Below are 112,614 nucleotides of genomic sequence, written 5' to 3'. Positions count from 1 at the left end.
GTGCCTGCCTCGCCCGGATCGCCGCGATGAGCGACGGCTGGGGTTGCTGCGCCACCGACACCGGAAGCAAGGTCATCTGGTTCTCGCAGCGGGCTCGCAGCGGCGAACGCGTCCCGCGTGTCCCGAGGACGCCCGCGCCGCGCCTGCGGGAGATGCTCCAACTCCCGCGCGAGGTACCGGCCGCCCCGCCGGCCCGTCCGGCGCACGGCGTCCTGGAGGACGCCCGGTGACCGCGAGCCCGCGCAGGAAAGGGGTGTCCGTGTGGAGCGGGCACCCCTATCCGTTGGGTGCCTCCTTCGACGGGAACGGCACCAACTTCGCCCTGTTCAGCGAGGTCGCCGAACGCGTCGACCTCGTCCTCGTCGGCGACGACGGCAGCCACCGGGACGTGCGGCTGACCGAGGCCGACGGCTTCGTGTGGCACTGCTATCTGCCGGGCATCGGACCGGGGCAGCGCTACGGCTATCGAGTGCGCGGTCCGTGGGCTCCGGCCGCCGGACACCGCTGCAACCCGGCGAAACTGCTCCTCGATCCGTACGCCCGGGCGGTGGACGGCCAGATCGACAACGACCCCTCGCTGTACGAGCGTTCGGCCGGGCCGGCGCCTGGCGACAGCGCCGGGCACGGCATGCTCGGCGTGGTCACCGACCCGGCCTTCGACTGGGGCGACGACCGACCGCCCCGGCGCTCGTACGCCGACACCGTGATCTACGAGGCCCATGTGAAGGGGCTGACCCGCACCCACCCGGAGGTCCCCGAGGAACTCCGGGGCACCTATGCGGGACTCGCGCACCCGGCCGTCGTCGAGCATCTCGCCCAACTCGGGGTGACCGCCGTCGAGTTGATGCCGGTGCACCAGTTCGTGCAGGACGGCGTGCTCCAGGACCGCGGCCTGTCCAATTACTGGGGCTACAACACCATCGGCTTCTTCGCGCCCCACAACGCCTACGCCGCGCACCGCGAACGCGGCGGCCAGGTCACCGAGTTCAAGTCCATGGTGAAGGCGCTGCACGCGGCCGGGCTCGAAGTCATCCTCGACGTCGTCTACAACCACACCGCCGAGGGCAACGAACAGGGCCCCACCCTGTCCTTCCGCGGCATCGACAACGCCTCCTACTACCGTCTGGTGGACGGCGATTGGGGCCACTACTACGACACGACGGGCACCGGCAACAGCCTGCTGATGCGGCACCCGTACGTCCTCCAGCTGATCATGGACTCGCTGCGCTACTGGGTCACCGAGATGCACGTCGACGGCTTCCGCTTCGACCTAGCGGCCACGCTGGCCCGGCAGTTCCACGAGGTGGACCGGCTGTCGGCGTTCTTCGACCTGATCCAGCAGGACCCGGTGATCAGCCGCGTCAAGCTCATCGCCGAGCCGTGGGACGTGGGCGAGGGCGGCTACCAGGTGGGCAACTTCCCGCCGCTGTGGTCGGAGTGGAACGGCAAGTACCGGGACGCCGTACGGGACTTCTGGCGCGGCGGCGAGCACACGCTCGGCGAGTTCGCGTCCCGGCTCACCGGCTCCTCCGACCTGTACCAGCACAGCCGTCGGCGTCCGCGCGCCAGCGTCAACTTCGTCACCGCGCACGACGGGTTCACGCTGCGCGACCTGGTCTCGTACAACGACAAGCGCAACGAGGCCAACGGGGAAGGGAATCGGGACGGCGAGAGCAGCAACCGGTCCTGGAACTGCGGGGTCGAGGGGGAGACGGATGACCCCGCTGTGCTGGAACTGCGCGCCCGTCAGCAGCGCAACTTCCTTGCCACGCTGATTCTTTCGCAGGGCATCCCGATGCTGAGCCACGGCGACGAGCTGGGCCGCAGTCAGCGCGGCAACAACAACGCCTACTGCCAGGACAACGAAGTCTCCTGGATCGACTGGGAGTTGAGCGACGAACAGCGCGAACTCGCCGCCTTCACGCGGTATGTCGTCGGGCTGCGCGCCGCGCATCCCGTGTTGCGTCGGCGCCGGTTCTTCCGCGGCGAGACCGCCGTGCACGCCGGACAGCCGCTGCCCGACCTGGTGTGGCTGCTGCCCGACGCCCGCGAGATGGCCGACCTGGACTGGCAGCGCTCCGACGCGCACTGCGTGGGCGTGTTCCTCAACGGCGACGCCATCGCCGAACGCGATTCGCACGGCGGGCCCGTCGTCGACGACTCGTTCCTGCTCCTGCTGAACAGCTACTGGGAGCCCGTCGATTTCCGACTGCCCGACGTCACCTACGGCGAGCGCTGGACGACCCTGATCGACACCGCCGAGCCGCAGGGCACCCCGGACGAGACGGAACACAAGGCCGCCACGGAGCTGGCCGTGGAGGCGCGCAGTCTCGTGCTGCTGTCGCGCCCGGCCCGGCGGTGAAGGTCAGGGGGCGTTGCGGGAAGTGACCGTGAAACGGGCGCCGTCCGGGTCGCGGAGCACGGCCTCGTGCAGGTTCTCCCGCAGGACGCTCCCGCCGTGCGCCTCCGTGACCCGGGCGCACGACCTGATGTCCGAGACCGAGAAGTGGACCTGCCAGTGCGGGCGGACCGTCGGGTCGGGGGCCGCCTCCAGCGCGCCCGACTCGATACGGGCCACGACGTTCCCGCCGCTGCGCAGCACGACCTCGCCGCCCTCGTACTGGACGTCGCAGCTCGCCGGGTCCGCCGAGGCCCAGTCGAGGACCTCGCCGTAGAAGATCGCCGCGTCGAAGGCGTCGCGGGTGCGCAGCCGGACGAAGGCGGGGGCCGAGCGGCGCCAGGTCTCCCAGCCGCGGATCAGGTCGCCCTCCCAGATGCCGAAGGTCGCGCCGTCCCGGTCGCCGAGCAGGGCCGCGCGGCCGGGCGGGAAGGAGAGCGGTCCCACGGCGACCGTGCCGCCGCGCTCCCGGACCCGGGCCGCGGCCACATCCGCGTCGGGCACGGCGAAGTACGGCGTCCACGCCACCGCGACCTGCCACATGGAGGCGACCGCGGCCAGACCGGCCACCGGCATGTCGTTCGCCGTGGCGATCCGGAAGCGGTCGCCGAGGCTGGCCGAGCGCCACTTCCAGCCGAACACGGCCTCGTAGAAGGCCTCCGTGGTCTCCACATCGCGGCTCGTGAGACTCACCCAGCAGGGGGCGCCGAACACCGAACGGGTCGAGACGGAGTCCGGTTCTCCGGGGGACGGTTTCCTGTCGTGGTTCATGGCAGTCGCGTTCCGATCTCGTGGACCGGCGGCCACCGGTCTCCACCAGTGTCCAACCGGAAACGGTCCCGCTGCCTCCCGAGCAGGTGTCTTGACCATCCTTTTGGGTTAGTTACCTCTGCTAAAGAGGTAATCTCCGAGTGTGGAGACGGAGAACTTCCCGGAAGAGCTGGCCGACGCGCTCGTCGGTGTCCAGCGGCTGATCCGCAGGCGACTGCGCAGCGAGATGACCATGCCGCGACTGCGCGGCGCCGAGGTGGAGCTGCTGCGCCTGGTCGAGGTCCGGCCGGGAATCGGCATCTCGGACGCGGCCAAGGAGCTGTTCCTCGCGAGCAACTCGGTGTCGACGCTCGTCAACCAGCTGGTCCGGGACGGCTTCATGATCCGCGAGACGGACCCCGCCGACCGGCGAGCCGCCCGCCTCCAGCTCACCGAGACGGCGAAGACCCGCCTCAGTGACTGGCACGCGCGGCGCGCGGAGCTCGTCCGCGGCCAGGTCGACCGTCTCGACCAGGCGGACCGGGACGCGCTGCGCGCGGCGCTCCCGGCCCTGCGCCAACTGGCCGTCAACCTGCACGAGGAGGCCGAGGAGTCATGACGCCGTCCATCGACGCTGCCACCGACAGCGATACCGGCACTGCCACCGCCACCGGGCGGGCCGCGGCCGTCAGCTGTACCCGGCTCGCCTATTCCTTCGGCGAGACCACCGCGGTCGACGGGCTCGACCTGTCCGTGGGGGAGGGCGAGGTCTTCGGACTGCTCGGCCCCAACGGCGCCGGGAAGACCACGGCCATCCGCTGTATCACCACCCTCCTGCCGGTCCCGGCGGGCATGGTCCACGTCTTCGGCCACGACACGGCCAAGGAACAGATGTCCGTGCGCCGCATGCTCGGCTACGTCCCGCAGCAGCTGTCCGCCGACAGCGGGCTCACCGGACGCGAGAACGTCGCTCTCTTCGCCCGCGTCTTCGACGTCCCGCGCAAGGAACGCGCCGCCCGCGTCGCCCAGGCGCTGCGGGCCGTCGACCTCACCGACGCCGCCGACCGGCTCGCCAACACCTACTCCGGCGGCATGGTCCGCCGCCTCGAACTCGCGCAGGCCCTGGTCAGCGCGCCCCGCCTGCTCATCCTCGACGAGCCCACGATCGGCCTCGACCCGATCGCCCGCACCAGCGTGTGGGAGCACATCAACGCCGTACGCGAGGCGACCGGCATGACCGTCCTGGTCACCACCCACTACATGGACGAGGCCGACCAGTACTGCGACCGCGTCGGCCTGATGCACCGCGGCCGCATCCGCGCCCTCGGCACCCCGGAGCAACTCCGCGAGGGCCTCGGCGAACGCCGCCGCACCGAGGGCGCCCCCGCCACCGATCCGCTGCCCACCCTCGAGGACGTCTTCCGGGACATAGCCGGCAGCGGTCTCGAAGACCAGTCAGGAGGTTTCCGCGATGTCCGAAGCACCCGCCGCACCGCGAACCGCGTCGGCTGACCCAGCTCCCGAGTACGACCTGAACCTTCTCCTGACCCCGCCCCAACCCCGGGCCGGATGGCGGCTGTTGCCCGCCCGCGTCATCGCGATGTGCGCGGTCGAACTCCAGAAACTCCGCCACGACCGCACCGAGTTGTACACCCGCGCCGTTCAACCCGCCCTGTGGCTGCTGATCTTCGGCCAGACCTTCACCCGCATCAAGGCGATCCCCACCGGCGGCATCCCCTACATCGACTACCTCGCCCCGGGCATCATCGCCCAGTCCGCGATGTTCATCGCCATCTTCTACGGCATCCAGATCATCTGGGAGCGGGACGCCGGCATCCTCAACAAGCTCCTCGTCACCCCCACCCCGCGCTCGGCACTGATCACCGGCAAGGCCTTCGCGGCCGGGGTGAAGTCGCTGATCCAGGCCGTCGTCGTGATCGTCATCGCCGCGATCCTCGGAGTCGCGCTGACCTGGAACCCGCTGAAGCTGATCGGCGTCGGGGCGATCGTGATCCTCGGCTCGGCCTTCTTCTCCTGTCTGTCGATGACCATCGCCGGCATCGTGCTCAGCAGGGACCGGCTGATGGGTTTCGGCCAGGCGATCACCATGCCGCTGTTCTTCGGCTCCAACGCCCTCTACCCGGTGGCGATCATGCCCGGCTGGCTGCAGGCGGTGAGCAAGGTGAACCCGCTGAGCTACGAAGTGGACGCGCTGCGCGGGCTGCTGCTCGGCACCCCGTCCCATCTGGGCACCGACTTCGCCGTGTTGCTGGTGGCCGCCGCACTGGGCATCGCGGCCGCCTCCTCCCTACTCGGCCGGCTCGCCCGCTGATCTTGGCGGGAACGTGATGTGCGGCACGCTCCTGACCAGGATTCGACGGCCGGAAAGCGGATTCTTCCTGCGCACGGCTTGATCAGTGATCAAGCGGGCGAAAACGCTGGCCACAGCGCATTCCGCTCATTTGACAGTGCGCTGAGCACACAGATAGGAAGCAGCTCTCTGAGGCCGAGAGGGTGCACCGTGTACGAGCCGAACGTGGTCGGGGACTGGCAGGAGTACGACGAACATGCCGGTCTGCGTGTCCGCGTCCACAGCCTGGCGGCTGCCGAGCCGCCGCGTGGACGCGACGACGCGGCCGAAGGGCTGACCTACTTCACGCTCCGTGTCACCGTCGAGAACCGCGGCGCGCGGCACTACGGCATCCATCTGGAGGACGGCCAGATCGACGTCAGGGTCGGCCCGGACGGCGAGAGCGCCTTCATCGACTGGCGCAGCTCGCAGTTCATCGAGGGCTTCGACGTCCATCCGCTGCGCCGCGCCACCGCCGTCGTCTACGCGGCCGGTGCGGAAGCCTCCCTGAAGCAGGTGGACGTACAGGTCCAGCTGCGGGTGGAGGAGGAGTGGACGGAGCGGCGCCTGTGGGCGGGCGGTATCGGTCTGTGCGAGGCCGCCGTCGCCGCCGGTGCGGGGCGGGACGGCCTGGCCCACCAGGTGAGCAAGTTCCTCCGGGACCAGGCGGAACCCGGTACGCCCTGAGCCTCCGGGAGACCAAGCGGAACCCGGAACCCCCTGAGCCTCTGGGACCAGGCGTGACCTGCCCCCCCGAGACTCCCTGCTCAGTGCGGGATGCCGTCGATGATCTCCCGGGCACCCTGCCGCAGCAGCGCCACCGCCACCGACGTGCCCAGCGTCGCCGGGTCCAGTCGCCCCGCCCACTCGTGGGCGTTGAGCCGGGTCTTGCCGTCCGGGGTGAACACACAGGCGCGCAGCGACAGTTCACCGCTCCGGTCCACCTGCGCGTACCCGGAGATCGGGCTGTTGCAGTGCCCCTGGAGGACGTGCAGGAACATGCGCTCCGCGGTCGCCTCCCGATGCGTCTCCGGGTGACCGAGCCCGCTGACCGTGTCGATGACCTCGGTGTCGCCCTCGCGGCACTGCAGCGCGAGGATGCCCGCGCCGATCGGCGGCATCATCACCTCGGGGGACAGCACCTCGCTGACCACGTCGAGCCGGTCGATGCGCTCCAGGCCGGACATCGCGACCAGCAGCGCGTCGGCCTCGCCAGCCGCGAGCTTCTCCAGTCGCCGGTTGACGTTGCCGCGGAACGGAACGCACTGCAACTCCGGGTGCGTGGCGGAGAGTTGAGCGACCCGCCGGACCGACGAGGTGCCGATCCGGGTGCCCGGCGGCAGTTCGTCGAGGGTGAGTCCGCCCGGGTGGACCAGGGTGTCACGGATGTCGTCCCGCTTCAGGAACGCGGCGAACGTCGTACCGGCGGGCAGCGGACGGTCGGCGGGCACGTCCTTGACGCAGTGAACCGCGAGATCCGCCGCACCGGCGAGCAGCGCGGCGTCCACCTCCTTGGTGAACGCCCCCTTGCCCTCGACCAGGGCCAGATCGCCCATCCACTTGTCGCCGGTCGTCTTGACCGGCACCACCTCGGTGCGCACCTGCGGATGAAGGACGGCCAACTCGGCGCGCACACGCTCCACTTGGGCCAGCGCCATGGGCGAGTCGCGGGAGACGATACGGATCAGTTCGGGCACGGACATGCGGACACGATAGACCTTCCGGACGCCCCCCGACGCAACTCCCCACAACTCCGACCCGCCGCACCACGCCCATCGGACGAGGGGCTCGCCGCTCGTGGAGCGGGCGCGGTGACCCGCTCCACGAGCGCGCGAGGACGTTCACGGTTCCGGTGTCCCGGACCCTCGGGCGAGGTGTCTACCGGCTCAGCGCGAGGTCAGACCGGAGATCCGCCACACCCCGTCGCCGGCGCCACCGGCCATGTACGCGTCCCCGGACGCCGCCAGCGAGAAGCTGAAACCGTTGATCCCGCGGAAGTTGGTGACATGGGACTGCACCCCGGTGGCGGGGTTCACCCGCTTCACCTCGTCGCCGACCATGAAGTAGACCAGGCCGTCGCCGCCGACCGAGATCGACGTGGGTTCGTAGCTCTCACTGGCCAGCACTCGCGTCGCACCCGTGGCCACGTTCGTCTGCAGAATGCGGCCCTGGCCCATGTCGGCGGTGTAGGCGAGGCCCGCCTTGTCGAACGCGAGGCCGTAGGAGAAGCCGAGCCCCGTGGCCACGACGCGCGCAGTCCCGCCGTCCGGGACGGCGACGATCTCGCCGTTGCCGTCGGTGACATAGGTCGTGGTGCCGAAGCGGGCCACGCCGAACAGCGAGGGCAGACCGGCGGCCAGGGTACGGCGGGCGCCCGTGGCGAGGCTGACCTGCTGAAGCGTGCCGTCGAAGGCGGTGATGTACGCGTTGCCGTCGGCGACGGCGACTCCGCGGAGGTTGCCCAGACCGGTGGTGATCCCGGTGAGCGTGCCGGTGGCCAGGTCGAGCTTGAGCAGATCGCCGCCCGAGTACGCCAGATACGCCGTGCCGGCGTCCACGGGGGCGATGGCGACCGGGGCACCGGCCGCCGGGGCGATCCGCACACAGTCCGTGGACGGGCAGGTGACGTCACCCGTCGCGGCGACCGCCGGAGCGGCGACGGCCATGGTCGCGCCCGACACCAGCAACGCGCCGAGGGCCAGCGCCACACCCAGCGCCCGCCCGCGTCCGGTGAGCGAGCGGGCGGGACGGTCGAGCGGGAATCGTGTCGCGGTTCCAGATCTCATCATCGAGTCCATCCGTTCCTGTTCCGTCGACGATCGGTGGGCCCACGGGATCACCGCGAGCACTGCACCGGACACGTAGCGGGGGTACGGATGGGTTCACCAAGTGAGGCCTGGGGACCGGACTTTCAGGCCAGCACGATGTCGATGGCGCGATGTCCCCGCCCGTCCGCCGCCACGACGGGTTCCCCCGACACCCCGTCGACCGTGCACGACCCCACCCGGCTCCCGCCGCCGCTCAGCGTCACGTCGAGCGTCATGCCCCGGTACGGCAGCCCGCGCAGCCGTACCGCACCCCACTGCGACGGCAGGCACGGCCTCAGCCGTAGGGCGTCGGCCGTGAACGTCAGGCCGAACAGGCCGTCGTGGATCAGGCGCAGATACGCCGTCGCGGACCAGGTCTGGTCGGGCTGGGACACGAAGTGGTCGGCGTGCCCGCTCGCGCCGCCCTGCCAGCCGCCGTCGACCGCGCCGGTCACGGAGTCGTACAGCTCGTAGAAGCCGCCGCTCGCGGTGACCAGACCGGCGAGGGTGTCGGTGGCGAGGGCGAACGGCTCGGTGCGGCCCGCGTCGGCGGCGGCCTGGCCGTACAGCCCGTGGACCATCGGCCAGACCATCACGTTGTGCCGTCCCGGACGCCGGTCGTCGAAGCGCGGGAAGTGCGGCCAGACGTTGACGATGCCGTACGGCTGCCAGTGCGTGGAGTCGAGGATGCGGCCGGCGCGTTGGGGGTCCGCGACGCCGAGGAGGATCGCGAGGGCCAGGCCCGCGCCCTCCTGGGAGGTGTCCAGGCGTCCGGCGAGAGGGCCCTCGTCGTGGACGAGGTAGCCGTAGGTCCCGGCGTCCGTCCGCCACAGGTGCTTGTCGATCGCCGTGCGCAGGTGCTCCGCGTCGGAGCGGTACGACGCGGCCTGTACGGGGTGGCCGAGGGCCTCGGACATGGCGGCGAGGGCCTGATGGGCGCCGTAGTAGAGGGAGTTGGTGGACAGGCACATCAGTGTGGCGGCGTGCGGGTGGTCGAGGACGAAGGAGGAGTGGACGGACGTCGAGGCGGGCGGGCTGGGGTAGCCGGAGATGCCGTCGTTCATGAAGCCGGGGCCCTCGTAGAGGCCGAACGACGAGTTGAAGTGCTGGGCGCGGCGGGCCGCGAGGGTGTGCGCGGACGTGTCGTGGGCCCGGGTGAGGAAGTCGCGGTCGCCGGTGACCAGGTAGTGGTGGTGCGCGGCCAGGACCCACACGATCTGGTCCCACCACTGGTTGTCCTGCTGGACCACGAGGCCGTCCCGCGCGCGGTCGACCACGGACCACAGGGTGTTGCGGCCGACGTCCGGCGCCAGCAGGCTGACCCCGCTCCACGCGTTGACGGCCGCGTCCCGGGTCCAGCGCTGCGGCGCGGGATAGCCGCCGCCCGCCCGGACGACGGTGCCGGGCGGATAGCTGAGCAGGCCCGCCTTGTCGTATACCGAACGGTCGGCGCCGATGGTGTTGGCGCCGGAGACGGATCCGAGCGCGGACGCGTAGACGGTGCCGAGGCGGCGTTGGACGGCCTGGTCGTCGAAGGAGAGGGTGGGCATGGTGTACCCGTTCCCGGGAGCCGGGCCCTGCGCACCCGCCGGGACGGCCGTCGCCCCGGCGATGCCCAGCGCGATCAGGAGAGCCCGCCGCGAGATCCCGCGTTCAGCTGCCACGTTCCGTCCTCTCGGGTTCCCGGGGTCGAGATGACTCCGGGAGCCCTGAGAACGATGGTGCCCCCTGGACGGTTCGGTCAGGCGGCCGGGTCGAACGTGATTCCGGAGGGCTTCGCCGACGTGAGGTGGGCCGCGAAGTTCGCGTCCTTGAGACCGAAGTTGGCGCTGCCGAAGTCGTAGGCGCTCAACTTGTCGCGCAGGCCCGCCGGGTAGCCGTTCCAGCCGACGAGCGGCGGGTACTGCCAGGTGTGCTTGTCGTTCTCCGGCGGCTCGTCGTTCGCGTTCGCGAGGCGGAAGTCGTGCGTGCCGATGCCGTCCTTGTGGTAGACGATCTTGGCGTGGGTGCCGTCGAAGCGGACGTCGGACGCCGCGTGCACGGTGAACGAACCGTGGTTGGACGTCGACACGTACTGGATCGTGCCGTTCTGCACCCACACCACGACGTGTTCCCAGTCGTTGCGGTGCCCGCCGATGCTGGAGTTGGCCAGGGCCTGGTCCTTCTCGAAGTACAGGCCGTACATGTAGGCGCACCAGCCGTTGTTGCACTTGTAGCGCGAGTAGCTGTTGGTGTTGTCGAGGTCCGAGGCGTCGTGGCACTCGCCGCTGAGCGAACCGGTCGGGTTCAGGCCGCCGTTGACCGTCCCGTCGGGGCCGATCGCGGGCGTCGGGTAGCAGCCGTCCGTGTCGTAGTCGAAGGCGGGCAGATACGTCTGCTCGGCGGCTTCGGCGTTCGCGGACAGTGCGGTGGGCGGGGCGGCGAAGGCTGCGGAGGGGAAGGCGATGACGAGCACGGCGGCACCGCCGAGGCCGGCGAGCCACCTTCCGCGGCGGGTGCGGGACTTCTGGGACGACACTGCGTCCTCCTTTTGGATGCAGCCCAACGGCTGTGGGGGGAAAGGGCTTTCATCGTGCCGACTTTCCATGTACGCGCCAAGAGGGAGGGGTGTCACTCCGGTAACGACCGGCCCAATACTTGATCTACGCAACTTCCTCAACGGTCCGGTGACTCCTGTGGTGTGTCCTCCGGCAGATCCGCCGCCGACTCCTCCGGCGCGAGGTCCGGGCGCAGCCGCAGCCAGGACGGCTGGCGCAGCATCCCGGCCCGGGTTCGGCTGCTGTAGCGGACCTCGCCGACCAGCCGGGGCACCACCCAGCGCGCCCCGGCAACCGACGGGACGGGGTCGAAGGGGCACGTGTCGGTCCCGGCGGCCCGCAGCAGTACGGCGAGTTCGGCACGCTCGGCCTCGCTCCAGCCGGTGCCCACATTGCCGACGTACGCCAGTCGGTCGCCCGCGCGCTGCCCCACGAGCACCGCGCCCGGCAGGCCCGTCAGGCGCCCCTTGCCGGGCACCCAGCCGCCGACCAGCACGTCCTCGCTCCGCAGGTTGCGGATCTTGATCCAGGCGCGGGAACGCACCCCGGGTTCGTACCCCGAGTCCAGCCGCTTGCAGACCAGGCCCTCCAGCCCGTGCTCACGGGTGGCCCGGAGAGCCTGGGCCCCATGTCCGGTGAGGGCGGCGGGAGTTGACCAGTACGGGCCGTCCAGGCCGAGCCGCTCCAGTGCGGCGCGTCGGCGGACGTAAGGGAGTGTGAGGAGCGGCTGTCCGAGGTGGGGGAGGTCGAACAGCACGAGGTGGACGGGTGCTTCGGCGGCCCGGCGCACCGCCAGCGCGGGTGACTGGGCCAGGCCCATCCGCCCTTGCAGCAACTGGAAGTCGGCGCGCCCCTGTTCGTCCAGGGCCAGCACCTCGCCGTCCAGGATCGCCGGGGTGGTCCCCAACTCGGCGCCCAGGGGCAGCAGTTCGGGGTAGGCGCCGGTGATGTCCTCCCCGGAGCGGGCGCGCAGGAGGACGCTGCCGTCGCCGGGGAGGTACACCAGCACGCGCTGGCCGTCCTGTTTGGTCTCGTAGGCCCACTGGGCGTCCTGCGCGGCGGGCGGGAGGAGGCCGGGGGTGGCGAGCATGGGTGGGATGTGGGGGAGGGGTGGTGGCAGGGTCACGGCAGAGGTGTCGACGGAGTGGGGCGGTGGCACGCGTGTTTCGGTGGGGGTTCGCCTGAACGGGGGTGGCCGTCAGACGTTCCGCAGATACGCCAGCACCGCCAGCACCCGGCGGTGCCCGCTGTCGCTCGGCGGCAGGCCCAGCTTCAGGAACACATTGCCGATGTGCTTGCTGACCGCGCGTTCCGTGACGACCAGGGTCTTGGCGATCATCGTGTTGTCATGGCCCTCCGCCATCAGCTTCAGCACCTCGCGCTCGCGCGGGGTCAGCGAGTCCAGCGGTGAATCGCGGCGCCGGGTCAGCAACTCGGTCACCACCTCGGGGTCGAGCGCCGTACCGCCGGCCGCCACCCGGTCCAGCGCGTCCAGGAACTCGTCCACGCGGCCGATCCGGTCCTTGAGCAGATAGCCGACCCCGCTCGCCCCGACGCCCAACAGCTCGGCGGCGTACGACTCCTCGACGTACTGCGACAGCACCAGTACCGGCAGCCCGGGGATCCGCTCCCGCGCCTCCAACGCGGCGCGCAGGCCCTCGTCCCGGAAGCCCGGCGGCATCCGAACGTCCAGCACGGCCACGTCCGGCCGGTGTTCGAGCAGCGCGGGCAGCACCTCGGGCCCGCTGCCCACGACGGCCACCACCTCGTGTCCGGCCGATGTCAGCAGCAGGACCAGGCCCTCCCTGAGCAGGGCGTTGTCCTCGGCGAGCAGCACTCTCACGACAGTTCCGCCTCAACCACACTCACCAGACGCACGGCAGCTCCACTTCGATCACGGTAGGTCCCCCCACGGGGCTGGTCACAGTCACACCGCCGTCGAGCGCGGCGACCCGGCGTCGCATGCCCAGCAACCCCGATCCGCCCGCCTCTCCCCCAGAGCCAATAGCCTGGGAGGGGCCCCCAGCCCCACCCCGGCCCTCGTCGCGCACCCGGACGCGCAGTCCGGTGCGGGCGCGGGCGAGATGGACGTCGGCGCGGTCGGTGCCGCTGTACTTGGCCGCGTTGGTCAGCGACTCGGCGATCACGAAGTACGCCGCCGCCTCCACCGCCGCCGGGGCGCGCGGCCCGTCGTGTCCGTCGGTCAGTCCGTCCACGGTCACGGTGACGGAGAGCGCGCTGCTGGCGGCGAGCGCGCGGACCGCGCCGACCAGGCCGCGGTCGGTGAGGATCGGCGGATGGATCGCGCGCACCACGTGGCGCAGATCCGTCAGGGCCTCCTCGGCCAGCGTCTGCGCGTCGTCGAGCATCCGGCGCGCCGCCGCCGGGTCCTGGTCGTAGGCCCGCTTGGCGAGCCCGATGCGCATCGACAGCGAGACCAGCCGGGCCTGGGTGCCGTCGTGCAGGTCGCGTTCGATGCGGCGCAGTTCGGCGCCGTGCGCGGCGATCGCGCCCGCCCGGGTCTGCGTCAACTCCTCGACCCGTACGGCCAGTCGGGCCTTCGGTGAGGGCTTCAGCAGGACGGTGGACCAGTGGGCGTCCAGGTCCGCGAGCCTGCTGATCAGCGGCAGGACGACGGCCCGGCGGCGCAGCAGCCCGCACCACACTCCGTCGACGACCAGCCCCAGCGGCCACAACGGCAGCATCAGCACGGGCAGCGTGCCGTAGGCGTAGTAGGCGACCATCCAGCGGAAGTCGGTCAGCGTGCCCGGGTCGCGCACCGCCGTGCGCACCCGCTCACGCACGGTGCCGGTGAGCGGCTGGTACGCCTCGGGGATCTTCCGGCCCGTCCACGCGCCCGCCTGCTGCCGCTTGGCCCCGGCGATCCGCCGTATCAGCAGCACCGTCTCGGGCAGCATGAACGCGCCGACCACCGTGGCCGTGGCGATCGCGGTGATCAGGAGCACGGTGATGAAGATGTACGACCCGAAGGTCATCGCGGCGGACACGACCAGCTGGACTGTCGCCCGGGCCGCCTGTCGCACGGTTGCGCGCATGAAGATCAGGTTAGGCGCATCGGCCCGGGCGCGGGCTTGCGGACGACGGAATCGTTGAGGCACCACGTCAGCCAGGATCCAAGTCTGCTCGATCGGGAGGGCCCGAGCCGCGGAAGGCGGCGAGGACGGCGGAGGACCTGTGTGCCGGGCACGGGGAACGGGGTTTGTCCGCGGACCCGGCGCCGATCCGGGGGAGTGGCCGGCGGCCGGGGTCCGGGACGGCGCCGACCCCCGTCCCCACGGGTTCGGCGCGGGGGCCGCCTTCCGCTCAAGGCGGCCCCGGTTCTGGTGAGCGAGAGCTCGGCTGTGCTCCTGGTTCTCCGTCGGCCCGGCCTCGCGGCGGGCTTCCTTGAGTCAGGCAAGCGTATCCGACTTACTTGAGTCAAGCAATCGAATGTATATTGCTTGAGTCAGGCAAGCAGGACGCTAGGATGACGCCCATGTCCACGTACGACAGCTTCAGTGAGACACGATCACTCGCCCGCGGTGGCGGGCAGCATCTGCTCGTCGCCGTGGACGAACCGGACAACGCCGAACTCCTCTCCACGACACTGGAGTTGGCGGGGTACCGCATCGGGACGGCCGGGAACGGCACCGAGGTGGTGTCACGGCTCGCGGAGCAGCAGTTCGAACTGGTCGTCATCGACGCGGAGTTGCCCGAGATGGACGCCCTCGCGCAGGGCCGCCGACTCGTCACGCACCGCCCGCCCGTCCTCCTGCTCACCGGCTGGGACGCCCTCGACAAGCTGCTGCCCGAACTGGGCGCGGGGGAGCGGGACTACGTCACCAAGCCCTTCCGTATCGCCGAAGTGCTCGCCCGCATCCAGGTGTTACTGCGCGGCCGGGGCGCGCTGCACTACGCCGACCTGGTCCTCGACGACACCACCTGCCAGGCGCGGCGCGGCCGGTGCATCCTCGACCTCACGCCCGCGGAGTACCGGCTGCTGCGCCACCTCCTCGTCAACGCGCACAAGGTGCTGTCCAAGGAGCAGATCAGCCGATACGTCTGGGGCGACTTCCGCGGCGACAACGCGATGGAGCAGCTCGTCTCCCGCCTCCGGCGCAAGGTGGACCAGGAAGGCGCGCCGCTCATCCACACGCGCCGGGGCTTCGGATACTGGCTCGGGCGGGCGGCCGGCGAGGGGTGAGCGCTCCGTCGGGGGGAATTGCACGGGATGCGCGGAGCAAAGATGGGCACCCTGTGAAGCGGGGGTGTCGGGCGGTGTCACGGTGACGTGGTGCCGCCCTTTTCTCGTTGCGTTCGCGAGTCGGTGGCGTCATGTCCTGCCCCGTCAACTCGCTTGTAATTCACCTGAGTTGACCCTCCCTGACATCTCTGTCCGGTTCACGGCAACAGCGTCGGCGTGTGATCTGGGCCACGTCAGGTTGTTGTCAGGAAACTGACCGGAAGGAGTCAGCCCGCTCTGTTTGCATGTGCTCATCGAGGCCTCGATCCCAGTACCCCGGCGCTCCGCCCCCACGCGGAGCCCCCCACCACCGAGGAGAGACATGGCCGACATTCTGACCGACACCGCGCCCGACACGGCAGCGGCGATCCCCGAATACCCGATGCAGCGGGACGCGCGCTGCCCCCTCGCCCCGCCGCCCGCCGTGCACGGACTGCGCGACGGGAAACCGATCTCCAGGGTCCGCATCTGGAACGGCAGCACGCCCTGGCTGATCACCCGCCACGCCGACCAGCGCGCCCTGCTCACCGACCCCCGCGTCAGCGACGACGACCTGGAAACCGGCTTCCCCTACGTCAACGCGCACCGTGCCGAGATCGCCCCGCACACCCCGCGGATGATCACCAACACCGACGCCCCCGAGCACACCCGGCTGCGCCGGACGGTCAACGCGCCGTTCGTCGTCAAGCGGATAGAGGCCATGCGGGCCCCCGTCCAGAAGATCGTCGACGAACTGATCGACGACATGCTGGCCGGCCCCAACCCGGCCGACCTGCTCACCGCACTCGCCCTGCCGGTCCCCTCGCTGGTCATCGCCGACCTGCTCGGCGTGCCGTACGAGGACCACGACTTCTTCCAGCGCAACAGCGGCATCGCGCTCGACAGCGCCGCGTCGCCCGAGGAGGCGCGGGCGGCGAGCGGCGCGCTGGCCGCCTATCTGGACAAGCTCATCGGGCTCAGGCTGGAGAGCCCGGCCGAGGGCGTCCTGTCCGAGATGGCCGGGCGCGTCAACAACGGCGAGATGACCCGCACCGAGGCCGTCCACATGGGCGTCGCCATGCTCATCGCCGGGCACGAGACCACCGCCACGATGATCAGCCTCGGCACGCTCGCCCTGCTCCAGAACCCCGACCAACTCGCCCTGGTGCGCGACACGGACGACCCCAAGGTCATCGCGGGCGCGGTCGATGAACTGCTCCGCTACCTCACCATCGTGCAGACCGGCGTCCGCCGCGTCGCCAAGGAGGACATCGAGATCGGCGGCGTCATCATCCGCGCCGGCGAGGGCATGATCTTCGACCTGCACGCCGCGAACTGGGACCCCGAGGCCTTCCCCGAGGCCGACCGCCTCGACATCACCCGCTCCGCCCGCCAGCACCAGGGCTTCGGCTACGGCCCCCACCAGTGCCTCGGCCAGAACCTCGCCCGCCTCGAACTCCAGGTCGTCTACGGCACCCTCTACCGCCGCGTCCCGACCCTCCGACTGGCCGCCCCCATCGAGCAGTTGGCCTTCGACCGCACCGGCACGACCTACGGCGTGGCCTGCCTGCCCGTCGCCTGGTGACCACCCCCTCATCAACGAACAGAGAACAAAGGACACAGCCATGAAGGTCGAACTCGACGAACCGAAATGCGTCGCCTCCGGTCAGTGCGTGGTCGCCGCCCCCGACGTTTTCGACCAGCGTGACGACGACGGCGTGGCGATCCTCCTGGAGGAGCAGCCCGGCGCCGAACTCCTCGACGACGTACGGGAAGCCGTGGCGGTCTGCCCGGCCGCGGCCATCCGACTGGTGGAGCGGTGACCCGGATCGTCGTCGTCGGAGCCTCGGCCGCCGGACTCGCGGCGGCCGAGACCCTCCGCCGCGAGGGCTACACCGGCACGCTCACCCTCGTAGGGGAAGAACCCCGTCCGCCCTACGACCGGCCGCCGCTGTCCAAGCAGGTCCTCGCCGCCGAGTGGGAGCCCGACCGGGTCGCCCTGCGCACCCCGGCCGACCTGAGCGGGCTCGACCTCGACCTCCGTCTCGGTGTCGCCGCGACCGCGCTCGACCTCGCCACGCAGGAGGTGTGGCTGTCGGACGGCGCGCAGGTGTCGTACGACCGGCTCGTCATCGCCACCGGGGTGCGCCCGCGCAGGCTGCCGGGGGAGGGTGCGCATGTGCTGCGCACGCTCGACGACGCGCTCACGCTGCGCGAACGGCTCGGTCCCGGGCGGAAGTTGGTGGTGGTCGGCGCCGGTTTCCTCGGCGCCGAGGCCGCCGCCGTGGCCTGGCGCCTGGGCGCCGAAGTGACCCTGCTGGAGCCGGCCCCGGTGCCCTTGGCGCACGCCGTCGGTGAGCAGGTCGGGCAGGTGCTGGCGCAGGCGCATGTGGACCACGGCGTGAAGCTGCGCACCGGTGTCTCTGTCACCGAGGTGACCGACGAGGGCGTACGGCTCGGGACCGGTGAGGAGATCGAGGCGGACGAGGTGCTCGTCGCGATCGGCTCGCTGCCGAACACCGAGTGGCTCGCCGACAGCGGACTCTCCGTCGGTGACGGCGTTGTGTGCGACGAGTACTGCGAGGCCGCCAAGAACGTGTACGCGGCCGGTGACGTCGCCCGCTGGTACAACCCGCTCTTCGAGACATCGATGCGGATCGAGCACCGCACCAACGCCGCCGAACAGGGCATGGCCGCCGCGCGCAACCTCCTCAACTCGGAGGCACGCAAGGCGTTTTCGCCCGTGCCGTACTTCTGGTCCGACCAGTACGACATGAAGATCCAGGCCTACGGCTATCTGCGCGGCCACGACGAAGTCGCCGTGGTGGACGGGGACTTGGGCGAGCGGCGGTTCGTGGCCGCCTACCGCACCGGCGACCGGCTCACCGGCGCCCTCGCGGTCGGCATGCCGCCCAAGGCGATCCGCGTATGGCGACAGGCCATCGTGGCAGGAGCGAGTTGGCAGGAGGCCGTCCATGGCGCTACGACCGTCTGAGGAACCCCGCGACGTCGTCGTGGTCACCGGTGCCGGGGGCATGGGAACGGCGATCGCGCGCCGTATCGGCAGCGGCCGGACCCTGTTCCTCGCCGACGGCTCACGCGGCCAACTCGACCGCACCGTGGCCGCGTTGACCGCCGAGGGCTACGCGGCGCACGGTGTCCTCACAGATATCTCCGACCGCGCGGCCGTCGACAAGCTTGCCCAGACGGCGGCCGGTGAGGGCCGGGTCGTCGCCGTGGCGCACACGGCCGGGGTCTCCGCCTCGATCGCGTCGGCGCGGACCGTCCTGGAGGTCGACCTGCTCGGCACGGTCCATGTGATCGACGCCTTCGAGGCGGTGGCAGGGCGTGGCACCGCGCTGGTCGCCGTCTCCAGCATGGCCGGGCACTACGCCTCACTCAGCCCCGAGGACGAAGCCGCCCTCGCGACCGCCCCGGCGGAGGAACTGCTCTCCCTGCCTGTCGTCACCGCCGTGGGCGACGACTCGCTGCGCGCCTACATGGTCGCCAAGCGCGCGAACCACGTGCGCGTGGAGGCCGCCGCGCTCGCCTGGAACCTGCGCGGCGCCCGTATCAACTCCGCGAGCCCCGGCGTCATTTCGACCGCGATGTCGAAGGCCGAGGCCGAGTCGCCGCACGGCGGGCACATGCTCAAGATGATCGACGACTGCGGAGCGCGCCGCACCGGCACACCCGGCGAGATCGCCGAGGCGGTGGCCTTCCTCACCGGCCCGCAGGCCGAGTTCATCACCGGCACCGATCTGCTCGTCGACGGCGGGCAGGCCGCCTGGGTCCGCCGGCACATGCGGCGCTGACGGCCCCGCCCCGGACGCCGGTCACCCCACGGACACCGGCGTCCGGCTCCGTCGTGCCGCATCGCATCCCTCGACGACTGAGAGGACCAGCATGTCCGTCACCCCCCACACCGACCTCGGCTTCGACCCGGAGGCGCTGCGCGCCAAGTACCGGGCCGAACGGGACCGGCGCATCCGCCCGGACGGCAGCGCCCAATACCGGGGCGCCACCGGCGAGTTCGGCTACTACGACGAAGACCCCTACGCCGACACCGAACTCACCCGTGAACCGCTCGACGACCGGGTCGAGGTCGCGATCGTCGGCGGCGGCTTCGGCGGACTGCTCGCCGCCGCACGGCTGCGCCAGGCCGGTGTCCAGGACATCCGGGTGATCGAGAAGGGCGGGGATTTCGGGGGCACTTGGTACTGGAACCGGTACCCCGGCATCCACTGCGACATCGAGTCGTATGTCTACATGCCGTTAACCGATCGGGTCAGGAGTGTCGGTGGTGGGTGTTAACGTCCGGATCATGCAGCTTCGGTATGCCTTCCGTCTCGACCCGGGTCCTGGTCAGCGCGCTGCGCTGGCGCGGGCGTTCGGGTGTGCGCGGGTGGTGTACAACGATGCGGTCGCGGCCCGGGAGCGGGCCCGGCGGGAGGTTGCCCCGTATCCGGGCGCGGCCGTGCTGTCGAAGGCGCTGATCACTGAGGCGAAGTCCACGCCAGGGCGGGCTTGGCTGTCGGAGGTGTCGGCGGTGGTATTGCAGCAGGCGCTGCGGGATGCCGAGCGCGCCTACACCAACTTCTTTGCCTCCCTCAAGGGTGCCCGGCCAGGGGCCCGGGTGGGGCGCCGCGTTTCAAGTCGAAGCGGGACGCCCGGCAGGCGATCCGGTTCACCGCCAATGCCCGCTGGAAGATCACCGAGGCGGGGCGACTGCTCCTGCCGAAAGTCGGCGAGGTGAGGGTGCGCTGGTCGCGCACCCTGCCATCGTTCCCCTCCAGTGCGACCGTCGTCCGGGACGCGGCGGGCCGGTACTTCGTTTCCTTCGTGATCGAAACCGACCCGGACACCGATGTGGCGCGGATGCCCGACCCGGAGGACCTGCCCGGTGCCGGCATCGATCTGGGGCTGACCCATTTCGCGGTCCTGTCCGACGGGACGAAGATCGACAGCCCGCGGTTTCTGCGCCGGGCCGAGAAGAAGCTGAAGAAGGCCCAGAAAGAACTGTCCCGCAAGCAGAAGGGCAGTAGGAATCGGGAGAAGGCCCGCCTCAAAGTTGCTCGCGCTCACGCGCAGGTGGCCGATGCCCGCCGCGAGTTCCACCACCAGCTCTCCACGAAGCTGATCCGCGAGAACCAAGGGATCGGCGTGGAGGACCTGGCGGTCAAGGGGCTCGCGCGCACCCGGCTCGGCAAGGCGGTCCACGACGCCGGATGGGCTTCATTCCTGGCGATGCTGGAGTACAAGGCGCAAACGGCCGCCGGACTGGCGGTGACAGCCTGTCGGGCGCAGGTAAGACCGGAACCTTTGGTTCCGGCACAGCGGGAAGAAGCAGGAAGCCACGGAATCCGGTCCGGAGCCTGTGCCGCGTAGCGGCAGAGCACCAGACGGGAAGGCCAGAATCTCCGTGCTTCAGCATGGAGAGCAAGTCAATACAACAACGAGGGCAAGCCCGCCGAGCGCAGCGAGTCCTACGGTGGCGGACCCATCGAGTTCCACGCGCTGCTCAAGGACTGGCGGGAGAACAGCGACATGGGCGACGTCCTCGCCGAGTGACACGAGTGGGCGGGCTTGAGCCGTTCAGTTCCTGGACGTGAGAATGCTCAGCGCGTTCGCCGTGACGACGGCACCGATGCCCGCCCACTCCGCCCAGCCCAGTCGCTGCCCCAGGCCGATCCACCCGACCACGGCGGCGAGCACGGGGTTGACGCTCATGAACAGCCCGAAGGCCGGAGCCGACACCCGGCGCAGCGTGAACAGATCGGTCAGATATGGCACCGCCGACGACAGCACCCCGGCCGCCACCGCGCACCCGGCCGCCGTGAGGGTCGGCGGCTGCCGGACCGCGACGGCGATCCCGACCGGCAGGAACATCAGCGCGGACACCCCGGCCGCCGCAGCCGATCCCTGCGCTCCGGGTATGCGCCTGCCGACGGTCCGGTTGAGCAGGATGTACGACGCCCAGCACGCGGCGGCCAGCAGCCCGAGGCCCATGCCCAGGTAGTCGGCCGAGGGGTGCGGCCGCATCAGCGTCACCACGCCCGCCACCGCGATCAGCGCACAACAGGCGTCCACCCGGCGCCGGGTCGCGGCCAGCGCGATGGACAGCGGACCCAGGAACTCCAGCGTCACCGCCAGACCGAGGCCGACGCGGTCGATCGCGGTGTACAGGGACAGGTTCATCGTCCCGAACACCACGGCCAGCAGGAGCACCGGCCACCACTGCCGCCAGGCGAACTCCCGCAGCCGGGGCCTGCCCACGGCGAACAGGACGACCGCGGCGACGTACTGGCGCACCGCGACGACCCCCACGGGCCCGATGACGGGGAAGGCGAGGGAGCCGATCGCCGCGCCGAGCTGGTTGGACAGCCCGCTGCCGGCCATGGTGGCGACCCCGGCGAGGCCCACGCGGGACGGCTGCGGGGTGCCATGTTGCGTGGTGGGCAAGGGAGTTGTCGTTGCTGAAGCTCCAGGCATGGTCCGATCGTGCTCCCGGCCCACACTTGCGCAAAATGCAACAGCCGGCCGATCTATACGCTGGAGTCATGGACCCGGAGCTGAGGCAGTTGCGCTGCCTCGTCGCGATCGTCGACGAGGGCACCTTCACCGACGCCGCCGTCGCGCTCGGCGTCTCCCAGGCGGCCGTCTCCCGCACCCTCGCCTCGCTCGAACAGGCCCTGGGCGTACGGCTGTTGAGGCGCACCTCCCGATCGGTGACCCCGACGGGCACCGGGCTGCGGGTGGTCGCGCACGCCCGGCGGGTGCTCGCCGAGGTCGACGACCTGGTCCGGGACGCCACCTCGGGCCACGCGCATCTGCGCATCGGCTACGCCTGGTCGGCGCTCGGCCGGCACACGCTCCCCTTCCAGCGCCGCTGGAGCCGGACCCACCCGGAGACCGACCTGCACCTGGTCCGCGTCAACTCGGCCACCGCGGGACTCGGGGAAGGCGCCTGTGAACTCGCCGTGGTCCGGAGGCCGTTGGACGACCGGCGGTTCGAGTCGGCCATCGTCGGGCTGGAGCGGCGGCTGTGCGCCATGGCCTCCGACGATCCCCTCGCCCGGCGCCGCTCGGTCCGGCTGGCCGACCTCGCGGGGCGCACCCTCCTCGTCGACCGCCGTACCGGCACCACGACCGCCGACCTGTGGCCGCCCGACTCCCGCCCGGCCACCGAGGACACCCACGACGTGGACGACTGGCTCACCGTGATCGCCACCGGCCGCAGCGTCGGCATGACCGCGGAGTCGACCGCCAACCAGTACCCACGCCCCGGAGTCGTCTACCGCCCGGTGCGCGACGGCGAGCCGATCGCCGTGCGGCTCGCCTGGTGGAAGGACGACCCGCACCCCGCCACCCAGCCCGTGCTGGAACTGCTCAGCACGCTCTACCGCGAGGCCTGAGCGGGTCACCCAGGTGGCCCACGGCGCTGGCCTCCGCCAGGGGCCCACTCGACGCTGAAACCATGAGTCCTGGTCCTGCACACGAGTCGAAGCGGACGAGGATCGTCCTCCTGGTGGCCGTCGTCGTCGCGGCCTTCGTCACCGGCCTCGCGCTGCTGCCCGACACGTTCTCGGCGGACGCCGACGCGGGCGCGAGCGTCACAAGGGTGACCGCCGGTGGTGACGTCGGGAAGGACCTGCCGGTCACCGAACCGAAGATCTCCTGCGCCGACCTGCTCCAGAAGGACTTCGGCGCCCTCGACGACGCGGCGACGTCCATCGCCTCGGCGAGCGTGGTGGCCAAGAGCGGCGCGAACGCGTACGAGTACTGCGACGTCAAGGGCACGGTCGCCCCACAGATCCAGTACGAACTGCGGCTGCCGACACAGACGTACCGGCAGCGCTACCTCCAGGAGGGCTGCGGCGGCTACTGCGGCATGGTCGGCGTCAGCGCCCAGCCCGCCGCCTCCACCGGCTGCGTCCCCGTCACCGACGGCTCCTTCGCCCTCGGCCAGGACAACCAGGGCCACGTCTCCACCTCCGGCATGGGCGGCGGCGCCGCCGAGGTCTGGGCGACGAACCCACAGCTGAAGGTGGACTTCGGTTACCGCTCCGAGCACGCCTTCGCCACCGCCGCCAAAGCGGTCACCAAGGCGTTCTACGGCGCCGAGCCGACGTACTCCTACTACGACGGCTGCTCGGACGGCGGGCGCGAGACGCTGATGGAGGTGCAGCGCTACCCCGGAGACTTCAGTGCCGCCCTGGTCGGCGCCCCGGCCTTCAACCAGACCGCGCTCAACGCGATGCAGGAGGCGTACCTCTCCACGATCGACTTCCGCGCGGACGGCTCGACGATCCTGCCCGCCTCGAAGCTCGGCATGCTGCACAAGGCCGTCATGGCGAAGTGCGCCGACCCCAAGCTGAACAACGACCTCATCCAGGACCCGGCGACCTGCACCTTCGACCCGGCGAGCCTCAAGTGCGCCGAGGACAAGGACAGTTCGAGCTGTCTGCCCGCCGAACAGGTCGACGTCGTGCGGAAGGCGTACGCGGGAGTGACCGCTCCCGACGGCACTCATCTCTACACGGGTGGCCAGCCCTACGGCTCCGAGGCCGCCTGGGAGGGGCTGTTCATCCCGAAGGCAGGGCAAGGGCAGAGTTCGGTGCAGTTGTACGGGATCGGGCTCGGGTTCCTGCGCTGGGTCGGCAAGTGGGAGGCGGAACCCGCGCTGAAGCTCGACGCGTCCCTGTTCACCGTGGACACCTTCAAGGCCTACCAGCGCGAGGTCTCCGGGATCTACGACGCCACCGACCCCGACCTCACCAAGTTCCACGAGGCAGGCGGCAAGCTGATCCAGTGGCACGGGCTGACCGACCCGAACATCCCGCCCACCGGTACTCGCGTCTACCGCCAGGCCATGATCGACACCATGGGGCAGGACGAGGTCGACGACTTCTACCGCCTGTACCTGTTCCCCGGCGTGAACCACTGCGGCGGCGGTGACGGGCCCGACAGCTTCGACCTGCTGAGCAAGCTGATCGACTGGCGGGAGACCGGCAAGACCCCCGGCGCCGTCATCGCCTCCAAGACCAGCGGCGGCAGCGAGCCCGGGGGACCGGCGGGCGGCCAGCTCGGCGGCGGCGACACCAAGAGCACCAAGGACACGAAGGACACCAAGGCGTCCGCGAGCGCGAGCAGTAGTGCCCCGACCGTCGAGTACACGCGGCCCGTCCACCCGTACCCGCAACTCGTCGCCTACGACGGCTCGGGCGACAAGAAGGACGCGGCCAACTACCGTGCCTACACGCCCGACAAGCTGCCCGACGACCACTACAAGTGGGCCGGCTCCTTCACCTCCGGCTACCAGAAGTGGTGCGAGACGAAGGACGGCAAGTCGATGAGCTGCAGTCGGAACAAGCCGTAGAAAGTCCGAGAAAGCCGTATAAATCTGCTGTCTACTGCCCGTCCATGGCCGGTCCATGGGCGGGCAGTGGCGTGTCTGCGGTAAGTATGGGCGGAAGCATGCGTGCAATACGGCGGACGAAATTGTTGACAATCTTGTTTGGCTAGATTTAGGTTCGACAGGCACTCACTCAGGGAGGGCAACGATGCCGAAAGAAGCCCGTCCGAGCACCGGGGAGCAGGCCAAGCAGCATGCGCTCACGCAGCTGCGGCAGGCGATCCTGCAGGGCGACATGGCACCGGCGCAGCGGTTGGTGGAGAACGAGCTCGCCGAGCAGTTCGATGTGACGCGGGCCAGCATCCGGGCGGCGCTGATCGATCTGGCGGCCGAAGGGCTGGTCGAGCGGATCCGCAACCGGGGTTCCCGGGTGCGGGTGGTGACCGTGGAGGAAGCGGTCGCCATCACGGAGTGCCGCATGGTCCTGGAGGGACTGTGCGCGGCCAAGGCGGCCGTCGCGGCCAGCGACGAGCAGCTGACCGAACTGACGGACCTCGGCCGGGCCATGACCAAGGCCGTGGCCGACGGTGAGCCGGTCACCTACTCCGAGCTCAACAGCGAACTCCACCACAAGGTACGGGAGTTCTCCGGCCAGCAGACGGCTGTGGCCCTGCTGGAGCGGCTCAACGCCCAACTGGTGCGTCACCGATTCCAGTTGGCGCTGCGGCCGGGCCGTCCGCAGCAGTCCCTGAGTCAGCATCTGGCGATGATCGAGACGATCACGGCCAGGGACCCCCAGGCGGCCGAGGCGGCCGTCCGCGCCCATCTCACCAGTGTGATCGCGGCGTTGCGCGACTGACGCGCGGCGGATCGGCACACGTGGGGCGGGCGCACACCTGTCCATCAAGGAGATTCGAGTCATGACGCACGGCAACGCGCCCGCCACCCCACGATCGACACTCGTCGTCACGGCGCACGCCGGGGACTTCGTCTGGCGGGCCGGCGGAGCCATAGCCCTGGCCGCCGCCCGTGGCGAGAAGGTCACCATCGCCTGTCTGACCTTCGGCGAGCGCGGCGAGTCCGCCAAGGCCTGGCGCGAGGGCAAGAAGCTGGACGAGATCAAGGCGATACGCCGGGACGAGGCCGAGCGTGCCGCGGCCACCCTCGGCGCCGAGGTCCGCTTCTTCGACGCCGGTGACTATCCCCTGGTCGCCACCGCCGAGTTGACCGACAAACTCGTCGAGGTCTACCGCGCCACGCAGCCCGACGTCGTGCTCACCCACCCCACCGAGGACCCGTACAACGGCGACCATCCGGCCGCCAACCGGATGGCGCTGGAGGCCCGCGTCCTCGCCCAGGCCATCGGCTATCCCGGCGAGGGCGAGATCATCGGCGCCCCGCCGGTCTTCTACTTCGAGCCGCACCAGCCCGAGATGAGCGGCTTCAAGCCCGAGGTCCTCCTCGACATCACCGAGGTCTGGGACACCAAGCGCAAGGCGATGGAGTGCCTAGGCGCCCAGCAGCACCTGTGGGACTACTACACCGACCTGGCGGTACGCCGAGGCGTCCAGCTCAAGCGCAACGCCGGCCCGAACCTGGGCCTGGCCCACAAGACCATGGCCGAGGCGTACATGCGCCCGTACCCGCAGATCGCGAAGGAGCTGGCATAACCATGGGCGGCGTGATCGTCACCAACCCCCCGAAGGCGGACGCGAAGGACGTCGAGGCGCTGGCCGCCTTCGGTGTGGCCACCGTCAGCGAGGCCATGGGGCGCACGGGCCTGCTCGGGCCGTCGATTCGCCCTGTCCAGCAGGGAGTTCGGGTCGCGGGCACCGCCGTGACCGTGCTCAGCTGGCCCGGCGACAACCTCATGATCCACGCGGCCGTGGAGCAGTGCGGCGAGGGCGACATCCTGGTCGTCACCACCACCTCCCCGTGCACGGACGGCCTGTTCGGCGAGCTCTTCGCCACCGCGCTGTACAAGCGCGGGGTGCGCGGAGTCGTCCTCAACACGGGCATCCGCGACACCCAGGAACTGCGCGACATGGGCTTCGCCGCCTGGTCCCGCACCGTCTCCTCGCAGGGCACCGTCAAGGCCACCGGCGGCTCGGTCAACGTGCCGATCGCCATCGACGGCCAGGTCGTCCGCCCCGGTGACGTGATCGTCGCCGACGACGACGGCGTGGTCGTCGTCCCACGCGAGAAGGCCCGCGAGACCGCCGAGAAGTCCGAGGCCCGTGAGGCCAAGGAAGCGGCCACCCGCGCCGCCTTCCTGGAGGGCCAACTCGGCCTGGACCGCTACGGGCTGCGCGACACCCTCAAGCAACTCGGCGTCGAGTACCGGTCGTACGAGGAGTACACCGGAGCCGGGTCGTGACCGGGCCCGCGGAGGTGCGCTGCATGCTGATGCGCGGCGGTACCTCCAAGGGCGCCTACTTCCTGGCCCAGGACCTCCCCGCCGACCCCGCCGAACGCGACGACCTGCTGCTGCGCGTCATGGGCAGCCCCGACCCGCGCCAGATCGACGGCCTGGGCGGCGCCCACCCGCTCACCAGCAAGGTCGGCGTGGTCTCCGCCTCGACCGACCCCGACGCCGACGTCGACTACCTGTTCCTGCAAGTCGCGGTCGACCGCCCCGAGGTGACTGATCGTCAGAACTGCGGGAACATCCTCGCCGGCATCGGCCCGTTCGCCGTGGAGCGGGGGCTCGTGGCCCCCGGTGACGGCGAGACCTCCGTCCGCATCCGGATGCTCAACACCGGGGAACTGGCGATCGCGAGCTTCCCCACGCCGGGCGGACGGGTCGACTACTCCGGTACGGCCTCCGGTGCAGCTTCTGGCACGGCGGAGATCTCCGGCGTCCCCGGCGCCGCGGCACCGGTGGTGATCGAATTCCCGCAGGGCGGCAACCCGCTCCTCCCGACCGGCCGCGTCCGTGACGTGATCGCCGGCACCGAGGTGACGTGCGTCGACAACGGCATGCCGGTCGTCCTGATCCCGGCCGCCGCACTGGACGTCACGGGGTACGAGACGCCCACTGAGCTAGAGGAGAACGTCACTCTCGCCGCCCGCCTACGGGAGATCCGCCTGGCGGCCGGAAAGGTGATGGGCCTCGGTGACGTCGAGCACACCACGATCCCCAAGCTCAGCCTGCTGGCACCGCCCACGGACGGCGGCGCGGTCATGACCCGCACCTTCATCCCGATGCGCTGCCACACCTCCATCGGTGTCCTGGGCGCCGCGAGTGTGGCGGCGGGGCTCCTCGTCCCCGGCGGGGTGGGGGAGGGCATCGCGGAGGCACCCGCACAAAGTGACCGAATTCGCATCGAGCATCCCAGCGGATTCCTAGACATCGAAACCAGCGTCGACGCCGGATCCGCAGGCTCCGCCCCGGTGGTCCGCAGAACCGCGGTCGTCCGCACCGCACGCAAGATCTTCGACGGCACGGTCTTCCCCCGGCCCGCCGCCTCAACTCCCGCACCCGCACGCCCCCTTGGAGGCAACGATGGCTCCGCCGCTCGGTGACATCGCCCACATCGGCCACGCCCAGCTCTTCACCCCGGACCTGGACGCCAGTGTCGGCTTCTTCACCGACTACCTGGGGCTCACCGTCAACGGGCAGGACGGCGACACCGTCTACCTCCGGACCTACGACGACTACGAGCACCACAGCCTGGTCCTCACCGCCCGCGACAAGCCCGGCCTCGGCAGGCTCGCCCTGCGCACCTCCAGCGAGGAGGCGCTCCAGCGCCGTATCAAGGCGATCGAGGAGGCGGGCGGCACCGGCAGGTGGGTCGAGGACGAACCCGGCCTCGGCAAGCTCTACGTCACCACCGACCCGGACGGCCACGAGCACGCCCTGTACTGGGAGAGCGAGTACTACCAGGCCCCCGACGAGCTGAAGCCGGCCCTGAAGAACCAGCCGCAGGCCAAGCCCAACAAGGGTGTCGGCGTACGGCGGCTGGACCACATCAACTTCCTTGCCGCGGACGTGCTGTTGAGCGCCGAGTTCCAGCAACAGGTGCTGGGCGCAAGGCCGACGGAGCAGATCCGGCTCAACAGCGGGCGGATCGCGGCGCGTTGGCTGACGTACACGAACAAGTCGTACGACGTCGTCTACACCGAGGACTGGACCGGTTCGACCGGGCGGCTGCACCACATCGCCTTCGCGACCGACACCCGCGAGGACATTCTGCGCGCGGCCGACCTCGCCATCGACACCGGCGTGTTCATCGAGACGGGCCCGCACAAGCACGCCATCCAGCAGACGTTCTTCCTCTACGTCTACGAGCCGGGCGGCAACCGCATCGAGCTGTGCAACCCGCTCACCCGACTCGTCCTGGCGCCCGACTGGCCGCTGATCACCTGGACCGAGGAGGAGCGGAAGAAGGGGCAGGCCTGGGGCCTGAAGACCATCGAGTCCTTCCACACGCACGGGACTCCGCCGGTCGGCTGAGCGGTGCGCGGAAGCCACCCCCGACGTGATTGTCGATGAGATTGTTGACAAAAACGTTGACTATCCAGGGGGTGGCTCCTTAGCGTCTAGCGCACCAAGTACGAGAGGTAACCAACGATGTCTTCCTCCCCCGCCTCATCCCCGTCGCCCGCGGTGTCCCCGCGCGTCGGCAGACTGGCCCTCCTGGTCATCGGTCTGTGCTGGCTGGCCGTCCTCTTCGACGGCCTCGACATGTTCATCTACGGCTCGGTGCTGCCGCACCTGCTGGAGACGAAGACCTTCGGTCTCACCGCGGACCAGGCCGGCGACCTCGGCAGTTACGCCACCTTCGGCATGCTGGTGGGCGCCCTCACCGCGGGTACGGTCGCGGACCGGATCGGCCGCAAGCAGCTGATGATCGGCTGCGTGACGCTCTTCTCGCTCGCGTCCGGCATCTGCGCGGTCTCGGGCAGCGTCGAGGTCTTCGGCCTCGGCCGCACCCTCGCCGGCGTCGGCCTCGGCGGTCTGCTGCCCACCGCGATCAGCATGGTCTCCGACTACGCCCCGCGCGGCCGGACCGCCCTCACCATCGGCATGCTGATGACCGCCCACCACGCCGGCGGCATCCTCTCCGCCTACGTGGCCAAGTGGCTGGTGGAGCCGGTCGGTTGGCGCGCCGCATTCTGGGTCTGCGTCCTCCCGCTGCTCTTCGTCCCGGTGCTGCTGAAGCTCCTCCCCGAGTCGCTGAGCTTCCTCGTCACCAAGGGCCGCACCGACGAGGCCCACGCCCTCGCCGAGCGCTTCGAGGTCCAACTGCCCGCCGCGGCGGGCAAGAAGACGGCGGCCGACCGCTGGGACGCCCTGCTCGCCCTCTTCCGCGGCGGCGAATGGCTCCAGACCCTGCTGTACTGGCTGGCCTCCTTCGGCGGCCTCCTCCTCGTCTACGGCGTCGCCACCTGGCTGCCCACCCTGATGCGCGCCGAGGGCTACGAGCTGGCGAACGCCCTCACGTTCGTGGTCGTGTTCAACCTCGGCGGCATCGTGGGCATGCTCGTCGCCGGCCGCGCCGCCGACCGCTTCGGCGCCCCGCGCATCTCGGCGATCTGGTTCGCGCTCACCGCCATCGGCGTCTTCCTGCTCGGTGTCCACATGAACCAGGCCGTGACGATGCTGGTCGTGTTCCTCACCGGCGTCTTCCTCAACAGCGCCCAGACGATGATCTACGCGACCGTCTCCATCCGCTCCACCCCGGACAACCGTGCCACCGCGGTCGGTTGGACCTCCGGCATGGGCCGCTTCGGCGCCGTCTTCGGCCCGTGGCTCGGCGGCCAGCTGCTGGCCTCGGGCAACGGCGACTGGGGCTTCACGTCCTTCGCCATCGCGGGTCTGTCCTCCATGGTCTTCATCGGCATCGCGGCACTGCGCAGCTCGAAGCAGGGCGAACGGGTCGGCGTGGAACAGGAGTTGGTCGGCACCCACTAGCACGCACGGGGTGTGCAGAGGCAGGACCGGACGCCGGCCACCGCAGGGGATGCGGGGGCCGGCGCCGGAAATCTCCTTGACCTGAAGCGCGATTGAGCTTCTAGCGTGTCGTCGAGTTGATCACCCGACGACAGGGAACACGTTCATGATCCTCGTGACCGGAGCCACCGGAAACATAGGCAGCGCGCTGGTGAGGGAGCTGCACGCATGCGGTGCGGGGCCGTTGAGAGGGCTCACCCGTGACGCCGCGCGGGCCACGTTCCCCGACGGGGTCGAGGCTGTCGAGGGCGACTTCGGCGTGCCGGAGTCATGGGAACGCGCTCTGGACGGGGTCCGCTCGCTGTTCCTCGTGTCGCGCCTGGGCCCGGATGCCCAGCTCATCGAGGCGGCCCGGCTCGCGGGTGTGGAGCACATGGTGCTGGTGTCGTCCATCACCGTCCAGACCCATCCGCACCTGGGCCCCGCCGCCGAGAACCTGGCGGTCGAGCGGCTGCTCAAGGACAGCGGCATGGCCTGGACGATCCTGCGGCCGACGCAGTTCGCCTCGAACGCGCTGATGTGGTCGGCGTCGATCCGCGCCGGTGAGACGGTCCGTGCGCCCTATGCGGAGACCGGCCTGCCCACGATCCACCCCGCGGACATCGCGTCGGTGGCACGGGTGGCGTTGACCGAGCCCGGCCACCAGGGGCGGACGTACGCCCTGACCGGTCCTGCGCCGGTGACGGCCCGGCAGCAGGCCGAGGCCATCGCGGCCGTACTCGGGCGGGACGTGCCCTTCGTCGAGATCGGCCGGCAGGAGGCGCACGCCCGGATGGCCGCGGTCTTCGGGGACGAGGGCGCGGACGCGGTGCTCGATGTCACCGGCGGGGACGTCAATGACGAGCTGCTGAGAGTGCGCGACGCGGTGTCACGGGTCACCGGCTCCCCGGCCAGGCCGTTCCGGCAGTGGGCCGCGGAGAACGCCGATCTCTTCGGCTGAGACCCCCGGTCCGTCGGAGCGGATCGTCGGGTGGTGCTGGTGAGGTGACCCTCGCTTGTGCCCGGTGTCTACCGACGGCTCTAGTCGTCGGAGCCCATCTGGTCCTCCGCCGACAGGTGTTCCACCGTCCGGCCCGTCTCCGTGAACGTCCGGGTCACATAGCCCGACGAGTACACCCAGAGGATGCGCAGCGGGGTGTCGCCGATGTTCCGGAACAGGTGGGGGATCGGCGAGGGGACGTATGTGGTGTCGTACTGCTCCAGCTTCGTCACCTCGCCGTCGACCACCACCTCCGCCCGGCCCTCCAGGATCGTCACGTGCTCGTCGCAGTTGTGCGAGTGCAACGGCGCCCCGGAGCCCACCGGATACACGCTCATCCCACTGGTGATCAGGTTCTCCCCACCCGCCGACGGCGTCGTGACGAGGGGGGTCGTGACGACGGCACCGCCCCGGTCGAGCACGGGCACGGACGCGACCTTGACGATCGTGGTCATCCGGAGTTCCTTTCCGCTCACACGTTTCTGCGTCGCATGACGTTAGGCCTCGCGCGAGCGAATGGGTGCCCTCTGGCGTGCAGGAGATCAGCGGCATCGGCGTCCTGTCCAACCCCGTACACAGCGAAGGGAATCCGTCATGAGCAGCGCACCCCGCTACATCCACCACGTCAACTTCCCCACCACCGACCCCGACCGCACCGCCGAGTGGTACACGAAGGTCTTCGGGATGAAGCGCATCATGCCCAAGTCCAACACCCGTGTGGTGCTGATGACCCGGGGCAACTTCGACCTCCACTTCACCCCGGTCGAGGAGATGGAGCGCATGGCGCCCTATCACTTCGCCGTCGAGGTCGACGACTGGGACGACTTCCTCGCCCACCTCAAGGAGCTGGGCATCCGGCACACCCGGCCGATCGAACGCCCCGAGAACCAGTCGAAGTTCTGCTACATCCACGACCCCGACCACACCATGATCGAGCTCGTCTTCCACGGCCGCCGCCCCAACTGACCCCGCACGTACAGGAGGTCACCCCCATGCCCATCGCCGACTCCGACGGCACCTCCATCTACTACGAGCGCCACGGCAGCGGTCCGGCGATCCTGTTCGTGCACGGCAGCGGCGGTCACCACGCCGCCTGGTGGCAGCAAGTGGCCGCGCTGCGCGAGGAGTTCACGGTCGTCACCGTGGACCTGCGCGGCTTCGGCAAGTCCGACGCACCCACCCCTCCGAACTCGTCCAGGCCCGAGTTCAACGGCCAGGACTTCCCCGGTGACGTGGTCGCGGTACTGGACCAAGAGGACCTGACCGACGCCATGTTGGTCGGTCAGTCCATCGGCTCCGTCGCCGCGCTCCGTGCGGGACTGATCCGACCCGAGCGCGTGGGCTCCGTCGTGCTCGGTCACTCGCTGGGCGGCATCAGCCACCCCGAGCTGAAGGAACTCGCCGCCGCCGACCGCGCCGAGGCCGTCAAACTGCCGGTCATCGACCGCCTGTTGACGAAGGGGTTCCAGCAGGAGCGGGCCGATCTCACCTTCCTCTTCCAGCAGATGGGCACGTTCAACGTCGCCAAGATGCAGGACCTGCGCAACCTCGACACCGACGGCCCGACCCTGGACGAGATCCAGAGTTCCGGCGTGAAGGTCGCCTTCCTGGCCGGCGAGAAGGACGCGGTGCTCAGCGTGAAGACCGTGACCCGCGCCCACGAACTGCTGCCCGGCTCGCACCTGGAGATCGTCCCGGACGCCCCGCACTCCATGTACTGGGAGACGCCCGCGAAGTACAACGCCGCCGTCGCCCACCTGCGCCGCACCCTCACCGCACCGAAGGAAGCAGCATGAGCAGCCTCACCCTGGACGCCGCCGAGGAGATCATCGACGCCGCCCACAAGCGCGCCCAGTCGATCGGGAAGGCGGTCAGCGTCGCCGTCGTGGACGCGGGCGGTTTCCCCATCGCCATCCGCCGCCCGGACGGCGCCCGCCCGCTCACCCCGGACATCGCGCGGGCCAAGGCGTACACGGCGGCCATCATGCAGCGCCCCGGCAAGATGCTGAAGAAGTGGCAGGAGAGCCAGCCGGTCTTCTTCGCCCAGCTCTCCCAACTCCCCGGCGCGGCCATGCCGATCATGGCCACCGAAGGCAGCCTCACCATCAAGAAGGACGGCGAGATCATCGGCGGCCTCGGCATCGCCGGCGGCACCGCCGACGAGGATCAGCAGATCGCCGAGGAGGTCCTCGCTTCCCTCGGCTACGAACTGGAGTTCGCCGCTTGGGGAGTCGCGGGCAAGCAGGCCTCGACCTCGGCGCCGGACTCGTCGTCCTCGTCCCCGTCCTCGTCCGGAAAGGACGCCTGACTCATGGCGGACACGTTCAACTACCGCATCGACCACCACGGCAGCCTGGTCCGCCCCGCCGAACTCACCGCCGCACGCGCGTCGGGCGACGCCGAGGCCCTGAAGGAGGCGGAGCTCCAGGCGGTCAAGGACGCGGTCGCCTTCCAGCGCAAGCTCCGCTCCACCGTCGTCACCGACGGCGACTTCCCTCGGGAAGACTTCCGCAGCACGGTCCTTGACGGAGTGTCAGGCTTCCGCCGTACGGACGAGACGGACGCCGACGGCCTCACCCGCTGGGTCGCGGAGTCCCTCCCGAAGGCCAACGGCCCACTGCTCGCGGACTGGGTGGCACGCCTCACCGAGCCGACGGTGATCGCCCCGAAGGCCTCGCTGCCCTCACCCGCGTATCTCGCCGCGACCACCTTCCAGCCCGGCCACGGCCCCTCCTCCGCAAGGGAGTTGGGGGAGGCCCTCGCGGAGATCGTCCTCGCCGAGATCGAGCTGCTGGTCTCCAAGGGCGTCCGCCTGATCCAGCTCAACAACCCGCTTCTGCTGGGCCAGTTGGGGACCGAGCCGACCGACCCCGGCGCGCTCTCCTTCGCGGACGCGCTCGCCGTCGACGCCTTGGCGGTACGCCTGGACGAGCGCCCCGAAGGTGTACGGATCGGTCTCGCCCCCGGCCCGGTCGCCCCCGCCGCGATCGACTGGGCCCGCGCCGAGCAGCTCTACGGCGCGATCGCCGCCGACCGCTGGATCCTGCCGTTCGACCAGGGCACCCCGGCCGAACTCGCCCTGGTCAAGGCCTTGCCCGAGGACCGTGACTTCTGCCTGGGCGTCGTCGACGCGACCGTCCCCGCACTGGAGGACATCGACACGGTGATGGCCGGGCTCGACGCCGTGGGGGAGTTCAAGGACCTGGAGGACGGGGCCGTAGCGCCGTCCCGGGGCTTCGCCGACGTGGCGAGCCGGCCGCTGCTGACCACCGAACAACAGCGCCGCAAGATCGAGTTGGTCGAGACGGTCGCACGGTACGTCTGGGGCAACGAGTTCTGACGCACGAACCGGGAAGCGCGGCAGACGCGCTTCCCGGCCAGGTCTCGGCAGACCTCAGAGAACCTCGACCTCAGAGAACCTCGGCGAACGTCACCCTGCGATCGGTCAGCAGCGGCCAAATGGTCTGCACGATCAGCTCGTCGAAGTGCTCGGCCGCCTTGTGCGCGTCGAAACCGGCCCGGTCGGCGTACTGCTCGTACAGCACGAAACTCCCCGGTACGTCCGCCTCGGCGTGCACCTCGTACGCCAGGTTCGCCGGCTCGGCGCGGGTGTGTTCGCGCACCTTCAGCAGCGCGGCGCGCACCGTGGCCTCGTCGGCGGGCTCGCAGAAGTAGTGGGCGATGACTGCGTAGGCCATGTCTGGTTCTCCTCAGCGGAAACTCGGCTCCCGGCGGCCGGAAACGTGCCGTCCGGTCCGTCGATTCCAGCACGGATCAACCCTCCGCCGACCTGCGCCCCGCGCAAGCAATGCCTGCCGCCGCGGGGCTGGTGGCACCGCCCCCACATGGTGTGTTGTCGCATCCGGCCCACTGCGGCCGCTGACTGTGCAGACCGCGGACCCGCACCGCGGCGGACGAAGGAAGTGATCTTCATGCGAAGCCTGGAAACCCTCTCCGGTGGAGAGTGGGTGGCGACCGGCGAGTGGATCGAGGTACAGAACCCCGCCGACGTCCGCACCCCCCTCGCGCGCATCCCCGCCCTCGCCGCCAAGGACGTCACCCGCGCCTACGACCACGCCGAGCGCGGCTTCGCCGTATGGAAGCGCACCAGCCCCTTCGAACGGGCCCGCGTCTTCACCGAGGCGGCCAGGCTGATCCGCGACCGGGTCGAGGAGATCGCCGCCGATGTCACCGCCGAGAACGGCAAGACCGGCGCCGAGGCCCGCGGCGAGACCCTCAAGGCCGCCGACTTCCTCGACTACTACGCGGGCCTGGCCCGCCAGGGCTACGGCACCCTCCTGCACGACGCCCGCCCGAACACCCGGGTGCACACCCAGCGCGAGCCGATCGGCGTGATCCTCGTGATCAGCCCGTGGAACGACCCGCTGATCACCCCGGCCCGCAAGCTCGCCCCGCTGCTCGCCACCGGCAACGCGGCCGTGTTCAAGCCGGCCACCGAGACACCGTTGTCGGGCCTGCACTTCGCCCGCGCCCTGCACGACGCGGGCCTCCCGGCCGGTGTCCTGAACGTCGTCACCGGCCGCACCGCCGAGATCGAGGAGGCGCTCCTCGACGACCCGCGCATCGCCGCCATCACCTTCACCGGCTCCAACGAGGTGGGCAACCGCATCCGGCGCCGCCTCGCCGACCGCAACGTCCGCTTCCAGGGCGAACTCGGCGGCAAGAACGCCTCGGTGGTCCTCAAGGACGCCGACCTGCCGTTCGCCGCGAAGACGGTCGTAGCGGCGTCGTTCGGTCAGGCCGGCCAGCGCTGCACCGCCACCAGCCGGGTCGTCGTGGAACGGCCGGTGTACGACGAGTTCACGCGGCTCCTGGTCGCAGAGGTCGAGGCCCTCAAGGTCGGCCCGGGCAGCGACCCGGCGACCACCCTGTGCCCGCTGTCCAGCCCCAAGCAGCGCGACAGCGTCCTCGCCCACCTCGCGGGGGGCCGTGGAACGGGGCGCCACCGTCCTCACCGGCGGCAGCGCGGACACCGACGGCGACCACGCGCACGGCTGCTTCGTCCGGCCGACCGTGCTCGCCGACGTCACCGCGGAGACGGCGATCTGGCGCGAGGAGGTCTTCGGACCGGTCCTCGCCGTCCGTGCCGTGGACGATTTCACGCAGGCCGTCGACACGGTCAACGACTCCGAATTCGGCCTCGCCGCCGCCGTGTTCACCCGCGACCTCGCCTCCGCGTACCGCTTCGCCGACGAGGCCGAGTGCGGGCAGATCGCGGTCAACGCCACCACCCCCGGCTGGGACGTCCACCTGCCCTTCTGCGGCTTCCACGACTCCGGCACCGGCTACAAGGAGCAGGGCGACGAGGTCCTGCGCTTCTCGACCCGGGTCAAAACCGTTGCCATCCACTTCGGGGTCTGAGCAAGTCGGTACGACAGAGATTCGGTACGACAGAGAGGAGGATGCCGATGGCTGACGAGACGATCGGTATCGTCGGCGCCGGCATCGTGGGCCTGGCCACCGCCCGCGAGATCGCCCTGCGCCGCCCCGGCACCCGGGTCGTGGTCCTGGAGAAGGAACACGAGGTCGCCGTCCACCAGACCGGCCACAACTCCGGTGTCGTACACGCCGGCATCTACTACGCGCCCGGCAGCCTCAAGGCCGACCTGTGCGTACGCGGCGTAGGGATCCTGCGCGAGTACTGCCAGGACCGCGGGCTGCCGTACGACGAGATCGGCAAGCTCGTAGTGGCCGTACGCCAGGACGAGTTGGGCCGGATGGACAGCCTCTACGAGCGGGCCAGGAACAACCACGTGCCCGAACTCCGCAGGATCTCCCAGGCGGAGATCAAGGAGCTGGAGCCGCATGCGGGCGGCATCGCGGCCCTGCACTCCCCGCGCACCGCGATCACCGACTACCCGGCGATCGCCCGGGAGTTCGCCAAGGACATCGAGGCCTCCGAGGGCGAGGTGCGGCTCGGTTTCCCGGTCACGTCGATCACCGATGTGCCCGGCGGTATCGAGGTCGCCTCGGGTCAAGTACGCGTCCGTGTGGACCGGTTGATCCTCTGCGCGGGCCTCCACTCGGACGCCGTGGCGAAGTTGGCGCAGGACAAGAGGGAACCGAAGATCATCCCGTTCCGGGGCGAGTACATGCTCCTCAAGCCGGACCGCGCGAACCTCGTGCGCGGGCTCATCTACCCGGTGCCGGACCCCCGTTACCCCTTCCTCGGCGTGCACTTCACCCCGCGTGTCGACGGCACCGTCGAGGTCGGCCCGAACGCCGTCCTGGCCCTGGCCAGGGAGGGCTACAAACTCAGCCGCTTCTCGCTGAAGGATCTCGCCGGACTCGCCGCGTACCCGGGCTCCTGGAAGATGGCCGCCCAGCACTGGCGGACCGGCATCAAGGAGTACCGCGGCTCCCTGTCCGCGACGGCCTTCATGAAGGACGCCAAGCTGTACGTCCCTGGTGTCGGCGTCTCCGACGTCGTACGCGGCGGAGCGGGCGTCCGCGCCCAGGCACTGGACCCCGACGGCACCCTCGTGGACGACTTCCGCATCCATCAGATGGGCCGGATCACCGCCGTCCGCAACGCGCCCTCGCCGGCCGCCACGGCGTCCATGGCGATCGCCGAGCACATCGTCGGCGCCGTGTTCGACACACCGTCCGCACACTGAGAATGCCCTGCGTACAGCGGTGTTTCGCGCAACTACTGCTTGCACTCCCAGGACTCGGCAAGGCCCATTCGCCCGCCTAGCGTTCCTTCCGTAAAGACCTTCGAGAGAAAGAGCTCACGACATGTTCGTTGTCGACACGCAGATCCACATCTGGAAGGAAGAGACCCCGGACCGCCCCTGGGTCCCGGGCGCGCGGGCGCGCATCCGCCTCAACGGACACCGCGAGGACCCCTTCTCGTACGAAGAGGCCCTGGAGCTGATGGACGAGGCCGGCGTCAACCGGGCCCTGATCCTGCCGCCGTCCTGGGAGGGCGACCGGATCGACTACGCCCTGGAGGCCTGCGAGGCGTACCCGGACCGCTTCGGCATCATGGCGCGCATCCCGCAGAACAAGCCCGAAGAGGGCAAGGCGATGCTGGCGGACTTCGCGCAGAACCCGCATGTGAAGGGCACGCGCCTGACCTTCCACCGGCCGCAGGACCGCAACTGGATGATCGACGGCACCAACGACTGGTACTGGCCGATCGCCGAGGAACTCCGCGTCCCGACGATGGTCCACGCGCCCATCTGGAAGCGGGAGTTGGGCGAGATCGCCGCCAGGCACCCCGAGCTGAAGATCATCATCGACCACATGGGCGCGCCGTGCGGCCCAGGAGCAGCGGCACGCCGACGAACAGGCCGCGATCGCCGCCGCCGAGACAAAGGCGGCGCAGGCGGAGGGCATCGACCCGGTCCTCGTCGCCGCGACGCTGCGCAAACTGCTGGAGGGGCAGGGCGGGATCGTCGTCGACGAGACCATCACCCACAGCCGCGTCGTCAAGCGCCATGTCCAAACGGCCGACCCCGACTCGTACTTCTACGTCCAGGGCGGCCTCGGCCAGGGCATCGCGGTCGCGCTCGGCGTCAAACTCGCCGCGCGGGAGCGCCCGGTGGTGCTCACCATCGGCGACGGCGCGTTCACGTACAACCCGGTGATCCCGTCGTACGACGCGTCCAACGCCTACGAACTCCCGTTGCTGATCGTGGTGTTCAACAACCGCGTCTACAAGTCGATGAACATGAACCACCGCAGGTTCTACCCCGAGGGCGCCGCCGCCGACACCGGTGAGTGGCTCGGCACCGATCTGCACCGGCTGCCCCGACTCGCCGCGTTCGCCGAGCCGTTCGGGATGCACACCGAGACCGTCGACGCGCCCGAGGCCCTCGCCCCCGCGCTGGAGCGTGCGCTCAAGGCCGTGGCGGAGGGCACCACCGCCGTCGTCGACGTCCTCGTCACCCGCTGAACCAGGAAGGGACCCGCCACCATGTCCGACACCGCAACGCCCAAGCCGGGCAAGGTACTTGTCGCCGCCGACGATCTGCGCACCTTCTCCGCCGCACTCCTGGAGAAGGGCGGCCTGAACGCCGAGCAGGCACGCACCACCGCCGACGTGTTCGTGTGGGCCGCGCTGCGCGGCGTCGACTCGCACGGCATCGCCCGCGTCCCCGCCTACCTGGAGCTGCTGGCCAAGGGTGTGGCCAACGCCGACGCCGATATCCGGATCGAGTCAACTGCCCCGGCAGCGGCCGTTCTTGATGCCGACCGCGCCCCCGGCCCGGTGGCCCTCAGCGCCGCCGCCGACGAGGCGGTCACCCGGGCCAGGGTCAGCGGAGTCGCCGCCGTCGGGGTCCGCCGCACCGTGCACACCGGTGCCATCGGCTACTACGTGTCGAAGATCGCCGAGCAGGGACTCGTCGGCATCGGCTATGTCGCCGGGATGCCCAACATGGGCTACACCGGCGTCAAGGGCGCCGCCGTGGCGACCAGCCCGCTCGCCATCGCCGTACCGGCCAAGGCCCACGTGCCGCTGCTCCTCGACATGGCCACCGCGACCATCGCCCTGGGCAAGATCCGCCAGGCGAAGGCGAGCGGCACCCCGCTGCCCGAGGGCGCGGTGGCCACCGCGGACGGCACCCCGACCACCGACCCCGAACTGGCCGTCATGCCCCTGCCGGTGGGCGGCGCCAAGGGGTCCGGGATGTCCCTGGCCTTCGAGCTGCTCACCAGCGTGCTGGTCGGTGCGCCGATCTTCGCCGCGTTCCACTCGGACGACCCCCAGGGTCGCAAGCACCGCCAGAACGCGCTGCTCATCGCCCTCGACCCGGCGGCCTTCGGCGACCCGGCCGCCTTCACCGCGGCGGTGGACGAAACGCTGGCCACCCTCAAGCAACTGCCGCCCGCGGACGGCGCGGAGGGCGTCTTCTACCCCGGCGAGCGCAGCGCGGCGGTCGCCGAGGGGCGGGGTACGAAGGGCATCCCCGTCGCGCCCAAGGTCTGGCGTGAGCTGACCGAGGCGGCGGGGAAGTTCGGCCTCACGCTGCCGGAGCCGGTGCCGTCGGCGTGACCCAGCGGCACTTCGCCGACTGTCCGAGGGGACGGCCGGCGAAGTGCTTTGTCAGGGAGGGGAGTTCAGGCAGTGCCCACGGCTTCCCGCACCTGACGGGCGATCAGGGCGTAGGAGTGCAGGGCCCGTTCGTCGTCCTGGCCGTCGTAGCCGTGGTCGGCGCCGGTGACGTCGACGTGCTCGACCAGAGCGCCCGCCGTCCGCAACCGGTCGGCGTAGGCGACGCCCTCCGCCTTGAGGAGGTCGTACTCGGCCGTGATGACCAGGGCCGGGGCGATGCCCTTCAGGTCCGCGGTGTCCGACGGATGGGCGGGCGACACCAGCCGGTCGGCACGCACCTTCGGATCGGGGACGTACGACGTGTCGAAGATCTCGGCCATCCAGGGCTTCAACACCGGCTTGGCGATGGCGGACCGCTTGTCCTTCGCGCTGGTCACCAGGTCCAGCGGCGGATAGTGCAGCACCTGGAGCGCGATCGAGGGCCCGCCCTCCTCCAGCGCCTGCCGGGCCACCGCCGCCGCGAGTCCGCCCCCGGCGCTCTGCCCGCCCACGGTGAGCCGGTCGCCGTCCCAGCCCTGCGCACCGCCGTGCTCCGCGACCCACCGGACCACCTCGAAAGCCTGCCGGGTCGGCGCGGGGAACGGACGCTGCGGCGCGACGACGTAGTCGACGTTCACCACGACGACACCGGCCTCCGCCGCGAGGAAACGGCACAGCGGGTCGTCGAGTTCCGTCAGCGGTACGACATAGCCGCCGCCGTGGAAGTTCACGTGCACCGGCGGAGGCGGCCCCTCACCGGTCGGCAGATACACCGTGGCCCGCGCCGGGGCGATGCTGGTCGGGATCGTCAACTCCCGTGTCCGGCGCGGGAATTCAGGCAGCCGCTGATGAGAGGAGGCGGCGGAACCACGCCCGCTCGGGCGCCGGTCGGCCAGCACGGCGAGACGCTGGAAGGACTTGGCGGCGAGGGCGGCCACCGCGGGCCGGGCCAGAACAGACATGCCGTTCCATTCGTGGGGTGCGCGCGAAGGAGGTTGGGACTTCCGTCCGATCGCCGGGATCGATCAACAGGATTCCTGGCGATGGGTGGGGTGACGATAACACGGGTGTATTTCGGGTGGATGTTGCGATCGGCGCTGTTCAGGGGCGGCGGGGGAGCGGCGAGAGGGGCGGGTGGCGCAGCGGCGGCCGACCGGCGCCGACGACGCTGTGACGGTGCCGCCCAGTGGTCAGCGGTGTTGGGCGGGCCCGTCCAGTTGTCCGTGTTCACAGCACACCTCGTGCTGCGGGCCCGACGGCGCCGAAACGGCCCGTGCCTCCGTCGTCACGCACGCCGCCCGCTGCGCCGTCTCGATCATCTCCTCGCTGTCGGTCGCGGCATCGGCCAGGCTCACACAGCACACGACGAGCAGTGCGGCGCCCGCGATGAACGGCAGGGCCCGGCGCGGGGGAGGCGGCGCGAGCAGCGCCCGTACCCGCTGCGGCACCGCTCCACCGGTCGCGGCCAGTGCCGGGCGGGAACGGTTCGCCGAGCCGGCCAGCGCGGCCCGGCCCACCGCATGGGCGACGACCGTACGATCGCCGACGCGCACCGCGGCCTCCTCGTCGGCCCAGCGCTCCAGGACGAAGCCGCCCGCGGTGGACAGCGGTCGTAGCAAGGGAATCACGGCGGCGGAGAGGCGCCAGAGGGTCTGGAAGAGATGGTGCCGGCCGCGCAGATGTGCCCGCTCGTGGGCGAGAAGCGCCTCGCGTTCGCGGTCGCCGAGGCAGCGCAGCATTCCACTCGACACCACGATCCGCCCTGGTGCCCCCGGCAGCGCGAACGCCTCCGGTGACTCCATGTCCAGGACGGCCAACTCCGTGTCTCCGGGCAGCAGTCGGCACTCGCGGCGGGCCCAGCGCAGATGCCGTAGCTGACGTGCGGCGGCGACGGTGAGGCCCGTGACGGACGCGAGGAGGGTGAGCGCGGCGGCCCCGGCGACGGTGAGGTGGACCGGGTCGGAGGCGCGCACGGCCGCGACCGACCACTGTCCCTCCTCGGCGACCTCGGGGATCTGCACCAGCCCGGCGAACGCGAGCAGCGCCAGTGAGCCGAGCCAGCCCAGCGACGCCACCAGGGCGGCGGAGGCCAGCGACCAGGCGGCCGGGCGCGGGGCCAACCGACGGGCGGCGCGGGGCGCGAACACCGCGAGGACCATGGTGATCAGGAGGGGGACGTACACGCTGATCAGCACCGGCTCACGGTCCTTCGTCGGTGCGGTCGGTGCGGTCGGTGCGGTCGGTGCGGTCGGTGCGGTCGGCGTGGTGCGGTCCGTCGTGTCCGGCGAGCAGTCGCTGCAGCAACTGCTCGTCCTGTTCGGAGAGTTCGGAGACGAAGCGGGTGAGCACCGCCTCGCGGTCGGTGCCGTGCTCCAGCAGTGAGCGCATCCGCTCCGCGGTGTGGGTCGCCTCGTCCCGGGCCGGCGCGAACGCGTACCCGCGACCCGCGCGGTGCCGGACGAGCATCCCCTTGTCGTGCAGGCGCGACAGGATCGTCAGCACGGTGGTGTACGCGAGGTCTCCCGGCAGCCGCTCCCTGACCTGGCGCGCGGTCTGCGGTTCGTCGGCCCCGTAGAGCGCGGCGAGAACCCCGCTCTCCAGCTCACCGCGCGCCCGCCTGCCGGACGTCGCGCCGGGTTCGTCGCTCTTCCGGTCGTGCACTGTTCACCCCACCGCCTTTCACCGCTCGGCGTCACAGCCTACCCGTCGGCCTACTACATGTTGTACGAGTACACCTACTACATGTTGTAGAGTTTCGCCGCTCCACTCCACCTGCGGAGGAAAGAAGCCCATGCCCCACCTCGGGAATACGGTGCGCCGTCCGGCGTCGGCCGAGCGTGTCGTGATCGTCTCGGCGAGCGTCGGAGCCGGTCACGACGGCGCCGCGGCCGAGTTGGAACGGCGGCTGGTGGCGGCCGGCCTCACGGTCGACCGGCTCGATCTGCTGGACGTGCTGCCCGCCCGGCTCGGCCGGCTCGTGCGGGACGGCTACCACCGGATGCTCGTCCGCGCGCCGTGGGCCTACCAGCGGATCTACAGCAGCACCGAGCGCGCCGGAGGCGGCGGCCGCGTCGCGCAGGCGCTGCTGCGCTCCGCCGAGGAACGGCTGCTGCGCGCCCTGCCCGCCGACACCGGCGCCGTCGTGTCGACCTACCCGGGTGCGAGCCGGGTCCTGGGCAACCTCCGGCTCGACGGGCGGCTGGCCGTGCCCGTCCTCACCTACCTCACCGACTTCTCGGTGCATCCGCTGTGGGTGGCCGACGGCGTCGACGTCCACCTCGCGCTGCACGCCGTGCCCGCCGCGCAGGCCCGGGCCGCCGGTGCGCGCGACGTCCGCGTGTGCGGCCCGGTCGCCGACCCGCGCTTCCACCCCGTGGACGCGTCGGAACGCGCCGCGGCCCGCGCCCGCTTCGGCCTGCCTCCAACTGCCCCACTGGCCTTGCTGGTTGCCGGTTCCTGGGGCGTGGGCCCGGTCCGGGAGGTCGCCCGGGACCTGCGCGACTGCGGTGCGGCCGTACCGCTCGTGGTCTGCGGCCGCAACGAGACACTGGCCGACCAGCTCCGCGCGGACGGCATCGAACACGTCCACGGCTGGGTCGACGACATGCCCGGCCTGATGCACGCGGCCGACGTCCTCATCCAGAACGCCGGCGGCCTGACCTCCCTGGAGGCATTCGCCACCGGCCTGCCCGTCGCCAGCTACGGCTGCATACCCGGTCACGGACTGACCAACGCGGCGGCCCTGGACGAGGCGGGCGTCGCCGCGTGGATCCGGGACCCGGCCCAACTCAAGCACGTACTGGGCGAGTTGATCGACGGCCCACGCGGGTTGTTGCAACGGGAGGCGGGCCTCGCCCTGTTCGCGGACGAGCAGCTCGGCCCGGACCGGGGCCCGGCCGCCGAGACGGCCATGATCTGCCGGGCGGGCGTCGGTCCCGCCGCGCCACTCACTGCGGGGTCCGCGCCCAGGCCCACCGTTCGCCGGACCACCCGTCCGACCGCCCGGCGGCTCGCGACCACCACCGCCCTGGCCTGCGCGGTCTGGGCGGGCGCGGTCGGCACGGCGGTCGCCACGACCGAGGCCGGCCCGGGCCTGATGCACGCGATAGGCCAGGACCTCGACCTCGACGACATGGGCCACGCCCACCACGCGGGCCACGTGCCCCACGGGGGTTACACGAAGGGGCGCCACGCATGAGCGACGTGGACCTTCTTCTTACGGCCGCGTGTGCCGCATCGCGCAACTCCGTTGTCGGGCGCACCCCGTCCGCCGCGGGTTCCGCGAGGACGGTGGCACGCATGACGACCGTAGGCCTTCTGCTTGCGACCGTCTGCGCCGCGCCGCGCGTCCACACCGCGTCCGCCGCGAGCTCCACGAAGGGGCGTCCCCAATGACCGCCACCCGCCTCCTCCGTACGACCGCCCGCGCAGCCCTCCCCGCACTCCCGGTCCTCGCCGCTGCGTATGCCGCCCCCGTCCTCTCCACCTACGGCCCGCTGCGCAACCGCGTCATGCCCCGCCTCTCCGGTCGCGGTCGGCCGGACCACGTGGCGCTCACCTTCGACGACGGGCCGGACCGGCTGTCAACTCCGTTGTTCCTACGGCTGCTTGACGAGCGCCGGGTGCATGCCACGTTCTTCCTCCTCGGTAACCAAGCCGTACGCGCCCCCGGTCTGGTCCGCGAGATCGCCGCTGCCGGACATGAGATCGCCGTTCACGGCTGGCTGCACCGCCCGCTGCTGCTGCGCGGCCCCCGCGCCACCTACGACGACCTGGCCCGCGCCCGGGACACGGTCGGCGACCTCACCGGGTGTGCGCCACGGCTCTTCCGGCCGCCCTACGGCGTGATGTCGACCGCCGTCCATCTCGCGGCCCGCCGCCTGGACCTCACGCCGGTGCTGTGGACGGCCTGGGGCGAGGACTGGCGGGCGCGTGCCACACCCGAGTCGGTGCACCGGACGGTCACCGGAGACCTGCGCGGTGGCGGCACCGTCCTGCTGCACGACTCCGACTGCACCTCGGCACCCGGCAGTTGGCGCGCCACGCTCGGCGCCGTGCCCCGCATCCTCGACACCTGCGCGCGGCGCGGCCTGTCCGTGGGGCCGCTGCGGGAGCATGCTGTGGATCCGCTCTGAAGTTGACAATATTGTTGGCGTTCCCGGTCGGCGGAATTTACGTTCGCAAGTACCTAGACCAGGGAGCCCCCCATGCTTTCGAACGCCATGAACCGTCGGACCTTCCTCAACGGGTCGCTGACCGTCGCCGCGACGGCCGCACTCGTCGGTACGGGAGCGAGTGCCGGCGCGGCGGACCGCACGACCTCCGGAACCCCGCTCACCGGCCCGCTCCGGATCGACACCGGCCGCGTGTCCGGCGTGGCCTCGCTCGTCTCCGGAGTCACCGTGTTCAAGGGCCTGCCGTACGCGGCGACCACGGCGGGCGACAACCGCTGGCGTCCGCCGCAGCGGGCCAACTCCTGGACGGGCGTGCGTGCCGCGGACACCTTCGGGGACATCTGCCCCCAACAGATGATGGGTTCGGCCTCGGTCACCATGAGCGAGGACTGCCTCAACCTCAACGTCTGGACCGGCGCGGCGAGTTCACGCGAGAAGCGCCCGGTCCTGGTCTGGATCTACGGCGGCCGGTTCACCGGCGGCTACGCCTCCGACCCGGGCTTCGACGGCGCGGGTCTCGCCGCCAAGGGCCTGGTCGTGGTGACCCTCAACTACCGCACCGGCGCGTTCGGTTTCCTCTCCACCCCCGAACTCAGCGTCGAGTCCGGCCACGGGGCGTCGGGCAACTACGGTCTCCTGGACCAGATTTCGGCCCTGCGCTGGGTACGGCGCAACATCTCCGCGTTCGGCGGCGACCCGAACCGCGTGACGATCGCCGGCCAGTCGGCGGGCGGTGCCTCGGTGATGCACCTCATCTACTCCCCGCTCGCCAAGGGCCTGTTCCAGGGCGCGATCTCCGAGAGCGGTGGCGCCTGCGCCACCGGCGACCCCGAGATCGCGGCGCTGGCGGCGTCGTACCGCACGCTGGAAACGGCGGAGAGTCAGGGCACCGCGTACGTCACCGCACTCGGCGCCACCTCGCCGACCGCTCTCCGGGCCCTGGACAGCGCCAAGTTGATGGCGGGTCAGAACGCGAGCGACACCTCGGTCAGCGGACCGGTGAACGGCAACCCGCCGGAGTTCCGCCCGGTCCTCGACGGCTGGGTCAAGCCGTGGACGTACGAACAGGCCCTGGCGGGTGGCCACTTGAACGACGTGCCCGTGCTGGCCGGCGGCAACAAGGACGAGAACGGCGCCTCCCCGAGCCCGACCGTGAAGCTCACGGACTACGAGAGCACTGCGGAGAAGGAGTACGGCACTCTCGCCGACGAGTTCCTGAAGCTCTACCCCGCCACCACCGACACGGAGGCGGGCCAGGCCCGCAACGCCTCCGCCCGCGAGGGCTCGCGCGTCTCCGCCAACCTGTGGGCGGCCGAGTGGGCGAAGACGGCGAAGAGCCCGGTCTTCACGTACTACTGGGAGCATGTCCCGCCGACCGCGACCGGCGCCAACTCCCGTGGCGCGTACCACGGTTCGGAGATCAACTACATCTTCGACAACCTCTACGCCACGAACCTGCCCTGGACCGACGCGGACCGCGAGGTCGCCGACACCCTGTCCGACTACGTGGTGAACTTCGCGACCCACGGTGACCCCAACGGCCACGGTCTCACCCGCTGGCCCGCGGCGAACCACCGCTTCGCGACCGCGATGGAACTCGGCGACCGGTTCGGCCCGCTCGCCCTCGCGGACGCGGCCAAGGTGGACTTCTTCGAGCGGTTCTTCGCGAGCCAGAAGCCCTGGTGACGCTTCGGTGAGGTGAGGTGAGGTGAGGTGAGGTGGGCGCGGGGACGGGAACGGGGCGGGGAGCGGGTGCGGAGAAGCCGCTGAATACCAGGGAAGTAGTCTCTCCGCAGTAGGCGCGCCAAACGAATGCAGTAACTTACTTTAGTTACGCAACGATATGGTAAAGTGGGTCCCATGTCCACACCACCGATCCCCGAAGCCCCCGCCTCCCCGGAGGTGACCGAGATCGAGCGAGCCCTCACTCGGATCACCTACCTGAGCACGCGCGCGCGCCAGCACGACCGGCTCATGGCCCTCGCCGGTGTGCCGCTGGACCGTGCGGCGGTGGCGTTGCTGCGGCAGGTCGCCGACTCCGACCCGCTGCGCCCGGGGGAACTGGCGCATCGCCTCGGGGTCGAGGCCTCGCATGTCACGCGGACGGTGCAGCAGCTGCAGAAGTCCGGATACGTCACCCGCGTGCCCGACCCCGACGACCGCCGAGCCCAGCGGATCGAACTGACCGAGGCCGGCCGGAAGGCCGTCAGCAGTGTCCGGGACGCCGGTGCGCGCGGAATGCAAATGGCCCTTTCGGAGTGGTCGACGGACGAACTGCAGCAACTGGCAACGCTGTTCCACCGCATGGTCGACGACTTCCTGAAGTACTCGATCGAGGACGACGGCGAGCCGGAGGTCGCGGCGTCGGCCGTCACGGCCTGAGCTCCGGGTGCGGGTCGCGCCGACTTCACCCGGGGTCGGCGACGATCTGCGGGAGGTCGGCCGTGTACCGGATTCCGGGGGCTGCCGCGCAGACGAACGGCACGGCGTTCTCCGCACGGTTCGCGGTGTGGAGCGGGGACATCGCGGCCATCCGGTCGAGGGGCACGCGGAACCTCAGGTCGACGTCGAGCGGTGCGTCCCCCCTCGACCGAAACATGCCGGCCGGTCGCGCGGAGATCCCAGGCGGGGTCGAGGGCGGTGGTGCAGTGCCAGTTGGCGCGGAACCGCAGCAAGGGTTGGCCTCTGCGCAGTACGGACACGGTGATCCGCTGCGCGGCTACGGTGCCCACGGGCAGCGTGCCCGGGATAATTCAGGTGGGGTGGCGGGCAGTTGCGACCTCGCCGACCGCCTCCACCGAGTCGAGCGGTACCGAGAGCGCCTCGGTGAGCAGCCGCAACGACGGGCCGAAGTTGTCGCGCAGTCCGCCGGGCGTTGCTCGCGCGTGATGGAACTCGCCGCGTGTAGACACGACGTTCACCCCTGGCGAGAGCAGCGTGCACACCTCGCCGAAATCGCAGTCGCGCGGGGTGTGGAGGGCGCAGTCGGCGCCGAGCGCCAGGATTTCGTCGATGTCGTGCGTCGCGAGCACACCGGTCGCGTCGAACCCGACCCCGCTCAACTCACCAGTATCCAGGCCCGCTTTGGCCGGCGTATGGACGTACCCCCCCGGCCAAGGTCAGGTTCGGATGCTCCAGTACGGCACGCATCGTGCGGGCCCCGATGTTCCCGGTGACCCACTGCGCGACCCGGTAGCGCTGCACTCCATGCCGTAGCGGCTCGGTCATCGCCCACCCCTCGTTCCGATGGGAGAGAGCCGCACTCTCTGCTGTGGAGAGCGTCAATTGAGCCGTCAGATGGCCGACCGCCGTCCGTCAGTTGCGCACGGAGACGCCCGAGAGGCCACCGAGACAGAACTGCCAGAACTCCTCGGCGGTGACCGGGGCCGCGTGGCTGCCGGCCGGAACTCCGTTGCCCTGTGCGACGAACATGACCGTCTGCACCAGGATCGAGGCCTGCCGCCGGGGCTTCCCGGCGGGGATGACGCCGGCGTCCTCGGCCTGCTGGAGCAACTCCGTGAACACCTGATGCAGGGGGAGTTGAGCGGTCGCCACCTGGGCGGGATCCTTCACGAGGAGTTGGAGCGCGAAGTCGCTGAACAGGGGGCGCTCCACACCGGGGTTGGACAACGACTGCTCGAACAGCATCGTCACGCCGAGCCGCAGCGCCTGGAGTGGATCCGACTGGGCGCCGGCCGTTTCGCGGATCTCCGCCGCCGACTTGGACAGCGCGTCCTCGAACAGGGCGAGCAGCAGCTCGTGTTTGCCGTCGAAGTGCTGGTAGAAGCTGCGCAGTGACTGTTTGGAGCGGTCCACGACCTCCTGGACGGTGAATTCTGTCGTCCGCTTCTCCATGATGAGTTCCTGCGCCGCGTCCAGGAAGCGCTGCACACGTTGTTCGGCGCGGAGCTTGGCGGCACGGGTGGAACGCTCAACGGCGCGCTGGCGCCAGGCTGGTTGTTCTTCGGGGGCATCTGTCACATGAAGAACGATAGTCCACTTCAGCGGTAACGCCTTGGCGTTCTTGGGAGAAGAAGAAGGCGCAAGTGCGAGATCCGGGCGTGCGTGTTATGAGAATGATATTCTCATCGCTGTCCGTCCGGATGGCAGGAGGTTCTCCTCGGGGGGCAGGATGCCTCGGCCCAACCCGCCGTGGCTGCTCTGGTGGAGCAGACGCCGCTCGGGCGGACGGGCCGGGCCGAGGACGTTGCGGCTGTGGTTGCGCTTCTGTTGTCGGACGAGGCCGCTTTCGTTTCCGGAGTCGACGTTCTCGTCGGTGGTGGGGTCTCGGCGGTGCGGGAGCGCGCCGCTTCCTCAGCGTCGGCGTCCGGTGCTGCGCCGGGCGGACCAGCCCGACCCTACACCGGCCGAATGCGCGGCCAGGAAGGCGAGCCCGAGAAGCATGAGGCTCGTCGAGCTGAAGACGATCTGGGTCGATGTCTCGGTGATACGGATGATGAAGGCGATGAAGAAAAGTGCGGCCGCTACGAATGCGAGCATCTGTTAACCCCTCCGGATAGACGGCGAGCCACCGGTGATCCCGGTGGCTGCGCCGTTGTCTCCCGAGTGCCCCGGATGATGCCGGACAGTCATGCGCATCCCGCGCCGTGTGCAGGCCAACTGCCTTTTGGGCAAGGGATTCCGAGTGTCGAACGGTACCTGTGAGGCCGACGGCGTCCTGGCCCGCGAGGAGGACGGCGGCCCTCGCCATCCACTCCGGAGGCTCCACCGTCTCCGGCGGGATCTCCCGGCCCCCTCCGCCACCCGCACACCGGCCCCTGCCACCCGCCTGCCGGCCTTCCGTGAGGACCACCCGGGGTGGCTCTGCGGCTGTTCACCGGAGAGCCCCAACGCGCGGGCCGGACATGCTGGTTGACGGATAGGCCGGCCGCCGACCTGTGCCGGCTGCGCGTACCGCTGCGCGAGGCCCTCCGCGCGCTGTCCGGGGAGCTGGTCCGTGCCGCATACATGGCAGGTCGGCGCATCGCCCCTGTGTGACCTACACGCTGTACCCTCCGTCAACTCCCAATGCCTGCCCGGTGATGAACCCGGCCCGGTCCGAGGCGAGGAACGCGACCGCCTCCGCGATGTCGGTCGCATCGCCGAAGCGGCGCAGCGGGATGTTGCGCCGGGTGACGGCGAGCGCGGCCTCGTCCAGTTCGCCGGAGCTGATCAGACGGCCGGCGATACCGTCGTTGAGCATGCCGGGCGCCACACAGTTCACGCGGACGCCGTACCGACCCTCCTCGGCGGCCAGCGCCCGGGCCACCGCCTCGACCGCGCCCTTCGCGCCCGACGACAGTCCGTCCCGAACCGGGAAGCGGCGGGTGGCGACCGTCGTCACGGCGACGATGTTGCCCCGGCTCTCGCGCAGCAACGGCAGTGCGGGATGCACCAGGTTGAAGAACGCCACGGCGTCACCTTCGAGTTGCGCGCGGTACTCGCTCGGCGACACCTTGCTCAGGTGCCGCATCGGTACGTGTGGGCCCGCCGCGTACACGAGGGTGTGGATGCCACGGGCCGGCTCGGACACGGCCTCCGCTGTGGCGGACTCGTCGGTCAGGTCCAGTCGAATCGAGCGGACTTGACGGCCCAGTTTCGTGACCTCGGCCGCGACTGCGTCCGCCGCATCCCGGTTGGTCCGGTAGGTGAGGACGATGTCGCTGCCGCGCTCGGCGAGGAGTCGGACGACCGCAGCCCCGACACCGCCCGAGCCGCCCGCCACGAACGCGACACCTGGTCTGCTCGAGAAGTCCGGCACCGTAACCGCCTCACAATCCGGGGGACTTGGCGATGATGACCTTCATGACCTCGCTGGTCCCGGCGTAGATGCGGGTGATGCATGAGTCCGCGTAGGGCCGGACAACGGGGTATTTCAGTATGTAGCCGTAGCCGTACCCGCCGAACAACGTATAGACCTCTCCCGCAGATCCGGGTCGGTGTGGTGCCGCAACAGGTGGTCGAAGTCGCCGCCCGCGCTGAACACGAGTCCCGCGCCCGTGAGGACGACAGCCCGGGCCTTGGTGTCGTCCGCGAGTTCGCGCCACACCTCCGGCAGTCGTCGGCGCAGTTCCTCGGACACGCCGTTCGGTCGGTCGGGGCGGTTCAGGGTGACGATGCGGACGTCTCCGCCGGCTGCCACGCTCCGCACGGCACTCACCTTGCTCATGCTGTGGGCGGTGAGCTTGCGGATGTCCGCGTCCCTGAACTGCTCGATGTTCGTGGCCGCGTGGATCGACTGCGAGAGCGCACTCATGAAACCGATGAGAGGCTCGTTCTCGCCGGCCCTCGCCACGGCGTTGTGCCAGCGGATGTCGGCCCGCAGGGAGCGCTGGTTGTCCTCGCCCGCCGCCACAGGTCCGTGTGGGCGTCGTCCAGCTTCGCGAGGTCGACGTTCGTCCGGTGACTGGCCGCCAGCGCCGCGCACGCAGGCTCGATTTCCTCTCGTTCGTCTCCGCACGACTGTCGGGTCTGACGTTTGGGCAAGGTCGACCATCACCTCTCGCCTACCGTGGAGTAACATCGCGCGGCAGGCCACCAGAGGAGGAACCGTGTCACGGTCCGAACGCTCGTCGTTGCTGCTCGCCGGTCTGTTGGCGACCGCGGGAGTCGCCCACCTCGCCTCGCCGAAACAGTTCGACGCGACGATCCCGAGCGTCCTGCCCGGGTCGCCCCGGACCTGGACGTACGCGAGCGGTGTCGTCGAGCTGGCGCTGGCCGCGGGCATCGCGGCGCCGCGCACCCGGCGTACGGCCGCGCTGGCCGCGGCGGGCTTCTTCGTGGGCGTGTTCCCCGCCAACGTGAAGATGGCGCTGGACTGGCGGAACCGGCCGACCCCGCAGAAGGCGGCGGCCTACGGGCGGCTGCCCCTGCAGGTGCCTCTCGTACTGTGGGCACGCAGTGTCGCGAAGAATGGGGAGGGACAGTCATGACAGGACGCCTGAACGGCGGCGACAAGATCGAGGACTTCACGCTGCCGGACGAGACCGGCGCCGAACGCAGCCTCACGGAACTGCTCACCGAGGGGCCGGTGGTGCTGTTCTTCTACCCGGCCGCCCTGTCCGCCGGCTGCACCGCCGAGGCCTGCCACTTCCGTGATCTGGCCGCCGAGTTCGCGGCGGTCGGCGCGCGGCCCGTCGGCATCAGCGGTGACTCCGTCGACAAACAGCAGGAGTTCGCCGGGAAGCACACCCTCGGCATGCCGCTCCTCTCGGACGCCGACGGGACGATCCGGGAACGGTTCGGAGTGAAACGCGGGTTCTCGCTGGCGCCCACCAAACGGGCCACCTTCGTCATCGGCGAGGACCGCACGATCCTGGAGGTCGTCTCCAGCGAGCTGCGGATGAACACCCACGCCGACCGCGCCCTCGCCGCACTCCGTACCCACCGGAAGTGACACGGGGGGACTCACCGGAAGTGACACAGGGGCCACAAATGCCGTAGCGCGGTTGTTGCGGCGCGGTAATAGGACCATCCTGGACGATATGGAGCAGGCCTCCGCCGCGGCGGTCATCAATGCCCGAGGCATCGTGACGGGGTGGAGCGAGGGTGCCCGGACACTGACGGGATACCCGGCCGAGGAGGCCGTGGGACGGTCGGTGGGGGCACTGCTCGCCGAACCTCCCGCCACCACGGCCCTGGCCGCGCTGGCGGGCCCCTTGGTCCTACGACACCGGGACGGAACCCCGCTCTCCCTCACCGCGCGGGCGTGCCCGGTGCTCGGCGCGGACGGCGCACCGGACGGATACGTCATCACCGCCGAGCACCTCGCCGAACCGGCACCCGCACCCACCTTGGCGGAGCAGGCTTTCCAGCAGGCGTCGATGTCGCTTTCCGTCTTCGACACCGAGCAGTGCTACCTCCGCCTCAACGACGTCGCCTGCCGGGTGATGGGAGTTCCCGAGGACGTCCTGATCGGCCGGTTCTTCCCGGAGAGCGTGGAGGACGCCGAGCACAGCCACAGCTTCCTGAGCAACCTGCGCATGGTCGCCGAGACGGGTAGACCGGTCCGCTACAACAGCTGGGCCGGTGCTCCCGCCCTGAACCGGGAGCACGCCTGGAGCATCGAGATGTGGCCCCTCAAGGACGACTCCGGCGAGGTGACCGGGGTCGCCCTCGCGGCGTTCGACAGCACCGAGCAGTACCTCGCCCAGCAGCGGCTGGCCCTGCTGAACGAGGCGGCGGCCGGCATCGGCACCACCCTCGACGTGATCCGCACCGCCGAGGAACTGGTGGAGATCCTCGTGCCCCGCTACGCCGACTTCGCCAGCGTGGACCTGCTCCCGTGGGTACTGGGAGCGGACGAACCACCGCCGACCCCGGACGGCGAGATCGTGCTGCGGCGCGTCGCCCACGGTTCCGTCGACGAGGGCACGCCGGGCGCTGCCGTACGCCTGGGACAGACGGACGTCTACGAGCCGTCCTCGCCACCTGTGCGTGCCCTGCGCGAGGGAAGGGCGGTGCGCAGTCAGGCGGGCGAACCCGAATTCGTGCGGTGGGTCGCGGACCGCAACGCGCGCTCCCCCGAGAGCAGTTCCTACCGCAAGGGTGTCCACTCGATGATCGCGGTGCCGTTGCGGGCCCGGGGCACCACGCTCGGTGTCGCGGTGGGCGTCCGCATGGCCCACCCGGACGACTACGCCGCCGACGACGCCGTACTCGCCGAGGAGTTGGCCAGCCGGGCCGCCGTCTGCATCGACAACGCGCGCCGCTTCGCCCGTGAGCGCTCCACCGCGCTCGCCCTCCAACACAGCCTGCTCCCCAGGGACTTGCCCGGGCAGGCGGCGGTCGAGGTGGCCCACCGTTATCTGCCCTCCGGGTCGCTCGCGGGTATCGGCGGCGACTGGTTCGACGTCATCCCGCTGTCCGGCGGCCGCGTGGCCCTCGTCGTCGGCGACGTCGTCGGCCACGGCATCCCGTCCTCGGCGACCATGGGCCGCCTCTGCACGGCCGTCCGCACCCTCGCCGACGTGGACCTCCCGCCGGACGAACTCCTCACCCACCTCGACGACTTGGTCACCCACCTCGCGACGGACGACACCGGCGACGAGGTCGCGGAGTTCGGCGCCACCTGTCTCTACGCCGTCTACGACCCGGTCTCGCGCCGCCTCACCATGGCCGCCGCCGGACATCCACCGCCGGCCGTCGTCCTGCCCGACGGGACCGCGAGCCTCGTCCCCATGACCGCGGGACCACCGCTCGGCGTCGGCGGACTCCCTTTCGAGTCAGTGGAGTTGGAGCTGCCCGAGGGGGCCGTCGTCGCCCTGTACACGGACGGTCTGATCGAGGACCGGGACCGCGACGTCGACCACGCCACCGCCGAACTGTGCCGCGCGCTGACCACGTCCGCCGAGTCGCTGGACGCGCTGTGCGACGTGGTGCTGAAGGCCGTGATGCCGGAGGAACCCAGCGACGACGTGGCCCTGTTGCTGGTGCGCACCCGGGCGTTGGGCGCCGACCGGGTCGCCACCTGGGACATCGAACCCGACCCCGCGCACGTGGCCGGGGCCCGGCAGGCCGCCACCGAGCAACTCACCGCCTGGGGACTGGACGAGGAGGCCTTCGTCACCGAACTCGTCGTCAGCGAACTCGTCACCAACGCCATCCGGTACGGCGAACCGCCCATCCAGCTCCGGCTGATCCGTGACTCCGCCCTCATCTGCGAGGTCTCCGACGGCAGTTCGACCTCACCGCATCTGCGCCGCGCCCACGCCTACGACGAGGGCGGGCGCGGACTTCTCCTCGTCGCGCAGCTCACCCAGCGCTGGGGCAGCCGGCAGACCGGCAGCGGCAAGACGATCTGGGCGGAACAGCCGCTGCCGACCGACTGACAACTCGGCTCACTCGAAGGGGCAGCCCGGGTTCGGCGCGTCCTCCGAGAACGGTGATCCGTGCGGCAGGACGTACAGCACGTCGAGGACGAGAGGGACGTTCCCCAGATTGCGGCCGATGTGCACATTGCCCGAACCGGCCGGTTCCTGGATGGGGTTGCCCGCCCTGTACACGCCGTCGGAGGCGCAGCTGGAGTCGAAGTGGCTGAGCGTGCCCTGCTTGACGATGCCGTAGAGGGGCCCGTCGTGGTAGTGCCAGCCGGTGGCCTGGCCGGGCGGAATGGTGATCTCGCGCAGGGTGTAGTCGGTGTCGCCGATCGTGGTCTGGCTGATCAGCCGGGCGGTGACTCCGGGCCCCGCCGGGGTCGCCTGGGCGGCGGTGCCGACCAGCAGAGCGGCGGCGGCCACCGACCCGGTCACGGCGGTACGGAACGCGGTGCGCATACGAGAACCTTCCGATGAGATCCTGAGCATCCGCCGTGAACATAGAGGCAGGGAAGGCGAGTTGGGGGCAGAAACGCCGACTCCCACCCCCGGAACTCCCAGAGTTTCCCTGAGCCCCGGTGACTTCCCGGAAACTCTCAGAACTCCTCGTGCGTCTCCGGGTCCCCGCCCAGCCGCTGCGGCGTGTGGTCGGCGATGGCGGCCAGCTGGGCCGGGCCGAGTTCGAAGCCGAAGATGTCGAGGTTCGCGCGCTGCCGGTCGGGGTCCGCCGACTTGGGGATCGGGATGGCCCCGAGCTGGGTGTGCCAGCGCAGCACCACCTGGGCCGGTGTCACACCGAAGGCCTCGGCGACCGTCACGACAGCGGGGTCGTTCAGCAGCTCGGAACCGCGCCCGAGCGGACTCCAGCTCTCGGTGAGAACGCCCTTCTCGGCATCGAAGGCGCGCAGTTCGTCCTGCGGGAAGAGCGGGTGCAGCTCGATCTGGTTGACGGAGGGCAGGACGCCGGTCTCCTTCTCCAACTGCTCGATGTGCCCGGGGGTGAAGTTCGAGACGCCGATCGACCGGACGAGACCGTCCTCGCGGAGCTTGATCATCGCCTTCCAGGAATCGACGAACTTGCCGACGCGGGGCAGCGGCCAGTGGATCAGATACAGGTCCACGTACTCCACGCCGAGCCGCGCCCGGGACTCCTCGAAGGACGCGAGGGTCTCCTCGTAGCCGTGGTGGCGACCCGGCAGCTTCGTCGTCACGAGGATCTCCTCGCGCGGCACGTCACTGCGGGCGATGCCACGGCCGACGCCGGTCTCGTTGCGGTAGTTCGTCGCCGTGTCCACCAGGCGGTAGCCCAGGCGCAACGCACCGTCGACGGCCTCCTCGGCCGTGGCGTCGTCCATCGGCCAGGTACCCAGGCCGATGGCGGGGATCTTCGTTCCGTCGTTGAGCGTGTGCGTGGGGATGCTGATCACGGTCGGACCTTCCCTTGACTGTGCGGCACACCCAGTATGGGCGGGCAGTCCCACGCCCGCCGGACCAGGGCCGTCCCGCCAGGTGGAAAAGACCAGTGAGCCCCCGTCCCGGAGCCTTCCGTGAGCTGCTCCGGCGTGGAGCAGCCGCCGTGCCCGCCATCCGCGAGGGGCTCGACCACACCCACCCGCTGGTGCGCGAACAGTGCTGCAAGCTGCTGGACGAGTTGCTGGTCCCGGACGCCGTGGACGACCTGACCGCGCGGCCCGACGACCCCGACGCGCGGGTGCGGATCGCGGCCGTGCACGCGTTGTCCTGCGACCGGTGCAAGCCGGACGCGGCGGCCTGCTTCGCGGACCGTCTCACGCTGCTGCCCCGGGGCATCCGGCTCCTGGAGCGGGACCTGGACCCGCAGGTGCGGGCCAGGGCCGTCGAACTCGTCGGACTGTGGGTGCACAGTCGGCCTGACGCCGTCGCGGCACTGATCCGCGCCCACGCCGACGATCCGTCCCCGCTCGTCCGCAAGAAGGCCGGGTGGTACACGCCCGGCGGTCCCGTCCATCGCCGGACCGCTCCCCGGCCCGCGCGTGCCGCGCGGCGCGGAGCCGAGGCGGACCGGGGCCCTGTCGCCCCGCCCGGGGATCGCTGACACGATCTTCCTTGGAACTCGTACGACCTGGGTACGACCCGGTAGGGGGACCTGGTGCGGACGACCGGCCGGGCACGTACGACGACGGAGCGGGCATGACGACGGACAGCAGCGGTACGACGACGGACGGGACGGTGCGGGTGGACGGCATGGAGGTGCGGCCCGCCTCCGGGCATATCGGGGCCGAGATCACCGGTGTCGATCTGGCCGGTGAACTCGACGATGCCGTGGTCGCCGCGATCCGCGCGGCGGTGCTGCGCTGGAAGGTCGTGTTCTTCCGCGGGCAACGGCTCGACCACACCGGGCATGTGGCGTTCGCGCGCCGGTTCGGGGAACCCGTCGTGCTCGGGCGGCGCGGCGGCGCGTCACCGGCCGGCTTCCCCGAGGTCGAAACGACCGCCGACCGGCTGGAGTTGGGTGGCCGGTTCGGCATGGAGCACGAGGAGTGGCTGGAACGACGGAGGCACACCCTCCTGCGCGGGTGGCACTGCGACCACGGCGCCCGCGTCGACCCGCCCGCCGCGACGATCCTGCGCGCGGAGACCGTCCCGCCGTACGGCGGCGACACCACCTGGTCGAATCTGGCCGCCGCGTACGCCGGACTGTCGCAGCCGGTACGGGAGTTCGTGGACGGGCTGCGGGCCGAGCACCGGCTCGGCGTCGGCTATCAGCCGCGGCCCGGCGACGACGCGTACGTCCGCCACCTCCTGGACCACCAGGTCGCCTCGGTGCACCCGTTGGTGCGGGTGCACCCCGAGACGGGGGAGCGGGTGCTGTTCGTCAACGGCTACTACCTGGAGCAGATCACCGACGTCTCCCGTGCGGAGAGCGCCGCGATCCTGGAGATGCTGCTCGCGCAGGCGACCCGGCCCGAGTACACCGTCCGGTTCCGCTGGGAGCCGGGCAGCGTGGCCTTCTGGGACAACCGGGCCACCATCCACCTCGCCCCCAGCGACAATGCCCACCTCGGCTTCTCCCGGACCATGCATCGGGTGATGCTCACCGGCGACATACCGGTCGGCGTGGACGGCAAGCCGTCGGACCCGATCGTCGGCACCGAGCCCGGCCGCTGGTGACACCGAGGTCAGACGGCGGGCTTCCACCCGAGCGCCGGCCCCAGCTTCGTCGCCATGTCCGTGAGGATCTGCACATAGTCCTCGTGCTCGAAGGTGAAAGGCAGCGCGAACGCCACCTCGTCGATCTCCCTGAACGCGGCGTGCGCGTGCAGGAGTTCGGCGATTTCCTCCGAGGTGCCGACGATGTCCGGCGCGAACATCAGCCGGGCCGGACCCTGCGGTGATGTCGTACGAGGAGTGCGCTTGCGGGCGAACTCCTCGTACTTCGCGCGCTGTTCGGGCGAGGCGGAGTCGGTCGGGATGACCACCAGGCCCTGGGAGACGCGAGCGGCCTCGCCGTCGGGGTGGTGGGCGCGGAACGTGCGGATGTGGGAGAGCTGGATCTCGGCGAAGTCCCTTGACTCGTCCGGCCCTTCGGCCTTCACGACACTGCTCGTCAGGAGGTTCATCCCGTGCTCGCCGGCCCACTTCGCCGAGCCCGCACTGCCGCCGCCGTACCAGAGGCGCTGTCCCAGACCGGGGGAGTGCGGCTGGACCCGGTCGGAGAACACCTCGAAACCCTCGACCCCGCTGAAGTCGGTGGCCGGCTCGCCGCGCACGAAGTCCAGCAGTCGGCGCACCCGCTCGTAGCCGAAGTCCTCGACGTCGGCCGTGTCGGGGTACAGCGCTTCCTTGAGCTGGTCGAAGTGCATCGGCGGGCCGACGCTGACGCCCGGGTTGATGCGGCCCCCGGACAGGATGTCGACGGTCGCCAGGTCCTCCGCCAGCCGCAGCGGGTTCTCCCAGCCGAGCGGGATCACCGCCGTGCCGAGTTCGATACGGCTGGTGCGCTGCGAGGCGGCAGCCATCACCGCGACGGGGGAGGAGATGCCGTACTGGAGATGGCGGTGGCGCAGCCAGGCGCTGTCGAAGCCGAGGCGCTCGCCCAGTTCGATGATCTCCAGCGTCGACTCGTGGCCCCGGCGCGGATCGGCCTCGTCGAAGAGGCCGATGGTGAGGAAGCCCAGCTTCCGCAACGGGCGTGGGGTGGGCGGCACGGGCTCCTCCGGCGGTCGTACGTCAGTTCTGTTCTGTCCCGATTGTGACAGGCGAACGTTGCGGGCGTGTGATCAGTGCAGCGGGATGGTGATCTCGTCCTCGACGGGTGGGTCGATCTCCTGGGCGTGGTTGCCGGTGGCCGCGAAACAGCGCAGCCGGATCGCCTCGGGGGTGACGTCCAGCCGCAGGAAGCACTTGAAGAACGGCGGGCTGTACGTCACCGAGCTGGGCGAGAAGAGCTGGGTGTAGATCTTGCGCACCGGGAGGCGGAAGCGCGAGCGGCGGTCGGGGCGGCTCCCGGCGCCCAGCAGGCTCGCGACCAGGCGGATGCGGCGGGTGATCCGGACGGGCGGGCCCGGGGTGCGGGTCGGCGGGATGCCGAGGCGCTCGCAGATCACGGCCGACGCCTCGGCCTCGGTGAGGGTGAAGAAGCGGCGCAGGTGCAGTCGGCGCCCGTACAGCCGGCTGTAGAAGGCGAGGGAGTCGCCGCGCAGCGGATAGCAGCGGAAGTCCTGCTCGGTCACGGCCGCGATGTCGACGCGCGGCACGGTGTGCGTCGCGTGCATGAACGCGCCGCCGCCGCCCGAGACCACGTACTGGAGCGTGCGGCCGTCCGCCAACCGCACTGGATAACGTTGGTAGTTGTGGATGTCGCCGCCTATCGCGGCCACGAAGTGGTGGGCCGGATCGCTGACGATGTCGTCGACCGTGCCACCGCCCTCGATCGCGCACGGGTGGTGCTCGCCGTCCACGTACAGGGGTGAACCGGTGATCAGGATCTTCGGCGTGGTTCCCTTCGCCACCTCGCGCAGCCAGGCGCCCTGTTCGGCGTCGATCGTGCCCAACAGGCCCGTGTCGATACCGATGATGCGCACCGGTCCCGCGTCGATCGCCCAGTACGGGCCCGGCTGCACGGCCTGGTGGACCGGCGAGGAGCGCAACTCCCTTGCCTTGTGCAGGTGTTCACCGTCGGACGGGCGGGGGCGGTGCCACAGCAGCGAGCGCAACCAGGCGCGCGTCAGCGGGCGCGGTGCCTTCGGTGCGGGCAGCGCGGGCGCGTCGTCGCAGAAGACGCGCATGAAGCCGCCGAGGTCCTCGTACCAGTCGTGGTTGCCGGGTATCGCGTAGATGGGCGCCGGATAGGCCTGGTACGGGCGGAAGAACTTCGTCTCGTAGTCGTCCGCGGTGCCGACGGGATAGATGACGTCGCTGGCGACGACCGCGAAGGCCGTTTCCTGACTGGCTTTCAGAAAGCCCGGCACGACGGCGTATTGGGGATCGTCGCCCTCGCCGGTGTCACCGATGACCATGAAGGAGAAGGTGTCCCGGTCGTCGCGCCGGATCACCTTGTCGGCGGGTGCGCCGGCCTCCGCGCGCTGCGCCACCCAACGGCTGCGGGTATCACCGGTCGGGTCCCCGAACCAGGACGCCAACACACCGTTGCGCGCGGCCCACAGAGTCTTCGGGCTGAGCCACGAGACCTTCTCGACATGGGACGGCATGAGCTGCTGATACGCGCCGCGCTCCGCCGCGCCCCAACCGGCGCCTTCGGGAGTATCGCGTGAAGATTCAGACACCGGTGCACCGTAACAACGAGCCAACGCGGGGTGAGAGGCAGGGGCCTGACAACATCAACTCGACGTTGCTCAACCGAAAGGCCCCCGCATGCCCGGCGAAGCCGACTTCATCGATCTGATCCCCGACCCCGAACTCCGGTCGGACCGGCTGCTGTTGGGCATCCGTCACTTCGACGAACCCTTCCTCCTCTCCGTCTCCCTCTCCCAGGGCCTGGGCTCCAGCGAGCTCTGGCTGGACCGGGGGAAGGCGGGCCGGACCTGGCTCGCGGAGTTCCGCCGGGTCGGCGACCGGGTCCTGTTCGTCGTCCGCAACAAGCACTTCCTGACCTCCGGCGACGCGGCCGCCGTACGGGCCGGAAACGAGTCGTTCGCGCTGTCCGTGCTGTGGAGCGGGCCCGTGCTGCGCGAGGAGAACGGCGCCGCGGTCGTGGACGCCACCGGGCTCGTCCTCGCAGACCACGACGGGATCGCCGAGCACCTGTACGCGCGCGAGCAGGGCGACTACACGGTCGACGCGTCCACCAGCGTCCCGCTCGTCGCCGACAGCCGCTCCGGGCCCACCGCCGTCCGGCTGCCCGCGCTGCTCACCTTCCGTGGCCCCGGCCGCGGTTCGGCGGTCCGGGCCGTCGCCGCCGACCCGCGCGCCCTCACCGTCGTCCAGCAGCTGAACCTGCTGCGCCTGCCCGCCTCCCCGCTGCCCGTCCGGCGCTACCACCCCGCCTCGGGCGGCTACGCCATCGGATACGCCGACCACGGCCTCGTCGGCCGGGCGAGCACCCAGGTCAAACTCCAGCCCCGGTTCCGCGCGGAACCCGGCGGCGCCCCGATCGTCTTCCGGATCGACCCGGCCGTCCCCGAACCCTTCCGCTCGGCGATCGTCGAGGGCGGCAACTGGTGGCGGCAGGCCTTCGCCGGGATCGGACTCCCCGACGCCTACCGGGTCGAACCCGGCGACGACGGCTTCGACCCGTACGACCCCGACGTCAACGGCGTGGTCTGGGTGCACCGGGCGGGCCGCGGCTGGTCCCTCGGCCAGGGCCTGACCGACCCGCGCACCGGCGAGATCCTGCACGCCCGGGTACGCCTCGGCTCGCAGCGCGTCGAGCAGGTCCGCGCGCTCGGCGAGGCCCTGCTCGCACCGTACGGCCGCCCGGACGAGGCCGAACGGCTCGCCGCCGTCGAGGAGTTGGTGCTCGCCCGGCTGCGCCAGCTCGCCGCCCACGAGATCGGCCACGCGCTCGGCTTCATGCACAACTTCGCCAGTACGGGACACCCCGAGCCGTCCGTCATGGACTACCCGCACGCGCGCATCCAGGTCACGGAGGAGGACAGCCTCGACCTGTCCGCCGCGTACGGCACGGGACTCGGGCCGTGGGACCACTTCCTGGTCGCGCACGCCTACGGACGGTTCGATGCCTCCGACGAGGAGAGCGCACTCGCCCAACTCCGCCGCCAGGCCGCCGAGTCGGGCCTGACCTACCTCTCCGACGAGGACGCCCAGGGCCCGAACGCCGCCCACGCCGACGCCGTGACCTGGGTCAGCGGGCCGGACGCCCTCCAGGCGCTGGAGACGATGCTGCGGGTCCGCCGAATCGCGCTGGACGGATTCTCCCGAGCGGTGCTGCCGCCCGACCGGCAGACCGGCGAACTGGAGGAACGCGCCGTCCTGCTGCACCTCCTGCACCGGCACGAGGTGACGGCCGTGGCCCGGCTGGTCGGCGGGGTGCGCTACGCCTACGGCCTCGCGGGCGAGGACGGCCGAGGCGCGCAGGCCGTCGACCCGGCCACCCAGCACACGGCGCTGACCCGACTCGCCGAACTCCTCCGGGCCGAGCAACTCGCCCTGCCCGGAGCGGTGTTGGACACCCTGACCCCGCCCGCGATCCGCTACGACCGGACGGAGCAGTACCTCGACACGGCTGCCGGGCGGATCTTCGACCCCTTCGAGGCCGTACGGGTCGCGACCGCGCTCGTCACGGAGCACCTGTTGGACCCGGCCCGGCTCAACCGCGTGGCCTGGCAGCATGCCGCCGACTCCGCGGCGCCCGGTGTCACCGACCTCGTCGACGCACTCCTCGCCACCACCTGGCGCCGTACCGACCCGGTACCCGCCGAACTCCCCGGCGGGGCCGCCGTGCAGCACGCGGCGGACTGGACCCTCCTGAACCAGCTGCTGACCCTGCTCGACGAGACGGCACTCCACTTACCGGTACGCATGTCACTGCGCGGTGCGGTGCGGCGGCTCGGGACGGAGCTGCGGTGCCAGGGCGACGAACAGGCGCGTGAGGCCGGGGAGTTGATCCGGGCGTTCCTTGCCGACGCCGGGTCGGTGCGGGTCGACCCACTGCCGAGGGTGCCGCCGGGCGCGCCCAACTGAGCGCGCCGTAAAGCGACTTGGTGACAGAAGATGGGTGACCCGGTGCGTGGTGTGTGCTGTCGGTCACCACTCCCCGGGGCGCTGCGGTGCCCCGTACGGGTCCGGGCGGCCGCGTGCGGGGTTGGCCGGCGTGTTGTGGGCGCTGCGGGCAGTCGCCGGAGGTGGCACCACGGGGCTGCCGTACGGGGCCTGTCGAGTGGGATTCCTGTGGGTGTTCCGGCTCCGGCGGCTGCCCGGTGGGGCGGCCGGGCTCTCGTAACGGTCCGGTCGGCCGGCCGCCGGGCGGTCTGCTGTGTCGAAGAGCGAGTCGGGGCGTGGGGCGGGCTGTCTGGCGCTCGCGTCCGGGCCGACCCGGTGGCGGACGAAGGAGCGGTCCCATTCGCCCTCGCCCATCACCAGCAGCGGGTCGAACATCACGACGACCCCGGCCAGCAGCAGGAAGATGGCCGGCCCCAACAGCATGGGAAGCAGAATGGAGTTGGCCGAGTCGCCCGTCCACTCTCCGCCGGTGCCGTGCAGATGGACACTCACGGCCGCCATGCCCGTGTAGTGCATCCCGGACACGGCCACGCCCATCACCAGGCTGGCACCCAGGCTCGCCAGGAAGCCCCGGATGGAGACGGCCGCCCACAGGGCCGCCGTGGCGGCGACGATCGCGATCACCACGGAGAGCGCGACCGTGCTGGTCCGGTACTCGATGTCGCCGTTCAACTTCAGGGCCGCCATGCCCAGATAGTGCATGGCGGCGACTCCTAATCCGGTGATGACGCCGGCCGCGGAGAGCGTGCCGGCGGTGGCGCCCCGGTAGCCCACGGCGAAGACGCCGATGCCGACCACGACGATCGCCACGGCCAGACTCAGCACCGTCAGGCCGACGTCGTAGCCGATCCGGGTCTCCTCGACCTGGAAGCCGATCATCGCGATGAAGTGCATCGTCCAGATGCCGCTGCCGATCGACGTCGCGCCGAGCGCGAGCCAACCCGCCTTCCACGACTGTCTGTTGTGCAGGGACCGCACCACGCAGCGCAGTCCCAGAGCCCCTCCCAGGCAGGCCATCAGATAGGCCGCCACCGGGGTCACCGCGCCATAGCGGAACCCGTCGATCGTGCCTTGCATGAGCCAACTCCCCCCAGAGTTGTGGCTTCTTGTGGGGGGAGTATGTACGGATCGGGACCCGGGCGCGCAAGCCTTTCACATAACTCTGGGCTTTCCGGGGTGTGCTTCGGTCGCATCGCGGTCGATACGGGGACAGAAGCGGTCAGGGCTGTTGGGGCTTCTCGCGGTCGATGAAGTCATTGGCCTTGTCCTGGGCCATGTCGACCTGCTTGGCGTGCTTGCCGCCCGTGCGCTTGTCGACCATGTCTCCCGCCCGTTCCACGCCTTGCTTGGCCTGGTCGGGGTGCTGGCCCAGCATTCCCTTGACCTTGTCCATGAACGACATGGCTGTCCTCCTTCGGACGTGCGTTGGCCCTCTCAGCATCCCCCTGCTTCCCCTGTGCCGCATTTCGGTGGAACGGGCCGCGGGCTCAGGTACGTACGAGAGGCTCGACCTCGTCGGTGTCGCGGGCCTCCCGGGTGCGGGACACGGCGAGCAGGAGTGCCTGGAGGACCGCTCCGGACAGGCCCACCCACAGGGCGAACCGGTAGCCGACGTGGTCGGCGAGGAGTCCGCCCAGCGGGGCACCGATCGCGACCATTCCCCAGTTGAACGAGCGGATCGTGGCGTTCATCCGGCCCCGCAGCCGCTCGGGCGTGACCGCCTGGCGGTAGCTCATCTCGACCGGGCTTTCGAGCGAGATGGCGCCGGAGACCACGAAGAAGGCCAGCGACACCGAGACCAGGGCCCACGGTCCGCGCTGGGCGAGGACCAGCGGCAGCCAGCCGACGGCGGCGACGAGACGGCCCGCGATCAGGACGGCGGCGACGTCGAACCTCCGCGCCGCGCGTGCCGAGAACGCACCGCCGAGCACTCCACCGAGGCCCGCGCAGGCGTACGTCACACCCAGGCCGAAGTCCCCGATCCTCAGCTCACGCAGGGCGAAGACCACGAAGACCGTGCTGACGACGGTGTTGAACAGGAGCATCAGGTGCGAGGTCAGCGCGATGGACGCCAAGGTCCGATGGCGGTAGACCCAGGCCACGCCCTCGCGCAGTTCGGTCACGAGACTGCGCCGCGCGCCTCGGTCGGGAACGGGGTCGTGGGCCCGCACCGAGGCGAGCAGCAGGCCGGACGCCAGATAGCTCACGGCGTCCACGAGTACGGCCAGCGGCGCGCCTACCAGCTTGATCAGCACTCCGGCGATCAGTGGCCCGGTCGACCCCGCCGCCGCGTCGGCCTGTCCCAGCCGGGCATAGCCCGCGTTGAGGAGTTCCTTGGGGACCAGCTGCGGGACGTAGGAGTGGTTGGCGGCCTCGAAGAACAGACAGAGCAGCCCGAAGGCGAAGACACACACGCACAGTGCGGCGATGCCGAGCCGGTCCAGCGCGTACAGCAGTGGGATCGCGCCGAGGAGAACGGCCCGGCCGAGATCCATGGCGACCATGACCGGCTTGCGCCGGGAACGGTCCACCAGCACCCCGGCCACGAGCCCGAAGAGCAGATACGGCGCCCAGCGGGCCGCGCTGACCAGACCCACCTCCGTGGCGGACGCGCTCAGCGTGACGGCGGTGAGGATCTGCAGCGCCAGTCCGGTGATCTGTGAGCCGAACGACGAGATCGCGGAGGCGGTCCAGAAGCGTACGTACCCAGGAACATCCACCAGGCGCAGCATGATCGGATCGTATCAAGTGACCGTTCCGCCACGGCAGTTGTGCCACCGGTCACGGCAGCACCGACGACGCCACCGCCCTCCCCGCCAGCAACGCGGCGACCGGATCGGCGGCCTCGTCCAGCTCGATGAGCACCGTGTCGGCGCCGGGTGTACGGGACATGGCGTCGGCCCAGCCCTTCCAGTCGACGATGCCCGAGCCCAACTCGGCCATATAGGGCTGCTGTTGGGCGAAGACCGTCTCGTCGATGGTGAGTTCCACGTCGATCGGCCTGACGGCGTCCTTCCAGTGCGCCAGCGCGACGCGCCGCGCGTGACGGCGTGCCACGGCCACCGGGTCGCCGCCGCCGAGCGCGATGTGGCAGGAGTCGGGGCACAGCCAGACGTAGCGCGGATCGGTGAAGGACATGAACAGGTCGATGTCGCGCTCGTACCAGAGCGTGCTGTTGGACTCCGTATGGAAGGCGAGCCGCACGCCCTGCCGCGAGACGGCCTCGCCCACCGCGTGGGCGATGTCGGCCATGCGGGTCATGTACGGGGCGTCGACGAAGAGGGGCGGCCGGGCCCCGAACGTCGTGCGCATCGGGAGGCCCGCGACGAGGAGTTCGGCCCCCACGTCTACGAGGAAGGCCGCGCGCCGCTCGGCGTCGGCGACGATCGCGGACAGGTTGCCGGCGTCCCGCCAGTCGGGGCTGTCCTCCCCGGCGACGAACGCGCTCACGACGGCCAGCCCACGGGACACCAGCTCGCGGCGGAAGCCCTGCGCGCTGCCGAACGCCCGCAGCGCCGACTCGATGTCCCCGGGCGCGAAGGTGAGTTCGATGCCCGTGACGCCGGCCTCGTCCAGTGCGTCCATCACCCGCGCCCAGAACAGCTCGGGGTGCGCCAGCGCCCACGCGCGTACGGCGTCCGCGGAGGGGAGATCCCAGAAGTCCGGGTGGTAGAAGGTGACGACGTCGGTCGCGAAGCGCGGGGTCATGCCGTACCTCCGCGCGCGTTGTAGACGACGATGCCGTCCGCCTCGTCCACGGCCTTGCGGTAGTCGCGGAACACGGCCAGCGCCTCGTCGCGGAGCACGTCTCCTACGACCTCGATGCCACGTGCCTCGAACTGCTCGGCCCAGTCCGCGCCGAGCGGGCCCTCGTCGAACGTGGTGATCTCCTCCAGCTCCGGGCCCTCGCCCGCGACCACCAGAGTGCGCACTCCGGACCACAGGGTGGCGCCGTAACACTGCACGCAGGGGCGCCAGTTGACGACCAGCTCGTGGGACGGGAGGCCGGTGGCGCCCAAGTCCCAGCCGCCGGTGGCCATTTGGGCCAGGCCGAGTGCCACGACCTCCGCGTGTGCGCTGGAGACTCCGGAGGCGAGAACGACGTTCACGCCCACCGAGACGATCCGGCCGGTGTCGCGCTCGGCGACGAGGGCCGCGAACGGACCGCCGTTGCCCTCCCGCCAGTTGCGGTCCGCGAGCCGGTGCACGAGGCGCATCCGGTCCTCGCGGCCGGGGACGACGGCGGGCACGTCGGCCAGCTCGTCGTCGATCCACGCCGGCAGCGCCACGCGGTATTCCTTCACGATGTTGATCACGTCCGGGCTTCCTTCACGGTTGGGCTTCCTTTCAGTGCGCGGCGAGCGGCGCGGTGCGGGTGGTGACGGCCCGGGCGGCCCGTACGGCCGTCACCGCGCCGGTCAGTGTCACGTTGGCGGCCATCGGGGTGGGGATCACGCCGGTGCCGGCGACGTACAGGTTGTCGAAGCCCCACACCCGGCCGTCCGGGTCGCACACGCTGGTTCCGTCGTCGGCGGTGCCCGAGCGGACGGTGCCGGTCAGGTGCAGGGACGAGCCGGGCGGGAGCAGGGCGAGTTCGCTGGCGGGGTCGAAGGGGCCGAACTCCTCGGCCAGCGCACGGACTTCGGCGAGTCCCCGGTCGATCAGCGCGCGGTCGGTGTCGGAGTAGGCGAACTCGACGCCGATGCGCGGCAGTCCGGCGAGGTCGGTCTCCGACTCCGAGAAGACGAGCCGGTGTTCGGGGCGTGACTCGACGGGGACGAGCAGCGCCAGTCCCACGGCGTGGGCGAGGGGACGCCCGTCCTCGTCGACGTACGTCCGGTTCATGATCTGGCCGTGGAACGGCTGGTCCGGCCCGTTCTGCGGCAGCCACAGCGAGTCCGTGCTGAACTCGCCGGTGCGGGGGAGGGGCAGGTCGTCCAGGGCGATGCCGAACCGGTCGAGATCCAGCAGGACTTGGGCGGTGATGAACGCGTGCTCGTTGAGATACCGGCCCAGCGCCTCGGGCCGGATGCCCGAGGCGAAGAGCAGTTGCGGGGTGCGCAGCGCGTCGGCGCACACGATCACGGTGTCCGCGTGGAGTGCGGACTCCTTGCCGTCGGAGACTCGGCGCAGCCGGGCGCCGGTGGCCCGGCCGTCCGAGACGAGCAACCGGGTCGCAAGGGTCCCCGTCAGCAGCGTGAACGTCGGGTCGCCGCCCGCCGCGATCGCCGGGAAGATCGTCCCCGGTGCCGTGCGGGGCATGGGGCCCGAACCCGTCGGTGTGACGGCCATGGGCATCGGCTGCGGGCGCCGGTCGGCGGGCGCGGTACCGTCGTAGCGGCGGCGCAGGACGTCGAGGACGGTCCGGCCGACCTCGGTCGGGCCGATGGGGGAGGGGGAGACGGCGAGCAGGCGGCGCGCGGTGTCCAGGTCGGCCGCCCAGCGGGCCGGGTCGCCGAAGTCGAAGACCTCGGGACCGGCCGGCCACGGTGTCGCGGCGGTCCAGTGGACGCCCATGCCGCCCGCGTTCCACGCGAACGCGGTCGAGGGCATCGCCTCGGCGTCCTCGCCGAAGGCCAGCGCGTGGAACATGCCGGGCGCCAGACCGGCGAGGCTGTCCGCGACCTCGCGCACCACCTCGGCGCCGGTGTACATGCCCTGGATGCCGGATTCGACCCGCTCGTTGTACCGCGACCAGAGGGCCGGGTCGGTGACGTCGTGCAGATGCAGCCCAGGCGCCTCGCCGATCGCGCTGCCGCCGTCGACCATCGTGATGCCCAGCCCCGGATCGCTCTCCCGCAGCAGCCGGGCCACCACGGAACCCATGATGCCGCTGCCCACGATGAGGACGTCGGTGTGCGGGGTGTCGGTCACAGGGAAACTCCAAAGACGGTTGCTGTGGGGGGAGTCAGGAGCTGGGGGCCAGCGGGCCGAACAGCTCCGTGTCCATACGGTCGAGCGCCAGCTTCACGGCGCCGATCAGCGCGGCGTCACGGCCCAGGCCGGTGGCGCGCAGCTCGATCGCGGGGGTACGGGCGACGCGCATCGCCTCGCGCACCCGGGGGAGCAGCACATCGGCCGCGTCCTCCAGACCGCCGCCGAGCACGATGAGCGAGGGCGCGACCGTCCACGACAGGGTGGTGAGGATGGAGGTGATGTTCTCCACGAACTCGTCGACCTCGGCGAGCGCTTCGGCGTCCCCCGCCCGGGCCTGGTCGAAGCGTTCCCGAGCCACCTTCCGTTGGGCCGCCTCCGGTGAACTCAGCAAGGCCACCGGGCGGTCGGCGATCGCGTCGGTCGGGATCGAGTGGGCCTCGACGATCTCGCCCGCGGCGCCGTCCAGACCCCGGTGCACGGCGCCTCGGATCAGGATGCCGAGGCCGGTCCGGTTGCCCAGGTGCGCCCATACGACGTTGTCGTGGTCGGCGGCCACACCGCGCCAACTCTCCGCCAGCGCACCGAGGTTGGAGTCGTTGTCCGCGAACCAGGGCATGTGGATGCGCTGTTCGAGCTCCTTGGGCAGATGCACACCCTCCCAGCGCGTGGTGTGCACCAGGCGTTGTACGACACCCTCGTCGTCGATGGCGCCACCGGCCGCCACCGCGCCCGCACGCAGCCGGTCCGGCGAACCGCCCGCGTCGTCGAGCGCCTCGCGGACCAGGTCCGCCGCGTCGTCGAGGGTGACCTGCGGGTCCTGGTAGGCGCGCAGCGGGCGGTGCGCCCGGCCGACGATACGGCCGCGTACGTCGGCGATCACGGCGGAGGCGTCAGCGGTGTTGATGTACACGGCCGCCAACAGGGCGTGTTCCGCGCGCAGTTCGTACCGGCGGGCCGGTCGCCCGGCACTGCCGCTGATCGGTATCCGCTCCAACTCGGCGACCCAGCCCGCCTCGACGAGCGAGTCCAGGATCAGCTCGATGGTGCGGCGGGACAGGCCGGCCCCCTCGGCGAGCGCGGTCAGCGTCGTGGGCCCCGCGGACACCGCGAGCGCGCGCAGGACGACCGAGGTGTTGACGCGCCGCACGGCGCTCTGGTTCATCCCCGACATCAACACCCCTCCGCCTCCTCGGACTTGCCCCGTACGACGGGATCGAACACCCCGGTGGCGGGAGCGTGGACGGTTACCGTCATGGGCGTCACCGCATCCCCGATCCGGCGATGCCCTGCACGAAGTACCGCTGCAGGAACAGGAAAAGCACCAGGACCGGCAGCATCACGACGAGCGCGCCGGCGAGGACCAGGCCGTAGTCGGTGACGTGCTGGGCGGCCTGGCTGGTGGCGGCGAGGCCGACCGGGAGGGTGTAACTCGACGTGCTCTGGGCGACGATGAGCGGCCAGATGAAGTTGTTCCACGAGTTGAGGAACGACATGATCGTGATCGTCGCGACCGCCGGACCGGCCAGCGGCAGGAAGATCCGGAAGAAGATCCGGAACTCGCCCGCGCCGTCGATGCGCGCCGCCTCCAGCAACTCGTCGGGGACCGACTGCGCGTACTGCCGCATGATGAAGACCGAGAGCGGGAGTGCCACGCCGGGCAGCGCGATCCCGGTGAGGGTGTCGGCGAGGCCCATGTCGACGGTGATGACGAACTGCGTGACGAACACCGTCGTGAACGGCACCATCATCGCCGCCATCACCGCGCCGAACGCGAGCCGCCTGCCCGCGAACTCCAGCTTGGCGAGGGCGTACCCGGCCGCCGAGGCCGCCACGATGTTGCCGATCACCACCATGAGGGCGACCAGGACGCTGTTGGTGAGAAAGCGCCCGAAGCCCTCGGTCCGGAACAGCCGCACGAAGTTGTCGAGCGTGACGTGCTGCGGTACCCACGCCCCCGGGTCGGCGCGGATCTCGTCGAGTCCGCGCAGCGAGCCGCTGACCACCCAGTAGAAGGGCAGCAGCGTGAGCAGCGCGCACAGCGCCAACGCGCCGTACAGCAGGGGGCGCCCAACTGACCGGTGGCGTACGGCGATCCGGTCCTCGGCGGCGGCGGCGGCGGCGGTGGTGGTGGCGGCGGTCAGGTCGGCGTCGGTGTCGGCGTCGTTCAACGACGCGGCTACGGCGGTCATGTGCGGGGCCTCAGCAGTCGGAACTGGACGACACTCACCAGCAGCACGAGCAGCAGCATCACGAAGGACGCGGCCGAGGACATGCCCAGTTGGCCGGACCCGAACTGGTGGTAGGTGTACAGCGATACGGACTCGGTCGACCCCAACGGGCCGCCGTCGGTGAGGAGATAGGGCTCGTCGAAGACCTGGAGGTAGAACACGGTCAGCAGCACCGACACCATGAGGGTGGTGGGTAGGAGGAGCGGCAGGGTGATGTGTCTCAACTGCCGCCATCTGCCAGCCCCGTCGAGCGCTGCGGCCTCGTACACGTCCTCCGGCACAGCCTGGAGCCCGGCCAGGAACAGGACCATCGCGGTGCCGAAGTTGCGCCAGACGCCGAGCAGGATCACCACCGGCATCGCGAGGTGCGGATCGTCCAGCCAGTTCGGCCCGGCGAGACCGACGTAGCCCAGCGCCTTGTTGACGGTGCCGCCCGCGGTGAAGGCGTACTGCCAGATCAGGGCGACCGCGACGACGTTCGTGACCACCGGCGCGAAGAAGACCGTACGGAACACCCCGCGCATCCGCCGGATCCCGGAGTTCAGCGCCAAGGCCAGCGCGAAGCCGATCGCCATGGTCAGCGGGACACCGACGGCCACGAAGACGGCAGTGTTGAGGATGTCCCGCAGGAAGGTCGGATCCTGGAACAGACGCAGGTAGTTGTCCAGGCCGGTGAAGTCGACCGCGAGGGGATGGCGCAGGTCCGAGCCGCGCAGATCGGTCAGGCTGAAGCCGAGCGCGGCCACCGTGGGGATCGCGGTGTAGAGCAGGAACACGACGGCGAACGGCGCGAGGAACAGCCAAGCCACCGCCGTACGACGGGAGTTGCGTGCCCGGCGCCGCGTTCCCGGGACGAGCGTGCTGGTCATCGGCGGCTCACTCCGCGCCCGTGCCGAGGGTCTTGGCGTACGCCTGGATGCTCGCGGCGGCCTGCTCGGCGGTCTGGGTGCCCTTGGCCACGGTCTCGACCTCCTTGCCCAGCCGGGTGGCGACCTGCTGCCAACTGCCCACTTGGGGAAAGGCCTTGGTGTTCTTCAGCTGGGTGAGGAAGGCGTCGAGGAGCGGCTGCTTCTTGACCGCCGGCGCGTCCCAGGCCGAGATCACCGCGGGCAGCGAGCCGTACGCCGAGTACTGCGCGACCTGTGTGCTCGGCTTCGAGACGTACCGGACGAACTTCCACGACGCGTCCGTGTTCCCGCTGTCCGCCAGGACGCCCCAAGTCCCCCCGGCGGAGAAGGAGATGCTGCCCGAGGCGCCGGCCGGCAGCGGAGCCGTGGCGACATGGGCCGCCGTCCAGCCGGTCTTCTTCGCGGCGGTGTCGAGCTGCCCGAGCACCCATGGGCCGGTGATCATCGTGGCGGTCTTGCCGGACACGAAGTACGGCTGCGCGTCGAGGAAGGTGGGCGTCGCGGTGTCGGCCGAACCCGAGGTGAAGAACGACGCGTTGTACTTGAGCGCGTCGACCATCGCCGGTGTGTCGAGGGTCCAACTGCCGCTGGACGAGAGGAGGTTGCCGCCCGCCTGCCAGGCGTACATCGCGACGTCCTGGCCGTTGAAGATGTCCCAGCCGTTGTCCGCCCCGAGCCCGTGCACGGCACCGGCGCCCTTCAACGCCTTGAGGAACGGCACCATTTCGGCCCACGTGGTCGGTGCCTCGACGCCCGCCTTCTTGGCGAGGTCGGCGCGGTAGACGAGGGCGTACGTGTACGCGTACCAGGGCACGGTGTAGGCCACGTCCTTGACCAGACCGGCGTCCCACAGGCTCTTGAAGAAGGCGCCGGAGTCGACGAGTCCGTCCGGTACCGGCCGGAGGATCGACGGGTCGAGGAACTGGGCCTGCGACTCGGGGAAGAACTGGGCCACGTCCGGGCCCTTGCCCGCCGCTATCGCCGCCTGGAGTTTCGTGTAGTACTCGGAGTTCGGTATCAGCGTGAACTTCACGGTGACGTCCGGGTTCGCGGCTTTGAACGGCTTGATCACCTTGCCGAGCACATCGGCGTCGCCCTGGGCGGCCCAGACGTTCACGGTGCCGGTGGCCGGCTTGTCGTCGATCGACTTGGCGGTGGCCTTCGCGGTGGCGGTCGCGGTGTCGCCGCGCCCACAGCCCGCGAGGGCGAGGGTGCCGAGCAGGGCGGTGCCGGCGGACAGTCTGAGGACGCCGCGGCGGGAGGGATCGGACACTCGGGGGCTCCTGTCTCATGGGGCGCTGAGGACAGTGAAGGGAATTCCGGAGCCTCGCCTGTATTCGGGTTCCGGGATTTTCGGGGAAAGCAGCGTTATCGGTCCGGCGGCCGTCATGCGGCTGATGGGACCTCTGTGGCTGACTGCGACGTTAGGAAGGGTCTGTTTCGCCGGCGTGGCTCAGCCGTCACGAATAATTTCGGAACTTGTAGCGAAATCCCCGACAGAGGGAAAACCCTTGAGTGGCCCTGACCTGGGTGACATGGACGGGGCAACGCTGTCATCCTCCACGCAGCCACCCCCACGAATCCTCCACGGATTGGTCAAAGTTCGTCCGGTCCCGCACAGCTCGGCTCTTCCCGGACAGCAGACCCGGCTGTCCGGTCTGTCACCGGCCGCGTTCGCGGTCGTCGCAGTAGGAGTAAGAGTGAGACGCATCCCCCGCAAGCGGATGGCGATAGGAGCCCTGGTCTCCACCGCCGCCTTCCTGGCTGTCGGCATCCAGTCGGTGCCCGCGACCGCGAAGCCCGCCTCCCCCCACCCGAGTCCGCTGCTCACCGGCAGCCTGGAGGCGAAGCTCACCCCGGCCCAGCGCACCGCTCTGGTGAAGAGCGCCACCGCGAACAGCACGACGACCGCCCGCACCCTCGGCCTCGGCGCCAAGGAGAAGCTGGTCGTCAAGGACGTCGTCAAGGACAACGACGGCACCGTCCACACCCGCTACGAGCGCACCTACGCCGGTCTCCCCGTCCTCGGCGGCGACCTCGTGGTGCACACACCGCCCGCCGCCGAGGCGACCGGCACGGTGAGCGCCACCTTCAACAACAAGCACACCCTCACGGTCCCCTCGACCACCGCGTCCGTGGCCAAGTCGGCCGCCGAGACCAAGGCCCTGACGACCGCGAAGGCCCTCGACGCCAAGGCGCCGAGCACCGACAGCGCCCGCAAGGTCATCTGGGCCGGCACCGGCACCCCGAAGCTCGCCTGGGAGACGGTCGTCGGCGGGTTCCAGGACGACGGCACCCCGAGCCAGCTGCACGTCATCACCGACGCCACCACCGGCAAGGAACTCTCCCGCTTCGAGGGCATCCAGACCGGCACCGGCAACACCCAGTACAGCGGCACGGTGTCACTGAGCACCACGCTGTCGGGTTCGACGTACCAGCTGTACGACACCACGCGCGGCGGCCACAAGACGTACAGCCTCAACAACGCCACGTCCGGCACCGGCACTCTGATGACGGACGCGGACGACGTATGGGGCACCGGCGCGGGCTCCAACACACAGACCGCCGGCGCGGACGCGGCCTACGGCGCCCAGGAGACCTGGGACTTCTACAAGAACACCTTCGGCCGCAGCGGCATCAAGAACGACGGCGTCGCCGCCTACTCGCGCGTCCACTACAGCACGGCGTACGTCAACGCCTTCTGGGACGACGACTGCTTCTGCATGACGTACGGCGACGGCACCAGCAGCACCCACGCGCTGACCTCGCTGGACGTGGCGGGGCACGAGATGAGCCACGGCGTCACCTCCAACACCGCCGGGCTCGACTACACCGGTGAATCAGGCGGGTTGAACGAGGCGACCTCCGACATCTTCGGCACGGGCGTCGAGTTCTACGCGGCGAACTCCACCGACGTCGGTGACTACCTCATCGGCGAGAAGATCGACATCAACGGCGACGGTACGCCGCTGCGTTACATGGACGAGCCCGACAAGGACGGCGGCTCCGCCGACAGTTGGTACTCCGGCGTCGGCAACCTGGACGTCCACTACTCCTCGGGCCCGGCGAACCACATGTTCTACCTGCTCTCCGAGGGCAGCGGCACCAAGACCATCAACGGCGTCACCTACAACAGCCCGACCTCCGACGGCGTCGCCGTCGCCGGCATCGGCCGGGCCGCCGCCCTGCAGATCTGGTACAAGGCGCTGACGACGTACATGACGTCCAGCACCAATTACGCCGGAGCCCGCACCGCCGCGCTCAGCGCCGCCGGCGCGCTGTACGGCACAACGTCCGCCCAGTACGCGGGAGTCGGCAACGCCTTCGCCGGCATCAACGTCGGCAGCCACATCACCGTGCCGACCACGGGCGTCACGGTCACCAACCCGGGCAGCCAGTCCTCCACCGTCGGCACCGCGGTGAGCCTGGCGATCACGGCCAGCAGCACCAACAGCGGCACACTGACGTACGCCGCGACCGGACTGCCGACCGGCCTGTCGATCAGCAGCTCCACCGGCGCCATCACCGGCACCCCGACGACCGCGGGCACCTACAGCTCCACCGTCACGGTGACCGACTCCACCGGCGCGACCGGCACGGCGTCCTTCACCTGGACGGTGAGCGCCACCGGCGGCGGCAGTTGCACCTCGACCCAGCTCCTTGGCAACGCGGGCTTCGAGTCGGGCGCCACCACCTGGACCGCGACCAGCGGGGTCATCACCAGCTCCACCAGCCAGGCGGCGCGCACCGGCTCGTACAAGGCCTGGCTCGACGGTTACGGCTCGACCCACACCGACACGCTGTCCCAGTCGGTGACGATCCCGAGCGGCTGCACGGGGACGACGTTCACCTTCTACATCCACATCGACACGGCTGAGACCACCACCAGCACCGCGTACGACAAGCTGACGGTCACCGCCGGATCCACCACCCTGGCCACCTACTCCAACCTCAACGCGGCCAGCGGGTACGTCGCGAAGTCCTTCAGCCTGTCGGCCTTCGCGGGGACCACGGTCGCCCTGAAGTTCAGCGGCGTCGAGGACTCCTCGCTCCAGACCAGCTTCGTCATCGACGACACCGCCGTCACGACCAGCTGATCCGCTTCCCCCGTTCGATCCGGCACCCCGCACGCGCCCCCAGGCGTGCGGGGTGTCCGGTTTCCTCAGCTCAGCGGGTCCAGCGTCAGATAGGCCTGCTGCGGGTTCCCGTCGTTCACCAGGGACTCCTGGGCGCCGACGTCGTCGAACGCGAACGCGTACGCCTTGCCGTCGGCCATCTGCGCGTGGATCTTGCGCGCGTAGTGGTTGGTCACCGTGTCCACGTAGAAGTTCGCCGTGGTGGTGTCCGGCTGGTTGGGGTTGACCAGGAGCGTGGAGCGGTTGAAGCCCGCGCACAGCGTGCGTGAAATCGGGCCGCGCACCAGGTCGTTGGGGGCGTCGAGGTACTTGTAGCAGCCGAAGATGCTGGCCGCGTCCGGCTTCTGGAAGGTTGTCACGACCGCACCGGAGCTGTTGGTGAAGTTCATGACGTTGCCCGACACCCGGCCGTAGTACTTCGTGTTCGGCTGGTTCGAGAACGGTGTCACGGTCAGCGTCGACGACGAGTACTTCGACCAGACACGGTTGATGTAGTCGTCCATCACGGTGCTCGGCAGGGCGCCCGTCTCGATCCCGTACGTCGGTGAGAGCGCTCGCAGAACCGTGCCGTCGGACCGGGTCTGGATCAGGTTGGCCCAGCCGCCCGGCTGACCACGCAGGGCGTTGAAGAACCCGGTGTAGCCGCCCGACTTGAGGTGCCCGGTGCTGGCCGTGCTCCCGTCGGCACGCTGCACCCCGACCGCATACGGCACGGAGAACATGTCCACCTGGGTGCTGTTGATCCACAGTCCGGAGTCGTTGAGCGTGTACTCGGACCAGTTGAAGAGGATGTTGCGGTTCGGGTCCGTCGGGTTCTGCACGGCCGGCTGCACCAGACCGCCGGTGGTCAGCTTGAACACCAGCTTCTGGCCGTAGGAGAAGTAGATGCGGCCCGAGAACTTGGGGATCCGGATGGTGCTGGACTGTCCGGCCGCCGGGCCCGCGATCGAAGCGTCCGGCGCCGGAGTGGGCGGGTTGCCCCCGGCCGGCCAGGCGTGGAACGTGCCGTTGGCGTCGGCCCAACCCTGTTGGCCCGTGGCCAGGTTGGTGCCCAGGTTGTAGATGTAGACCGCGTCGCCGCGGCCCGAGCTGTTGGTGATCTTCAGCGGGATCGTGGCGGGCACCGCGGCATCAGCCGTCAGCGGTGTGGCCAGCGCGAGCATCGTGGCCACCGCGGTCGCGGCGCCCAGTCGACGCAGGAGTCTGACGAGCACTACTCACCTCCGTGTGGGGGGTGTACGAAAAATTGGTCCGTACCTATGTGAGAGCGCTCTCAGCGTCGCGCCGAGGCGCGGGCATGTCAATGAGTTGAACGAAAGGTGCCAACGGCAACTCGCGCCGCGGGCACCCGCCTTGAATCAGTGAAAGCGGTCCGTCGATCAGAACGTACGGTCCAGCAGGTCGAGCAGCGCGACCCAGTGACGCTCGTCGGCCTTCGCGTCGTACGCCGAGGTGTCGGCCTGCGTGTAGCCGTGCTGCGCCCCCGGGTAGACCTCGCAGCGGTGCCGGACGCCGGCCGCGGTGAGCGCGTCCTCGAACCGCTTGATCTGGTCCTCGGGCAGCGAGGGGTCCTGGTCGGCGTGGCCGAAGTACAGCTCGGCGGTGATGTGTTCGGCGGCCAGGTGCGGGCTGTCGGGGTCGTCGGTGGCCAGCCGTCCACCGTGGAAACCGGCCGCGGCCGCTACCCGGTCCGGGTAGGCGCCGGCGGTGTAGAGCGCGAGGCGGGCGCCCATGCAGTACCCGGTGATCGCGATCGGCCCGTCCACGACCGACGGCGACTCGGCCAGCCAGCGCAGATAGGCCCCGGCGTCCCGCTCGATCAGTTCCGGATGCCGGGCCAGCCCCATGATCAGTGGGCCGACCTTCTCGAAGATCTCCGGACGCCCGTCGTGGTCGATGAACTCGGGCAGCTCGACCACCGGCGCGCGCCCCTGCCGGTAGAACACGTTCGGCACGAGCACCGCATAACCGGCCTCGGCCAGCCGATCGGCCATCGACTTCAGGTGGGGGCGGAGCCCGAAGGCGTCCTGGTAGAGCAGCACGGCCGGACGGGGAAGCTCATCGCCGGGATGCACCCAATAGGCGTCGGCGATGCCATCCTCGGTCGGGATGTCCACGGCTGTGCCCTGTACGGCGGTCATGGCGGGGGTGCCTCCCAGCGGATCGGCGCCGGGCCACCTGCCGGCCCGGCGCGGCGTGTTCCGATCATCGTGGCACGCCCGCCCACGGCCCCTCCGCAGGGGTCACTCGAAGCCGAACCGGGGTCACTCGAAGCGGGAGACGTCCCCCGCGCCCTTGCGGACGATCTCGGCCTCGCCGTTCGAGAAGTCGATGACGGTCGTCGGTTCCGTGCCGCAGTCCCCGGAGTCGACCACCGCGTCCAGCACGTGGTCGAGCAGGTCCTTGATCTCCCAGCCCTGGGTCATCGGCTCCTCCTCGTCGGGCAGGAGCAGGGTGCTGGACAGCAGCGGCTCGCCCAGCTCGGCCAGCAGGGCCTGGGTGACGACGTGGTCGGGGATGCGCACGCCCACGGTCTTCTTCTTCGCGTGCAGCAACTGGCGCGGCACCTCCTTCGTCGCCGGCAGGATGAACGTGTAACTGCCGGGCGTGGAGGCCTTGATGGCGCGGAACACGTCGTTGTCGATGTGCACGAACTGGCCCAGCTGGGCGAAGTTCTGGCACACCAGCGTGAAGTGGTGCCGGTCGTTCAGCTGCCGGATCGTCTTGATCCGCTCCAGGCCGTCACGGTTGCCCAGCTGGCAGCCCAGCGCGTAGCAGGAGTCGGTCGGATACGCGATCAGCGCACCCGAGCGCACACTGTCCGCGACCTGGGAGATGGTGCGGGGCTGCGGGTTGTCCGGATGCACATCGAAGTACTTGGCCACCCGCCGAGCTTATGCCGTGCCCGCGCGGGTCGCCGCACGGGCCCGTTGCCACCCGTCGGTCCGGCGGGTGTGTACCCCGGCGAATCAGGGGAAGCCGACGAGAGCGCTCGGGTCTCTCCCCCGAACCCGGGCAGGACCGGCTCCGCCCGCGGCTCACCTCCGGGGCCGCGGCGGGGCGGTTCTTCGCTCTTGGAATGCGGTTCTCAGCTCTTAGATCGCTGACCCGCGCAGCCGTACCGGCACTTCCTGCCAGCCGAAGGCGATGAACGACGGCACCTGGCGCAGCTCGTCCGCGTCGACGGCGAGCCGGGCGTCCGGGAAGCGGTCGAAGAACGCGGGCAGCGCGGTCAGGGCCTCCACGCGGGCGAGGGGTGCCCCGATGCAGCGGTGCACGCCGATACCGAACGACAGGTGGTCGTCGGCTCCGCGGGCCGCGTCGAAGACGTCAGCGTCCGGGCCGTAGTGCGCGGGATCGAGCCCGGCCGCGGCGTACGTGGTGATGATGGCGTCCCCGGCCGGGACGGTGACGTCCCCGACGGTGAGGTCGGTGACCGCGAACCGCAGCGGCAGCGAGGCGATCGACGGGTGGACGCGCAGGGTCTCGTCGACGACCGCGTCCCAGCCGATCTTCCCGGCGCGCACGTCCGCCAGCTGCTCGGGCCGCTTGAGCAGGGCGACGATCGCGTTGCCGATGAGGTTGACCGTCGTCTCGAACCCGGCGCCGATCACCAGCAGTAGCGTGTACAGCAGTTCCTCGTCGCTGAGCCGGTCGCCGTCCTCGTCGCGCACCCGGATCAGCTCGGTGGTGAGGTCGTCGCCGGGGTGCTCGCTGCGGTGGGCGATCAGCGCGGGCAGCACCGTGCCGATCTGCCGCTGTACGGACGCCGCGTGCTCCGGGGACGGGTCCGAGGTGTCCATGATGGCCGCGATCAGCCGCCCGGTGTCGTCCACCAACTCGTCGGGCACACCGAACAGTTCGCAGATGATCCGCATCGGCAGGGGATGGGCGAGCGCCGCCCTGATGTCGACCACCTCGGCGTCGTCGGCCGCCACCGCGTCGAGCAACTCGGCCGTGATCGTCTCGACCCGGGTGCGCATCGCCTCGGTGCGGCGGTGCGTGAAGCCCGGCGCCACGAGTTTGCGCAGGCGGGCGTGGTCCGTGCCGTAGGTGGAGAGCATGTTGATGACGCCGATCCACCCCAACACCCAGCCCCAGGACGGGTGTTCGCCCATCTCGGACCACAGGTTCCAGTGCAGCCGGGGGTCCCTGCTGACCTGCGGGTCGAGGATCAGTTCCTTCAGCGTGTCGTAGCCGGTGGGGGCCCAGGCGGGGATGCCGCCGGGCAGTTCGACGGGCACGATCGGGCCGAGGGCACGCAGCTTGGCGCTCTCGGCGGCCATGTCGGCGCCGAACGGGTCGAGGGCGATGCGGTCGGACACGGTCACGACGGGTCTCCTGGCTGGTCGGGGGAGCGGGGGCTGAACCGGACGGGCAGCGAGGTGAGCGAACGGTGGAAGGGGCCGGGCCGCCAGGTCAACTCCGCGCGCGGTACGACGGGTTCGAGGTCCGGCAGCCACAGGGTGAGCCGCTCGATCGCCTCCGTCGCGATGAGCAGCGTGTGCTGTTTGACCGGGCAGGCGTGCGGACCCGCCGACCACGACAGGTGCGAGGCGTCCTTCGGGTGCCGGCCGCTGACGACCTCCTGCTCGGCGAAGTGCGCGAGCGCGCCGTACGAGACGACGACCGGGATCGCGGGCCTGATCCACGCGCCGTGGAAGGTCACCGGTGAACGGGCGTAGTGGATGCCGTAGTTGGCGAGCGGCGTCTCGTGGTGCAGCACCTCCACCACGGCGTCCATGACCGGGCGGGCGCCACTGGTCAAAGTGGAGTAGTAGACCGAGGTGCCGAGGATGCGGGACAGGGCGTTGGACACCAGGTTCGCGGTCGGCTCGTGGCCCGCGCCCAGGGTGAGGAACACCTGCCAGGTGACCTCCTCCGGGGAGAGCCCGGCAGGATGGTCGAGCAGCCAGCTCGGCAGGTCGTCGCCGCGTGACTCGGCCTTGGCGGCGATGAGTTCGAGGACGTAACCGCCGAACTCCGCCTCGCCCTCGGTTGCTTGGGAGCCGCCCTCCATCATCTTGCCCAGCGCCCGGTCCAGCCGCTCGCTCTGGCTGTCGGGCAGCCCGAACAGGCTGTTGAACACCAGTGCCATCAACGGCCGCGCGAACTCGCCCACCAGATCGGCCTGTCCGCGCGGCCCGATCCGGCTCACCAGCACATGCACCGCCCGGTGCACCCGGGCGCGCAGGTCGTGCGGCTCGATCCGCTCGAAGGCGTCGATCAGCGAGGCACGGTAGCGGACGTGCGCCGCGCCGTCCGAGAACAGGGAGTTGGGCCGCCAGCGCATCATCCCGAGGACCGGCGAGTCCCCGGCGACCGTCGACTCCCACGGCCGGGGATCGTGCGAGAAGGTGCCGGTGTCGCGCAGCAGCTCCAGTGCCGCCCGCCGCTCGGTGACGACGTACGCCGGTACGCCCGGGGCGAGTTCGGCCCAGCCGACCGGACCCTGGGCGCGCAGGGCGGCGTAGTAGCCGTAGGGATCCAGCGCGAAGCCGTCCTCCCACAGGCGGACGGGTCGGGTGGGGCCGACGGGGGAAGTGGTGGTCACCGGTGCTCCGGAGGGTCGCGGTCGATCAGATGCTGGACCAGGGCGAGCAGCGCGTCGAGGGACGAGTCCGCGTCCCGGGCGTCACAGGTCACCAGCGGTGTGCCGGGCGCCAAGTCCAGTGCGGTGCGCAGCTGTTGCTCGGTGTGGTGGCGGGGCGCGTCCGGGAAGGTGTTGAAGGCGACGGCGTACGGCAGGCCGCTCTCCTCCACCAGCGCGAGCACGTCGAACGAGGCGTCGATGCGACGGCTGTCGACCAGGACGAGCGCCCCGAGCGCGCCGTACGCGATGTCCTCCCACAGGGCCCGGAACCGCTCCTGCCCGGGCGTGCCGAACAGATACAGCACGATTCCGCCGGGCAGGCTGATGCGCCCGAAGTCGATGGCGACGGTCGTTGTCGACTTCTCCCGCACCCCGTCGAGATCGTCCACCGCGACGGACGCCTCGCTGAGCCGCTCCTCGGTGTGCAGCGGCCGGATCTCCGACACGGAGTCGATGAGCGTCGTCTTGCCCACCCCGAAGGGACCCGCGATCAGGATCTTGACCAACTCGCGGGCGGTGTCCGGCAGATGGATGTCGCCAGTGGTGCTGCCGCTAGTGGTGCTTGAGGGCGCGTAGGCCATCTGCGACTCTCTTCAGCAGGTCGGGATCGAAGTGTTCGGCGGGTGGGATCGGGGCTCGGGCGAGCGCCAGGCTCCGGTCGAGCAGACCGGCGGCCAGGACGCGCACCGCGGACACGGGCAGCTCCAGCAGGGCCGCCGCCTCCAGCACCGTCAGCGAACCGCCGTACAGGGCGTCCAGCAGGGCGAGTTGGGCCGCGGGCAGGTCGGCCGGGGCGGACTCGCCGCTGCCGCTGAGCACCGTCAGCCGTTCCAGATGCGGGCGGCTGGGCCGGGCCACACCGCCGGTCGACAGATACGCGGGAACGAGAGGACGGCCGCCGCGGCGGCCCGTCATGCCGACGCGCCGCCGTCAACTCCCCGCGGAGCGGCGGCCATCGCCTTCTCACCCAGCCGCGCCACCTGCGAGTGCACCCGGTGCGCCAGCAGATCCAGCCGCACCTCGGTGTCGCCGTAGGCCGCCACACAAGTCCCGTGATCCGTAGGGACGATGAGGACATAGCCGTGGTCCGACTCGATGACCACCTGCCGAATCTCGGCCCCTTCCCGGTCGGCGAACGCCGCCGCGGCCGTACGGCACGCCCCCTGCACCGTGCTGGTGATCGCGGCCACCCGCTCGCCCGAGGCCTGGGACAGCGCGTCGGTGTACCCGCGCACCAGCCCGTCCCGGGTCAACAGCACCGCCGCGACCACATGCGGCACCTCCAATATGGGATCGAGCACCCACGCCGTGTCGCCCCCATCGCGGCTGGTCATCTAGCCGCTCCCCCTTCGTAGTCGGACTGCTGTGTCTGGTGCGCTGTCGCTGTTTCGGGTGCCGTAGCCCGCTCTGCCACGGCGGCCCCGGCGTCGTCGTTCGAGGCGCGCGCGGCGGCGGTGCCGGACTGGAGGGCGCCGAGTGCGGCGGCGGCCTGCTCCGGGCTGCGGTGCGGCTGGTGTCTCTCCGGGGCGGCCTGCGTGGCCGGTGCGACCGGTGCGGTGGCCGGGGTGCGGCGACGACGTCGTGGCAGGCCGCCGGCGTCGGGTACGGAGTGATGCCCGGCCGCGTCGACTCCGGCTTGTTCGGCGTGTTCGGCACCGTAGGAGTGGGCCGGTGCGGGCGTGGGTGCCGGCGTGCGGGTGGGTGCGGGGGCCCGGCGGGTCGAGCGCGGGGCGCCGGCCGCGGGCGGTTGCAGCTCTGGGTCGATCCGGCTGAGGAGATGGCTGTCGATGCGCAGGACCGCGCGGACGCCGCCGTACGGGGAGGGCGAGGAGACATCGACGCTCAGGTCGAATTGCCGGGTCAGGCGCCCGATCGCGGCGAACCCCATGCGCGGCGGGTCGCCCAGGTCGGTGAGCAGGATCGGGTCGGAACCGGCCACCATCCGCCGGGCGCGGTCGCGTTCGTCCTGGGTCATGCCGAGCCCCGCGTCGTCGACGGTGACGCAGGCGCCGTGGTGCACGTGCTCCAGGTTGACCACGACCTCGGTGTCCGGCGCGGAGTGCCGCAGCGCGTTGTCGAGGAGTTCGGCGACGATGATCGCGACCGGTTCGACGGCGTGCGAGACGAGCGCGGTGCCGGTTTCGAGGTGGTTGTGCACCCGCACCCGGTGGTACCCGGCGAGCCGGGCCTGGCCGCCGGTCACCGCCTCGACGAGGTGCGACTCCTCCCGGGCGAGCCCGACCCAGGCCCCGCACACGACGGCCGCGACCTGCGCACGGCGCAACGACTGCTCGTTCTCGTGGTCCAGCGCGAACAGCGTCTGCGTCAACTCGGGGTCGTCGTACCGCTGTTGGAGCGAGCGCAGAGCGTCCTGCAACCGATACAGCGCGGCCTGGATCTCCCGGGCGGCCCCGCGCATCCCGGCCTGCGCGGCCGCGTCGATCCGGGTGCGCTGCGCGGTGAGTTCCGAACGCACCGAGTTCAGCACGCTCTCCAGGCCGATCCCGAGGGGTGAGCCGATGAACTGCGGCTGCGCGGGCCCCGGGACGGTGACCCGTGGATGCGTGAGGTGCCGGGCGGCGGCCGGGATCCGCTGCCCCGCCAGATGCTCGATCTCGGCCGCCAACGCCGTCTGAACACTGTCCAGTCGGGACCGCAGCGCGGCCAACTCCTCGCGCTGAAGAGCGCGTTGGCGCCGCGACCGCCACAGCCCGGCTCCGAGAGCCAGCGCGGACAGCGTGCCGGCGGCGAGCGCGCCGGCCGCCAGGTCCGGTAATTCGGTCATCGAATCGAGTCCAAGAGAAGTCGGGCAGGGCCGAGTCGGGGCCCTTGAGGCTGAGTTCGGGTCCCTCGGGCGGGGCGCCCGGAGCACAGTACACACCGTCATCGACCGCTCTCGCACGGTGTAACAGGACTTCCCTTCGAAACTGACAGGCCTCTGTTCACTTCTGCGCCAAGTGTCTGAAATGGCGTGTGGGGAAAGAGAGTTGAGCCGCTAGGGTCGGTGCATCGTGCACGAAGGGGGAGCGGTGTGACGGGCGTCGCGCGGTGGCTGGACGGCATCGAGGAACAGGCCGCCGGTCTCCTTCCGCCGGAGATCCACGCCTACTTCCGCAGAGGCGCGGGGCAAGGGCTCAGCGTCGCCGAGGCCGCCCCGTCCTGGGACGGATTCCGGCTGCGCCCGCACATCCTGCGGGACGTGTCCCGGTGCGACACCTCAACGACCGTACTGGGCACGGCAGTCGACACCCCGGTCCTCATCGCCCCGAGCACTTTGCAGCGCCGCGCCCATCCCGACGGCGAGGCGGCCACCGCACTCGGTGCGGCCGGTGCGGGCTCATTGCTCGCGGTGACCTCGAACACCGCGGTCCCGTTCTCGGCCCTGGAGCCCTCGGGCGCGCCGTGGTGGGTGCAGGTGTACGTGGCCCGCGACCGGTCCCTGACCGAGGAGACGCTCCGGCGAGCCGTGGCGGCCGGCGCCCGGGCGGTCGTCCTGACCGCCGACACCCCCGTCATCGGCTCCCACGGCCGACCCGGCGCGCATGTCGCCGACTTCGTGGGCCCGGAGGACCTGTACGGCAACGTCACCGGCATCCCCGACCGGGAAGCCGCCGAACACGCGCCGGACCTCACCCCGGACGTCATCACCTGGCTGCGCGACCTGACCGGGCTCCCGGTCGTCGTCAAGGGCGTCCTGCGCGGCGACGACGCCCGCGCCTTCGTGGACGCGGGCGCCGCCGGGCTGATCGTCTCCAACCACGGCGGCCGCCAGCTCGACGGGCTGATCCCGACGGCCTGGGCGCTGCCGGAAGTCGTCGACGCCGTCGCCGGGACGGGCGCGGAGGTGTACGTGGACGGCGGACTGCGCCGGGGCACTCACGTCTTCGCCGCGCTCGCCCTCGGGGCCCGCGCGGTGTTCGTCGGCCGCTCTGCCCTGTGGGCCCTGTCCCTGGCCGGTGCGGAGGGTGTGACCCGTCTGATCGGGGACCTGACGGCGGAACTGGTCGAGACGATGCGGCTGACGGGGGTGGCGGAACTCCTGGCGATCGGGCGGGACTTGCTGCATTTGCCGGTGGACGTGAGCCGTTCGGTCGGGGCACCGCACGGCCGTTGACCTTCCCGGGGTGCCGTCGCCGATGCCACCGGTGAGCCCCGGGGGCCGCCTCGGCGGCCCGGTGAGATTCACGGCCCGGTGAGGATCATCATGGCCTGGCGGGACTCGCGGCCGGGTAGGAGGTGAGCGTGAATCGATCGTCGCGGCAATCGATTCCGCAGCCATACCTTGCTTGTTCGCCCCTTTCGGTCATATGGTCCGGACATTCCGTCGCCGACGCCACCGAGGTACCCCATGGACCGCACCCGCCTGCAGGACCTCCTCGCCCGCGAGAGCGTCGACGCCGAGCGGCTCAACCCGCGCTCGAAGGCCGCCTACGCGCGCGCCGAGCATCTCTTCGGGCGAGTGCCGATGACCTGGATGAACAAGACCGCCGGAGCCTTCCCCCGCTACCTCGACACCGCCCGGGGCGCCCGCGTCACCGACATCGACGGCCACGAGTACATCGACTTCAGCCTCGGCGACACCGGCGCGATGGCCGGGCACTCGCCCGCCGTCGTCGCGGAGGCGGTGCAACGGCGGTTCGCAGAACAGGGTGGCGCTACGGCCATGCTGCCCACGGAGGACGCCGAGTGGGTCGGCGCCGAGCTCACCCGCCGCTTCGGACTCGCCCGCTGGAGCTTCGCGCTGACAGCGACCGACGCCAACCGCTGGGCGATCCGGCTCGCCCGTGCCGTCACCGACCGCCCCAAGATCCTGGTGAACAGCTACAGCTACCACGGCAGCGTCGACGAGTCGCTCATCGTCGTCGGACCGGACGGCCACGGCACCGCCCGCCCCGGCAACGTCGGCGCCCCCTGTGACGTCACGCTCACCAGCCGCGTCGCCGAGTTCAACGATCTCGCCCAGCTGGAACGGGAGTTGGCGCACGGAGACGTCGCCGCCGTCCTCATGGAACCCGCGCTCACCAACATCGGCATCGTGCTGCCCGAGCCCGGCTATCTGGCCGCCGTACGCGAACTGACCAGGAAATACGGCACGTTGCTCATCAACGACGAGACGCACACGTTCTCCGCGGGACCGGGTGGCTGCACCGCCGCCTGGGATCTCGAACCCGACCTGCTCACCATCGGCAAGGCGATCGGCGGCGGCATCCCGGCCGGTGCCTACGGTCTCTCCGCCGAACTCGCCGACCGGTTGCTCGGCCGCGCCGACCTCGACCTGGTCGACATGGGCGGCGTCGGCGGCACCCTCGCGGGCAACGCTTTGTCCGTCGCCGCGATGCGCGCCACGCTCGAACACGTCCTGACCGACGAGGCGTTCGCCCACATGGCGAAGGTCTCCGAACGCTTCGCGGCCGGCGTGCAGCAGGGCATCGACGCCCATGCGCTGCCCTGGACGGTGAGCCGTCTCGGCGCCCGCAGTGAATACCGCTTCGCTTCCCCGGCCCCGCGCACCGGCACCGAGTCCGAAGCGGCCGGTGACCCGGAGTTGGAAGACTTCCTCCACCTCTACCTCGCCAACCGGGGCATCCTGCTCACCCCGTTCCACAGCATGGCGCTGATGTGCCCCGACACGACGGAGCAGGACGTGGACACCCACACCCGGGTCTTCGCCGACGCGCTCGCCGAACTGGCCCACTGACACAGGGAGTTGGAGACAAGCACGTGGACGACATCGACCGGGCCATCCTGCGCGAGCTGCAGACCGACGGACGTATCGCGTACGCCGATCTCGGACCGAAGGTCGGACTGTCCGCCTCGGCCGCCCGGCAGCGGCTCCAACGCCTGTTGGACTCCAAGGCGGTTCAGGTCGTCGGGGTGACGGACCCGATGGCCATGGGTGGGCAGGCCATGGCGATGCTCGGCATCGAGGTGGACGGCGACCCGCGTGCCGTAGCCGACCAACTCGCCCTGCGCGACGAGGTGGTGTACTCCGTGCTCACCTCCGGCGGCTTCGACCTGTTCGCCGAGGTGGTCACCCCGGGGCCACGGGATCTGCTCGACTTCGTCAACGACGTCGTGCGGCCGATCGAAGGAGTGCGGAGCGTCCGGTCGTTCCCGTACTTCGGCATCCACACGCACCGGTTCCTCTGGGACGTGGGCTGACCCACGCGAAAGAAACCAAAGAAACCAAAGAAACCAAAGGGGCCAAAGGGGCCAAAGGAGTCCGAGATGCCGGAGTGATCCCGTAGGCGTCTAATGGGGATGTCGGAAATGTCACCCGGCGGAAAAGGCCGAGGCCATGGCGCCCACGGAATCCAACGCAGGGGACGGCCGGACGGCTGCCAAGGGGGTGCTGCGGCGGCTGGGGGAGTGGTGTGCCCGGCACTTCGTGATCGTCATCGTCGCCTGGCTCGTCGCGCTGGCCGCGCTCCAGGTCCTCAACAGGTCCTTCGGGGGCGACTATTCGGACGACTTCTCGCTGTCCGGGGTCCAGTCCCAGCACGGTTTGCAGGTCCTCAAGGAGCACGACCCGGCGGCCGGCGGCTACAGCAGCCAGATCGTCCTGCACGACAAGGACAAGCAGCTCACCTCCCTGAACTCGCAGATGTCCGAGACCGTCGGCGACCTGCAGAAACTCCCGCACGTCCTGTCGGTGCAGAACCCGCTGCCACAGCCCGGAACGCAGCCACCGACGTCCACCGGCCCGAACGTCGGCCCCCTCTCCTCCGACGCGAAGACCGCGTACATCACCATCCGCTTCGACGTTCAGCCGTCCACCCTCGGCGACGGCTACCTCCACGGCGTCGACACCTCCGTGAAGTCGCTGCGCGCGGCCGGCGCCCAGGTCGAGTACGGCGGACCGCTCGGCGAACTGGCCCGGCCCGCCGCCGACGACCGGATCAGCGAACTCATCGGGTTCGCCGTGGCGATCGTCGTCCTGCTGATCGGCTTCGGGAGCGTGGTCGCCGCCGCGATGCCTCTGGTGACCGCGCTGATCAGCGTGATCGGCGGACTCGCGTGCCTCGGACTGCTGGCGGCGGCGTTCACCTTCGCGACGGTGTCACCGACCCTCGCGACGATGATCGGTATCGGGGTCGGCATCGACTACGCCCTGTTCCTCATCACCCGGCACCGGCAGAACCTCATGAACGGCTCCGATCCGGTGAGCGCCGCCGGACAGGCCACGGCGACCAGTGGCCGTGCGGTACTCGTCTCGGGCTGCACGGTGATCATCGCGCTGGCCGGACTGTTCGTGTCCGGTGTGCCCTTCATCGGCAAACTCGGGCTCGCGGCCGCCGTGACGGTCGTGTCGGCGGTCATCGGCGCGCTCACCCTCGTACCCGCCCTGCTCGGGCTCCTCGGCAAGCGGATCGACCGCTACCGGGTGCGCCGCCCGGTCGCCGAGACCGACGCCGCGCCGGGCACCGAGCCCACGGGCACCTGGCACCGGTACGCGCAGCGCGTGGAGCACCGGCCGTGGACGTTCCTCGCGGCCGGCGTCGCGGCCGTGGTCGTCCTCGCCATCCCGGTGTTCTCGCTCCAACTCGGCCACATCGGCGACGGCGCCGACCCCACCTCGTTCACGGACCGCCGCGCCTTCGACCTGATGACCGACGCCTTCGGCCCCGGCTCCAACGGCCCGCTCACCATCGTCATCGACCAGACAGGCGTCCCGACCTCCCAGCGCTCGACCCTCTCCAGCCAGGCCCAGAAGACCCTCGACGGGGTGCAGGGTGCCGCCAAGGTAACCCCGCTGACGACCACCAAGGACGGTGACGTCCTCGTCGGCACCGTCTACTCCAAGCAGTCCCCGCAGAGCGCCGACACCACCGACCTCACCAACCGGCTCGTCCACAACACCCTCCCGGACGCGGTCTCCGGCACCTCCGCCAAGGGCTACGTCACCGGCACCACCGCAGCCCAGGTCGACTTCCGCGACATCGTGTCGAACCGGCTGCCCCTGATCATCGGCGTGGTGGTCGCGCTGGCCTTCCTGATCATCCTCGCCGTCTTCCGCGGCCTCCTCGTCGCTCTCAAGGCCGCCGTCCTCAACGTGCTCTCCATCGCCGCCTCCTACGGCGTCGTCGTCGCCGTCTTCCAGTGGGGCTGGGGCGGCCCCGCGCTGGGCGTCTCCGGCAAGGTCCCCATCGAGAGCTACGTCCCGATGATGATGTTCGCGATCATTTTCGGCCTGAGCATGGACTACGAGATCTTCCTGCTCTCCCGCGTCCACGAGGCCTGGCTGCGCACCGGCGACGCCGAGGCGTCGGTCGCCCACGCCCTGGAGATCACCGCGCGCGTCATCACCTGCGCCGCGCTGATCATGGTCAGCGTCTTCGCGGCCTTCGTCGTCAGCGACAACATCGTGGTCAAGATGCTCGGCCTCGGCCTGGCCGTCAGCGTGCTGATCGACGCCACGGTCGTACGGCTGCTGATGGTGCCCGCGGTCATGACCCTGCTGGGTCGGCACGCGTGGTGGACACCCCGATTCCTGGACCGGATCCTGCCGCACATCGACGCCGAGGGCGATCACGAACAGCAGGCGTGAGCCTCAACTCCCGTACGGCGTCTCAACTGTTGAACGGGCGTGCCCCGGTCGTCAGCACGAGCATCGTCACATCGTCCCGGATCTCCGGTGAGTGGCGCAGCAGGTCGGCCCACACCAGCTCCGTCATCAAGGGCGGTTCGTGGTCGGCGAGTTGGGTCAGTCGCTCGACGAGGGGATAGAAGGAACCGCCCGTGTTCCTCGCCTCCCACACCCCGTCGGAGGCGAGGAACAGCCGGTCCCCGGGCCGCAGTCGGACGTTCACCCCGCTCAGTGGACCGGCGTCGGACAGCCCGAGACCGAGCGGCGTCCACGCCTCGACGTCGATCTCCGTGACCCGTCCCGCGCGCAGCAGCACCGGCGACGGATGTCCGCAGGCCACGATCCGCACCGCACCCGCGTCCGCCGTGAACTCCAGCAGCAGTGCCGTGGCGAACAGCTCCGCGTGCGCCGACCGCGCCGAGTCCACCACCAGCCGCCGGTCCAGCCGCGCCGCGACCGCCTCCAGGTCCGGCAGGTCGAGCACCGCCTCCCGGAACGCCCCCAGCAGCGACGCCACCGTCGCGACGGCCGACAGCCCGTGCCCCTGCACATCACCCATGACCGCCCGCACGCCGTACGGCCCGTCCCGCACGTCGAAGAAGTCCCCGCCGACCAGCGTCCCGCGCTGCGCCGCCCGGTACAGCCCCACGCACCCCACCGGCCCCACCCGCTCCGGCAACGGCGGCACGACGGCCCGCTGCGCGGCCTCGGCGACCGTGCGCTCCAGGTCCAGCTGGGCATCACGGCGACTGCGGACGAAGGACACGAACACGCTCAGCACCGCGACGAACAGGATCGTCAGCAGATCGGTCTGGCCGGGATCGTTGAGATGGAACGCCGGCACGGTCAGCAGGGCGACCGTGGCCGCGCCGAGCAGCGCGGTCGCGAGCGGCCCGTACGACAGCCCGGCCAGCGGTGGAATGGCGCCCAGCAGAAAGCCGATGTCGAGCGAGTGCGGGCTGACCAGCGTCGCCACGCCCACACCCACCACCAGTACCCACGGCAGCAACCGCACCCACCCCGGCGCAGGCGCGCCCCGAAGCCACCCCCGCCGGGCCGGCTCCCGGACCCGGCGGAACGACGGCACGCGCACCTTTCCCACCCCACCACGCTCCTACGGAGGGACCGGCCCCGCACGCCGAGCACCTAGAACGGCGTGAGCGTCAGCCGTATCCCCGTGGGCGCCGTGTCCTGGACGTACGACGCGAAGTCCGCCACGTCGTCGAAGGCGAAGCCGTACGCCTTGCCGTCGGCGGTGGCCGCGTGGACCGCCTTCGCGTAGTGGTTCGTGAGGTCGGTGGCGTAGAAGCCCGACGCGTCGGTGGTCGGCTGGGCGGGGTTCGACAGGAGCGTCGAGCGGTTGAAACCGGCGCCGAGGACGGCCGCGACCGGGCCCGTGGTGCCGTCGTTCGGGGCGGCCAGGTTGCCGTCGCAGAACAGCACGTCCCGCGTCGACGGCTTCGCGAACGAGACCGAGGCCGGGCCGGTGAAGGCGAACTGGCCGGCGCGCACCCGCCCGGTGAAGGCACCCGCGTTGGTGGTGACGGTGAGGTCCTTGCCGGTGTAGGTGCTCCACACCTCGTCGATGTACGGCGCGAAGTAGTCCGCGGCGAACAGACCCGCGTCCAGCCCGTGCCCGGGCGCGATCACCCGCGTGTCGCTCACGATCAGCGGGGCGAACGCCTCGACCTTCCGTATCGCGTCGAAGACCGACGATCGTCCGCCGTCGCGCAGGGTGCCCGTCGTCTGGTCCTGCGCGCCGGTCAGCCGGATGCTCAGCGGCACGCTGAACATGTCGACCATCGTCGTGTTGCAGAACATCCCGGACGCGTTGTGGGTGAACTCGGCGCAGTCGTGCAGGACTTCGTAGTTGGGGTCGGAGGTCACCCAGCCGGCCGGGTACTGCAGGGCCGGGTTGCCGTTGCCGTCCGCCACGGCCTTGAACTTGAGCTTCGCGCCGAGCGACACATAGATGCGGCCCGACAGGTACGGGAGCGAAATCGTCGTCTCCGCACCGGAGTTGAGGCTGATCGCGTAGTCGGTGAAACCGTCGGCGCCGTTGTCCGAGAGCGCGATCGGCGCGATCGTCCCGTCGGGAGTGACCCGCACCTGCTTGCCGTCCACGTTTCCGACGATGTAGACGTGCACGTTCGCGTTGTCGAACGAACCGCTGTTGTTGACCAGCGTCAACGGAAGCGCACCGGCCTCAAGTGCGCTGGTCTCCATGGACTTTGTGTCCGCGAGGGCGTGCGGTGCGAGTGCCGCGAGGGCGGGAGCGGCCACCGCCGCGCCACCGAGGGCGAAGAGCAGCTTGCGCCGGCCGAGCGTGCGCTGATGGCGGGCAGTCGGGGGAGTCATGTGGGGGGACCTCCGGACGAGTCGGGCTGTTCGAAGCGAACGGTGCCGACACATTGAGAGCGCTCTCACAGCGTGTGTCGGCACCGCCGCCGGGGCCCGATGTTACGCAGGACCGCGGGCTGGGCCAACGGTTCTGCACGAAGCTGTCACCGCGCTGACCTGCGCAGACGTGGTGAGATGGGTGACTTAACCCGCACTTAAGGATCACTTAAGCGCCCGACGAAGCGTTCACCTGTGCTTCATCACCCGTATCCGGGCTCCTCTTCCCTCCCATCGCCCGACCTCCTAGCCTCACGACACCCCCTGTCTTTTTCCGTCTCCCTGTCCCTTCCTCGTCCCTTCCTCGAAAGGCGACCTGACGCATGCGTCACCAACTCCTCGGCACAGCAAGACGGTTCGGTGTCAGAGTCGCGGCCGTGGCGGTCACCTCCGCGCTCGCCGCGTCCGCCCCGCTCCCCGCCGTCGCGGCGGCCGTACCGTCCGTCCGGCCGTCCTCGCTCGTCGACCCGCTGATCGGCTCCAGCAACGGCGGCAACACCTACCCCGGCGCCACCCTCCCGTACGGCATGATCGCCTGGTCCCCGACCAGCACCACCGGCGACCAGACCAGCACGGGCGCCGCCAACGGGTACGAGTACGGCGCCACCCGCATCCGCGGTCTGAGCCTCACCCACGTCAACGGCGCGGGCTGCAACCCCGGCGCGGCGGGCGACGTACCGATCATGCCGTTCGTCGGCGACGTCACCTCGTCGCCCTCGGCCGACACCAAGGACGCCGTCTACGCGTCGAACTTCTCGCACGCCGACGAGAAGGCCACCCCCGGCCGCTACACCCTCGGCCTCGCCTCCGGCGCCACCGCCGACCTGGCCGTCAGCAAGCGCGCCGGAGTCGCCGACTTCACCTTCCCCGCCGACCGCCCGGCGAGCCTGCTCTTCCGCGTCTCCAACTCCCTCAACGGCAGCCAGGACGCACACGTCGACATCGACACCGCCCACCAGAAGGTGACCGGCTGGGTGTATACGGGCGCCTTCTGCGGGCGCCGCGCCAACGGCGGCGTCAACAACCGCAAGAGCTACTACAAGCTCTACTTCAGCGCCTCCTTCGACCGCGCCTTCTCCTCCGTCGGTACCTGGCACGACAGCACGGTGTCACCCGGCTCGACGACCGCCTCCGGAGGCGAGGGATACGCCACCGGCGCCGACCGCGCGGGACGCGGTTCCGGTGGCTGGGTCGGCTTCGACACCGCCTCTGACAACGATGTCCACATGCGGATCGGCATCTCCTACGTCAGCCTCGGGGGAGCCGAGTCCAACCTGCGCCAGGAGATCGCCCCGCACGCGCGCGTGGCCGACGTGGCGAAGGCCGGTGCCCGCGCCTGGGACCGCGAACTGAGCACCGTACGCGTCGACGGCGGCACCCCCGCACGCCGCCAGACCTTCTACACGGCGCTGTACCACGCCCTCATGCAGCCCAACCTGATCAGCGACGAGGACGGCCGCTACTGGGGCATGGACCAGGCCGTCCACCGACTCGCGCGCGGGCAGCGGGCGCAGTACAGCAACTTCTCCGGCTGGGACCAGTACCGCGCCCAGATACAGCTCCTCGCCCTCCTCAAGCCCACCGTCGCGGGCGACTTCGCCCAGTCGCTCTACAACTTCGCGAAGCAGAACGGCGGAGTCTGGGACCGCTGGGTGCACATCAGCGGGGCCACCCACGTCATGACGGGCGACCCGTCCGCCGCGACCCTGGCCACCTTCTACGCCATGGGCGTGCGTAACTTCGACTACGAGGGCGCCTTCGACTCCCTCGTCCACCAGGCCACCGTCCCCAACCCGGACGAGTTGTCGGACGCCGGCTGCCCCGGCCAGTGCGTGGGCCAACGACCCAACCTCGCCCAGTACTTGACCTCCCACTACGCCGCCCAGGACGCGTGCCACTGCTGGGGCGGCGCCGCCGAGACCCTGGAGGACGCCGTCGCCGACTCCGCCCTCGGCCAGTGGGCGAAACTGCTCGGCCGCGACGCCGAGGCGAAGACCTTCACCGCACGCGGCGCCTACTGGAGCAACGTCTTCAACCCCGCCACCGGCTTCATCCAGGCCCGCAAGCTCGACGGCTCCTGGGTGACCCCGTTCAACCCGGCGAGCGACCTCGGCTTCGCACAGGGCTCGGCAGCCGCCTACGTCTGGATGGTCCCGCAGGACGTCCAGGGGCTGGCCGAGGCGATGGGCGGACGCGAGACGGCCGCCACCCGGCTCGACGGCTTCTTCCACACCGCCGACGGCGCATGGTCGGTCCGGGGCGGCGACGCGCTGCGCTACGACCCGACCAACGAGCCCGACATCCACGCCCCCTGGCTCTACGACTCCCTCGGCCAGCCCTGGAAGACCCAGGCGACCGTCCGCCAGATCCTCGACACCGCCTACGGCACCGGCCCCAAGGGCCTGCCCGGAAACGACGACCTCGGCACCATGTCCGCCTGGTACGTCCTCTCCGCCCTCGGCATCTATCCGCGCACCCCGGGCAGCGCGGACCTGCTGCTCGGCGCCCCGCTCTTCCCGAAGGCGGTCGTGGACCGGCCGGGCCGACCGGACCTCGTCATCACCGCCCCCGACGCTGACGACACCCACCAGTACGTCGACGCCGTACGGCTCGACGGCCGTGACCTCACGCGCGCGTGGACCGGCGCGGGCCTGACGCTCAAGGGCGGCAGGCTGGACTTCCGGCTCGCCACCGAACCGAACACGAGCTGGGGGACCGACCCGGGACAACTGCCGAAGTGATGCGCATCGGGTGATGTACATCGGGTGATGCGCACCGGTCCGGCGGAGTGGCGCTCCGCCGGACCGGTCCGAAAATACGTTGGACGGGCGGGAGATCAACCTCCTAGTGTGTGCGTGCACGCCCTGAGACCAGCGGAAGGAGGCGAGTGCCATGAGGTTCACAACACCCCAGCGCTCCCTCCCCGTTGACCCGGCGTGACACGACGGACCTGACCGGGAGCGCTCCACGCAGTACCCCTCCCGGAGGAAAACCCATGACCGATCTGGTCATCCGCGCGCTCGACGAGAGCGACGCCCATCTTTTCGACACCCTTCCCGACTCCCTCGGCGCCCGAGCCGCGCACCGTCTGACGACCTGGCGGCCCGACTGGCAGCGGGTGGCACTGCGCGACGGCACGGTCGTCGCACGCGGCGCCTGGTGGGGCGGCCCGAACGACACCGAACCCCTCACCATCGACTGCTTCGACGTGATCGAGGGCGAGGCGGAGGCGGGGGCCGAACTCCTGCGCACCGCACCCTGGCGCGTCGGCGCGGAACTGAACCTCCCCGCCGGCTGGCGCGACAACCCCGAGCTCCGCGCCGCCGCCGAGACACGCTTCACCGCGCTGCGCGCGGCCGGATACGACCTCCTGGTCGAGCGTTTCATCTACCGGTGGACCCCGGAGTGCGGCCTGCCCGAACGCCCCGGACGACTCGTCTTCGCCCCCGAACCGGACGACGCCGTCTTCTTCGACGCCATCCGCCGTATCCACTCCGTCACCCTCGACGCCCACGCCCAACTGGCCATCCGGCAAGGGGGAGTTGAGAAGGCCGCACAGGAGGAGATCGACTTCTTCCGCTGGTGCCCGTCCCCGCGCGAGTGGTGGCAGGTCGCCCGCACCCCCGAGGGAGACCTCGTGGGCATCCACATCCCGGCCCACAATCCGTCGGGCCCCTGCATCGGCTTCATCGGAGTCGTACCGGAACAGCGCGGCCACGGCTATGCCCGCGACCTGCTGGCCGAGTGCACCCACTACCTCGTCGAGCGCGGCGCCGAGTTCATCGCCGCTGCCACGGACCAGGGCAACTTTCCGATGGCCGCGCACTTCGCCAAGGTCGGCTATCCGGTCATCCGGGAGCGGGCCAACTTCCATGTCGTCGAGTAGGCGCGCCGGAACGTAGGCGGACAGGACAGTCGCCCCGGCCCGCTCGCGATGCGGTCCGGGGCGACTGTCAGTGCCGGGTGCCATGCTGGCGGCAGGTCGATCTACGGCGGGATGGAGGCGGGCATGGGATTCGTCGGCGAGGTCTGGCAGGTGCGCAGGGGCGAGGAGCCGGTCGGGGAGATCCTGATCGACGACGCCGACTTCCCCTGGCTTTCGGGCAAGTTCACCGCCGGTCCGGCGTTCGGTGACGTGGAGGAGCTCTTCGCGCGCGAACTGGCTCTGACGAAGACGGACGACGACGGGCACTGGGCACGGTGGGAGGAGGCCTACGACGAGATCAGCCGGCAGGTGACGCTGACCTCGCCGGACGGGCCCGTCCCCGAGTTCCTGCTGCACATCGAGGGGGAGCGGGCCTGGTTCCGGTGGAGCGACGAGCCGTTCGGCGAGGACGACGAGCCCGGCGGCGAGTGATCAGGTGAGCGATCCGGCGACTGAGCCGGCTCCTGATCAGACAGTCTCGCTGTCCACCATCGCTTCGGCCTTGGCCAGGATCTCGGTGACCCGTTGTGCGAATACGGCGTCGCAGGGGTGCGGTCGGCCCGTGCGTACGGCCTCGCTCAGCGCGTCGGCGGCCCGCACCAGGGCGGACACCGCATTGCCCGAGCTGTCCGGAAGGCTGGTTACCCCGGCCTCGCCGCGCAGCTCGACGGTGGCTCCCGCCGCCGCGGTCGGCGCGGTGAGACTCAAGGTCAGCGTGCTGGACGCACCGCCGACGTGGTCCAGGACCAGCAGGACCGTGTCACCGGGACCCCGTACGGCGGCGGCCACCCGGCGGACGTCACCGAGGACCGGCAGCAACACGGACAGGGCATGCGGACCCACGTCCCACAGCGCGCCCTTCTCCTGCCGCCAGGGCGATGCCGCGAACGGGCTGTCGCTGGTGAACACCGAGCCGAGCCACTCGGCCCGAGCCGTGAACCAGCCCTCGGCGGCAGCCTGTTCGGTCACCCACGCCTCGGTCTCCGGCTGGAAGCGGGTGGTGAAGAACACGACCGACGCGACCCCGGCCTCCCGCACCGCGTCGACCACGGCCCGCCCCTGCTCCACGGTCGGGGCGAGGGGCTTGTCCAGCAGCAGATGCCGTCCCGCCCGCGCGGCCCGCACCGCCAACTCGGCCTGCACGGACGGCGGCAGCGCCACGGCGACGGCGTCCACGTCCGCGAGCAGGGCGTCGACATCGTCGTAGGCCGGTACGCCGTGCGCGTCGGCGAGCTCCTTGGCGGCGTCGGGGCGGCGACCCCACACGCCCGCGAAGTCCCACGCGTCGTGCCCACTGAGGGCGGGGGCGTGAGCCATCTGCGCCCAAGGGCCGGTGCCGAGCAGTCCGATGCGCATAGCGGTGCCTTTCCACGGTCGAACCTGGTGACGAGCCCCGACCCGATGCGATCGGCCGGTCGCCGGTGAGCGTGCCACATGAACAGGGCAGGTGCGCAAGCCCTTCCTGTCCCGCGGCGCATGCTCATCAATGGCTGCGGTTCGGCTCTCCCGGCTGTCGTGCCTGGGCCGTGGCGTTGTGCCGCAGGAGTTCGGCCAGGACGGAGACGCCGTCGCGGTCTTCCAGTCCTGCGGCCATGGCCTGGTCAATGAGCTTGCGGTTCGCGTCCAGTTGGGCCATGGGCGCTCCCACGGATGATGCCAGGGCGTCGATCAGGGTCAGGTCCTTGGCGAGCAGGGACAGCGTCATGTGGATGGCCGCTTCGCGTGGTCGTACGAAGTTGTCGCGGTTGTAGAGCACGAAGGGCGCTGCGGCCGCGCTCTGGGTGAATGCGTCGTAGGCGGCGGCGCGGTCGATGCCGGTGCGTTCCGCGAGAACCAGCGCTTCGGCCAGGGCTGTTGCCATGGACAGCAGCAGTGAGTTGATCGCCAGCTTCATGATGCTGCCGCTGCCCGATTCCCCGAAGTGGAGGACACGGGTGGCCAGGACGTCCATGACGGGGCGCGCCCGGTCGAGGGCTTCTTTGGGGCCGCCGACCAGGAAGGTGAGTTCGCCGCGTGTGGCGAGTTCGACGGAACCGGACACCGGGGCGTCGAGGAGAGTGGCGCCGCGTTCGAGAACCAGCGGTGCGAGGGTCCTGACCGTCTGCGGGGCGATGGTGCTGGTCTCCAGGACCGTTGCTCCGGGGCGTACCCCGGCGAGGATGCCGTCGGGCCCGTGGTAGACCTCGCCCACCGCCGTGTCGTCGGTCAGACAGACGATGACGATGTCGGCGGAGGCGGCCGCCTCGCGCGGGGTGCCGGCCACGCACGCGCCCGTCTCCGCCGCGACGTCGAGGGCGCGGGCCCGGGTCCGGTTGGTCACGGTCACGCTGTGCCCTGCCCGGCGCAGGCGTACCACCAGGGGGCGGCTGATGCGGCCGATGCCGATCACCGCCAGCGTGGGCAGGGCGTCGATCATGCGTGGCCGCCGTTGAGGTCGAGGTTCACGCCGTTCGCCGCCGGGTTCTCCAACAGGAACACGGAGCCCTCGACGATGTCCCGCATCGTGGGGACGACACCGGTCAGGATCCGTGCGCGTGCTGCCTCCACGACTCGCTCGTTGCCGGCCCAGTGCGGGCTGTCCCCGACCATGCCGGGATGGATGGCGTTGACGCGGACCGGCGCCAGCTCTTTGGCGAGTGTCGCCACCAGGCCTGTCACCCCGGCGTTCACGGCGGTGACCGTGGTGGAACCGGGGTAGGGCACGTCCTTGGCCAGACCGCCGAACAGCAGCACCGAACCGGTGGGGGAGATGCGCGAGCGCAGTGCGTGGACGACCGTGGTGTAGCCGACGATCTTGGTGATCGCCAACTCCGTGGCCCCGGCGACGTCGTAGTCGGCGATCGTGTTGTTGTCGCGCCGCATGCCGGCGAGGACGATCGAGTCGATGTGCCCGATGCCGCTCAGCGCTTCCTTGAGAATCTCGGGCTTGGAGAGATCGGCCTCAATGCCCCGCACATGATGGGAATCCACCTCGGTATTGATTTCCGCTGACACCTTCTCCGCGCGCGTGCCGTCGCGGCCGGCGATGATCACGGAGGCGCCCTGCCGGGCATAAGTCGCGGCCAGTTCGCGGCCGATACCGGATGTGCCTCCGACGATTAAAACCTGCTTGCTCATGACCAACCCTTCTTCAGGCAGCGGGAGTTGCTGTCGATGGCAGCCTGACGCAGAAGGGATATCGAGTCCAACGAAAAACATTGACAGCTGTTATCGAAGAAATCGATAATTGGCGGATGGAATTACGGCAGTTGCGCTATTTCATCACCGTGGCCGAAGAACTCAGCTTCACCCGCGCCGCGGCCCGCCTTTTCGCAGCTCAGTCGACCGTGTCGGCAGCCGTCCGCGCCCTGGAGGAGGAGCTCCAGGTCTCGCTCTTCGACCGGTCGACCAGGACGGTGGCCCTGTCCTCGGCGGGCGAGGTGTTTCTGCCGGAAGCCAAGTCGGTCGTCGGGGCCGCGGAGCGCGCGAGGGAAGTGGTCGGCGAGGCGTCGAGAACCCTGCGGGGCAGCCTGCGCGTCGGCACGATGACCCGCATCACGGCCCTCGACCTGCCACGCCTGGTGGGGGCCTTCCGCCAACGCCACCCGCTGGTGGACATACGGATCCAGGTCTCCGGATCCGGAGCGGGCGGAATCGCCGAGGACGTGCGACGCGGCCGCCTCGACGTCGGCGTCGTGGCGCTGCCCGCCGCCGAGGCGCACGACCTCGACCTGCGGCAGTTCGCGACGATCCCGTACGTGGTGATCCTGCCGACCGAGCATCCGCTGGCGCAGCGGGAACGCATCGCGCTCAAGGACCTCGCCCGCGAGAACTTCGTCTCGGGGGCAAGCGGCTTCGGGTCGCGTGCCGCCATGGACCGGGCCTTCGGCGAACTCGGCATCACGCGCCGCGTGTCCGTCGAGATCACGGACATCGCCTCGGCCGCGTCGTATGTGCGAGCCATCGGTGGTGCCGCGGTCGTACCCCGTTATGAGCCGGTGGGTGCGGCCGGGGTGGTCGTCAAGCCGGTGTCCGGTCCCGTGCCTTCGCTCGCCCTGTCGTTCGCGGTCCGCGCGGGCCGCGAACCGAGCCCCGCCGTCGCCGCCTTGCTGAAGCTCAGCCCCAACTACACACGCGACGACGGGACGTTCTGAACAGGCTCGACCGCTTGTTCACCGGTGCGGAAAGAGACCTTCTTCGACCGGCTCGGCAGACCGCCTCCAAGTCGGGCTCGGGACCGCCCAGTTGGGCTAGGGGCCGCCCAGTTGGCTACGGCGCAACCGTGATCCTGCTCAGCCGGTCCGAGCCGGTGTGCGAAAGCCTCAGTCGGTCCCGGTCCCGGTCCCGGTCCCTGTCCCGGTCCCGGTCGCGGTCGCGAAAGGGCCGCCCTTTCCGAACACGAGCCGCCCGAAGTTCTCGGCGATGCGCCGGTGTCCAGCCGGATCGGGATGGACCGCGTCGGGGAGCGGGAGTTCGGCGTGGTCCTTCTCGCCGTAGAGGGAACGGCCGTCGAGGTAGTACAGGTTCGGGTCGTCGGCCGCCCGTTGTTCCACGACGCGGGCGAGTGCCTCGCGGATGACGGTGAGGGTCAGGCGTCCGAGGGGGCGCTCGTCCGGGTCGCCGGTGGCCTTGAACAGCAGGGTTCCGCCGTCGAGGTCGGGCATGAGAGGGCCGGGCGTGTCCTCCTGCACCGGACAGAGGATGGCGGACACGACCAGCAACGGCGTCGTCGGATGGCCCTCGCGAAGGGTGTCGAGGAAGCCGTGGACCGCCGGGACGAAGGCGCGCAGGCGCATCGCGTCGGCGTTGACGATGTTGATACCGATCTTCACGCTGATCAGGTCCGCCGGGGTGTCCCGCATCGCACGGGCGGTGAACGGGTCGAGCAGCGCGCTGCCGCTGAACCCCAGGTTGACGAGCTCCACTTGGCCATGTGCCGCTGCGAGCGCCGGCCAAATGGCCGTCGGATGCGTGGCGTTCGAGCCGTGGCTGATGGAACTGCCGTGGTGCAGCCACACCTTGCGCCCGTTGTCCGGCGCCTTCTCGACCCGGGCGTCGGTGCGCAGGGCGATCAGCTCCGTGATCTCCGTGTGCGGGAGCCAGATCTCGATGTCCTTGTCACCCGCGGGCAGGTCGGCGAACCGGGCGGTGCCGGGCCGACCCTCCGTCAATTCGGCGGACTGGGTGACCATGTCGGTGATGGTGCGCACGTTGCCGCCGGGCACCGTTGCCTGGGCGGTGAGTCGGCCGTCGACCAGCAGGTCGTAGACGCCGTCCGCCGGGGCCGGGAATCCCTGGTAGACGCGCTTGGTGGGCAGCGTGTCCAGCTCGATGGTGGTGGCCCGGGTGCGGAAGACCAGCCGTACACCGGAGGGTTGTGCCTCGGCCACGGCGAGTTGGTCGTCGGGGAACTGCCGGCGCGCACGGGCGGGCAGCCGGTGCGGCAGCAGACCGTGCGCGGTCGTCTCCACGTCGAGGAAGCCGCGCAGCAGGTCGGTGGTGACGGGGGTGGTGATCGTGTCGTGCTCGGTGGTCATCGCCTCAGCCTGTCGATCGGGGTTTCCGGGACGGTCGGTTGTGGGGCGCGGCCCGGTTCCGCAGCAGCGCGTCGAGCGAATCCACGATCCAGGTCCAGGACTCCCGCGCGTCGGGCGCGCTGTGGTCGAAGCTTCCGGCCAGCTCCAGGCTGACGTAGCCGTGGAAGACGCCGCCCAGCATCCGGACCGCGTGCGTCTGGTCCGGTTCCGGCAGGTCGTAGCCGCGCAGGATCGCCCGTGTCATCTGCGAGTGCCGCACCGCGGCGCTGGCGGCCGCCGTCTCGGGATCGAGTCGGAGCCGTGCCGCCGCGTACCGGCCGGGGTGCTCCCGGGCGTAGCCGCGGTAGGCCTCCGCGAAGGCGGCCAGGGCGTCCTTGCCGGCCCGCCCGGCGACTGCGTCGGAGGCCCGGTCGGCGAGTTCCTCCAAGGCGAACAGGGCGATCCTGGTCTTCAGTTCCTGGGAGTTCTTCAGGTGCGAGTACAGGCTCGCGACCTTGACGTCGAAGCGCCGGGCGAGTGCCGAGACGGTCACCTGCTCGAAGCCGACCTCGTCGGCCAGCTCCGCCCCCGCCAGGGTCAGCCGCTCCGGCGTCAGTCCTGCTCTGGCCATAACCATCCTCCCATTCGACGATATCTATTATGTATTTGCCTAAAGATTTTAGGCAAACTAGCGTGCCGCTCATGAGACCACTGACCGAGCGGGAGATCCGCGCCGCCTTCGTGAACTGCACCAAGGGCGAGGCCAAGCGCCTGTCCATCCCCCGGGATCTGGCCGAACGGCCGTGGGACGACCTGGACTTCCTCGGGTGGCGGGACCCCCAGGCCCCCGGCCGGGCGTACCTCGCGATCGAGCTGGACGGTCGCCCGACGGCGATCGCCCTGCGCTGCCCCGGTGCCGCCTCCTGGCAGACGCGGCGCAGTATGTGCTCGATGTGCATGACCACCCATACCGGAGGCGTCTCGCTGATGACCGCCGCGAGGGCGGGCAAGGCCGGGCAGCAGGGCAACTCCGTGGGCGCCTACATATGCAGTGACCTCGCCTGCCCGCTGTACGTGCGAGGCAAGAAGGACGCGGGCGTCGGCGCGCGGATGCCCGAGTCGCTCACCCTGGAGGAGAAGATCCAGCGGACCGTCACCAACGTCACGGTGTTCGTCGCCAAGGTCGCCGCTCGTTGAGCGGTCCCGATTGAGCAGTCCCGCTGCTGGATGCGTTCGCTTTCTTCTATTGGACCTGCGGACCCGGGCCGGAGAAGCTGGACGATGCGTCCCGCCCGTCGTGACCCCGGTCCGAGATCCGGCCCCGGCTCCGGCGGTGTCGGACGGCACGGTCCCGCGCGACAGCCGGAAGACCGCACCGGAAGACCGGAAGAGGAGCACGAGCAATGGACACCCGCCGTATCGGTGACGTCGAGGTCAGTGCGATCGGCCTGGGCGGTATGCCCATGTCGATCGAAGGACGGCCGGACGAGGCACGCTCCCTCGCGACCATCCATGCCGCCCTCGACGCGGGCGTGACGCTGATCGACACCGCGGACGCCTATCACCTGCACGCCGACGAGGTCGGGCACAACGAGACCCTGATCGCCAAGGCCCTCGCCTCCCACGACCGCGGCGCGGACGTCCTCGTCGCGACCAAGGGCGGCCATCTCCGCCCCGGGGACGGCAGTTGGACCCTGAACGGCAGCCCCGCCTACCTGAAGGAGGCCTGTGAGGCGTCCCTGCGCCGGCTCGGCGTGGAGGCCATCGGGCTGTACCAGTTCCACCGCCCCGACCCGAGCGTCCCGTACGCGGACTCGGTCGGCGCCGTACGGGAGTTGCTCGACGAGGGCAAGATCCGCCTGGCCGGCATCTCGAACGCGGACCCGGAGCAGATCCGGCTGGCGAACGAGATCCTCGACGGCCGACTGGTCTCCGTGCAGAACCAGTTCTCCCCTGCGTTCCGCTCCAGCGAGCCGGAGCTGGAGCTCTGCGACGAACTCGGCATCGCGTTCCTGCCCTGGAGCCCCCTCGGCGGCATCGCCCGCGCCGGTGAACTCGGCTCCGCCTACGCGCCGTTCGCCCGCATCGCCGAGAAGCACGGCGTCAGCCCGCAGCGCGTCTGCCTGGCCTGGATGCTCGCCAAGTCCCCGGTCGTCGTACCGATCCCGGGCGCCAGCCGCCCCGAGACGATCCGCGACTCGGCCGCCGCACCCGAACTCGCCCTCTCCACCGAGGAGATCGCGGAGCTGGACGCCGTTTGAGAAGACCCTGATGTCTGAGGTGTAGGAGTGGCGGGCAAGGGCAGAAAGCGCTTGCCCGCCAACTGGCCACAGGGGGCCGGCCGGTCACAGGGGCAAGCCGGCACAGGGGGAGGACCACCACCGATGGCGTCGTCCACGGAGAAACCGCTCGACCACCACTACCGCGACGAACACCCGATCCGCACCCTCGCCTACCTCTTCCGCGCCGACCGCAGACGACTGGCCCTGGCCGTCGCCGTGTTCACGGTCAAGCACAGCCCCATCTGGCTGCTCCCCCTGATCACCGCGTCGATCATCGACACGGTCGTCCAGCATCAGCCGGTCAGCGGAATCTGGATCAGCACCGGCATCATCCTGTTCATCCTGCTGATCAACTACCCCCTGCACGTGCTCTACGTCCGCCTCCTCTACGGCAGCGTCCGCCGCATGGGCACCGACCTGCGCTCGGCCCTGTGCACCCGCATGCAGCAGCTCTCCATCGGCTACCACTCCCGGGTCAGCGCCGGCGTGCTCCAGGCCAAGGTCGTGCGGGACGTGGAGACGGTCGAGCAGATGGTCCAGCAGACCGCGGAGACCGGGCTCGGCGCGATCACCGTGCTCACCGGCGGACTGGTCATCATCGGCATCCGCACACCGGAGTTCGTGCCCGTCTTCATCGTCGTCGTACCGGTCGCCGCGCTGCTCGTCTCCCGGCTCAAGGCACGCCTCCGCACCCACAACGAGCAGTTCCGCCACGAGGTCGAGACCCTCTCCTCGCGCGTGACGGAGATGACCCGCCTCATCCCGGTCACCCGCGCCCACGGCCTGGAGGGCAAGGCCCTGCGCCGCATGGACGGCACCCTGCGCCGCCTGCTCACCTCCGGGAACCGTCTCGACCTCCTCAACGGCCGCTTCGGCTCGCTCGCCTGGGTCGTCCTGAACGTCGTCGGCGTCCTGGTCCTCGCCGGCGCGGCCCTGGTGTCGTACTACGGCGCCTGGGGAGTCACCGCCGGCGACGTCGTGATGCTGAGCGCCTTCCTGACCACCCTCACCAACTCCACCACGACCCTCACGACCCTGGCCCCGGTCATCACCAAGGGCCTGGAATCGGTCCGCTCGGTCGGCGAGGTGCTCCAGGCACCCGAATTGGAGGACAACGAGGGCAAGACGGAGGTCGCAGAGGTGCGCGGAGCCGTCGCCTTCCGACACGTCGGCCACACCTACGACGAACAACTCCGGCCCGCCGTCCACGACGTCACCCTCACCGTCGCACCGGGCGAGACCGTCGCCCTCGTCGGCGCGTCCGGCGCCGGCAAGTCCACCGTCCTCAACCTCGTCATCGGCTTCATCCGCCCCACCACCGGCCAACTGCTGCTCGACGGCACCGACATGAACACCCTCGACCTGCGTACGTACCGACGTTTCGTCTCGGTCGTCCCGCAGGAGTCGATCCTCTTCGACGGCACGATCCGCGACAACGTGGCCTACGGCATGGACGACGCCGACGAGGAGGCGGTGCGCGCGGCGCTGCGCGACGCCAACGCCCTCGAGTTCGTGGAGAAGTTGCCGCAGGGCCTGGAGACGCGGGTCGGTGAGCGCGGGGCCCGGCTCTCCGGCGGTCAGCGTCAACGCCTCGCGATCGCACGGGCGTTGATCCGCGACCCCAAGGTGCTCGTCCTGGACGAGGCGACCTCGGCGCTGGACACCCGCTCGGAGGCGCTCGTCCAGCAGGCCCTCGCCCGGTTGCTGCGCGGCCGTACGACCTTCGTCGTCGCCCACCGGCTGTCCACCGTCCGGGGCGCCGACCGGATCGTGGTGATGGGCGACGGGGAGATCCTGGAGGTCGGCACGCACGACGAACTCCTGCGCCGGGGCGGGGCGTACACGGCGTTGCACAGCGGGCAGGTCGCCTGACCGGATCTCGTGGGCCGGTTGGTTGGATCGGCGCAGGCTGGGCACACGGAGCGAAAAGCGAGAGAGGGGCGTTTCGTGCTGGTGCCGGACCCGAAGGCCGTCAGAAAACTGCTCACCCGGTACGCGGTGCTGCGCATCTCCCAGGCGGAGCGCCACCGACCGCAGGCGGCCGACGAGTTGAACGACGTCGTGTACACCCTCTGCGTGATGATGGGCACGACCGGGATCCAGCAAGCGATCGTCAAGGCGGACGCCCTGCTGGCGGCGGCGCGCAGCACCCCGGGCCGTGTGGTCGCGGACGGCCGCGCCGCGGCGTAGAACCGTCAGTAGATCTGTTCAGGAGAACGCCACTTCGGCGACCCTCCTGCCGTGGAACGCCGAGCGGTACGCCTGCGGGCTGGTGCCGACCACCCGGCGGAAGCGCTCGCGGAACGCGGTGGGGGAGCCGAACCCGGCCTGCTGGGCGATGCGTTCGATGGTGTGGTCGCTGTTCTCCAGCAGGTACTGGGCGCGGCGTACGCGGGCCCGCAGCAGCCACTGAAGCGGTGTGCTGCCCGTCTGTTCGCGGAAACGACGGCTGAACGTCCGCTCGCTCATGCCCGATCGCGTCGCCAGCGCGCCCAGGGTGACCTCGTGGGAGAGGTTGTCCTCGATCCACTGGAGCAGCGGTTCGAGGGTCGAGCCCTGTGGGACGGGTGGGTGCCGGTGGACGATGAACTGGGCCTGCCCGCCCTCCCGTTCGAGCGGCATGACCGACAGCCGGGCCGCGTCCGCGGCGACCGCCGAGCCGAAGTCCCGCCGGATCAGGTGCAGACACAGGTCGAGACCGGCGGCGGCCCCGGCCGAGGTGAGGATCTGCCCGTTGTCGACGTACAGCACGTCCGGCTCCACCTCGACCAACGGATAGGTACGGGCCAGCAGTTCGGCGGCCACCCAGTGCGTGGTGGCGCGCAGGCCGTCCAGCAGCCCGGCCTCGGCCAGCACGAACGCGCCCACGCAGATGGACACGATCCGGGTGCCCGCCGCTGCCGCCTCGCGCAGTGCCGTCAGCACCCGGGCGGAGGGCGGCGCGGCCTGCTCCGAGCGGCCCGGGACGATGACGGTATCGGCGTCCGCCAGCGCTTCGAGCCCGTGGTCGACCCGCAGGGTGAACCCGTCCGTCCGCACGTCCGGCGTCTCGCCGCACACCCGCACCCGGTAGGCGTTCCGCCCGTCCGGCAGTCGGGTACGGCCGAACACCTCCATCGGTGTCGCCATGTCGAACGGCACCACATGATCGAGAGCGAGGATCGCGACAGTGTGCATGAACACCACGATAGGCGGATTCTCGCCAACCATGTGACATGGCCTTCTGCCACGTAGGTGCTGCCCCAGGGGTTGGCGGGAATCCGTTGGAAGCTGTCGTTCCAGCCTCTGTGTTCCCGCGTGGTACGCCCCTAGCCTGGGCCGGTGACCAAGATCCTTCTCACCCTGCACGTCCTGGCCGCCATCGTCGCGGTCGGCCCCGTCACCGTCGCCGCCAGCATGTTCCCACCGGCGGCCCGCCGCGCCCTCGCGGGCCCGGACGGACCCGACGCGGGCGTGCCGACCGTACGACTGCTGCACCGCATCTGCCGCGTCTACGGCGCCGTCGGACTGGCGGTGCCCCTCTTCGGCTTCGCGACCGCCTCCGCCATGGGCGTCCTGGGCAGCGGCTGGCTCATCGCCTCCATCACCCTCACCGCGGTGGCGGCCGGCATCCTGATCGCCTTCGTGCTGCCCCGCCAGGACGAACTCCTGGAACAACTCGGCGCACAGCGGCCCGTGGAGCGGACCGGGACCGTTCAACTCGCCATGTTCACCGGCATCTTCAACCTGCTGTGGGCGACCGTCACCGTCCTCATGATCATCCGCCCGGGCTCGACCACGGGCGCCTGACCGGACAGGTCAACCCGTGGCGCGGACCAGGAGGAGCGCGACGTCGTCGTCGGGTTCCGGGCGCAGCGCGTTGAGGAGCATGTCGCTCGTCTGCTCCAGGGGACGGCGCGAACTCTGCAACAGCCGTGTCAGCGCGTGCAGCCCCACGTCGATGTTCTCGCCGCGGTTCTCCACCAGCCCGTCGGAGTAGAGGGCGAGCAACGCGCCTGTGGTGAAGTCGACTTCGGCCGTCCCGAAGTCCACCCCGCCGACGCCCAGCGGGACTCCGCCGGGAATGTCGAGGAGTTCCGCGGTGCCGTCGGGGTGGATCAGGACGGGCGGCAGATGCCCCGCACTGGACAGTTCGCAGGTGCCGCGCCCGAGGTCGACGACGCCGTACGCACACGTGGCGATCGCGTCGCCGAGGGAACCGGTGAGGTCGTCGAGGTGGTGCAGCAGTTCCGCCGGTGGCAGGTCCAGCCGGGCCAGGGCGCGGGTCGCGGTGCTCAACTGGCCCATGATGGCGGCGGCTTGGACGCCCTTGCCCATCACGTCGCCCACGACGAGCCCGGTGCGGCCCGGCCCCAGCGGCAGCACGTCGTACCAGTCGCCCCCGACCTCGCTGAGCGCCGGGAGGTAGCGGGCGGCGATGTCGAGCCCCTCCTGCCGGGCCGGGGCCGGTGGCAGCAGGCTGCGTTGCAGGGTCAGCGCGGTGGTGCGCTCACGGCCGTAGAGGCGGGCGTTGTCGATGCAGATCGCGGCGCGGGCGGCGAGTTCCGAGGCGAGGACGCGGTCCTGTTCGTCGAAGGGGTGCTCGTTGATGGTGCGGTAGAGGCTCAGCGTGCCCAGGACCTCGCCGCGGGCCACCAACGGGACGGCCAGGTAGGAGTGGACGCCCGCCATCCGCAGGGTCTGGGCGGCGCGTCCGTCCCTGGCGATACGGCGCATCGTCGGCGGGTCGACCCGCTCGACCAGGATCGGCCCCGCCTCGCGCACGCATTGCGTGATGATGCGGTTGGGGCCGTAGGTGGCGAGTTCGCCCACCGGGTCCGCCGCGTGGATCGCGTCGGTCAGGTATCCGGCGGCGACGGCCAGCGCCCGGAACTCGACCTGCGCGTCCTCGGTCACCGGAGTGATCGTGCCGTCCGTGACGACCGATTCCAGTACGTCGACGGCGGCCAGGTCGGCCACGTGCGGGACCGCCACGTCGGCCAGTTCCCGGGCGGTCTGCTGGAGGTCCAGCGTCGTCCCGATCCGCACCCCGGCCTCCGCGACGACGGACAGATGCCGGCGCGCCTGCGCGACCTCGGCGGCGGCCTGCTCCCGCTCGGTCACGTCCAGGACGGCCATCGCCAGCCCGAGCACCCGGCCCTGCGCGTCCTCGATGCGGTGATACGACTCCGAGTACGCCCGGTCCACGACGTCGGCCGCCGTCCGGCCCACGGTCTGCTGGTCGAGCAGCGGCTTGCCGGTGATCAGTACGTGCCGCATCCGCGACTCGATGGCCGCCACGTCCAGACCGGGCAGCACCTCGCCCACACGGCGCCCGATCAAGTCCGCCTCCGGCACGCCGTTCAGCCGCTCCAGGGCCGGGTTCACGCCGACCCACCGCAGATCCGTGTCGAACACCGCGATGCCCACCGGGGTCTGCCGCACGAGGCTGTGGGACAGCGCCAGGTCCCGCTCCACGCCCCGTACGGTCGTGGCGTCCGCCGCAAGGCCCAGCAGATGCGGCTGACCGTGGCTGTCGCGCAGCCGCATCGTGCGGAACTCGACCGGCCGCTCCGTGCCGTCCCGGTGCAGCAGCGGGAACACCCCGGCCCAGCGCGCGCCCGTACCGACCTGGGCGAACAGTTCACGCGCCCTGGCCCGGTCGTCGGGCGACACCAGCAGCCGGTCCGCGCGCTGGGTCAGCGCCTCCTCGGGGGTGTAGCCGAGCAACTGCTCCGCCTCGGGACTCCACAGCCCGATGTACCCGCCGGCGTCCAGGACCACCGCCGCGACCCGCAACAGGTCGAGCAGCCCTCCCGGGGTGGCCGAGACATCGTCCCCGGCACCGTAAGCGTCCATCCCAGCCGCTCCTTCCGGCGCGGCAAGGCACCACCAAGATCCGAACCGCGGGTCATCCGATTACGGCACAGCACGCCCCGCGAGGCAACACCGCGCGAGGTGAACAGGGGAGGGGGCCGTATGGAGCACGCGCCCGCGCGGACGCCGACGAGCCCCCGGATTCTGGTCGTGCCCAGACCCCACAGCCCCAGGGACACTCCATGCCCTTGCCGCTCCGCCTCGTCTCCGTCCTCGTCGCCACCTGCGTGGGCACCCTCGTACCCGCCTCGCCCGCCGCGGCCGACGACCACTCCCTCCAGCGCGGCCTCGACGACCTGGTCGCCGCCCCCGACGGCCCGCCCGGCGTGATCGTCGTGCTCCGCGACGGCGACCACCAGCGCGTCCTGAGTGCCGGCACCGCCGACCTCACCACCGGCCGCCCGCTCGAACCGGACGACCACACCCGGACCGCGAGCACCAGCAAGGCGTTCAGCGGGGCGGTGGCCCTGAGTCTCGTACGACAGCACCGGCTCGCCCTCGACGACACCGTCGGCACCCGGCTGCCCCACCAGCCCCGGGCCTGGCGGAAGGTGACCCTGCGCCAGCTGCTCCAACACACCAGCGGGCTCCCGGACTTCAGTCAGAGCACGCGGTTCCGGAGCCTCATCGCCGCCGACCCGCGCCGGCACTTCGACTCGCGGCGGCTGCTCGACTTCGTGGCCGGCGAACCGCTGAACTTCACGCCGGGCTCGCAGTACCGCTACTCCAACTCCGACAACATCGCCGTAGCACTGATGGCGGAGGCGGCGACCGGCACGCGGTACGAGGACCTGCTGCGTCACGACGTGTACCGGCCGTTGGGTCTGCGTGACACGAGCCTGCCGCAGGGGTACGAGATGCCGGAGCCGTACATGCACGGCTATGCCGTCGGCGGACCGTCCGGACCGGAGGACGTCTCCGAGACGATCGGCATGTCGGGCGTGTGGGCCTCGGGCGGGATCACCTCCTCGCCGCGCGACCTGACCGCGTTCATCAGCGGCTACGCCGCCGGGGCCCTCACCTCGAAGGCGGCCCTGCGGGAACAGCGGCACTGGATCCCCGGTTCCTCCGAACCGGCCGGCCCCGGCCGCAACAGCGCCGGGCTCGCGCTCTTCCGCTACGACACCCGGTGCGGGGTCGTCCTCGGACATACCGGGAACACCCTTGGTTACACACAGTTGATCGCGGCGACCCCTGACGGCCGACGGTCGCTCACTTTCTCATTGACAACTCAGGTGAACCAGACCGGGAACCCGGAACTGCTGCGGAAGCTGCGCGCGGTCGAGGAGGACGCGGTGTGCAGCCTCCTGGGGACATATGGGACGGGGCGCCACTCCTGACCCAGGGCGCTCGCCCCTTCTGCCTCAGGTGAACCGTTACTGCTCAACCGGCCGTACTGTCCGCCCCGTTGACGAGGCCCTCCCGTTCCGGGGCGGCGGGCAGGGCCAGCCACTCCGCGATGGTCCGGGCGATCGGCTGGCCGGTCTCCGCCTCGACGAAGCCGAACTGGCCCGACTGGTTGCACTCCAGGAACCACCAGGTCCCGTCGCCGTCCTCGGCGAAGTCGAAGGCGCCGTAGGCCAGTTCGGCGTCCCGCATGTACGTCAGGACGGCCTCGGCGATGCGCGGCGGGACCTCGGTGGGGCGCCAGGGCTGCGCGGACACGGCGAAGCGGACGTCGACCTCGGCGGGGTCGGGGTCCGGGGCGGTCGCCGTACGGGCGGCGAGCATCCGGTCGCCCACCA

General features: G+C 70.6%; 108 protein-coding genes and 6 pseudogenes (2 of these 114 only partly in view). 59 read left to right on the top strand and 55 right to left on the bottom strand.

Annotation, left to right across the window (positions count from 1 at the left end):
- Both SPR02S_RS11100 and glgX read left to right on the top strand, forming a co-directional pair.
- Positions 1 to 230: the 3' end of a hypothetical protein gene (locus SPR02S_RS11100; RefSeq protein ID WP_019057029.1), read on the top strand. Its footprint begins 274 nt before the window's first position; 230 of the gene's 504 nt are visible here — the last part of the coding sequence; its start codon lies off the left edge, out of view; its stop codon occupies positions 228 to 230.
- Entirely contained in the window at positions 227 to 2,362 is a 2,136-nt protein-coding gene (glgX, locus tag SPR02S_RS11095) for a glycogen debranching protein GlgX (protein ID WP_078622865.1), read from the top strand. Before SPR02S_RS11100 ends, glgX begins: the two co-directional genes overlap by 4 nt.
- 3 nt (positions 2,363 to 2,365) lie before the next feature.
- On the opposite strand, the gene SPR02S_RS11090 is transcribed toward glgX, so the two are convergent.
- Positions 2,366 to 3,169, bottom strand: coding sequence for a VOC family protein (locus tag SPR02S_RS11090; RefSeq protein WP_019057027.1), 804 nt, complete (start codon positions 3,167 to 3,169; stop codon positions 2,366 to 2,368).
- Positions 3,170 to 3,311: 142 nt separating this feature from the next.
- Between SPR02S_RS11090 and SPR02S_RS11085 the strand changes: the two genes are divergently transcribed.
- The 4 genes from SPR02S_RS11085 (at position 3,312) to SPR02S_RS11070 (ending at position 6,185) form a co-directional block, all read left to right on the top strand.
- Positions 3,312 to 3,767: a MarR family winged helix-turn-helix transcriptional regulator gene (locus SPR02S_RS11085; RefSeq protein WP_019057026.1), complete on the top strand. Its 456-nt coding sequence runs from the start codon at positions 3,312 to 3,314 to the stop codon at positions 3,765 to 3,767.
- Entirely contained in the window at positions 3,764 to 4,660 is an 897-nt protein-coding gene (locus SPR02S_RS11080; protein ID WP_019057025.1) for an ABC transporter ATP-binding protein, read from the top strand. The genes SPR02S_RS11085 and SPR02S_RS11080 overlap by 4 nt, the downstream gene beginning before the upstream one ends.
- Positions 4,620 to 5,480 (top strand): ABC transporter permease, encoded by an 861-nt coding sequence (locus SPR02S_RS11075; protein WP_019057024.1) that lies wholly within the window; start codon positions 4,620 to 4,622, stop codon positions 5,478 to 5,480. Before SPR02S_RS11080 ends, SPR02S_RS11075 begins: the two co-directional genes overlap by 41 nt.
- A 189-nt stretch (positions 5,481 to 5,669) precedes the next feature.
- Positions 5,670 to 6,185, top strand: a complete 516-nt coding sequence (locus SPR02S_RS11070; RefSeq protein WP_019057023.1) for a hypothetical protein — start codon at positions 5,670 to 5,672, stop codon at positions 6,183 to 6,185.
- 80 nt (positions 6,186 to 6,265) lie between these two features.
- Here the strand turns inward: SPR02S_RS11070 and hemC are convergent, their stop codons facing one another.
- The 7 genes from hemC to SPR02S_RS11035 form a co-directional block, all read right to left on the bottom strand.
- A complete protein-coding gene (gene hemC / locus SPR02S_RS11065) occupies positions 6,266 to 7,201 on the bottom strand; it encodes a hydroxymethylbilane synthase (RefSeq protein WP_019057022.1) in 936 nt (311 codons plus the stop codon).
- 183 nt (positions 7,202 to 7,384) lie between these two features.
- Positions 7,385 to 8,287 (bottom strand): NHL repeat-containing protein, encoded by a 903-nt coding sequence (locus tag SPR02S_RS11060; protein ID WP_245607544.1) that lies wholly within the window; start codon positions 8,285 to 8,287, stop codon positions 7,385 to 7,387.
- A 122-nt stretch (positions 8,288 to 8,409) separates the two neighbouring features.
- The gene (locus SPR02S_RS11055; RefSeq protein WP_019057020.1) at positions 8,410 to 9,969 is read right to left on the bottom strand and encodes an MGH1-like glycoside hydrolase domain-containing protein; all 1,560 of its coding nucleotides are present in this window, start codon (positions 9,967 to 9,969) and stop codon (positions 8,410 to 8,412) included.
- 77 nt (positions 9,970 to 10,046) lie between these two features.
- The gene (locus SPR02S_RS11050) at positions 10,047 to 10,823 is read right to left on the bottom strand and encodes an NPP1 family protein (protein ID WP_019057019.1); all 777 of its coding nucleotides are present in this window, start codon (positions 10,821 to 10,823) and stop codon (positions 10,047 to 10,049) included.
- Between the two features lie 137 nt (positions 10,824 to 10,960).
- On the bottom strand, positions 10,961 to 11,932 hold the full coding sequence (locus SPR02S_RS11045) for an ATP-dependent DNA ligase (protein WP_019057018.1): 972 nt from the start codon (positions 11,930 to 11,932) through the stop codon (positions 10,961 to 10,963).
- 108 nt (positions 11,933 to 12,040) lie between these two features.
- On the bottom strand, positions 12,041 to 12,685 hold the full coding sequence (locus SPR02S_RS11040; RefSeq protein WP_026150418.1) for a response regulator: 645 nt from the start codon (positions 12,683 to 12,685) through the stop codon (positions 12,041 to 12,043).
- A 22-nt stretch (positions 12,686 to 12,707) separates the two neighbouring features.
- A complete protein-coding gene (locus SPR02S_RS11035; protein ID WP_019057016.1) occupies positions 12,708 to 13,898 on the bottom strand; it encodes a sensor histidine kinase in 1,191 nt (396 codons plus the stop codon).
- A gap of 440 nt (positions 13,899 to 14,338) precedes the next feature.
- Here SPR02S_RS11035 and SPR02S_RS11030 point away from each other — a divergent pair, with 440 nt between their 5' ends.
- The 7 genes and pseudogenes from SPR02S_RS11030 (at position 14,339) to SPR02S_RS55555 (ending at position 20,452) form a co-directional block, all read left to right on the top strand.
- Entirely contained in the window at positions 14,339 to 15,046 is a 708-nt protein-coding gene (locus SPR02S_RS11030) for a response regulator transcription factor (RefSeq protein ID WP_019057015.1), read from the top strand.
- Positions 15,047 to 15,407: 361 nt separating this feature from the next.
- Positions 15,408 to 16,649, top strand: a complete 1,242-nt coding sequence (locus tag SPR02S_RS11025) for a cytochrome P450 (protein WP_019057014.1) — start codon at positions 15,408 to 15,410, stop codon at positions 16,647 to 16,649.
- Between the two features lie 40 nt (positions 16,650 to 16,689).
- Positions 16,690 to 16,887, top strand: a complete 198-nt coding sequence (locus tag SPR02S_RS11020) for a ferredoxin (protein WP_019057013.1) — start codon at positions 16,690 to 16,692, stop codon at positions 16,885 to 16,887.
- Positions 16,884 to 18,059: an NAD(P)/FAD-dependent oxidoreductase gene (locus SPR02S_RS11015; protein ID WP_019057012.1), complete on the top strand. Its 1,176-nt coding sequence runs from the start codon at positions 16,884 to 16,886 to the stop codon at positions 18,057 to 18,059. Before SPR02S_RS11020 ends, SPR02S_RS11015 begins: the two co-directional genes overlap by 4 nt.
- On the top strand, positions 18,040 to 18,879 hold the full coding sequence (locus tag SPR02S_RS11010) for an SDR family oxidoreductase (protein WP_019057011.1): 840 nt from the start codon (positions 18,040 to 18,042) through the stop codon (positions 18,877 to 18,879). The genes SPR02S_RS11015 and SPR02S_RS11010 overlap by 20 nt, the downstream gene beginning before the upstream one ends.
- A gap of 91 nt (positions 18,880 to 18,970) precedes the next feature.
- A pseudogene (locus tag SPR02S_RS11005) lies at positions 18,971 to 19,354 on the top strand (NAD(P)-binding protein); the annotation flags it as partial.
- Positions 19,355 to 19,388: 34 nt separating this feature from the next.
- A pseudogene (locus tag SPR02S_RS55555) lies at positions 19,389 to 20,452 on the top strand (RNA-guided endonuclease InsQ/TnpB family protein).
- Positions 20,453 to 20,659: 207 nt separating this feature from the next.
- Here SPR02S_RS55555 and SPR02S_RS10995 read toward each other — a convergent pair.
- Positions 20,660 to 21,556 carry an EamA family transporter gene (locus tag SPR02S_RS10995; protein ID WP_373283305.1) on the bottom strand — a complete coding sequence of 299 codons (897 nt, stop codon included), beginning with the start codon at positions 21,554 to 21,556 and terminating at the stop codon, positions 20,660 to 20,662.
- A 68-nt stretch (positions 21,557 to 21,624) separates the two neighbouring features.
- Between SPR02S_RS10995 and SPR02S_RS10990 the strand changes: the two genes are divergently transcribed.
- The 9 genes from SPR02S_RS10990 (at position 21,625) to SPR02S_RS10950 (ending at position 31,315) form a co-directional block, all read left to right on the top strand.
- Positions 21,625 to 22,479: a LysR family transcriptional regulator gene (locus tag SPR02S_RS10990; RefSeq protein WP_019057008.1), complete on the top strand. Its 855-nt coding sequence runs from the start codon at positions 21,625 to 21,627 to the stop codon at positions 22,477 to 22,479.
- Between the two features lie 62 nt (positions 22,480 to 22,541).
- Positions 22,542 to 24,443 (top strand): tannase/feruloyl esterase family alpha/beta hydrolase, encoded by a 1,902-nt coding sequence (locus tag SPR02S_RS10985; protein WP_026150416.1) that lies wholly within the window; start codon positions 22,542 to 22,544, stop codon positions 24,441 to 24,443.
- 184 nt (positions 24,444 to 24,627) lie between these two features.
- A complete protein-coding gene (locus tag SPR02S_RS10980; protein WP_019057006.1) occupies positions 24,628 to 25,278 on the top strand; it encodes a GntR family transcriptional regulator in 651 nt (216 codons plus the stop codon).
- Between the two features lie 61 nt (positions 25,279 to 25,339).
- A complete protein-coding gene (locus tag SPR02S_RS10975; RefSeq protein WP_019057005.1) occupies positions 25,340 to 26,089 on the top strand; it encodes a PIG-L deacetylase family protein in 750 nt (249 codons plus the stop codon).
- A gap of 2 nt (positions 26,090 to 26,091) precedes the next feature.
- Positions 26,092 to 26,796, top strand: a complete 705-nt coding sequence (locus tag SPR02S_RS10970; protein WP_019057004.1) for a 4-carboxy-4-hydroxy-2-oxoadipate aldolase/oxaloacetate decarboxylase — start codon at positions 26,092 to 26,094, stop codon at positions 26,794 to 26,796.
- Positions 26,793 to 27,944, top strand: a complete 1,152-nt coding sequence (locus SPR02S_RS10965; RefSeq protein WP_019057003.1) for a 4-oxalomesaconate tautomerase — start codon at positions 26,793 to 26,795, stop codon at positions 27,942 to 27,944. Before SPR02S_RS10970 ends, SPR02S_RS10965 begins: the two co-directional genes overlap by 4 nt.
- A complete protein-coding gene (locus SPR02S_RS10960; RefSeq protein ID WP_019057002.1) occupies positions 27,925 to 28,875 on the top strand; it encodes a catechol 2,3-dioxygenase in 951 nt (316 codons plus the stop codon). Before SPR02S_RS10965 ends, SPR02S_RS10960 begins: the two co-directional genes overlap by 20 nt.
- A gap of 117 nt (positions 28,876 to 28,992) precedes the next feature.
- Complete coding sequence (locus tag SPR02S_RS10955) at positions 28,993 to 30,336, top strand: MFS transporter (protein WP_043258191.1); 1,344 nt, start codon at positions 28,993 to 28,995, stop codon at positions 30,334 to 30,336.
- A 145-nt stretch (positions 30,337 to 30,481) separates the two neighbouring features.
- Positions 30,482 to 31,315, top strand: a complete 834-nt coding sequence (locus tag SPR02S_RS10950) for an NAD(P)H-binding protein (protein WP_019057000.1) — start codon at positions 30,482 to 30,484, stop codon at positions 31,313 to 31,315.
- A gap of 80 nt (positions 31,316 to 31,395) precedes the next feature.
- On the opposite strand, the gene SPR02S_RS10945 is transcribed toward SPR02S_RS10950, so the two are convergent.
- A complete protein-coding gene (locus SPR02S_RS10945; protein ID WP_019056999.1) occupies positions 31,396 to 31,809 on the bottom strand; it encodes a cupin domain-containing protein in 414 nt (137 codons plus the stop codon).
- 139 nt (positions 31,810 to 31,948) lie between these two features.
- Between SPR02S_RS10945 and SPR02S_RS10940 the strand changes: the two genes are divergently transcribed.
- The 4 genes from SPR02S_RS10940 to SPR02S_RS10925 are packed head-to-tail and all read left to right on the top strand — an operon-like array spanning position 31,949 to position 34,694.
- A complete protein-coding gene (locus SPR02S_RS10940) occupies positions 31,949 to 32,320 on the top strand; it encodes a VOC family protein (RefSeq protein ID WP_019056998.1) in 372 nt (123 codons plus the stop codon).
- 26 nt (positions 32,321 to 32,346) lie between these two features.
- Complete coding sequence (locus SPR02S_RS10935; protein ID WP_019056997.1) at positions 32,347 to 33,150, top strand: alpha/beta fold hydrolase; 804 nt, start codon at positions 32,347 to 32,349, stop codon at positions 33,148 to 33,150.
- On the top strand, positions 33,147 to 33,662 hold the full coding sequence (locus SPR02S_RS10930) for a GlcG/HbpS family heme-binding protein (protein ID WP_019056996.1): 516 nt from the start codon (positions 33,147 to 33,149) through the stop codon (positions 33,660 to 33,662). Before SPR02S_RS10935 ends, SPR02S_RS10930 begins: the two co-directional genes overlap by 4 nt.
- A 3-nt stretch (positions 33,663 to 33,665) precedes the next feature.
- On the top strand, positions 33,666 to 34,694 hold the full coding sequence (locus tag SPR02S_RS10925; RefSeq protein WP_019056995.1) for a uroporphyrinogen decarboxylase/cobalamine-independent methonine synthase family protein: 1,029 nt from the start codon (positions 33,666 to 33,668) through the stop codon (positions 34,692 to 34,694).
- A 70-nt stretch (positions 34,695 to 34,764) separates the two neighbouring features.
- Here the strand turns inward: SPR02S_RS10925 and SPR02S_RS10920 are convergent, their stop codons facing one another.
- On the bottom strand, positions 34,765 to 35,052 hold the full coding sequence (locus SPR02S_RS10920) for a putative quinol monooxygenase (RefSeq protein ID WP_019056994.1): 288 nt from the start codon (positions 35,050 to 35,052) through the stop codon (positions 34,765 to 34,767).
- A 147-nt stretch (positions 35,053 to 35,199) separates the two neighbouring features.
- On the opposite strand from SPR02S_RS10920, the pseudogene SPR02S_RS55550 reads away from it, so the two are divergent.
- The 4 genes and pseudogenes from SPR02S_RS55550 to SPR02S_RS60080 form a co-directional block, all read left to right on the top strand.
- Positions 35,200 to 36,255, top strand: a pseudogene (locus SPR02S_RS55550) (aldehyde dehydrogenase family protein); the annotation flags it as partial.
- A 49-nt stretch (positions 36,256 to 36,304) separates the two neighbouring features.
- A complete protein-coding gene (locus SPR02S_RS64795) occupies positions 36,305 to 36,736 on the top strand; it encodes an aldehyde dehydrogenase family protein (protein WP_019056991.1) in 432 nt (143 codons plus the stop codon).
- Positions 36,737 to 36,783: 47 nt separating this feature from the next.
- Complete coding sequence (gene lhgD, locus SPR02S_RS10900; RefSeq protein WP_019056990.1) at positions 36,784 to 37,992, top strand: L-2-hydroxyglutarate dehydrogenase; 1,209 nt, start codon at positions 36,784 to 36,786, stop codon at positions 37,990 to 37,992.
- A gap of 121 nt (positions 37,993 to 38,113) precedes the next feature.
- Positions 38,114 to 38,575 (top strand): annotated as a pseudogene (locus SPR02S_RS60080) (amidohydrolase family protein); the annotation flags it as partial.
- A gap of 37 nt (positions 38,576 to 38,612) precedes the next feature.
- Here the strand turns inward: SPR02S_RS60080 and SPR02S_RS64790 are convergent.
- Entirely contained in the window at positions 38,613 to 38,819 is a 207-nt protein-coding gene (locus SPR02S_RS64790; RefSeq protein WP_019056988.1) for a hypothetical protein, read from the bottom strand.
- Here SPR02S_RS64790 and SPR02S_RS55545 point away from each other — a divergent pair.
- Both SPR02S_RS55545 and SPR02S_RS10880 read left to right on the top strand, forming a co-directional pair.
- Complete coding sequence (locus tag SPR02S_RS55545; protein WP_306305724.1) at positions 38,742 to 39,275, top strand: thiamine pyrophosphate-dependent enzyme; 534 nt, start codon at positions 38,742 to 38,744, stop codon at positions 39,273 to 39,275. The two genes, SPR02S_RS64790 and SPR02S_RS55545, sit on opposite strands and share 78 nt — an antisense overlap.
- Before the next feature lie 21 nt (positions 39,276 to 39,296).
- Positions 39,297 to 40,376, top strand: coding sequence for an Ldh family oxidoreductase (locus SPR02S_RS10880; protein ID WP_019056986.1), 1,080 nt, complete (start codon positions 39,297 to 39,299; stop codon positions 40,374 to 40,376).
- 65 nt (positions 40,377 to 40,441) lie between these two features.
- On the opposite strand, the gene SPR02S_RS10875 is transcribed toward SPR02S_RS10880, so the two are convergent.
- The 3 genes from SPR02S_RS10875 to SPR02S_RS10865 form a co-directional block, all read right to left on the bottom strand.
- Positions 40,442 to 41,377 (bottom strand): alpha/beta hydrolase fold domain-containing protein, encoded by a 936-nt coding sequence (locus SPR02S_RS10875; protein ID WP_019056985.1) that lies wholly within the window; start codon positions 41,375 to 41,377, stop codon positions 40,442 to 40,444.
- A gap of 228 nt (positions 41,378 to 41,605) precedes the next feature.
- Positions 41,606 to 42,610: a M56 family metallopeptidase gene (locus tag SPR02S_RS55540; RefSeq protein WP_019056984.1), complete on the bottom strand. Its 1,005-nt coding sequence runs from the start codon at positions 42,608 to 42,610 to the stop codon at positions 41,606 to 41,608.
- Between the two features lie 4 nt (positions 42,611 to 42,614).
- Positions 42,615 to 43,076, bottom strand: coding sequence for a BlaI/MecI/CopY family transcriptional regulator (locus tag SPR02S_RS10865; RefSeq protein WP_019056983.1), 462 nt, complete (start codon positions 43,074 to 43,076; stop codon positions 42,615 to 42,617).
- Between the two features lie 130 nt (positions 43,077 to 43,206).
- On the opposite strand from SPR02S_RS10865, the gene SPR02S_RS10860 reads away from it, so the two are divergent.
- From SPR02S_RS10860 to SPR02S_RS10845, 4 genes are all read left to right on the top strand, one after another.
- The gene (locus SPR02S_RS10860; protein WP_019056982.1) at positions 43,207 to 44,613 is read left to right on the top strand and encodes a glycosyltransferase; all 1,407 of its coding nucleotides are present in this window, start codon (positions 43,207 to 43,209) and stop codon (positions 44,611 to 44,613) included.
- A gap of 193 nt (positions 44,614 to 44,806) precedes the next feature.
- A complete protein-coding gene (locus SPR02S_RS10855; protein WP_019056981.1) occupies positions 44,807 to 45,550 on the top strand; it encodes a polysaccharide deacetylase family protein in 744 nt (247 codons plus the stop codon).
- Positions 45,551 to 45,622: 72 nt separating this feature from the next.
- A complete protein-coding gene (locus tag SPR02S_RS10850; RefSeq protein WP_019056980.1) occupies positions 45,623 to 47,275 on the top strand; it encodes a carboxylesterase/lipase family protein in 1,653 nt (550 codons plus the stop codon).
- 174 nt (positions 47,276 to 47,449) lie between these two features.
- Entirely contained in the window at positions 47,450 to 47,971 is a 522-nt protein-coding gene (locus SPR02S_RS10845) for a MarR family winged helix-turn-helix transcriptional regulator (protein ID WP_019056979.1), read from the top strand.
- 25 nt (positions 47,972 to 47,996) lie between these two features.
- Here SPR02S_RS10845 and SPR02S_RS64785 read toward each other — a convergent pair whose 3' ends face one another.
- The 3 genes from SPR02S_RS64785 to SPR02S_RS10830 form a co-directional block, all read right to left on the bottom strand.
- Positions 47,997 to 48,137, bottom strand: coding sequence for a hypothetical protein (locus tag SPR02S_RS64785; RefSeq protein WP_245607543.1), 141 nt, complete (start codon positions 48,135 to 48,137; stop codon positions 47,997 to 47,999).
- Positions 48,138 to 48,342: 205 nt separating this feature from the next.
- Complete coding sequence (locus SPR02S_RS64780) at positions 48,343 to 48,651, bottom strand: hypothetical protein (protein ID WP_026150414.1); 309 nt, start codon at positions 48,649 to 48,651, stop codon at positions 48,343 to 48,345.
- A gap of 253 nt (positions 48,652 to 48,904) precedes the next feature.
- The gene (locus SPR02S_RS10830; protein WP_026150413.1) at positions 48,905 to 49,570 is read right to left on the bottom strand and encodes a TetR/AcrR family transcriptional regulator; all 666 of its coding nucleotides are present in this window, start codon (positions 49,568 to 49,570) and stop codon (positions 48,905 to 48,907) included.
- Positions 49,571 to 49,741: 171 nt separating this feature from the next.
- Between SPR02S_RS10830 and SPR02S_RS65685 the strand changes: the two are divergent.
- Positions 49,742 to 49,867 (top strand): annotated as a pseudogene (locus SPR02S_RS65685) (SDR family oxidoreductase); the annotation flags it as partial.
- A gap of 36 nt (positions 49,868 to 49,903) precedes the next feature.
- Here SPR02S_RS65685 and SPR02S_RS10825 read toward each other — a convergent pair.
- The gene (locus tag SPR02S_RS10825; protein ID WP_019056977.1) at positions 49,904 to 50,089 is read right to left on the bottom strand and encodes a hypothetical protein; all 186 of its coding nucleotides are present in this window, start codon (positions 50,087 to 50,089) and stop codon (positions 49,904 to 49,906) included.
- A gap of 318 nt (positions 50,090 to 50,407) precedes the next feature.
- Between SPR02S_RS10825 and SPR02S_RS55530 the strand changes: the two genes are divergently transcribed.
- Complete coding sequence (locus SPR02S_RS55530) at positions 50,408 to 50,587, top strand: hypothetical protein (RefSeq protein WP_043258190.1); 180 nt, start codon at positions 50,408 to 50,410, stop codon at positions 50,585 to 50,587.
- Position 50,588: 1 nt separating this feature from the next.
- On the opposite strand, the gene SPR02S_RS10820 is transcribed toward SPR02S_RS55530, so the two are convergent.
- The 3 genes and pseudogenes from SPR02S_RS10820 to SPR02S_RS55525 all read right to left on the bottom strand — a co-directional run bounded on the left by SPR02S_RS10820 (position 50,589) and on the right by SPR02S_RS55525 (position 51,758).
- Entirely contained in the window at positions 50,589 to 51,314 is a 726-nt protein-coding gene (locus SPR02S_RS10820) for an SDR family NAD(P)-dependent oxidoreductase (protein ID WP_019056976.1), read from the bottom strand.
- A gap of 46 nt (positions 51,315 to 51,360) precedes the next feature.
- A pseudogene (locus SPR02S_RS60065) lies at positions 51,361 to 51,483 on the bottom strand (acyl-CoA dehydrogenase family protein); the annotation flags it as partial.
- Positions 51,465 to 51,758, bottom strand: a complete 294-nt coding sequence (locus tag SPR02S_RS55525) for an enoyl-CoA hydratase/isomerase family protein (RefSeq protein ID WP_245607548.1) — start codon at positions 51,756 to 51,758, stop codon at positions 51,465 to 51,467. The gene SPR02S_RS55525 and the pseudogene SPR02S_RS60065, both read right to left, overlap by 19 nt.
- Positions 51,759 to 52,140: 382 nt before the next feature.
- Between SPR02S_RS55525 and SPR02S_RS10810 the strand changes: the two genes are divergently transcribed.
- The 3 genes from SPR02S_RS10810 to SPR02S_RS10800 all read left to right on the top strand — a co-directional run bounded on the left by SPR02S_RS10810 (position 52,141) and on the right by SPR02S_RS10800 (position 55,419).
- Positions 52,141 to 52,521: a DoxX family protein gene (locus tag SPR02S_RS10810; RefSeq protein ID WP_019056974.1), complete on the top strand. Its 381-nt coding sequence runs from the start codon at positions 52,141 to 52,143 to the stop codon at positions 52,519 to 52,521.
- Positions 52,518 to 52,985, top strand: a complete 468-nt coding sequence (locus SPR02S_RS10805) for a peroxiredoxin (RefSeq protein WP_019056973.1) — start codon at positions 52,518 to 52,520, stop codon at positions 52,983 to 52,985. Before SPR02S_RS10810 ends, SPR02S_RS10805 begins: the two co-directional genes overlap by 4 nt.
- A gap of 88 nt (positions 52,986 to 53,073) precedes the next feature.
- A complete protein-coding gene (locus tag SPR02S_RS10800) occupies positions 53,074 to 55,419 on the top strand; it encodes a SpoIIE family protein phosphatase (RefSeq protein ID WP_019056972.1) in 2,346 nt (781 codons plus the stop codon).
- A gap of 9 nt (positions 55,420 to 55,428) precedes the next feature.
- On the opposite strand, the gene SPR02S_RS10795 is transcribed toward SPR02S_RS10800, so the two are convergent.
- Positions 55,429 to 55,863, bottom strand: coding sequence for a cupin domain-containing protein (locus tag SPR02S_RS10795; protein ID WP_019056971.1), 435 nt, complete (start codon positions 55,861 to 55,863; stop codon positions 55,429 to 55,431).
- A 137-nt stretch (positions 55,864 to 56,000) separates the two neighbouring features.
- Complete coding sequence (locus SPR02S_RS10790) at positions 56,001 to 56,831, bottom strand: aldo/keto reductase (protein ID WP_019056970.1); 831 nt, start codon at positions 56,829 to 56,831, stop codon at positions 56,001 to 56,003.
- Between the two features lie 149 nt (positions 56,832 to 56,980).
- On the opposite strand from SPR02S_RS10790, the gene SPR02S_RS10785 reads away from it, so the two are divergent.
- Complete coding sequence (locus tag SPR02S_RS10785) at positions 56,981 to 57,478, top strand: HEAT repeat domain-containing protein (protein ID WP_019056969.1); 498 nt, start codon at positions 56,981 to 56,983, stop codon at positions 57,476 to 57,478.
- Positions 57,479 to 57,573: 95 nt separating this feature from the next.
- Complete coding sequence (locus SPR02S_RS10780; RefSeq protein WP_019056968.1) at positions 57,574 to 58,554, top strand: TauD/TfdA dioxygenase family protein; 981 nt, start codon at positions 57,574 to 57,576, stop codon at positions 58,552 to 58,554.
- 8 nt (positions 58,555 to 58,562) lie between these two features.
- Here SPR02S_RS10780 and SPR02S_RS10775 read toward each other — a convergent pair whose 3' ends face one another.
- Complete coding sequence (locus SPR02S_RS10775; protein ID WP_026150411.1) at positions 58,563 to 59,591, bottom strand: LLM class flavin-dependent oxidoreductase; 1,029 nt, start codon at positions 59,589 to 59,591, stop codon at positions 58,563 to 58,565.
- A 72-nt stretch (positions 59,592 to 59,663) separates the two neighbouring features.
- Entirely contained in the window at positions 59,664 to 61,169 is a 1,506-nt protein-coding gene (locus tag SPR02S_RS10770; protein ID WP_026150410.1) for a metallophosphoesterase family protein, read from the bottom strand.
- An 88-nt stretch (positions 61,170 to 61,257) separates the two neighbouring features.
- Here SPR02S_RS10770 and SPR02S_RS10765 point away from each other — a divergent pair, with 88 nt between their 5' ends.
- Positions 61,258 to 63,546: a zinc-dependent metalloprotease gene (locus SPR02S_RS10765; protein WP_019056965.1), complete on the top strand. Its 2,289-nt coding sequence runs from the start codon at positions 61,258 to 61,260 to the stop codon at positions 63,544 to 63,546.
- Between the two features lie 63 nt (positions 63,547 to 63,609).
- Here the strand turns inward: SPR02S_RS10765 and SPR02S_RS55515 are convergent, their stop codons facing one another.
- The 10 genes from SPR02S_RS55515 to SPR02S_RS10715 all read right to left on the bottom strand — a co-directional run bounded on the left by SPR02S_RS55515 (position 63,610) and on the right by SPR02S_RS10715 (position 73,871).
- Positions 63,610 to 64,662, bottom strand: a complete 1,053-nt coding sequence (locus SPR02S_RS55515; RefSeq protein WP_019056964.1) for an MHYT domain-containing protein — start codon at positions 64,660 to 64,662, stop codon at positions 63,610 to 63,612.
- A gap of 142 nt (positions 64,663 to 64,804) precedes the next feature.
- Positions 64,805 to 64,987: an antitoxin gene (locus SPR02S_RS10755; RefSeq protein ID WP_019056963.1), complete on the bottom strand. Its 183-nt coding sequence runs from the start codon at positions 64,985 to 64,987 to the stop codon at positions 64,805 to 64,807.
- An 85-nt stretch (positions 64,988 to 65,072) separates the two neighbouring features.
- Positions 65,073 to 66,317 carry an MFS transporter gene (locus tag SPR02S_RS10750; RefSeq protein WP_019056962.1) on the bottom strand — a complete coding sequence of 415 codons (1,245 nt, stop codon included), beginning with the start codon at positions 66,315 to 66,317 and terminating at the stop codon, positions 65,073 to 65,075.
- Positions 66,318 to 66,366: 49 nt separating this feature from the next.
- The gene (locus SPR02S_RS10745; protein WP_019056961.1) at positions 66,367 to 67,293 is read right to left on the bottom strand and encodes a sugar phosphate isomerase/epimerase family protein; all 927 of its coding nucleotides are present in this window, start codon (positions 67,291 to 67,293) and stop codon (positions 66,367 to 66,369) included.
- Entirely contained in the window at positions 67,290 to 67,901 is a 612-nt protein-coding gene (locus SPR02S_RS10740; RefSeq protein WP_019056960.1) for a nucleoside deaminase, read from the bottom strand. The genes SPR02S_RS10745 and SPR02S_RS10740 overlap by 4 nt, the downstream gene beginning before the upstream one ends.
- 31 nt (positions 67,902 to 67,932) lie before the next feature.
- Positions 67,933 to 69,459 (bottom strand): GMC oxidoreductase, encoded by a 1,527-nt coding sequence (locus SPR02S_RS10735; protein ID WP_019056959.1) that lies wholly within the window; start codon positions 69,457 to 69,459, stop codon positions 67,933 to 67,935.
- A 34-nt stretch (positions 69,460 to 69,493) separates the two neighbouring features.
- Positions 69,494 to 70,624 (bottom strand): ROK family transcriptional regulator, encoded by a 1,131-nt coding sequence (locus SPR02S_RS10730; protein WP_019056958.1) that lies wholly within the window; start codon positions 70,622 to 70,624, stop codon positions 69,494 to 69,496.
- Between the two features lie 97 nt (positions 70,625 to 70,721).
- Entirely contained in the window at positions 70,722 to 71,651 is a 930-nt protein-coding gene (locus SPR02S_RS10725; protein WP_019056957.1) for a carbohydrate ABC transporter permease, read from the bottom strand.
- On the bottom strand, positions 71,648 to 72,559 hold the full coding sequence (locus SPR02S_RS10720) for a carbohydrate ABC transporter permease (RefSeq protein ID WP_019056956.1): 912 nt from the start codon (positions 72,557 to 72,559) through the stop codon (positions 71,648 to 71,650). The genes SPR02S_RS10725 and SPR02S_RS10720 overlap by 4 nt, the downstream gene beginning before the upstream one ends.
- A 7-nt stretch (positions 72,560 to 72,566) precedes the next feature.
- A complete protein-coding gene (locus SPR02S_RS10715; protein WP_019056955.1) occupies positions 72,567 to 73,871 on the bottom strand; it encodes an extracellular solute-binding protein in 1,305 nt (434 codons plus the stop codon).
- A gap of 427 nt (positions 73,872 to 74,298) precedes the next feature.
- Here SPR02S_RS10715 and SPR02S_RS10710 point away from each other — a divergent pair, with 427 nt between their 5' ends.
- On the top strand, positions 74,299 to 76,695 hold the full coding sequence (locus SPR02S_RS10710) for a M4 family metallopeptidase (RefSeq protein ID WP_026150407.1): 2,397 nt from the start codon (positions 74,299 to 74,301) through the stop codon (positions 76,693 to 76,695).
- 65 nt (positions 76,696 to 76,760) lie between these two features.
- Here the strand turns inward: SPR02S_RS10710 and SPR02S_RS10705 are convergent, their stop codons facing one another.
- From SPR02S_RS10705 to SPR02S_RS10665, 9 genes are all read right to left on the bottom strand, one after another.
- A complete protein-coding gene (locus SPR02S_RS10705; protein ID WP_019056953.1) occupies positions 76,761 to 77,948 on the bottom strand; it encodes a glycoside hydrolase family 64 protein in 1,188 nt (395 codons plus the stop codon).
- 165 nt (positions 77,949 to 78,113) lie between these two features.
- Positions 78,114 to 78,875 carry a dienelactone hydrolase family protein gene (locus SPR02S_RS10700; protein ID WP_019056952.1) on the bottom strand — a complete coding sequence of 254 codons (762 nt, stop codon included), beginning with the start codon at positions 78,873 to 78,875 and terminating at the stop codon, positions 78,114 to 78,116.
- A 123-nt stretch (positions 78,876 to 78,998) separates the two neighbouring features.
- The gene (locus tag SPR02S_RS10695; RefSeq protein WP_019056951.1) at positions 78,999 to 79,619 is read right to left on the bottom strand and encodes an L-threonylcarbamoyladenylate synthase; all 621 of its coding nucleotides are present in this window, start codon (positions 79,617 to 79,619) and stop codon (positions 78,999 to 79,001) included.
- A 210-nt stretch (positions 79,620 to 79,829) separates the two neighbouring features.
- Complete coding sequence (locus tag SPR02S_RS10690) at positions 79,830 to 81,065, bottom strand: cytochrome P450 family protein (protein WP_019056950.1); 1,236 nt, start codon at positions 81,063 to 81,065, stop codon at positions 79,830 to 79,832.
- Positions 81,062 to 82,288 (bottom strand): cytochrome P450 family protein, encoded by a 1,227-nt coding sequence (locus SPR02S_RS10685; protein WP_019056949.1) that lies wholly within the window; start codon positions 82,286 to 82,288, stop codon positions 81,062 to 81,064. The genes SPR02S_RS10690 and SPR02S_RS10685 overlap by 4 nt, the downstream gene beginning before the upstream one ends.
- Positions 82,285 to 82,908: a GTP-binding protein gene (locus SPR02S_RS10680; protein ID WP_019056948.1), complete on the bottom strand. Its 624-nt coding sequence runs from the start codon at positions 82,906 to 82,908 to the stop codon at positions 82,285 to 82,287. The genes SPR02S_RS10685 and SPR02S_RS10680 overlap by 4 nt, the downstream gene beginning before the upstream one ends.
- Positions 82,880 to 83,242: a DUF742 domain-containing protein gene (locus SPR02S_RS10675; protein WP_019056947.1), complete on the bottom strand. Its 363-nt coding sequence runs from the start codon at positions 83,240 to 83,242 to the stop codon at positions 82,880 to 82,882. Before SPR02S_RS10675 ends, SPR02S_RS10680 begins: the two co-directional genes overlap by 29 nt.
- Entirely contained in the window at positions 83,239 to 83,661 is a 423-nt protein-coding gene (locus tag SPR02S_RS10670) for a roadblock/LC7 domain-containing protein (RefSeq protein WP_019056946.1), read from the bottom strand. The genes SPR02S_RS10675 and SPR02S_RS10670 overlap by 4 nt, the downstream gene beginning before the upstream one ends.
- Complete coding sequence (locus SPR02S_RS10665) at positions 83,658 to 85,112, bottom strand: ATP-binding protein (protein WP_019056945.1); 1,455 nt, start codon at positions 85,110 to 85,112, stop codon at positions 83,658 to 83,660. Before SPR02S_RS10665 ends, SPR02S_RS10670 begins: the two co-directional genes overlap by 4 nt.
- A 246-nt stretch (positions 85,113 to 85,358) precedes the next feature.
- Between SPR02S_RS10665 and SPR02S_RS10660 the strand changes: the two genes are divergently transcribed.
- The 4 genes from SPR02S_RS10660 (at position 85,359) to SPR02S_RS10645 (ending at position 90,875) form a co-directional block, all read left to right on the top strand.
- Positions 85,359 to 86,441, top strand: coding sequence for an alpha-hydroxy acid oxidase (locus SPR02S_RS10660; protein WP_019056944.1), 1,083 nt, complete (start codon positions 85,359 to 85,361; stop codon positions 86,439 to 86,441).
- Between the two features lie 234 nt (positions 86,442 to 86,675).
- Positions 86,676 to 88,025: a transaminase gene (locus SPR02S_RS10655; RefSeq protein WP_019056943.1), complete on the top strand. Its 1,350-nt coding sequence runs from the start codon at positions 86,676 to 86,678 to the stop codon at positions 88,023 to 88,025.
- A 23-nt stretch (positions 88,026 to 88,048) separates the two neighbouring features.
- Positions 88,049 to 88,489, top strand: coding sequence for an Lrp/AsnC family transcriptional regulator (locus SPR02S_RS10650; RefSeq protein WP_019056942.1), 441 nt, complete (start codon positions 88,049 to 88,051; stop codon positions 88,487 to 88,489).
- 136 nt (positions 88,490 to 88,625) lie between these two features.
- Complete coding sequence (locus SPR02S_RS10645; RefSeq protein WP_019056941.1) at positions 88,626 to 90,875, top strand: MMPL family transporter; 2,250 nt, start codon at positions 88,626 to 88,628, stop codon at positions 90,873 to 90,875.
- Positions 90,876 to 90,897: 22 nt separating this feature from the next.
- Here the strand turns inward: SPR02S_RS10645 and SPR02S_RS10640 are convergent, their stop codons facing one another.
- Together SPR02S_RS10640 and SPR02S_RS10635 are read right to left on the bottom strand one after the other, a co-directional pair.
- Positions 90,898 to 92,016, bottom strand: coding sequence for a PP2C family protein-serine/threonine phosphatase (locus SPR02S_RS10640; protein WP_052346959.1), 1,119 nt, complete (start codon positions 92,014 to 92,016; stop codon positions 90,898 to 90,900).
- A 44-nt stretch (positions 92,017 to 92,060) separates the two neighbouring features.
- Entirely contained in the window at positions 92,061 to 93,272 is a 1,212-nt protein-coding gene (locus SPR02S_RS10635) for a glycoside hydrolase family 64 protein (protein ID WP_019056939.1), read from the bottom strand.
- 362 nt (positions 93,273 to 93,634) lie between these two features.
- On the opposite strand from SPR02S_RS10635, the gene SPR02S_RS10630 reads away from it, so the two are divergent.
- The 3 genes from SPR02S_RS10630 (at position 93,635) to SPR02S_RS10620 (ending at position 97,668) form a co-directional block, all read left to right on the top strand.
- Positions 93,635 to 96,052, top strand: coding sequence for a GH92 family glycosyl hydrolase (locus tag SPR02S_RS10630; protein WP_019056938.1), 2,418 nt, complete (start codon positions 93,635 to 93,637; stop codon positions 96,050 to 96,052).
- A 254-nt stretch (positions 96,053 to 96,306) separates the two neighbouring features.
- Positions 96,307 to 97,197, top strand: a complete 891-nt coding sequence (locus SPR02S_RS10625) for a GNAT family N-acetyltransferase (RefSeq protein WP_019056937.1) — start codon at positions 96,307 to 96,309, stop codon at positions 97,195 to 97,197.
- 123 nt (positions 97,198 to 97,320) lie between these two features.
- Positions 97,321 to 97,668, top strand: coding sequence for a hypothetical protein (locus SPR02S_RS10620; RefSeq protein ID WP_019056936.1), 348 nt, complete (start codon positions 97,321 to 97,323; stop codon positions 97,666 to 97,668).
- 36 nt (positions 97,669 to 97,704) lie between these two features.
- Here the strand turns inward: SPR02S_RS10620 and SPR02S_RS10615 are convergent, their stop codons facing one another.
- The 3 genes from SPR02S_RS10615 to SPR02S_RS10605 all read right to left on the bottom strand — a co-directional run bounded on the left by SPR02S_RS10615 (position 97,705) and on the right by SPR02S_RS10605 (position 100,353).
- Positions 97,705 to 98,592 carry a Gfo/Idh/MocA family protein gene (locus SPR02S_RS10615; protein WP_019056935.1) on the bottom strand — a complete coding sequence of 296 codons (888 nt, stop codon included), beginning with the start codon at positions 98,590 to 98,592 and terminating at the stop codon, positions 97,705 to 97,707.
- A 127-nt stretch (positions 98,593 to 98,719) separates the two neighbouring features.
- A complete protein-coding gene (locus SPR02S_RS55510; RefSeq protein ID WP_019056934.1) occupies positions 98,720 to 99,652 on the bottom strand; it encodes an NAD(P)-dependent oxidoreductase in 933 nt (310 codons plus the stop codon).
- Positions 99,649 to 100,353 (bottom strand): SDR family NAD(P)-dependent oxidoreductase, encoded by a 705-nt coding sequence (locus SPR02S_RS10605; RefSeq protein WP_019056933.1) that lies wholly within the window; start codon positions 100,351 to 100,353, stop codon positions 99,649 to 99,651. Before SPR02S_RS10605 ends, SPR02S_RS55510 begins: the two co-directional genes overlap by 4 nt.
- 116 nt (positions 100,354 to 100,469) lie before the next feature.
- On the opposite strand from SPR02S_RS10605, the gene SPR02S_RS10600 reads away from it, so the two are divergent.
- Positions 100,470 to 101,369, top strand: a complete 900-nt coding sequence (locus tag SPR02S_RS10600) for a LysR family transcriptional regulator (RefSeq protein ID WP_043258189.1) — start codon at positions 100,470 to 100,472, stop codon at positions 101,367 to 101,369.
- A 168-nt stretch (positions 101,370 to 101,537) separates the two neighbouring features.
- On the opposite strand, the gene SPR02S_RS10595 is transcribed toward SPR02S_RS10600, so the two are convergent.
- Positions 101,538 to 102,752 (bottom strand): SGNH/GDSL hydrolase family protein, encoded by a 1,215-nt coding sequence (locus SPR02S_RS10595; protein WP_019056931.1) that lies wholly within the window; start codon positions 102,750 to 102,752, stop codon positions 101,538 to 101,540.
- A gap of 4 nt (positions 102,753 to 102,756) precedes the next feature.
- Positions 102,757 to 103,362 carry a TetR/AcrR family transcriptional regulator gene (locus SPR02S_RS10590; RefSeq protein ID WP_019056930.1) on the bottom strand — a complete coding sequence of 202 codons (606 nt, stop codon included), beginning with the start codon at positions 103,360 to 103,362 and terminating at the stop codon, positions 102,757 to 102,759.
- 71 nt (positions 103,363 to 103,433) lie between these two features.
- Here SPR02S_RS10590 and SPR02S_RS10585 point away from each other — a divergent pair, with 71 nt between their 5' ends.
- The 4 genes from SPR02S_RS10585 to SPR02S_RS10570 all read left to right on the top strand — a co-directional run bounded on the left by SPR02S_RS10585 (position 103,434) and on the right by SPR02S_RS10570 (position 107,203).
- Positions 103,434 to 103,928, top strand: a complete 495-nt coding sequence (locus SPR02S_RS10585) for an FBP domain-containing protein (protein ID WP_019056929.1) — start codon at positions 103,434 to 103,436, stop codon at positions 103,926 to 103,928.
- A gap of 206 nt (positions 103,929 to 104,134) precedes the next feature.
- Entirely contained in the window at positions 104,135 to 104,992 is an 858-nt protein-coding gene (locus SPR02S_RS10580) for an aldo/keto reductase (protein WP_019056928.1), read from the top strand.
- 123 nt (positions 104,993 to 105,115) lie between these two features.
- Positions 105,116 to 106,885 carry an ABC transporter ATP-binding protein gene (locus SPR02S_RS10575; RefSeq protein WP_019056927.1) on the top strand — a complete coding sequence of 590 codons (1,770 nt, stop codon included), beginning with the start codon at positions 105,116 to 105,118 and terminating at the stop codon, positions 106,883 to 106,885.
- A 75-nt stretch (positions 106,886 to 106,960) separates the two neighbouring features.
- A complete protein-coding gene (locus SPR02S_RS10570) occupies positions 106,961 to 107,203 on the top strand; it encodes a DUF5133 domain-containing protein (RefSeq protein ID WP_019056926.1) in 243 nt (80 codons plus the stop codon).
- An 18-nt stretch (positions 107,204 to 107,221) separates the two neighbouring features.
- On the opposite strand, the gene SPR02S_RS10565 is transcribed toward SPR02S_RS10570, so the two are convergent.
- Positions 107,222 to 108,190 (bottom strand): GlxA family transcriptional regulator, encoded by a 969-nt coding sequence (locus SPR02S_RS10565; RefSeq protein ID WP_043258216.1) that lies wholly within the window; start codon positions 108,188 to 108,190, stop codon positions 107,222 to 107,224.
- 144 nt (positions 108,191 to 108,334) lie between these two features.
- On the opposite strand from SPR02S_RS10565, the gene SPR02S_RS10560 reads away from it, so the two are divergent.
- The gene (locus SPR02S_RS10560) at positions 108,335 to 108,802 is read left to right on the top strand and encodes a membrane protein (RefSeq protein ID WP_019056924.1); all 468 of its coding nucleotides are present in this window, start codon (positions 108,335 to 108,337) and stop codon (positions 108,800 to 108,802) included.
- 9 nt (positions 108,803 to 108,811) lie between these two features.
- On the opposite strand, the gene SPR02S_RS10555 is transcribed toward SPR02S_RS10560, so the two are convergent.
- A complete protein-coding gene (locus tag SPR02S_RS10555) occupies positions 108,812 to 110,851 on the bottom strand; it encodes a SpoIIE family protein phosphatase (protein ID WP_019056923.1) in 2,040 nt (679 codons plus the stop codon).
- A 200-nt stretch (positions 110,852 to 111,051) separates the two neighbouring features.
- Here SPR02S_RS10555 and SPR02S_RS10550 point away from each other — a divergent pair, with 200 nt between their 5' ends.
- Complete coding sequence (locus SPR02S_RS10550) at positions 111,052 to 112,209, top strand: serine hydrolase domain-containing protein (RefSeq protein ID WP_019056922.1); 1,158 nt, start codon at positions 111,052 to 111,054, stop codon at positions 112,207 to 112,209.
- Positions 112,210 to 112,252: 43 nt separating this feature from the next.
- On the opposite strand, the gene tgmB is transcribed toward SPR02S_RS10550, so the two are convergent.
- Positions 112,253 to 112,614: the 3' portion of an ATP-grasp ribosomal peptide maturase gene (gene tgmB, locus SPR02S_RS10545; protein ID WP_019056921.1), read on the bottom strand. Its footprint extends 625 nt past the window's final position; 362 of the gene's 987 nt are visible here — the last part of the coding sequence; its start codon lies beyond the right edge, outside the window; the stop codon is at positions 112,253 to 112,255.

The sequence above is a fragment of the Streptomyces prunicolor NBRC 13075 genome, from assembly GCF_000367365.1.
Classification (GTDB): Bacteria; Actinomycetota; Actinomycetes; order Streptomycetales; family Streptomycetaceae; genus Streptomyces; species Streptomyces prunicolor.
This window is presented reverse-complemented; position numbering and strand designations above follow the sequence as displayed.

Bases quoted from the DNA above. Each gene is read 5' to 3' on its own strand.
- SPR02S_RS11090 (WP_019057027.1), bottom strand. From the start codon at position 3,169: ATGAACCACGACAGGAAACCGTCCCCCGGAGAACCGGACTCCGTCTCG.
- SPR02S_RS10960 (WP_019057002.1), top strand. From the start codon at position 27,925: ATGGCTCCGCCGCTCGGTGACATCGCCCACATCGGCCACGCCCAGCTC.
- SPR02S_RS64790 (WP_019056988.1), bottom strand. From the start codon at position 38,819: ATGGCGCTTGACGACGCGGCTGTGGGTGATGGTCTCGTCGACGACGAT.
- SPR02S_RS10755 (WP_019056963.1), bottom strand. From the start codon at position 64,987: ATGTCGTTCATGGACAAGGTCAAGGGAATGCTGGGCCAGCACCCCGAC.
- SPR02S_RS10980 (WP_019057006.1), top strand. From the start codon at position 24,628: ATGCCGAAAGAAGCCCGTCCGAGCACCGGGGAGCAGGCCAAGCAGCAT.
- SPR02S_RS10935 (WP_019056997.1), top strand. From the start codon at position 32,347: ATGCCCATCGCCGACTCCGACGGCACCTCCATCTACTACGAGCGCCAC.
- SPR02S_RS10950 (WP_019057000.1), top strand. From the start codon at position 30,482: ATGATCCTCGTGACCGGAGCCACCGGAAACATAGGCAGCGCGCTGGTG.
- SPR02S_RS10795 (WP_019056971.1), bottom strand. From the start codon at position 55,863: ATGCGCACCGCGTTCCGTACCGCCGTGACCGGGTCGGTGGCCGCCGCC.
- SPR02S_RS11045 (WP_019057018.1), bottom strand. From the start codon at position 11,932: ATGCTCGCCACCCCCGGCCTCCTCCCGCCCGCCGCGCAGGACGCCCAG.
- SPR02S_RS10990 (WP_019057008.1), top strand. From the start codon at position 21,625: ATGGACCCGGAGCTGAGGCAGTTGCGCTGCCTCGTCGCGATCGTCGAC.
- SPR02S_RS10975 (WP_019057005.1), top strand. From the start codon at position 25,340: ATGACGCACGGCAACGCGCCCGCCACCCCACGATCGACACTCGTCGTC.
- SPR02S_RS10605 (WP_019056933.1), bottom strand. From the start codon at position 100,353: ATGAGCAAGCAGGTTTTAATCGTCGGAGGCACATCCGGTATCGGCCGC.
- SPR02S_RS10850 (WP_019056980.1), top strand. From the start codon at position 45,623: ATGCTTTCGAACGCCATGAACCGTCGGACCTTCCTCAACGGGTCGCTG.
- SPR02S_RS10700 (WP_019056952.1), bottom strand. From the start codon at position 78,875: ATGACCGCCGTACAGGGCACAGCCGTGGACATCCCGACCGAGGATGGC.
- SPR02S_RS55515 (WP_019056964.1), bottom strand. From the start codon at position 64,662: ATGCAAGGCACGATCGACGGGTTCCGCTATGGCGCGGTGACCCCGGTG.
- SPR02S_RS10580 (WP_019056928.1), top strand. From the start codon at position 104,135: ATGGACACCCGCCGTATCGGTGACGTCGAGGTCAGTGCGATCGGCCTG.
- SPR02S_RS10750 (WP_019056962.1), bottom strand. From the start codon at position 66,317: ATGCTGCGCCTGGTGGATGTTCCTGGGTACGTACGCTTCTGGACCGCC.
- SPR02S_RS55525 (WP_245607548.1), bottom strand. From the start codon at position 51,758: ATGAGCAAGGTGAGTGCCGTGCGGAGCGTGGCAGCCGGCGGAGACGTC.
- SPR02S_RS10780 (WP_019056968.1), top strand. From the start codon at position 57,574: ATGACGACGGACAGCAGCGGTACGACGACGGACGGGACGGTGCGGGTG.
- SPR02S_RS10555 (WP_019056923.1), bottom strand. From the start codon at position 110,851: ATGGACGCTTACGGTGCCGGGGACGATGTCTCGGCCACCCCGGGAGGG.
- SPR02S_RS10930 (WP_019056996.1), top strand. From the start codon at position 33,147: ATGAGCAGCCTCACCCTGGACGCCGCCGAGGAGATCATCGACGCCGCC.
- SPR02S_RS10805 (WP_019056973.1), top strand. From the start codon at position 52,518: ATGACAGGACGCCTGAACGGCGGCGACAAGATCGAGGACTTCACGCTG.
- SPR02S_RS10970 (WP_019057004.1), top strand. From the start codon at position 26,092: ATGGGCGGCGTGATCGTCACCAACCCCCCGAAGGCGGACGCGAAGGAC.
- SPR02S_RS10955 (WP_043258191.1), top strand. From the start codon at position 28,993: ATGTCTTCCTCCCCCGCCTCATCCCCGTCGCCCGCGGTGTCCCCGCGC.
- SPR02S_RS10945 (WP_019056999.1), bottom strand. From the start codon at position 31,809: ATGACCACGATCGTCAAGGTCGCGTCCGTGCCCGTGCTCGACCGGGGC.
- SPR02S_RS10765 (WP_019056965.1), top strand. From the start codon at position 61,258: ATGCCCGGCGAAGCCGACTTCATCGATCTGATCCCCGACCCCGAACTC.
- SPR02S_RS10670 (WP_019056946.1), bottom strand. From the start codon at position 83,661: ATGACCAGCCGCGATGGGGGCGACACGGCGTGGGTGCTCGATCCCATA.
- SPR02S_RS11010 (WP_019057011.1), top strand. From the start codon at position 18,040: ATGGCGCTACGACCGTCTGAGGAACCCCGCGACGTCGTCGTGGTCACC.
- SPR02S_RS10565 (WP_043258216.1), bottom strand. From the start codon at position 108,190: ATGCACACTGTCGCGATCCTCGCTCTCGATCATGTGGTGCCGTTCGAC.
- SPR02S_RS10665 (WP_019056945.1), bottom strand. From the start codon at position 85,112: ATGACCGAATTACCGGACCTGGCGGCCGGCGCGCTCGCCGCCGGCACG.
- SPR02S_RS11075 (WP_019057024.1), top strand. From the start codon at position 4,620: ATGTCCGAAGCACCCGCCGCACCGCGAACCGCGTCGGCTGACCCAGCT.
- SPR02S_RS10940 (WP_019056998.1), top strand. From the start codon at position 31,949: ATGAGCAGCGCACCCCGCTACATCCACCACGTCAACTTCCCCACCACC.
- SPR02S_RS10615 (WP_019056935.1), bottom strand. From the start codon at position 98,592: ATGCGCATCGGACTGCTCGGCACCGGCCCTTGGGCGCAGATGGCTCAC.
- SPR02S_RS10985 (WP_026150416.1), top strand. From the start codon at position 22,542: ATGAGTCCTGGTCCTGCACACGAGTCGAAGCGGACGAGGATCGTCCTC.
- SPR02S_RS10845 (WP_019056979.1), top strand. From the start codon at position 47,450: ATGTCCACACCACCGATCCCCGAAGCCCCCGCCTCCCCGGAGGTGACC.
- SPR02S_RS10825 (WP_019056977.1), bottom strand. From the start codon at position 50,089: ATGCTCGCATTCGTAGCGGCCGCACTTTTCTTCATCGCCTTCATCATC.
- SPR02S_RS10995 (WP_373283305.1), bottom strand. From the start codon at position 21,556: ATGCCTGGAGCTTCAGCAACGACAACTCCCTTGCCCACCACGCAACAT.
- SPR02S_RS10800 (WP_019056972.1), top strand. From the start codon at position 53,074: ATGGAGCAGGCCTCCGCCGCGGCGGTCATCAATGCCCGAGGCATCGTG.
- SPR02S_RS10875 (WP_019056985.1), bottom strand. From the start codon at position 41,377: ATGTCTGTTCTGGCCCGGCCCGCGGTGGCCGCCCTCGCCGCCAAGTCC.
- SPR02S_RS10645 (WP_019056941.1), top strand. From the start codon at position 88,626: ATGGCGCCCACGGAATCCAACGCAGGGGACGGCCGGACGGCTGCCAAG.
- SPR02S_RS10720 (WP_019056956.1), bottom strand. From the start codon at position 72,559: ATGACCAGCACGCTCGTCCCGGGAACGCGGCGCCGGGCACGCAACTCC.
- hemC (WP_019057022.1), bottom strand. From the start codon at position 7,201: ATGTCCGTGCCCGAACTGATCCGTATCGTCTCCCGCGACTCGCCCATG.
- SPR02S_RS10595 (WP_019056931.1), bottom strand. From the start codon at position 102,752: ATGACCACCGAGCACGACACGATCACCACCCCCGTCACCACCGACCTG.
- SPR02S_RS10625 (WP_019056937.1), top strand. From the start codon at position 96,307: ATGACCGATCTGGTCATCCGCGCGCTCGACGAGAGCGACGCCCATCTT.
- SPR02S_RS10925 (WP_019056995.1), top strand. From the start codon at position 33,666: ATGGCGGACACGTTCAACTACCGCATCGACCACCACGGCAGCCTGGTC.
- SPR02S_RS10620 (WP_019056936.1), top strand. From the start codon at position 97,321: ATGGGATTCGTCGGCGAGGTCTGGCAGGTGCGCAGGGGCGAGGAGCCG.
- SPR02S_RS11060 (WP_245607544.1), bottom strand. From the start codon at position 8,287: ATGATGAGATCTGGAACCGCGACACGATTCCCGCTCGACCGTCCCGCC.
- SPR02S_RS11035 (WP_019057016.1), bottom strand. From the start codon at position 13,898: ATGCGCGCAACCGTGCGACAGGCGGCCCGGGCGACAGTCCAGCTGGTC.
- SPR02S_RS10550 (WP_019056922.1), top strand. From the start codon at position 111,052: ATGCCCTTGCCGCTCCGCCTCGTCTCCGTCCTCGTCGCCACCTGCGTG.
- SPR02S_RS11080 (WP_019057025.1), top strand. From the start codon at position 3,764: ATGACGCCGTCCATCGACGCTGCCACCGACAGCGATACCGGCACTGCC.
- SPR02S_RS11025 (WP_019057014.1), top strand. From the start codon at position 15,408: ATGGCCGACATTCTGACCGACACCGCGCCCGACACGGCAGCGGCGATC.
- SPR02S_RS10675 (WP_019056947.1), bottom strand. From the start codon at position 83,242: ATGACGGGCCGCCGCGGCGGCCGTCCTCTCGTTCCCGCGTATCTGTCG.
- SPR02S_RS10575 (WP_019056927.1), top strand. From the start codon at position 105,116: ATGGCGTCGTCCACGGAGAAACCGCTCGACCACCACTACCGCGACGAA.
- SPR02S_RS10630 (WP_019056938.1), top strand. From the start codon at position 93,635: ATGCGTCACCAACTCCTCGGCACAGCAAGACGGTTCGGTGTCAGAGTC.
- SPR02S_RS10920 (WP_019056994.1), bottom strand. From the start codon at position 35,052: ATGGCCTACGCAGTCATCGCCCACTACTTCTGCGAGCCCGCCGACGAG.
- SPR02S_RS10655 (WP_019056943.1), top strand. From the start codon at position 86,676: ATGGACCGCACCCGCCTGCAGGACCTCCTCGCCCGCGAGAGCGTCGAC.
- SPR02S_RS10600 (WP_043258189.1), top strand. From the start codon at position 100,470: ATGGAATTACGGCAGTTGCGCTATTTCATCACCGTGGCCGAAGAACTC.
- SPR02S_RS10680 (WP_019056948.1), bottom strand. From the start codon at position 82,908: ATGGCCTACGCGCCCTCAAGCACCACTAGCGGCAGCACCACTGGCGAC.
- SPR02S_RS10590 (WP_019056930.1), bottom strand. From the start codon at position 103,362: ATGGCCAGAGCAGGACTGACGCCGGAGCGGCTGACCCTGGCGGGGGCG.
- SPR02S_RS10745 (WP_019056961.1), bottom strand. From the start codon at position 67,293: ATGACCCCGCGCTTCGCGACCGACGTCGTCACCTTCTACCACCCGGAC.
- SPR02S_RS10860 (WP_019056982.1), top strand. From the start codon at position 43,207: ATGCCCCACCTCGGGAATACGGTGCGCCGTCCGGCGTCGGCCGAGCGT.
- SPR02S_RS10585 (WP_019056929.1), top strand. From the start codon at position 103,434: ATGAGACCACTGACCGAGCGGGAGATCCGCGCCGCCTTCGTGAACTGC.
- SPR02S_RS10730 (WP_019056958.1), bottom strand. From the start codon at position 70,624: ATGAACCAGAGCGCCGTGCGGCGCGTCAACACCTCGGTCGTCCTGCGC.
- SPR02S_RS10725 (WP_019056957.1), bottom strand. From the start codon at position 71,651: ATGACCGCCGTAGCCGCGTCGTTGAACGACGCCGACACCGACGCCGAC.
- SPR02S_RS55510 (WP_019056934.1), bottom strand. From the start codon at position 99,652: ATGATCGACGCCCTGCCCACGCTGGCGGTGATCGGCATCGGCCGCATC.
- SPR02S_RS10635 (WP_019056939.1), bottom strand. From the start codon at position 93,272: ATGACTCCCCCGACTGCCCGCCATCAGCGCACGCTCGGCCGGCGCAAG.
- SPR02S_RS11020 (WP_019057013.1), top strand. From the start codon at position 16,690: ATGAAGGTCGAACTCGACGAACCGAAATGCGTCGCCTCCGGTCAGTGC.
- lhgD (WP_019056990.1), top strand. From the start codon at position 36,784: ATGGCTGACGAGACGATCGGTATCGTCGGCGCCGGCATCGTGGGCCTG.
- SPR02S_RS11030 (WP_019057015.1), top strand. From the start codon at position 14,339: ATGTCCACGTACGACAGCTTCAGTGAGACACGATCACTCGCCCGCGGT.
- SPR02S_RS10880 (WP_019056986.1), top strand. From the start codon at position 39,297: ATGTCCGACACCGCAACGCCCAAGCCGGGCAAGGTACTTGTCGCCGCC.
- SPR02S_RS10855 (WP_019056981.1), top strand. From the start codon at position 44,807: ATGACCGCCACCCGCCTCCTCCGTACGACCGCCCGCGCAGCCCTCCCC.